Here is a 109,314-nt window from a genome sequence, read left to right as displayed (position 1 = left end):
CCTTCCCCTTCGCTGAGTTTCTTTTTGTGATAAAACGAACTTAATCGCGCTTTGTAACGGCACAACCATGGTGCCAACCTGGCAATGTAACCAAATTGAAACAGCGATTTCGGGCAGAACCGGGCAGAACCGGTCATTTCGGCCTGCATCTTGCCAAAGGCAAACGAATCTCAGGCCGAATCCCGCAAGCTAACCCCAGCCCAAGCGCCCGCCGAACAGCAGTCGTACTGGCGAGCGGCGAGCGCTTTGCGTCCCTGTAAGGGCACCTTGTTCTTCAGCCCCACACGCTTTGCAGAATCGCGCTGAAATGGTCTTTCGGAACCGGAGCTAACACCCGGATTCTCCGTGATTTTCCTGGCTGGCGGCTACATCGAATTGAGCCGAGGGCGGCGTGCGCGCTTCGCGTCAGAATTTTTCTGATTTTCACAAGCCATTGCATTTCAATGCAAAATATGATTTTATTGAATGATTATTCAACAAAAAGAAGAGACGTTTTATGAACCCGCACCTCCGTGACGTGGCGATCCCCAACGATTGGGACCGGCGGGGACTACCGGGCTGGAGTTACCATTCCGATGCCCTTCTTGAACTCGAGAAGGAGCACGTCTTTCGCAATCACTGGCAGATCGTCGGACATGTTTCGGATCTGCCGGACGCCGGTGACTATTTGACCATGGATGTGGTCGGCGAGCGTGCCCTGATCGTGCGTGGCAAGGACGGCGTCGTGCGCGGCTTCAACAACATGTGCCGCCACCGCGGCAGCCGCGTCGTCGCCGACAGCCAGGGCAATTGCAAGAATGCGCTGGTCTGCCCGTTCCATGGCTGGGTCTACAATCTCGACGGCACGCTGCGCGGCGCGGCCCGCCCGCGCTCTTTCCCCGATCTCGACAAGACCGAGTTCGGCTTGATGCCGCTCGACCTCGAAATCTGGATGGGTTTCATCTTCATCCGTTTTCGCAATGGTGGACCGCAACCTTCAGTCGCCGAGCTTCTGAAGCCCATTGAAACCGAACTCGCGCATTACAACGCAGCCGACATGGTGCCATCCTGGGGCATCTGGACCCAGAAGACCCCGGTCAACTGGAAGTCGGTGCGCGACGTCGACAATGAAGGCTATCACGTCGCCATGGCGCACCCCGCGCTGCAGGATCTCTACGGCGCCACCTATTTCGACGAGCCCTTCATCAATGGCGTGTCGCGCTCCTTCGCCACCTACAACCCGCATGCCGGCCGCCGCTGGAGCGTCAAGAACTATGTCAAGATCGCGCCCGAGCCGGCACATCTGCCGGACCACCTAAAGAAGGCCTGGGTCTATTATGGCATCTTCCCCAACGCGGTTATTTCGGTGATGCCGGAATCGGTGCAGTTCTATCAAGAGTTCCCGCTGTCGACGGGCGAGACCCTTTTGCGCGGCGCCATCTATCGCTACCGCGACGAGAGCCGTGAACAGGCGGCCGCTCGCTATCTGTCGTTCCGCATCGACCGTGACACCATGTCGGAGGATGTGCAGCTTTCGGTGTGGTCGAACGAATCCATGCTGTCCGAAGCCTTCGAGGGTTTCTACCTGTCCGACCTCGAATATGGCGTGCGCACCCACCACGACCATCTGCGCAAGATGCTGCCGGTGCTGGACCTGGAGACCGCGCCCGAGGAGAAGGACATGTGGGCGTTGAACGACGCGCTCAGGTCGCGGGGTAGAACCTCTTCCTTCTCCCCGTTCCACGGGGAGAAGGTGCCCGAAGGGCGGATGAGGGGCGGCGCCAACGTCTCGCGATTGGCTTGCCCTCAAGCTCAGAAAGCTATCTTCGACTGAAATCTTGTAAGCCGGCGCTGCGCTGGCCGGTGAGGTCATCGCTTCAGACTGACGAAGTCCTCATGCACGGACAACCACCAATGTCAGCGGCGCCCTCATCCGCCCGTTGGCACCTTCTCACCGTGGAACGGGAGAAGGAAGAGGTTCTATCCCCGCCACACACCCTCTTTGCGCAGGTCATCCATGGTCCGCGAAATGCCTTCGCGCAAAATGCCGACCATGTCGTCGATCTGCTCGCGCGTGATGATCAGCGGTGGCGACATCACGCACATGTTGATCAGCGGCCGCACCAGCAGGCCGAGTTCGTGGCAATGGGCGTCGATGCGTTTTCCGACATCCTTGTCGAGTTGCAGCGGATCCTTGCTTTCGCGGTCAGCAACGCATTCGACGCAGCCCATCAGCCCGACACCACGCACCTCGCCGACCAACGGCAGTTCTTCCAGCGTCTTCAACTGCGCCTGGAAATAGGGCGCGACGTCCTGCGTGTGCGCCAGCACGCTTTCTTCGAGGATGTCGAGATTTTTCAGTGCCACCGCACAGCCGACCGGGTGGCTAGTGTAGGTCAGGCCATGGCCGAACATGGCGTCGGGATGGTTCGAACGCCGCAACTCCTCCAGCAGCCGTTCCGAGATGATGACGCCGCCGAGCGGGAAATAGCCTGAGGTAACGCCCTTGGCGAAGGTGATCATGTCGGGGTCGATGCCGAACACGTCGCCCGAGGCGAAGACATGGCCAAGCCGGCCGAAGCCCGTCACCACCTCGTCGGAGACATAGAGGATGTCGTTGTCGCGGCAGATCTCGCGGATGCGCTTGAGATAGCCGTCGGGCGGAATGACGACGCCGCCCGAGGCCTGCACCGGTTCGCCGACGAAAGCGCCGATCTTGTCGGCGCCGACACGGGCGACCGTGTCGCGGAACTGGTCGACGAGGAAGTCGGTGAAGGCGGCAAGGCTCATGCCTTGCGGACGGCGGAACGGATCGGGCGAGGACAGCTTGATCACAAGCTCGTCGGCGCCGTCCATCCAGTCGCGGTCGCGTGGGCGGCCGTTCAGCGAGGCCGACAGATAGGTCGAGCCGTGATAGGCGCCGCCGCGCGACAGGATCAGCTTCTTTTCCGGCCGGCCGCGCACATTGTTGTAGAACTGCATGAAGCGCAGCGCCGTCTCGACCGCCGATGAGCCGCCGGTGGTGTAGAAGACATGGCTGAGATCGCCCGGCGCATGGCCGGCTATGCGCATGGCGAGTTCTGCCGACGGCGCGTTCATCGTGTACCAGGGCGTGTTGTAGGACAGCGCCATCGCCTGGTCGTACATCACCTTGGCCAGTTCCTCGCGGCGGTGGCCGACATTGACGCACCACATGCCGGCGGGCCCGTCGATCAGGCGCTTGCCGGTGTGGTCGGTGATGTAGATGCCGTCGCCCTCGCCGATCAGCGCGCGCGCTTCGGCGCCGACCGAACCGGCATAGGGCCAAGGCTGGATGAGATGGCGTTTGCCCAGTTCAATGGCATCGTCGCCCCCGGAGGGAGCCATTTCCGTCGCCTTGAGATCTCTGACCGCAGCCATTATCGCCTCCACGTCATCCATCGAATTTTTCGCGGACATAAAATTCAGCATCAAAGGCCGGAAATAGTGGCTTTCTTCACATCATTTTGAATGTCCGTTCAATCAATATTGCAGAAATAGCGCTTGATTTCAATCGTTGGATGCGCGCATGATGAAAGAAAGCCGGCAAGGGGAACAAACAGTCGGCGCCAGCAGAATGGGATGCCGCATGGCGGAACGGTCCAGGCCAGCAACCGAGATCACACCCGGAGCCCTGCCCTCCGGAGTCTGGCAATGACCGCGGCTGCGGAAGGGTCGCCCCCGTTGCGCATGACGCGGGCCAGACGAAATGCCCTTCTGCAATCCGAACCCGTACAGGGCTTTGCGCTGATCAGCCCGACCTTTCTCTACGCCCTCATCCTTCTGGTCCTGCCGATCCTGGTGGTCATCGCCCACTCCTTCTGGACGCAGCACTATTTGACCATCGACCGCACCTTCACGCTGGAGAATTACCGCGTCGCGCTGACCGAGCCGATCTATCGTGATCTGTTGTGGCGTTCGCTCTACATCTCGCTGACGGTCAGCCTGTTCACCGTCATCCTCGCCTATCCGATCGCCTACTTCATTTCCTTCCATGGCGGCCGTCACAAGAGCCTGTGGCTGTTCCTCATAACCATCCCGTTCTGGACCAGCTATCTGCTGCGCGTCATGTCGTGGAAGGTCATTCTCGGCTACAATGGCGTGCTCAATTCCGGCCTGATGGGCCTCGGCGTCATCGACGAGCCATCGACGGCGCTGCTCTACAATTCAACGGCTGTCATCATCACCCTCACCCATGCCTGGGCGGCCTTCGCCATCCTGCCGATCTTCGTCTCGCTGGAAAAGGTCGACCGCACGCTGGTCGAAGCAGCCACCGACCTCGGCGATGGTCCCTTGCGCTCATTCCTGCGCGTGACCTTGCCGCTGTCGGCGCCGGGCGTCATCTCGGCGGCGCTGATCGTCATGATCCCGACGGTCGGCGACTATGTCACGCCCAAGCTTGTCGGCGGCAAGGACGGTGTCATGATCGCCAACGCTATCCAGGCGCAATTCGGCAAGGCCGCCAACTGGCCGCTGGGCGCCGCCCTTTCCGTCACCACCATGCTGATCGTCACCCTGATGGCCGGCGCCACGGTGCTGATCATCCGCGCTTTGCAGAGGTTGGCACGATGAGGGCGCGGCGCTTCCTGTCGGGCGGCTGGCTGTCCGTCTATGCGTTCCTCTACGTCGTCTTTCTCTATCTGCCTGTCATCTTCCTGCCGATCTTCTCGATCAACACGGCGCCGACGCCAAAATTCCCGCTCACCGGCTTCACCCTGCAATGGTATGCGGACCTGCCACACACGCCGGCCCTGCTTGACGCCGCCTGGAACAGCCTGAAAGTCGGCGTCTCGGCTTCGATCCTCGCTACGGTGCTCGGCATCCTCGCCGCACGCTCCATCACCCGCTACCGCTACCCCGGCCGCCGCACCATCAACGGTTTGATCATGGCACCGCTGGTGCTGCCCGAGGTGATCGTTGCCATCTCGATGCTGCTGGTGATGCTGCAGTTGGGCCTCAGCCTGTCGCTGTTCACAGTCGTGCTCGGCCATGTCCTGGTCTGCATTCCATATTCCATGACCGTGCTGACCTCCGGCTTCGAGGGTTTCGATCGCAGCCTGGAGGAAGCCTCCGCCGATCTTGGCGAAAGTGCCTTCGGCACCTTCCGGCGAGTGACGTTGCCGATGGTGGCGCCGGCGATCATTTCCAGCCTGCTCGTCTGCTTCACCATTTCGCTCGACGAGTTCATCATCGCCTTCTTCCTGACCGGCACCGAAGCGACATTGCCGATCTACATCTGGGGCCAGTTGCGTTTCGCCTCGAAACTGCCGGGCGTGCTGGCGTTGGGCACGCTGCTTCTGGTTGCCTCTTTCCTGTTGATGACCGTCGCCGAAATCCTGCGTCGCCGCGCGGCCAGACGCACCCAGAACGAGGGAGGCCTCTATGCCTGACCAGCCGCAGATCGCGCGCTCCCAATCCGATCGGGCCCAATCTGATCGGGCTATGATCGAAATCCGCAACGTCACCCGGAGCTATGGATCGTTCAAGGCGCTGGACGACGCCTCCTTGACCATCAGGGAGGGCGAGTTCTTCTCGCTCCTCGGCCCGTCCGGCTGCGGCAAGACCACGCTGCTGCGCATGATCGCCGGCTTCGACAACCCGACCAGCGGTTCGATCGCGGTAGGCGGCCAGCCAATGGAAGGCATTCCGGCAAACCGCCGGCCGACCAACATGGTCTTCCAGAGCTACGCCATCTTCCCGCACCTCAATGTCGAGCAGAATGTCGCCTACGGGCTGAAGCGGCTGAAACTGCAGGGCGGTGAGGAGAAGCGCCGCGTCGAGGAGGCATTGGCGCAAGTGTCGCTGACCGGGCTTGGCAAGCGTCTGGCGACAGAACTGTCCGGCGGCCAGCGCCAGCGTGTGGCGCTCGCGCGTGCGCTCGTCATGCGGCCCAAGGTGCTGCTGCTCGACGAACCGCTGTCAGCGCTGGACAAGAAATTGCGCGAGCAGATGCAGGTCGAACTGCGGCGCCTGCAGCAGGCCGTCGGCATCACCTTCGTGCTGGTCACCCACGACCAGTACGAAGCGCTCGCCATGTCCGACCGCATCGCGGTGATGTTCGGCGGCCGAATAGCGCAGGTCGCCTCGCCCAAGGAAATCTACCAGCGGCCGGTCAACCGCCAGGTCGCCGACTTCCTCGGCGGCATGAATTTCGTCAAGGCTGAGATCGTCGAGGAAAATGCGGCTTCGCTGGTCGTCGATACGTTGGGCTTCGGGCGTGTGAAAACCGACAAGCCGAAGGCCTTCGTGCGCAATGGCGGTGGCGCCACGCTTGGGATCCGGCCCGAGCGCCTGCGCGTGCTGTGGGACAATGCGACGGCAAAATTCGAGGTCGCCGGCAAGGTGGTCGAACGCCACTATTTCGGCGAGATCACCCATCTGATCGTCGAGATACCGGGCCTGGAAAAGCCGCTGTCGGTTACCGAAACCAACGATTTCGGCGCCGACGACATTCCCGTCGGCACCTCCATCCGCCTCGCCTACGATCCCGAAGCGCTGGTGGCGATGGGGGACTGAAGCTGCGCCATGATCTTGCGCGCCGCGATGCGCCCGGCAACGATCGCACCCTCGACATACCCCGGGAATGACGGCGACAGTTCCGAAGCGGCGAAATGGACTGGCGGCGCGCCCGCCAGAATCGTTCGCTCTGCATCCCATGCCGTCACGTCGACAATGAGGTCGCTGTAGGCGCCACCGCTCCAGCGGTCCTGTATCCAGTCGCGCGAACTGAAATCGATGACATCGCCGGCATCCGGCCCGAGGGCGTCCTGCAATCGCGCCGTCACTTCAGCACGCAGTTCCGCCTCCCTCAGCCCTCGCCAGCGCAGCGCCAGCGGTCCGCCGATAAAGACGACGAGCGCGGCATGCTCCGCGTCCCTGCTGGCGTCGCAGGCAAACAGTCCCGGCAGGTCGCGCCACATCACCATGCCGCTCAAGCCCCGCTCGCGCCAGAACGGCTTGGGATAGCGCACCAGCACCTTGATCACAGCGCCGCTTTCCCAGACGCCGAGCGCCCGTCCGAGAGAGAGCGGCAAAGCGGGCGCGAAGTCGAGCTTCGCGGCCGTCGCCGGCGGCAGGGCGACCAGCACTTGGCGCGCTTCGATCGTGCTGTTGGCCGAGACGACACGAACGCCATGCGGCCCGTACTCGATGCGCGTGACCGGCTCATTCAGCCGCACCCGGCCGCCGAGATCGCCAGCCAGATCCTCGGCCAGAGACTGCATGGTCCCGCGCAGAAAATACTGCAGCTCCGGCACTTCGTTGGTGATCCGGCGGTCATTGTCGATCAGGTACCAGAGCGGCACCCTGTCCATCGGCAGACACCACAGGCCTTCGATCATCGACCGGAAAGCCGTCTTGGCGTCGGTGGGATCATGCTGGCGTTCAAGCCAGGTGGCGACGCTCATGCCGTCTATCGAGGGATCGTCCGGCTCGATCCTGTTCATGCGCTCGCGGATCGCCATCGCGCCGTGGTAGGTCCGTTCGGCCTGTTCGACCGACATCGACGGATGGGTGATGAAATCGCCCTCGACATACGTCTCGACCAGCGTCTTGCCGCGCGTCCTGGCAAGCGCCATCACTTCCGGCATGTCCTCGCACAGAAACTGGCCGCCGCGGTCGATGCGCTCGCCAAGTCCGTTGTGCCTGGCCTCGACGCGTCCGCCAACGCGATCCCGCGCCTCGAGCAGCACGAAATCGACGCCGGCCTGCTTTAGTTCAAGCGCCGCCGACAGGCCGGTGAAGCCGGCGCCGACGATGATGACGTCGGTTTTTTCCAGTTTGCGCGTCAATAGCCGGCCTTGATCTTCTCGAACTCGTCGACCATGCGCTTCTTCAGCTCCGGCGCCACCGGCTGCTGGAACAGCGTCTTGTCGAGGAACTTGTCGATGTCGTCGAAGCCGCGCTCGGCCAGCACCTTGTGGTCGATCGCGGCCATTCCGGCGCTGTTGCCATGACCGTAGCCGAACGTTGTGACCATGTACTTCGAAATGCCAGGCCCATTGACCGCGCTCAGGAAATCATAGGCCTGGTCAAGCTTGCCTGGCGCGTCCTTCATCAGCACGTAGCCGCACACCCAGGTCGACATGCCTTCCTTGGTGTCACGATTCATGGCGACGGGAACACCTTGCCCGTTCATCGCGATAAGTGTCTGGCCCCACCCCCAGGCGAGGTCGACCTCATTGCCAGAAAAAGCCTGGTCGATATCGCTCGAGTTGGTCCAGTACAGACGAACATTCTTGTGCACCTGGCGCAGGAAATCGGAGGCCTCCTTGAACTGCGCGTCGGTCATCTTGGTCCAGTCCTTGAGACCGATGACCAAGCTTGCCAGCGCGTAGGCGTCGTCGACATTGTCGCCGATGGTGACGCGGCCCTTGAATTTCGGATCGGCCAGAATCCGCAACGATTGCGCTTCTTGAGCCGTCACATTGTCGGTGCGGTAGAGCAGTGCCGTATTGCCCCAGTCGAACGGCATGAACCAGGCCTTGCCGTCGGCGGTGGTGGTGAGGTTCTTCATCCCCATGATGCCTGGATTGAGGTCCTTCCAGCCGGCAATCCGGGACGTATCGAGCGGCTGCAGCAGGCCTGCATCGCGCCATTTCGCCACGCTTTGCGAACAGGGATGCGCAATGTCGGTCTTGAAGCCCGCCCGCATCTTCTCGAAGGCCTCGTCCTCGTCTCCGAAGAATGCGAAGGTCGGCTCGGCGCCATACTTGGCGGTGTAGGCGGGATGCAGCAACGGATCCTCGTACCCGGACCAGTCGAACACCACGAGATCGCCGCCGCCTGCCGCGAAGGCATAGACCGCGCCGGCGCCGATCATGCAGGCAGCGGCAAGGGCAAGGCGGCGCAGCACTGACGTCATGGCGAAACTCCCCCTTCGCGAAAAGCTGCTGCGAGGTTAGGAGAAATCATCTGCTTTGGCGAGGCCCGTCCGCCCACCATGTCGGCAGCGGACGGGCAGTCGATATGGGATCAATACCCGGCTTTGATCTTCTCGAACTCGGCGATCATCTTCAGCTTGAGGTCGGACGGCAGCGGCGACTGGAACAGCGTCTTGTCGACGAATTTCTGCACGTCGTCATAGCCTTTTTCCTTGAGGATCGCCGGATCGACGCCAGCCATGCCCTTGGCGTTGGCCTGGCCATAGCCCCAGTCCTTAACCAGCACCTTGGCGGTCTCCGGATCGTTGACGGCATTCAGATAGTCATAGGCTTTGTCGATGTTCCCGGGCGCGTCCTTGAACAGCACATAGCCGCAGACCCAGGTCGAGATGCCTTCATTGGTGTCCTTTATGGACTTGATCGGCACGCCTGCCTTGGCGGACTGCACCGTCGCGTCGTTCCAGGCCCAGGCGAGGTCGACCTCGCCGCCACTCAACAGCTGCACGATATCGGTGGTGTCGGTCCAATAGGAGCGGACGTTCTTGTGCACCTGGCGCAGGAAGTCGGACGCCTGCTTGAACTGGTCGTCCGTCATCGTGGTCCAGTCCTTCATGCCGATGGCAAGCGCCGCCAGCGCATAGGCATCGTCGACATTGTCGCCGATCGACACCCGGCCCTTGAACTTCGGATCGGCAAACGCCTTCAGCGACTGCACGTCCTTGGCGTCGATCTTGGAGGAGTTGTAGGTGAGCTGCGTGTTGCCCCAGTCCCAAGGCATGAACCACGCCTTGCCGTCGGCGGTCGTGGCGAGATTCTTCATCGCCATGATGCCGGGATTGAGGTCTTTCCAGCCCGTGATCTTCGAGGTGTCGAGCGGCTGCAGCAGCCCGGCTTCGCGCCACTTCGTCACGCTCTGCGAGCAGGGATGACCGAGGTCGGACTTGAAGCCGGAGCGCACCTTCTCGAACGCCTCGTCCTCGTCACCGAAAAAGGCAAAGGTCGGCGAATCGCCGTTCTTCTCGACATATTTCGGATGGAAGCTCGGATCCTCGTAGCCGGACCAGTCGAACACGATCAGGTCCTTGTCGGCGGCGACGGCGAACGCTGTGGCCGAAGCCGCAAGCGCGCCGCCCAGCGCCAATGTCAATGTCAGGCGTCGGCTAAGTTTCTTCATGCTGTTCCATCCTCTTTTGGTCTTGCGGGTCTTGGCGGCGAGCTGTTGCTAACCGTAATGCTTCGGGAAGGCAGAGGCCAAGAAAGCGTTGGCCGCCTGCAAGGCTGTTTCGCGCGTTGTGTCCTCGGTGCCCATCATCAGCCGCAGCCACAGCCCCTCCAGCATGGCCGACAGCGCCAGCGCCATCACCTGCGGCTCATAGGCATAGGAGCCGCTCTGCTTGAGCGTCGTGCAGAGATCGATGAAGACCTGCTGGTAATAATTATCGCGCGAACTGCTCAGCGCCTGATAGGTCGGCCGCGACTTGGCCTCGCCCCAGAAGGCCAGCCAGGCGGCGAGCTTGCGCTTGTTGCAGATCGAGCGATCGAAGTCGGCCCACACCAGTTGCTGCAGCTGTCGCGCCGGATCGTCGCCTGCCTTCTGCAGCGAAGCGCGCCAATGCGCCGAATACTCGTCATACATGTGCTGCAGCGTGGCGATCAGCAGCTTTTCCTTGCTCTCGAAATGGAAGTTGACGATGCCTCGCGAGAGGCCCGCGCCATCGGCGACATCGGCCATCGTCGTCTCGGCGTAGCCGCGCTTGGCCAGCGAATCGATCGTCGCCTCGATCAGCTGCAGCTGACGGACCTCCTTCGAAGCCTTGCGGCCGCGCTTTTCGGCATCGCCCTTTCGCGCCGTTTCGGCGAGAATGTCCCTGGCCTCGGAAGTCTTCATGGATGTGACGGTCTCCAGCATTGCCGGCTATCCTACCGGCTTCCAACCGCGCAGATGAGTGGGACGGTGCTCGCCACTGTCAAGCACCTTCTGCATTGCCTCCCAGGTCTTGATGTTCTTGTCGACATAGGCCGCGCCGACCGCGGCGGCGGCTTGTGCGTAGAGCGCCCCCTTGAGCCGCGCGAGCTCTCCGCGCGCCACCTCCCGGTACCAGGGATTGCGGTCGCGCACGGTGACATCGGTAAAGCCGGCGCCACGCATCGCCTGCGCATAGCGCGCCGGCGAGGCCATCGCGAAGGACAGCCCCTCGGCGGCGACATAGGCCTTCATCTCGGGCGACGGTTCACCGTCATGGCCAATCATCCAGTTGGAGGCGGCAAAGACGGCGCCCGGCTTCAGTACGCGGAAGATCTCGGCGAAGAGCGCGTCCTTGTCAGGCACGTGCAGCAGCGCATCCTTGGAGAAGACGACATCGAAGGAGCGATCGGCGAAAGGCAGCGGTCCCGGTGGCCCCTGGATGAAGCTGGCCTTCTGCTCCAACCCACGCGCCGCAGCACGTTGCCGGGCCGCCTCGATCACCGGCTGTTCGACATCAAAACCGGTGGTGTGGGCAGCGCCATGGCGCTCGATCAGATGCAGCGCGATGCCGCCGGAGCCACAGCCGATGTCGAGGATCGTCTTGCCCTTGAGCGAAAGTCCCTCGATCACCCGGTCGACCTCTTCAGGCCCGCCCGGCGACAGGTAGCCATCGCCCCACAGCGCCTCGAGGAAGCGGATGGCGGTGTCGTCATACTCCGGCTCGGCATCTGCCGTTTCGATCATCGGCTCTCGGTCCCCAATCGCCGAAATTGCGCACTGTCGAATATCGGCAAAGCGTAGCGCATGTCAGGGAAAACGCAACATCATTTGTTGAACATTCATTCAGTATGGCTGGACAGAATGGCTGTTATCGTGCCAAATTCCGCGCATTCGGGAATAGATCACGCAAAAATGAACAGCGGGTCGCACATGAGAACAGGGCCACAATGAAAGCTTGGGACGCGATCATTATCGGAGGCGGACACAACGGCCTGGTCAATGCCTGCTACCTGCAGCGCGCTGGGCTCGACGTGCTGGTGGTCGAGAAGAACGAATGGGTCGGCGGTGCCGCCACCAGCCGCGAGCTGACGCCGGGCTTTCTCTACTCCAACTGCTCCTATGTCTGCTCGCTGTTCCGCCCCGAGATCATGCGCGACCTCGAACTGCCGCGCTTCGGCCTGCAGGTCATTTCCTATGAGGGCGGCGCGGTGTTCACCCGCGACGGCGACTACCTCGCCAACTACCGCGACCACGATGCGCACCGGCGCGAATTCGCGCGCTTCTCCAGGCGCGACGCCGAAGCCTATGACCGCTACGCTCGCGACGTGACGCGGCAGTGTCGCTTCATCCAGCCACTGCTGATGCGCACCGCCCCCGACCCCACCAGCCTCAAGCCGCGCGATCTCGGCGAGCTGCTCTATCTCGGCAAGAAATTCGCCGGCCTTTCGGCCGAGGAAATGGCGCTGACGCTGCGTTTCTGGACGATGTCGATCTCGGAATTCCTCGACGAATATTTCGAGACCGATGTCATCAAGGCGAACTTCGCTTTGTCCGGCATCATCGGCACAGCACTCGGGCCGATGTCGCCCGGCACCGCTTACGTTCTGCTGCACCATTATATGGGCGAGGTCGACGGCTCCGTTGGCGCCTGGGGCTATGCGCGCGGCGGCATGGGCGCGGTTACGAAAGCGCTGGCCGCGTCGTTCAAGGCGTCGGGCGGAACCATCCGGACCGGCGCAGAGGTCGATCATGTGCTGGTTGGCCGAGGCAAGGCCAAGGGGGTGGTGCTGGCCGGCGGCGAGGAGATTTACGGCAAGCTCGTCGTCTCCAATGCCGACGTGAAGCGCACCTTCCTCAAGCTGGTCGAGGAAAAGGAACTGCCCGACATTTTCCTGCGCCGGGTGAAAAACTTCAAGATCCGCGGCTCCTCCGGCAAGGTTAACATCGCCCTCGATTCGCTGCCGGAATTCCCAGCACTGCCGAAGGATTCGCCGGTTTATCGCGGCGACATGCATTTCACCGATTCGATAGAGCGCATGGAACGCGCCTATGACGACTGGAAGGCCGGGCGCTGGTCGTCTGACCCGTTCCTCGACATGGTGATCCCGACGACGCTCGACCCGACCATGGCGCCGCCGGGCAAACACTTCATGAGTTGCTTCGTGCAGTATGCGCCACCCAAGGTGAACGGCCGCGACTGGACCGATGCCGACCGCGACGGTTTCGCGGAAAGCGTGATTTCGCAGATCGCCGAGTATTCACCCGGTTTCCGCGACCGCATCGTCCATATGGAGGTGCGCACGCCACGCGAGATCGAGGCCGAGGTCGGCCTCACCGAAGGCAACATTTTTCAGGGCGAACTGACCTTCGACCAGCTGCTGTTCAACCGCCCCGTGCCGGGCTACGCGCAATATCGCTCCCCGGTTGGCGGCCTCTATATGTGCGGCTCCTCGACCCATCCCGGCGGCGGCGTCATGGGTGCGCCCGGCCGCAACGCCGCCGCCGAGATCCTGCGCGATCTCGCCAAATCCACCTCGCATATGAGCCCGGCCCATGACGTCATTTGATGCAATCGTCATTGGCGGCGGCCACAACGGCCTCGTCACTGCTGCCACGCTTGGCAAGGCCGGCCACAAGGTGCTGGTGCTGGAAGCCGGAAGCGAAGTCGGCGGCGCCGCGCGCACCGAGGAATTCGCCCCGGGTTTTCGCGCCTCATCACTCGCTCATGTGCTGAACCGTCTGCATCCCGATGTGGCGAAGACGCTGGAACTGGAGAAGCATGGGCTGCAATTTGCCCGCACGGACTTCCTTCCGTCGGTGGCACTCTCGAAGGATGGCCCATCGTTGGTCCTGCATGGCGCCTATGGCGAAGTGCTGACCGGCGCCAGTTCCTCCGAGCAATCCGCCTGGAAGGAATTGCGCGCGCAGCTGCTGCGCTATGCCGGCATCCTGAAGCCGTTCCTCTCCCGACGCGCGCCGGATCTCGCTGGCATGTCGTTGCTGGAGACCGCGTCCCTCGGCCAGACCGCACTGGCGCTGAAAAAACTCGGCAAGGAGGATATGCGCGACTTCCTGCGCGTGCTGTTGATGAATGTCGCCGACCTGCTCGACGAACAGCTCGAGGACGACAGGCTGAAAGGCCTGCTCGCCTTCGACGCAACGCTTGGCAGCCATCTCGGCCCGCGCTCGCCGACGTCGTTGCTAGGCCTCTATTATCGCCTGGCTGGCGAGACCGGCGGTGCATCCGGTGCGCAAGCTCTGCCAAAGGGAGGCATGGGAGCGGTCGTCGCCGCCATCCGCGCTGCGGCGGAGAAAGCTGGCGTCACCATCCGCACATCGGTTACCGTCGCAAAAATCATCGTCGAGAAGGGCCGCGTTGTCGGCGCCGTGCTCGACACTGGCGAGGAGCTGCGCGCCAGGACCATCGTGTCGGCCATCAATCCGGCAACCACGTTCCTCGACCTTGTCGGGCCGCGCGAAATCGACACCGGCTTCGTGCGCAAGGTGAAAAACATCCGCATGAAGGGCGACGCCGCCAAGCTCAATCTGGCGCTCGACCGGCCGCCGCAATTCACCGGCGCCGATGCAGCCTCCCACAAGGGCCGGCTCGTCATCGCGCCCTCGCCCGATCATGTCGAGCGCGCCTTCAACCCGTCCAAATATGGCGAGTTCTCGCCCGAGCCGGTGATGGAGATCACCCTGCCCAGCCTCGCCGAACCCTCGCTTGCGCCTGATGGTGCCTGTGTGCTGTCGGCGGTGGTGCAATACGCGCCCTATGCGTTGAAGGAAGGCTGGGATGCTGGCAAGCCAAAATTCCTTCGGACTGTGATGGCGCAGCTAGAGGCTTACGCGCCCGGCATCGGCAAGAGCGTCGTCCATGCCGAGCTGCTGACGCCGGCCGATATCGAGGCGCGCTATCGCATGCCGGGCGGCCACTGGCACCATGGCGAACTGCAGGCCGACCAGATGCTGATCTCGCGGCCCGTCCCCGGCTGGTCAGGCTACGACACGCCGCTCGAAGGGCTGTTTCTGGCCAGCGCTGGCTCGCATCCGGGCGGTGGCGTCTCCGGCGCACCGGGCTTGAACGCCGCACGACGCATCATTGCGATGAAGGGATAGAATCATGGCCCAGGCGACCAGAAAGAAGCCCGTTGCAAACACAGCCAATGCGGCTGTTTCCGCGCGCATCGTAGCCCAAGGCCATTTCCGCACGCTGCGCCTTGGCACGCCATTCCAGCCGCGCCTCGATGCGCTGGCCAAAACCCAGGACTGGTACAATTGGGCCGGCTACCGCGCACCGCACTCTCTATGGGACGAGGAGCTCGAATATTTCGCCATACGCAGCCAGGCAGCACTGTTCGACATCTCGCCAATGACCAAATACCGGATCGAGGGGCCGGACGCCGAAGCCTTCCTGGACCGCGTCACCTTGCGCGACGTCACCAGCCTTAGGCCCGCTCGCGTCCACTATACGGCCTGGTGCGACGATGAGGGTTTTGTCCTCGACGACGGCACTCTGTTCCGGCTGTCGCCGACGCGCTTCCGCCTGTGTTCGCAAGAGCGGCATCTACCCTGGCTGCTCGACAGCGCCATCGCCTTCGACGTCATCGTCGAGGAGGAAACCGAGGCGGTCGCCGGGCTCGCGCTGCAGGGGCCAACCTCCTTCGCCGTACTGCGCGATGCCGGCTTTGCCGGCGTCGAGCGATTGAAGATCTTCGACCTCGCCGAGTTTGCCCATGATGGCGGCACCGTCACCATATCGCGCACCGGCTTCACCGGTGACCTCGGCTACGAACTGTTCGTTTCGGCGGACAAGGCGCTGAGCCTGTGGGATCGGTTGATGACAGCGGGCGAACTGCGCGGTATCAGGGCCATCGGTTACACCGCGCTCAACCGCGCCCGGCTCGAGGCCGGGCTGATCGTTGCCAATGCCGATTTCACCACCGCCGAACACGCCATCCGCGCCGACCGCTTGCGCCGGCCCGACGAGATCGGGCTGGGCTTCATGATCGATCCGGGAAAAGGTCATTTCAACGGCCGCCGCGCCATCCTCGAAGCGCGCGCCAAACGCAAGCTGCGCCATGTGCTGGTCGGGCTGGAGATCGAGGGCAACATCCCGGCCGAACACGCCATCGTCTACCACAAGAAAAGCCAGGAGGTCGGCCTGGTCAGCGCTGCCATGTGGTCGCCGATGGCCAAGCGCAACATCGCCATCGCCTCGCTGGAGCGGCCGTATGGTGATACGCTGGTCGAGGACCTCTGGGTCGAGATCTACGCCATGCGCGAGCTGCAGTATCAGAAGCTGATGAAACGGGCCAAGGTGGTGGCACGGCCTTTCATCAAGCTCGACCGCCGCACCGCCAATCCGCCAGCGGATTTCTGACCATGGCCGACGAAGCCGACAAGCTACAAGAAGATGGGGAAGCCGCAGAGCAGTGGGAGCTGGTCAACACGCCGCTTGGCGAACAATGGTCCGGCCGCACGCGCTACGCCGCCGCCATGTTCTTCTACAAGCGCGACGAGATGAGCGCCGAGACGCTCGAAGTCTACCGCATCTGCGCCCGGCTTGATTCAGAAAATCCGCTGCCGATCATCCGCGATCGTGGCGTCGGCAAGGACTGGCTCAAAAGAATTGGTTTCGAATAGCGCCTGCGCGCTATCCAATTGTCTTTTCAAGCATGTTCAACCAATTGCGATAGGCGATTTTTTCGATCAATGCCCGGCCGAAACCGCGCGCGGCCAACGCATCGATCAGCTTCGGCAGGCCGGCGACGTCACCGATGACGGCCGGAATCATGGCGCCGTCGAAATCCGAACCGAGACCGACGCCGTCCTCGCCCAGCGCCTGCAGCAGCGAATCGACATGGCGCACCATGATGTCGAGGCTGGTGTCGGCGTTCATGCGGCCGTCCTCGCGCAAAAATCCGGTGGCGAAGTTCAACCCGACCATGCCGCCGGACTCGCGGATCGCGCCGAGTTGCCAATCGGTGAGATTGCGTGAATGGCCGCAGATCGCGTGCACATTGGAGTGCGTGGCGACCAGCGGCGCGTCGCTGAGACCAGCGACATCGCGAAAACCCTTCTCGTTGAGATGCGAAAGATCGATCATGATCTTCAGCTGATTGCAGGCCTTGACCAGGGCCTTGCCGGCATCGGTCAGGCCCGGGCCGGTATCCGGCGAGGACGGAAAGCGGAACGGCACGCCGTGACCGAAAGCATTCGGCCGACTCCAGACGATGCCGAGCGAGCGCAGGCCGGCCGCGTGCAGCACATCGAGCATGGTGAGTTCGGGATCGATCGCCTCGACGCCTTCGATGTGGAACACGGCGGCGATCGTGCCTTTGGCCATGGCGTTGTGTATGTCGGCGGCAGTGCGGCAGACGGCCAACGCTCCGGCGCGTTCCAGCCGGAACAGGATCGAGGCCATCGCGATCGTCGAGTTGAGCGCATCGGCGCGCGGCACCTCGGGCGGCAGCGGCTCGCTGTCGCTCGGCGCCAACGGCACGGCGCTGCGCCTGGCCTTCTCAACCGGCGGCGGGAAAATGGCGAACATGCCGCCGGCAAAGCCGCCGGCCTTGGCCCGCGGCAGGTCGATGTGACCGCCCGACTTGCCCTCGATGAACAGCTTTTCGAGATCCGTGTCCTTCGACTGATAAAGTCGCAGCAGCGTATCATTGTGGCCGTCGAAGACGGGGACGAGGTCTGTTTCGGTCATAGGGGGATCATTCACTTCGTTTGTCGGCACGGCGATATATCATATCTAGGCAAGATATCCGGTCGCGGCAAATTACAAAGCCAATCGGCTACCGCGACCGCCCGCTTCTTCCCATGCACACCGATCGACGAGGTGCTTGCGCGCCCCTACTGCTTCAGCACGTCGGCCCATTCCGGATGGCGGCGGAACTGGGCGTTGGCGAAGGGACAAAGCGGGATGATCTTCTTGCCCACTGCCCGGGCATCCTCGACGGCACGGGTGACGAGCCGAAGCCCGGCACCCTGGCCGCGAAATGCGTCCGGCACTTCCGTGTGGTCGATGATGATCTGGTGTTCGCCGATCTTGGTGAAGGTCATCTCGGCCTCGGCACCGCCGGGACCGCGCAGGACATAGCGCCCCTTGGAGCCGCGGTCTTCGAGTTCGATTTCAGGCAGTTGGTCGGGCATTTCTACACTCCTTGAGCGACACCGGCGAAGAGCCGCCGGGCCGCCTCGATTTCATTCGGCCGCACCTCGTGCCCGCCTTCGTGCCACTCCACTGTGACATCGGCGCCATCGGCACGCAAATAAGCCTCGAGCCGCGTCGTCAGGTTCGGCGGGCAGATCGGGTCGCGCTTGCCGGCGGTCAGCAGGATGTGGCGACCGGAAAGGCTGCCCTTCACCTGCGGTTCGAACGGGATCAGCGGATGCATCAGCACCGTGGCGTCGAACAGGTCGGGGGCTTCGAACACCAGCGATGCCAGTATGTTGGCGCCGTTGGAATAGCCGAGGCCCAGCACCGCCGATGGCTTCGTCGCCTCGACATGCGCCTTGACGAATTCAGCCATCTTGTCCGTCGCCCGCGCCAGATCGTCCATGTCGTAGACGCCCTCGCCAGTGCGGCGGAAAAAGCGCGCCGCACCGTGTTCGGAGACATCGCCGCGCGGCGAGATGATGGTGGCCTGGGGCACGAGATCGCGCCCCAGCGAGACAAGCTGGCCCTCGTCGCCTCCCGTGCCATGGAAGACGAAAAGCAGCGGACCGCCCGGCGAACCGGGCAGCGCCCTGTGGATGTAAGCGTCCTTGCTCATGGCCTTAGCCTTCCAGCTTCTGCAAATGCTGTTCGAGATAGGGCCGGAGATGCTGGTGCTGCGTCGGCAGCTTCAGCGCCTCACCCAGATGCGCGGTGTCCTCATCGCGGTCGAATCCCGGCTCGTTGGTGGCGACTTCGAACAGCACGCCGCCCGGCGTGCGGAAATAGATCGCCCAGAAGTAATCGCGGTCGATGACAGGCGTTACCCCATAGCCGGTATCGATCAACGCCTTGCGCACTTCGAGCTGCTTGGCGCGGTTCTCGACGGCGAAAGCAACATGGTGGACCGAGCCGGCGCCGAGATCGGCGAAGGGCGCGGTCGGCAGCGATTCGATGTCTATGACATCGGCACCGTTGCCGTTCTTCACGGCAAGCCGTCTGATATTGCCTGATTTATCGACTTCCTCGTAGCCCATGAACTTCAACAGCTCCTCGGTGGCGCCGCCATCCTTCAGCCTGAGCGAAACCGAGTGGAAGCCACGGATCGCTTCGCCGGTTGGAACGCCGCCCTTGACCCACGGTGCTCTGCTATCGGCCTTGTCCTCGACGAGCGCGAAACCGTCGCCATCCGGGCCGGCAAATCGGAGCCGCTTCTCACCAAAACTTTCCTCGCGGGAAACACCGGTCACACCCTCGTCGGCGAAGCGCTTTTCCCAATAGGCGAGCGTGCCTTCCGGGACGGAATAAGCCGTGGTGCCGACTTCGCCGACACCATGACGGCCCTTGCCGATGTTGGGAAACGGAAAATAGGTCATCACCGAACCGGGCGTGCCGGCCTCGTCACCATAATAGAGGTGGTAGACATCGGGCGCGTCGAAATTGACGGTCTTCTTGACCCGGCGCTGGCCTAGCTTGTGGGTGAAGAAATCATTGTTCTGCCGGGCATCCCTGGCCATCGAGGTGACGTGATGCAGGCCCTTGATCTGGTCGAGCATGTCTTGCTCCTTCCCTTGGTGTTCGTGCGGCCCTTGCCGCTGTCCACGCCAATATGAGGACAGCCCTGCTTGCGGCAAAGGCGGCAAACACAGAATGGACTGTTCAGTAAAAGTGAACAATCAAAAGAGATTTGTTCACCAATTGGCTAGTGCAGGTGGCCTTGCGCCGTTGCCGGAAATCGGTTCCATGAGCTGCATTCGAACATACAGCGAAAGGTGTCGCGAGTGACAGGAAAAGCCAGGCGCCCCAACGTTCTCCTGATCACCTGCGACCAGTGGCGCGGTGATTGCCTGTCTGCCGCCGGCCACCTCGTGGTGAAGACACCGAATGCCGACGCACTGGCCGCCGAGGGCGTGCTGTTCAAACAGCATTATGGCGGCGCGGCACCTTGCTCGCCGGCGCGCGCGTGCCTCTACACCGGCCTCTACCAGATGAACAACCGCGTCTGCCGCAATGGCTCACCGCTCGATGCCCGTCACGGCAACATCGCGCAGCATGCGCGCAAAACGGGGTATGACCCAACCTTGTTCGGCTACACCGACGTCTCGCTCGATCCGCGCCTGCTGGCGCCTGATGATCCGAGGCTGAAAAGCTATGAGGGCGTGCTGCCCGGATTCACAGTGCGCCAGCTGCTGCCGGAGCATCAGAAACAGTGGTTGTCCTGGCTGAAGCTGCAGGGCATCGATGCCAGCGCCGGATCCCCGGACATCCACCGTGCCGTGGACGAAGATGGCCACGTCGATGGCGTGACCGAGGCACCGCCAATCTATTCAAAAGACCATACGCCAACGGCTTTCATGGCGGGTGAGTTCATCCGCTGGCTAGGCGAGCAGGAACAGGCCACGCCGTGGTTTGCGCATCTGTCCTTCATCAGCCCGCACCCGCCCTTCATCGTGCCGGAACCCTTCAACACACTATACGATCCAGCCGACGGCCCCGCCTTTCACCGCGCGGAGAGCTGGCGGGCCGAAGCGCAGAGCCATCCCTATCTCGCTTATGATCTCAGCAGGAAGAAACGCGCGAACTTCCGCCCGGGCGCCGCAGGCAAGGTGCACGACTGGAGCGAGGATGATTTCCGCCGCATCCGGGCGATCTATTACGGCATGATCTCAGAGGTCGACGCACAGCTCGGGCGGATATGGCAGTCGCTCAAGGCTTCAGGCGCGTGGAACGACACAGTCATTGTCCTCACCTCGGACCACGCCGAGATGATGGGCGACCATTTCATGCTGGGCAAGGGCGGCTATTTCGACGGCAGCTACCACATCCCGCTGATCATTCGCGATCCACGGCATCGCAAGGCTGCGGGCAGCACGGTCGATCGCTTCACCGAAGCGGTAGACATCTTGCCCACGCTTATCGACCTGCTTGGCGAGGCGCCTGAGCCGCATCTCGACGGATGCTCGCTGAAACCATTCCTGAGCGGCGGGACCCCCGCTATCTGGCGAGATGCCGCGCATTGGGAGTTCGATTTCCGCTCGATAGCGGGCGGCGAGCCTGAGCAGCATTTCGGCATTGCCTCGCGCCAATGCAACCTGGCTGTCATCCGCACCAAGAAATTCAAATACGTGCATTTTGGCGGCGGCCTGCCACCCTTGCTTTTCAACGTCGAGGCAGACCCTGGCGAACTGATCAACCTCGCCAACAGCCCCGCGCATCTGTCCACCCGCCTGGAATTCGCCGAGCGGCTTCTCGCTTGGCGGGCCGAACATCTCGACCAGTCACTGGCGCTGGCGGAGTTGACGGAAAATGGTGTCGCCGGCCACGTCGCCGGCCTTCCTCCTCACCTGACATGAAAAAGCCCGCGCCGTTGTCGGCGCGGGCTTTTCACCGGCTGAACAAAATTACTGCACGATCAAACGCTGCTGGTCGCGCTTCTGCGCATAGCTGCCCTTGTCATAGGCGGTTTGCGCCTGAAGCTGCTCCTTGGTGAAGGTCGTATAGAGATACTTCTTGCCATCCTTGTCGGTCATGAATTTGAGATTATCCAGGCCGACAGCGACTTCCTTCGCGCCGATGCCGAGGAACCCGCCGACATCGACGATCACCGCATCGGTCTTCTTGTCAGGCGTCAGCACGACATCGCCGATCTCGCCGACCTTGGCGTCATTGGCGCCATAGACGGTGGTGCCCTTCAGGTCGTCGGCCCTGATTTCGCCAATCGGCATCGCGGTCAGCGTCGACTTGTCGATGGCGGCGGTCTCCGTCTGGTCGGGCGCCGAGGCGTCGGGTGCGGCCGGAGCTGCAGCGGTCTTGTCGGCCGGGGCGGCGGCAGGAGCGGTTGCTGCCGGAGCACTCGACGCAGTGGTTGCCGGCACCGGATCATAAGCCTTACGGTTGAAGTCCGGCTGTGCCGTCAACTCTTCCTTGGTGGTCTGGGCCACCAGCCAACGGTCGCCATTCTTCTCGGCCCACTGTGCCTTGCTGAAATCATAGGTGACATTCTTGGCGCCGAGACCAAGGAAGCCGCCGACGCCGATGACCAGGGATTCGGCCTTGCCATCCTTGGTCAGCACGATGTCGTTGACGCTGCCGATGTTCTGGGCGTCATCGCCGGTGCCATTGTAGACGGTTTCGCCGATTATTTTGGTGGCGAGATTGCCATCAGCGCGCTTGACAGGCTCGGCTGGGGCGGCGGCTGGCGCCTGTGCTGTATCCGTCGTCGCGGGCGCCGTAGGGGCTGACGCGTCGGTGGAAGCGGCAGGCGCCGGTGCCGGATCGTAAGGCTTGCTGTCGAACTCCGGATGCGCCGTCAGTTCGTCCTTGGATGTCTGGGCCACCAACCAGCGGTCGCCGTTCTTTTCGGCCCACTGCAGCTTATCGTAGTCGAAGGCGACATTCTTCGCCCCGACGCCCAGAAAGCCGCCGACGCCGATGACGACGGATTTCGCCATGCCATCCTTGTCGAAGACGACATCGCTGACCTTGCCGATGTTCTCGGCGTCATCGCCGGTGCCGTTATAGACGGATTCACCAATGATGTTGGTGACGATACTGCCTTCCGCGTGCGGCACAGGAGCGGCTGCGGCCGGCTCCTCAACAGCGGGGGCGGCGGCAGGGGCTGACGTCGTCGCGCTCTGCGCGAAGGCACCGGTCGCGATCAGCGTTGCAAGTGCGGTCGTGGCTAAAAGGGTGCGTATCATGATAGTCTCTCCTGGTGCGTGATTTCGTGCACGCCGCGTCCGGTTGAACCGTCGCTGGGGAAGATCGGGCGCGGCATCTCTACGGGTTCACAACGTCGTGACCATGCTGTTGTTCCGACAAAATTGGCGAGGATTTCCCGGCCAAAAAACCCGGAGCGGTTGTGCGGCGATTGAAGAACACGCGCGGAATTGCACCCTTCCAAAGGAACCTTTCCTGCATCGCCACGTTTCAGCCTGCGGCTGGGTTTTTCCGGCCTGTTTTGGGCTGGCATAACGGAGCGGGGCATGAAATTCGCGGCGGTGCTGAACCGGGACGGCGGCACCTTGCGCAGCACTGACCTAGCCGCTTTTTCCGACAGGATGTATCAGACACTGGAGGCGGCGGGCCACTCGCTGAGCATCGATGTGGTTGCAGGCAAGGACGTGGTGGAAACCCTCGACAATGCTGCTTCGCGCCCCGCGGTCGATGTCGTGCTGGCCGGTGGCGGTGACGGAACCATTTCGGCAGCGGGTGCCAGGCTGATGGGCAAGAAAAAGGCGCTCGCCATACTGCCGGCAGGCACCATGAACCTTTTCGCACGTGGCCTCGGTATTCCGCAGTCGCTCGATGCAGCACTCGAATCCTTTGGTGACGGAGAGATCATCGCGGTCGACATGGCCACGGCCAACGGCCGGCCCTTCATCCACCAGTTTTCGATCGGCATGCATGCCAGGATGGTGCAGCTGCGCCAGAGGATGGAATTCGGTTCGCGCCTGGGAAAGATCGGCGCCTCGGCCAAGGCCGCATGGGAAACGATCAACAATCCGCCGGCAATGAACGTTACGCTTGGCATCGGCGAAGCAGAGATGACGGCGCAGATATCAGGCATCGGCGTCACCAACAATCTGTTCGGTGAAGGCCATCTGCCCTATGCGGACAACCCGGCGGGCGGCGTGCTTGGCATCTATGTCACGGTGGCGCAGCAGCGCGCCGAGCTGATGAAATTCCTCTTCAACATCGCGCGCGGCAAATGGCGCGACAACGAACATGTTGAAATCCATCAATCCGATCGGACGGTCCTGAAAATCCACTCCGGCAGCAGGAAGTTCCGCGCCGTCATGGATGGCGAGTTGGTCAGGCTCGAGCGGGAGACGACGATCGAAATTCGGCCTGGCGCGTTGAATGTCCTGGTGCCCGCCAGAGTTGCGGAGGCAAAGGCTGCCTGATGCAATCTCGAACGATGATGGCCGAAAATCTAGCCACGCGGCGCACTTCCTTGTTCTGTCGCTGGCGTTTTGGCCGTTTGGCCATAAATTTCAGCGATGCCCCAGGCCGCGATAGCCAGAAGAAGCGCGGCAATCAGGATACGAAGGCCGTGCCAGCCCCATCGCCCCTGACGCGCTTTGTCCTGCGGAATGATCTTGGTCATGGCCGGTCCTTGTTTCGTTTTGTACCTGTTCGCGTGCTCGGTAAAACACGGTCGGGTAACGGTTCCTCGTTAGGATGGTTCCGGCAAAGCCGACCGGCCGCGGCCTGGCGAAGCGGCAAAACGGCAAAGGCCGGCACGGACATTGGGGCACTGGGGTGAATAGCAAGGCGGACATAGGGGGCAGCCTGCCGGCTGAAGTGGCGCTTGCCGTCAATGGCAAGGACCGGCTGGCCGTGCTGCACGGGCTGGAGATGCTGGATACGGCGGCCGACCCGGATTTCGACCGCATCAGCAGCCTCGCCGCCACGGTGATGCAGGCACCGATCGCCCTGGTCACGCTCGTCGATCTCGAGCGGCAATGGTTCAAATCCTGCGTTGGCCTCGACGAGACCGAGACCGCGACCGACATCTCCTTTTGCGCCCACGCCATCGCCGCCGGCGACGAGCCCATGGTGGTGACCGACGCGACGACGGACCCGCGCTTCAAAGCCAACCCGCTGGTCACCGGCAAGCATCATGTGCGTTTCTATGCTGGCGCGCCGATGGTCGTGGCAGGCGCGAGGATCGGCACGCTGTGCGTGCTCGACCGCGAGCCGCACGCCTTTCCGTCGCAGACCGAGCTCGACCAGTTGAAGACACTCGCCAGCCTTGCCGCCAACCTGTTCACCTTGAAGGAGGCGACCCGCAGCGGCGCCCTCGCCGAGGCAGCACTGGCACGCGAGGAAAAACGGCGCGCCATTGCGCTCGACGCGGCCTCGCTCGCCAGCTGGGCATGGGATATCCGCACCGACATGATCGAATGCGATGTCCGGCTGTCGGAACTGTTCAACCTGCCGCGCTCGACCCGGCTTCGGGCGCGCGACATCCTGGGCGCCATCGATCCGCGCGACGTCTACCAGACCGAAACCCGCTTTCGCGATGCCCTGTCCGGCAGTGACGACTATTTCGGCGAATACCGGGTGAAAGGCTTTCATCCGCCGCGCTGGATAGCCACGCGCGGCCGCGTCATCGAGCGCGATGGCGACGGCAAGCCGACACTGATCTTCGGCGTCAACTACGACATCTCCGAGCGCAAGCTCGGCGACGAGCGGCAACGGCTTCTGCTGCGCGAGCTCAACCACCGCGTCAAGAACACGCTGGCGACCGTCCAGGCGCTGGCGACGCAGACCGTGCGTCATGCCCGTCAGCCGAGCGAATTCCTCGAGGCTTTCGGTGCCCGGCTTCAGGCCCTTGGCATCGCCCACAATCTCCTGTCCGACCGCGAGTGGCGCGGCATCGGCATCCGCGAACTCGTCCAGATCGAGATCAGGCCCTTTGACGCCGCCGACCAGCCGCGCATCACAATCTCCGGCGCCGACCTTTTGCTGTCGCCCGACCAGGCGGTCGGCCTTGGACTTATCCTGCACGAGCTGGCCAGCAACGCGCTGCAATATGGATCGTTGTCGGTTTCATCGGGCAAGGTTGATCTGGACTGGAAGGCACAAGGCAAAAAGGACGGCCGGCGCCTGGTGCTCACCTGGCGCGAGAGCGGCGGCCCGGAAGTCGCCCCGCCCGAGCGGCACGGCTTCGGCTCGATCCTCATCCGCCGCAGCCTGGCCAAGGTCATCTCAAGCGAGGTGACCCATGAATTCCGGCCGGAAGGCGTCTTCGCCGAAATATCGATGCCGCTGGAAGATCTGTCGAAATGACCCGAAAGCGGGCCTTGCGGACTCACTTCCTGCTGTCGACATCCGTATCGTCGCTGCGCGGTTTCACGTTCTCGCGGTAAATGGCATAAGCCGCAAGCGCGGCAACCGGCCCGAGTATGACGCCCAAGCCGGTTTTGCCCTTGAGAAGGGTCGGCAGCACCGCGAGCGCTGCCGTAATGCCGATCGCCGTCATGTCCGACTTTCGGCGCTCCGCCCGACGCCTGGCGCGCGACCCGGCCGATATCTGGTAAATCAACAGGATCAGGCCCGCGAGAACCAGAAAACCGATGCCAAAACCCAGAGCCGCGGCAAACGACCCATAGCGAAAGGCAGCCCAGATGTAGGCAGCGCCAATGAGGAAGCCGAGACCGCACAGCGCGGCAATTGTCGCCAGCACATAGATGATGGCCGCCGTGCGCGCGCGGTGCATGGCGGCCAAGGTCTCGCCAGAAGCGAGCCCCGAGATCAGGGACGCGAACATTCCCATTTTTTCGCGACTAGCGACGCGCGAGCAGCGCGAAGAGGAAGCCGACACCGGCGGCGATCGCCAGCGACGTCACCGGCTTTTCGCGGACATTTGCCAACAACTGCGCCTCGATGTCCTTGGCACTGCCGCGAAGGCTGTCAAACGCAGCCTCGCCCTGCGCGCGCAATTGCTCGACACCTTCGGTGGCCGCGCGGCGCGCTGTGCCATAGCCATGTTCACCGGTCTTGGCCAACTGCTTGGTGAGCTTGTCGATATCAGCCTTCAACTGCCGGATGTCGGCTTCGAGATCCGAATTCGCCCGCGCTTCGTTGGCGGTCTTCCCTGCGGCGGTTGCCATTGCTTAACTCCTTGTGATTGTTCGATTTCAAACGCGCCGTGCGTCTCAAGGTTCCGATATCGGGATAAACTAGAGCAACTGGAGAAAAAGTGTGAAGCGGTTTTCCGTCCGGAGTTGCGTCAAAAGAAGAGATAGAGCCCAAAACATGGGCGTACGCACCAGCCGCCAATCAATGGGCGAGAGGTGCGTCTTCAGATCAGTGGCCTGCGGCCCTCGCCCAGCCCTTCCCAGCCAGCAAGCTGCTTGAGCCCTTCAATATCGACGACCTCGCAGCCGCCGTCGCGCCATAGGATCAGCTTGCGGTCCATGAGCTTGCGGATCGTCTTGTTGGTGTGAACCAGCGACAGGCCAAGCGTGTCGGCGATATGCTGTTGCGTGATCGGTATCTGGATGGATTGCTTCCCGTTCAGTCCGACAACCTTGGCACGGCTGGCGATGAAAGCAATCAGATAGGCGGCGCGCTCGATCGCGCTGCGCCGGCCGACACTGAGCAGGTTTTCGTCCAGCATCCGTTCTTCACGCGATGCGATCCAGGTGATGTCGTAGCCGAGGCCCGGATGGCTGCGGTAGAGCTCATGCAGATTGTCGCGCTCGAAAACGCAAAGCAGCATTGGCGACAGGGCCTCCACGGAATGCTGCATTTCCCCCATGACACTGCCTTGCAGTCCGATGAGATCGCCGGGCATCAGGTAATTGAGGATCTGTCGGCGACCATCTGGCAACAGCTTGTAGCGGAACGCCCAGCCGGACAACACCGTGTAAAGGTGGGCACTATGGCTTCCTTCCACGAGGACCGTTGCGCCCTTGTCGACCGCGAGTTCGCCCTTCTTGAACCTGCTGATGAAAGCCAGTTCCTCTTTCTCGAACTCCCGGAAAACCGGCAAGGGCCGCAACGGACAATTCTCGCAAGGATACTGGCGACCCGAAAAAGCGCGCCCATTCTGCCCTGGCATTTCGACCCCTCTTCGAAAGCCTGCCGGTCAGCAGGTCCATTTAAACGTTTTGCCGGGATCGGAGTTCCGGGGTTGAAGGCATGTCTTTTTTAAATGACAACACGCGCAATAGCGATCATGACTCCGGGCGTTTCAAGGAGCCTTCACCTGTGCCCACATTGCTTGACGGATTGCGGATTCTTGTGCTGGAGGACGAATTCCTCATCGCCATGGATGTCGAGCAGCTTTGCCGTGACCACGGCGCACAAGAGGTGGTGATCGCCCGCGACCTGACAGAGATTGACGACCGAAAAGTCGCAACGCAATTCGACGCCGCCATCGTCGATCTGATGCTGGGCGGCACCTCGACGCTGGAATTCGCCGCCGGCTTGCGCGAAACAGGCATGCCTTTTGTGTTTGCCTCGGGATATTCGGATGCGGACGAGATCAGGACATCCTTTCCCGGGGTGAGGCTGGTGACCAAGCCCTATTCCGGGGAAGATCTCGTCGAAGCGGTGGCCGCGGCTTACGGACGTGGCTCTGCTGTTTGAGATCAAGCGGCCGGCCCGGATCTTATCCGGGCCTTCTCGTCAACGCGCGGCGGTGCCTGTCACCTGAGCCGAGATCGCGTCGGGACCATATTCGTCCTCGCCGGAGATCTTCAGGATTTCCTGCAGGCGCGTGCGCGCCCTGGAAACGCGGCTCTTGATCGTTCCGACCGCGCAACCACAGATTTCGGCGGCCTCCTCATAGGAGAAGCCCGATGCGCCGATGAGGATGATGGCCTCGCGCTGGTCTTCCGGCAATTGCTCAAGAGCGCCACGAAAATCCTTGAGGTCCAGTTGGCCGTGCTGGGCCGGATGCACCGCGAGCCTGGCCGTCATGATGCCGTCGCTGTCTTGCACCTCGCGACCGCGCTTGCGCATCTGCGAATAGAATTCATTGCGCAGAATGGTGAAAAGCCATGCCTTGAGATTGGTGCCGGGCTGGAAGCTCTCATGCTTGTCCCAGGCCTTGACCAGCGTTTCCTGAACGAGGTCGTCGGCCTTGTCGGCATTTTGCGTCAGCGACACGGCAAAGGCCCGCAAGCTCGGGATTGCCCCAAGCAGATCGGTCTTGAAGCCTTGGGAGACCGCGGCCATGCCTCAGTCCTTCTTCTGTGCGGGTTCGGTCTGTTCCAATTGGCTGAGCAATTGGGCAAAGCGATCCGGCACATCGTCGGAGACAAGCTCGTCGTAATATTGTTTGAGTTTGCGTCCGATTTCGGAGTTGGCCCCAAGCGGGTCGCCAACTCCATTCCGGCGCTTGCCCGCGGCGCCAGCCAAAATATCTTTGGTCATATCCTTCATTTTGCCCTTATATTCCCAGCACCCAGGCCGCTCATATCAACTCAACACAAGGCAAGCGGCACCCTCGTCTGGTTGCCCATCCCGACACCAAACGCCGGTCCGGCCTTTTCGTTCCATCGGGGCGGAACTTTTTCGGAAAAGCCGCGTTGTATTAGCGGGGCTTGCAATCAGCTTGACCTGCAATCCAGGCAATAACGTCATTCTGAGGGAGACGTCTTACCATGAGTTTATCCGCCACCATCGCGCCGCATCTGCCGTTCCTGCGCCGCTTCTCGCGCGCTGTCTCGGGATCGCAAGAGAGCGGCGACGCGCTGGTCGCCGCGATGCTCGAAGCCATCATCGCCGATACCGATATCTTCCCCGAGGCATCGACGGACCGTATCGCGCTCTACAAGGTATTCGCCAAGCTGTTCACCTCGGTCGCCATCCGCGTGCCCCAGGAGCAGGCGCAATCGGCGTGGGAGCAACGCGCCGCCGCCAATCTCAATGCGATCGCGCCGCTTCCCCGCCAGGCCTTCCTGCTGGTTGCCGTCGAAGGCTTCAGCGAGGACGAGGCGGCCGAGATTCTCGACGTCGGCGACCAGCAATTCTCCGAGCTGCTTGCCCAGGCAAGCAATGAGATTTCCCGCCAGGTGGCGACAGACGTGCTGATCATCGAGGACGAACCGCTAATCGCAATGGACATAGAAGAGATGGTCGAGAGCCTCGGCCATCGCGTCGTTGGAACGGCGCGCACCCATGCCGAGGCGGTGACGATGTTCGGCAAGACGCGGCCGAAGATGGTGCTGGCCGATATCCAGCTCGCAGACGGCAGCTCGGGCATCGAGGCGGTCAACGAAATCCTGTCGTCAACCTCAGTGCCGGTGATCTTCATCACCGCCTTTCCCGAGCGCCTGCTGACCGGCGAGCGCCCCGAGCCGGCTTTCCTGGTGACCAAGCCGTTCAATCCCGACATGGTCAAGGCGTTGATCAGCCAGGCGCTGTTCTTCGACCGCCAGGCGAAGGCCGCCGCATAGTTTCGTTGCTTTTAGCAGGAACATACGATGTCAAAGGCCGTTCGATGTGATGCATCGCGCGGCCTTTTGCAACCGGACCATCATCCCTGAATTTCGAGGCGCGCTCCGCCTCTAACGGTTTGCAAGCATCGTCTTTTTCGGCAAAAAGGTGGAACAAACCGCATCCACTCACGTTTTCATCGCACCATTCGGAAGGAGATGAACCATGCTTTACTGGGCGCTCGTATTTCTCGTCGTGGCAATCATAGCCGGCGCGCTTGGTTTCGGCGGCATCGCCGGCACATCCGCTGGCATAGCGCAGATATTGTTCTTCATCTTCCTCGCTTTCCTGGTCATCTCGCTCCTCGCCGGCCTGTTCAAACGGGCGTGAGCGAACGTAGATCCGAGCGAACACTGGAAGCCGCACCCCTCAAACGGTTTCCAGCCACCGCCGGGCGGTATCCTTTAGGGGACGCCGTCCGGCGGACCGCTTTAGGGACAGTTTTCCGGGGAAATTTCATTTGGGAACCCATTCGACAGTAAGCCGTTCAGCCTGAGTTGGGTGGACAGATTGATCAATGCGCTCCAGGACTGACGATAAATCGGAAGGCGCGCGGAGCGACGAAGTCATCGCCCTGCATCCGGCAGAGAATGGCATGCAGCTTGGCCGGGCTCTTCTCCACGCATTGCACAATGCCGGCATTTCCGTCCTCTATCAGGATCGCGAAATGAAGACCGTATGGGCTCGCAACATGCGTGCGCCCTGGGTATCGGACAGTGCTGATGGCAATGGCATTTTGCCGATGGCGCAGGCTGACCGCATCGCCGCCGCCAAGCGCGATGTGATCGCCACCGGCAATCCGGCGCGGCTTGAGATCAGTGTCCCGGTCGAGAACGGTGTCCGCTGGTTTCAGGTCTGGGTCGATGCCGACCACGGCGACGCCGGCGACGTGCAAGGTGTCGTCACCACCATGGTAGAGACGACCGAGCAGAAGCGGCGCGAACAGACACTGACGACGCTGCTGCGCGAGGTCAGCCATCGCTCGAAGAATCTGCTGGCGATCATCCAGAGCATCGCGACCCAGACCGGTCGTTATTCCGACGGCATAGCCGATTTCCTGACGCGTTTTCGCGGCCGCCTGCAGTCGCTGGCCTCCTCCCAGGATCTGGTCACATCTTCCAACTGGCGAGGTGCCGCACTTCATGAACTGGTGACGAGCCAGGTTGGCCGCTATGGCACCAACACATCGCACAGCCTGCGCTTTCGGGGCGCCAACCCCTATCTCAACCCCAATGCCGCGCTGCATATCGGCCTGGCGATGCATGGCCTTGCCGTCAACTCGGTCAGCTACGGCGCCCTGTCCCGGCCGGATGGATACGTCGAGCTGACCGCCGATCTGAACACCGCGGCAACCGGCGAAGTTGCCTTGTCGCTGACATGGGCAGAAACCATAGGGGACAGTGGCGGCCGGGCGAATCAGAAGCGCTTCGGCAGCGTCGCGCTGGAGCGGGTGGTGCCGGCGTCGCTGAGCGGAACCGCAAGCCTCGACATCGCGGACGGCCACCTCGAATATCGCCTGGTCGTTCCACACAGCAATTTCGAGACGCCGTGAGGCCTGCGGCAAGCAACGATCCTTAACCGGCTGTTCACCATAGGAGCGGATGCTGTTTTACCCAGATACCGGTGGAATCCCTTGGATTTCGGCACGGTGTGGGAGGAGCACTTGAGCGTCGCCGACATGAACAGACTGGAACAGGCCGCTCGTATTTCGATGGGCGAATTCCAGGATCCCGAGGCATCAGCGGAACCGCTTTCCTCACCGCACCACGGTCTGCTGTGGGGCATCGCCATGGCGGCTGCCGCGACAATTCTGCTGATCGCCCTCTTCCAGCTGAGCTGAGCTGAGCTGAGCTGAGCTGAGCTGACCGAAATCCCGCCTGCTGGCAGCAGTGCTCGGTGTTAACCGCTTGCAGCGCTGACATTATTCGCTCGCCACACCGGTCGGTCAGGAACTTTTGGCCGGCATATGTCGTTGTTGTGGCGAGAGGACGTCGCCATGGAACACATCGCTGCATTGCTGCTGGTCATTGGCTGCTCGAACACGATGGCCGACTGTCGTGAATTGCAGGTGCCTGTCAGTATCTTCGCGACTGCTGATGAGTGCGCCGCTGAGCGGCCGTTCGCGATGGGTGACGTGCAGGGACAGGCGCGGCATATCGTTGCCAGATGTATTGCTGTCGATCCCGCGCTCGAGGATGATTACGACCAGATCGTCTGGAAGGTGCGCTCCGATGGAAACCTTGACGCATCGCTTGCGGTTTCCAGTCTCGTCATGGCATCTAACACGATACGCCCAGAAAAAGACTATCTTAGCCAACAATAAATTCGAGCAGCAAAGGCCGCCATTTCGTGCTAAATGACTGCTGGAGCTTACCAAAGTGTGGACACAAAGTGAGGAGTGACTCAATGCGGAAGATGATTATTGCCCTGGTTGCGATGGCAGCTCTCAGCGGTTGCACGAGCACCGAGAAGGACGTGGTTGGCGGCGGCTTGATTGGTGCCGGCGTCGGCGGTCTTGTCGGCGGCGGCAAAGGCGCGCTGATCGGTGCGGCTGTCGGTGCCGGTACCGGCCTGCTGGTCCGCAACCTGCAAAACGGCTATTGCCAGTATCGTGATCGTCACGGCCGGATCTATACGGCTCGCTGCAACTAATTCGGCGATATCAGTCAATCCGGGGACCACTGATCTGGTCCCCGGATTTTCGCCTGATGACCCATTCCGTGAGGGCGCGACGTCAGTCCGTGTGGGGAATTCTTATTTCCACCTTCAGACCATCGACCTGATAATCGCGACTGATCGTGCCGCGCAACTCACGCGTCACGTTAAGGTCGATCAGCTTGGTGCCGAAACCGGTCTTGGTCGGTGGTTCCAGCTTCTTTTGCCCGGATTCTCGCCAGTTCAATGCCAGCGTCCTGTCGCGCCCGCGTCCTTCAAGCGACCAGTCGACCTTGAGCGCGCCTACTGAATTCCCGGCCTCACCATATTTCAGTGCGTTCGTCGCCAGTTCGTGGAAGGTCAGCCCGAGCGCCTGCGTCGTGGTTTCGTCGAGCAGCACCTGCGGTCCCGATAACAGCCCTTCGGGCAGCTCCTTGCCGAACACCTGGCCAAGTTCGATGCGCAGGAGATCGGCGAGATCGGCCTTCTGCCAGCGCGAGCGCGTCAGCATGTCCTGGGAGGCCGCCATCGCCTGCAGCCGGGCCGAGAACGATGCGGAAAACTCGTTGACGTCGGTCGCCCGCGAAGCCGTCTGCCGCGCGATCGCCAGCACCCTGGTGATCGAATTCTTGATGCGATGCTTCATCTCCTGCAGCATCAGGTCCTTGTCGAGCAAGCTCTTTTCGGTCGTCTCGTGCAGGCGTGACGCCGCTTCATAGGCCCGCTCCTGATAGCGCGCCACCAGCGCGATGGCACCGGCCGCAAGCAGGCCGAACAGCCCCAGCATCACTGGAATGGCGCGCGACGACGGCTGCGAGAAAGCGCTGGTCGGCCTGAACAGCACGGTCCACGGCCGGCCGGCCACTGTGATCTTGCGGGTGACCAGCAGCCGGTCGCCAAAGGATGAAGCCGGCGGCGTTTCCGACCGGAACAAGAGATTGTCGCCGTTTGCCACCGCACCGTCATAGACCTCGGTGTTGACCGGCAGCAGCGGCGCGCGGCTCAGCGCGACCTGGAACAGATCCCGGGCCCGGAAGGCCGCGTAGAGAAAGCCCGCGGTCGAGGATCGCGATGCGTTGATGACCTCGGGTGCTGTTTCGACATTGAGCCGCACGAAGACCAGGAAACCAGTGAAGGTCTGCGCCGCACCCGTGCCCTGGCCCAGTTGCACCAACCCGCTCGCGTGCTGCTGGTCATCGGCCATTGCCTGCTCGATCGCCGTGCGCCGCACCGGTTCGCTGAACATGTCGTAGCCGATGGCGGCCTGGTTGGACGGGTCCAGCGGTTCGAAAAGCATGACGGGCGCGCGCCAGGGCTGCGTCGTATCCGGATAGACCGGATGGCTGGCGCCAAAATCGTGGAGGATGTCGCGTTCGACCGCCGCCTCGTCGCCCGTCTTGGCAAGCCCGAGGAAGCCGATGCCGCGCAGGCCGGCGAAATTGTTGTCGATATCCAGCGCATTGAAGAACGCCTTGAACTCGCTCTGGGAGATATCGCCATTGCGGGCATCGAACAGGGCCTGTGTCGACCGCAACAGCGAGAGATGCAGGTCGATCCGGCTCTCGATCCGATTGAGCGCGTCGTCGGCCGCCGCTTCGAACTTGATGCGGGAGGCTTCCTGCGTCGCGAAATAGGCGAACCCCGCCATGGTCATGCTGATCAGCGCAACGGCGATGAACGCGACAATCGGAAAAAGCTTCTTCAACGGATGATGCGGTCCAGATGATGCGGTCCAGGTGCAATACCGGACCTTTATGGGCAAGTCGCCGGGCCAACACAATGGCAAGGCCAAGCCATCGTGATCACTGGCACATCACGTGAGCGGCAAACCGGCCATGCCCGATCAACCCAGGCCGGAGCGCAGACAGGCCTCAGGCGGCGATCTTCAACGCACCCGGCCCGGGAATGGCGCCTGGAGGACATTTACCCAGGATGATCATGCCGAGCACTTCGTCCTGCGTGACATCGGTGGTGCGCGCGGTACCGACGACCTGGCCGTTCTTCATGACGCAGACGCGGTCGGCCAGTTCGAACACATCGTGGATGTCATGGCTGATCAGGAAGATGCCGATGCCATCGGATTTGAGCTGCTTGACCAGTTCGCCGACCTGCGCCGTTTCCTGCGGACCGAGCGCAGCTGTCGGCTCGTCCATGATCAGGATGCGGGCATTGAACAGGATGGCGCGCGCGATCGCCACCGATTGCCGCTGGCCGCCCGACAGCTTGATCACCGGCTCCTTGAAGCGCTGGAAGCGCGGATTGAGCCGGCCCATCACCTTGCGCGCCTCGGCCTCCATCGCAACATCGTCGAGCGTGCCCCAGGCGGTCATCAGTTCGCGGCCGAGGAACAGATTGGCGGCGGCGTCGACATTGTCGGCCAGCGCCAGCGTCTGGTAGATGGTCTCGATGCCATACTTCTTGGCATCGCGCGGATTGGCAATCGAAGCCTCCTCGCCATTGACGAAGATCTGGCCGGCATCGCGCTTGTAGGCGCCGGACAGGATCTTGATCAGGGTCGACTTGCCGGCGCCATTGTGGCCGAGCAGCGCCACGACCTCGCCGGGAAAAAGATCGATCGAGGCATCGTCGACGGCGCGGATGCCGCCGAAAGCGATCGAGATGTTGCGCATATCGACCAGCGCGGTGGCTGCAGGAGCAGTCTTGTCAATCATGGCGGCGCCTCCCCTAAACGCGCTTGCGGTAAACAGTGTCGAGCCACACCGCGATGACCAAAACGGCGCCGACGACGATGCTTTGCAGCGGCGAGTCGACACCAAGCAGCACCATGCCGGACTGCAGCGACTGCATCAAAAGCGCGCCGAGCATGGCGCCGATGATCGTTCCCGAGCCGCCGGCCAGCGACGTGCCGCCGATGACGGCGGCGGCAATGACAAGCAGCTCATCCAACGTGCCAAGCACATTGGTCGAAGAATTCTGCCGGGCCGACGAGATCGCGGCGGCGATCGTCGCCAGCACGCCCATGATCATGAACACCTTCATGGTGATCCAGCGCGTGTTGATGCCGGCGAGATTGGCGGCCTCCGGATTGCCGCCGATGGCGAAGACATAACGGCCGAAACGGGTACGGTTGGTGACGAAGGTCATGATCAGGCCGACCGCGATCGCCATCAGCACCGGGATCGCAATGCCATGCGCGATGAACAGACCGCCCGCGGGCACGGTGATGTTGTTGGCCGCCGCGTAGCGGTTCACGATGCCGATCGGCCAGGGATAGGAATTGGCGAGCCAGACGGCTCCCAGAATGACGGCGCAGGTGACCACGCCGATCAGCGTCTCTGCCCAGATCGGCCGCAGCGGAAAGCGGAAACGCTTGCGCTGCACGCGTCCATTGAACAGCGCAAACACCACCGCCAGGCAAGCGACGATGCCAACGACCCAGCTCCATGTCGCTCCAATCGATCCTGCCGGCCCGCCGCCCATCAGCTGGAAGGTGGCATCCATTGGCGCCACGGTCTGGCCCGAGGTGACCCACCAGGCGGCGCCGCGCCATATCAGCAACCCACCCAGCGTGACGATGAAAGCCGGCACTTCGAGATAGGCAATGATGAACCCCTGAAAGGCACCGATCAGCAGCCCGAGTGCCAGGCCGATGACCAGGGCCAGGACCCAGATCCAAGGATTGCCAAGTTCGAGCCCGACAAACCGCACCAGGAAATGCACTTGCGCAAAGCCCATGACCATGCCGATCACGCCTTCGGCGGAGCCGACGGACAGGTCGATGTTGCGCATGACGATAACCAGCACCATGCCGCAGGCCATGATGGCGACGGCGGATGTCTGCACCGACAGGTTCCACAAATTGCGTGGCGTGAGAAAGGTGCGGCTGTCGAAATCGAGCGGATTGACGCCGAGACGCAGGCTGGAAATGACATGCAGCCCGATCCAGATGATCAGCAGCGCGCCGACCATGCCGAGCATACGGGTATCGATCTCGGTTGCCTTCAGGAACCGCGCCAGCGCGCCGAGTTCCGACGCACGCGCGGTGTCGGCCTGCGGGTTGGACGTCGTATCGGTCATGATTCCTCCCACCGGCTAGCCGTCTGGCGCGGATGCCGAGACCAGCCTAGAAGCTATCCGCCTGACGCGGAAACACAAATCTTTTGAGAAAACGCCGCGGCTTGGGGCCGCGGCGTTTTTATCTTTTCAGGTGGTCAAGTTTAGTTGCAGGCCGCGACGCTGCCGGCGGCGACGCCCGCGCAGACTTCGTCCTTCTTGATCCAGCCGGCGTCGATGACGACCTTGAGATTGTCCTTGGTGATGGCGACCGGGGTCAGGAACAGCGACTTGACGGTGTTGCCGCCAGGCGTCGTGAAGTCCTTCACGCCGGCGATATCGGTCATCTTCTTGCCGTCGGCCAACTGCGAGGCGATCTCGGCGGCATTCTTGCCGAGTTCGCGCGCGTCCTTCCACACCGACACGGTCTGGGTGCCGAGCGCGATGCGGTTCAAGGCGGCATGGTCGCCGTCCTGGCCCGAGACCGGCACGGTGCCGGCGAGACCTTGCGCCGTCAGCGCCGCGACAACGCCGCCAGCAGTGCCGTCATTGGCTGCGACCACCGCGTCCACCTTGTTGTCGTTGGCGGTCAGGAACTGTTCCATGTTCTTCTGGGCGTTGGCGGGCAGCCAGCCGTCCGTATAGGCCTCACCGACATTCTTGATCTTGCCGCTATCGATGGCGGCCTTGAGCACTTCCATCGAGCCCGAGAACAGGAAATCTGCGTTCGGATCGGAGCCCGAGCCCTTGATGAAGACATAATTGCCTTCCGGCTTGGCCTTGAACACCGCGGCGGCCTGCAAGCGGCCGACTTCCTTGTTGTCGAAGGTCAGGTAGAAAACATCCTTGTTCTCGATCAGGCGGTCATAGCCGACGACCGGAATGCCTTCATCCAGCGCCTTCTGCACCGCCGGGCCGATCGCCGAGGCGTCCTGCGCCAGGATGATCAGCGAATTGGCGCCCTGCGAGATCAGGCTTTCGACATCGGTGAGCTGCTTGCCGGGATTGGACTGGGCGTCGGCCGAGATATACTTGTCGCCGGCGGCCTCGATGGCCTTCTTCATTGCGGCTTCGTCGGTCTTCCAGCGCTCTTCCTGGAAGTTGGACCACGAAACGCCGATGACTTTGTCCTTCGCCTGCGCGACCGACACAAGCGTCAGCGACATGGCGACACCCGCCAGGATGGCGGCTGTGAATCTCTTCATTGTATCCTCCCTGCGCCGCGTATGGCGCGACCAAACTGGCCCGAAGGCCGGCACAAAGGCTCTAATTTTTTCGAGCCTCGAAAAAACACTGATCCAACACCGAAACGCTGTCAACATCGATTCTGATGGATTTCGATGTCCCCACGAATTTTTTTCGAGCCTCGGAATAAATAAATGACAGGACGGCCCGCTTCTGCCAGTATTTGGGCGTGTCGTCGGCAGTGTTCGAGGGGCCGGAGGAACCGCGGCGACCGGGAGGATGTGGGAAAGCATGTCGGTCGGAATCCGCCACGACGATCTGCGCCGGCGCAACCGCGCCATGGTGATTGCGGCCGTGCGCCGGGCCGGTCGGCCCTCGCGCACCGAGATCGCGGCGACCACCGGCCTCAGCCACTCGACCATATCGGCGATTTCCTCCGATTTGATCGGCGAAGGCATCCTGGCCGAAGGCAAACCGAGCGAGGCCGGCGCGCTCAAACGCGGCAGGCCGCAGGTCGGCCTCGGCCTCAACCCCGAGGCCGCGGCCGTCATGACCGTGGTGCTGTCGCTGAATTTCCTCTCCGTCGCCGTCATCGACTATGCCGGCCAGGTGGTATCGGAGGAGCAGCGCCGGTTGGACACGCTGACTATGTCGCGCGAGGCGCTGATCGGCGAATGCGTGGCCATCGTGCGGCGACGCCTCGCGGATCCCGACATCGATGTCCGCAGCGTCGCTCGCATCGCGCTGGCGATCCAGGGCATCACCGACACCAAGGCCCGGGCAATGCTCTGGTCGCCGATCACGCCGCAGACCGACATCGCCTTCGCCGACATACTCGAAGCCGAATTCGGCATCCCCGCCACCATGGAAAACGACTGCAACATGATGGCGGTGGCGCTGCGCTGGCGCGATCCCGAACGTTATCGCGACGACTTCATCGCTATCCTGCTTTCGCACGGCATCGGCATGGGCCTGGTGCTGAAGGGCGAGCTGTTCACCGGCACCCATTCCTCGGGCGGCGAGTTCGGCCACATGATCCATCGGCCGAACGGCGCACTCTGCCGCTGCGGACGCCGCGGCTGCGTCGAGGCCTATGCCGGCAACTACGCCATCTGGCGCAACGCAAAACAGCTCGGCGAGGACACCGAGCCGGTCGCCGATGTCAGCGACGCGCAGATGCGGGCCCTTGCCGCCACGGCGCGGGAGCGGGACGGGCCGGAACGCGAAGCCTACCGCAAGGCGGGCGAGGCGCTGGGCTACGGCCTCGGCAGCCTGTTCGCCCTGATCGACCCCGCCCCCGTTGCCATGGTCGGTGTCAGCGCCGCCGCCTTCGACCTGATCGAACCGGCGCTGCGGGAGGCCATCGCCCAGACCGCCGGTGGCCAGCATTCGAAATCGATTTCCTTCGACACCGAGCCGAACGAACTGCCCCTTATCCGCGAAGGCTGCGCCATGCGTGCACTGACCTTCGTAGACCAGGAGATTTTCGCGCCGGGCGCGCAGGGTAAGTCAGGCGTTGTCGGCAAGAACGTTGCCTGAATAACGCGTAGGGATATGTTGAGATTCAAGTCAGGCCGAGTCGAGAATGGTGGGTTCCGAGAACCGGAACGGAGCGGACATTTGGGTCCGTGAGTACCGGAAGCGCAGGAAACTGTCATTCGCAGGCCGGCATCACCTGAATATCAGCATATCCCTAATCTTCCCTGATCGCGTAGCCCGCCCCGCGAATGGTGCGGATCACATCCGGCATGCGGCCATTGTTGACCGCCTTGCGCAGGCGGCCGACATGCACGTCCACCGTGCGCTCGTCGATGTAGATCGTTTCGCCCCAGACATTGTCGAGCAACTGGCTGCGCGAGAACACGCGGCCGGGATGGCGCATCATGAATTCGAGCAGGCGGAATTCGGTCGGCCCGAGCCGGATCTCGCTCTTCTTGCGATAGACCCGGTGTGATTCACGATCGAGCACGATGTCGCCGACCTTGAGCACGCTGGACAGCACTTCCGGCTTGGCGCGGCGCAGCAGCGCCTTGATGCGGGCCATGAATTCCGGCGTCGAGAACGGCTTGACCAGATAATCGTCGGCACCGGTCGAGAGGCCGCGTACGCGGTCGCTTTCCTCGCCGCGCGCTGTCAGCATGATGATCGGCAGCCGCTCGGTCTCGGGCCGCATTCTTAGCCGACGACAAAGCTCGATGCCCGACACCGCCGGCACCATCCAGTCGAGCACCAGAAGGTCAGGGACGTTTTCCTGCAGCCGGATTTCGGCTTCGTCGCCGCGCGTCACCACTTCGACCTGGTAACCTTCCGATTCCAGGTTGTAGCGGAGGAGCACGCCTAGCGGCTCCTCGTCTTCCACCACCATGATGCGTGGCGCGATCATCGGCTTGTCACCCTGTTATGCCGCCGGCGCCGACATTGCGGTCTCGTCCTGCTTCGGGCGATTGGCGGGCAGCTGCGTGCCGGTCAGCACATAATACGCATTTTCGGCGATGTTGGTCACGTGGTCGCCGATGCGCTCAAGATTCTTGGCGCAGAACAAAAGATGCGTACAGGCGGTGATGTTGCGCGGATCTTCCATCATGTAGGTCAACAGTTCGCGGAACACCGAGGTGTATTTGACGTCGATGCGCTCGTCGTCATTCCTGAGCTTGGCGAGAGCCGAAGCGTCACCCGCCGCATACTCCTCGACCACGCCATGCACCTGGATCAGCACCAGCTGTGCCATGGCATCGATGGAGTGCGACAGGTCGCGCGGCGTGGCGCTGAGACCGACGGTGCCGACGCGCTTGGCGATGTTCTTGGCAAGGTCGCCGATGCGTTCGAGGTCGCCGGCCATGCGGATCGAACCGACGACATGGCGCAGATCGTCGGCCATCGGCTGGCGCTTGGCGATCAGCGTGATGGCGCGGTCGTCGAGTTCGCGCTGGCGGGCATCCATGATGGCATCATCGGAGACGACGCGCTGGGCGAGAGCGTTGTCGGAGTTCAGCAGCGCCTTGGTGGCGCCGCCGACCATCGAGCCGGCGAGATCGCCCATGTCGCTGATCAGCTTGCTGATCTGTCCGAGCTCCTCGTCGAAGGCTGCAACCGTATGTTCGGCCATGATCCTGGTCCTCGTATGCGTGCGATCAGCCGAAGCGGCCGGTGATGTAGTCCTGCGTGCGCTTCTCGCGGGGCGACGTGAAGATCTTTTCCGTTTTGTCGAACTCGACCAGCTCGCCCAGATACATGAACGCCGTCTGCTTCGAGACGCGCGCCGCCTGCTGCATGTTGTGGGTGACGATGACGATCGTGTAGTCGGCTTGCAACTCGTCGATCAGCTCTTCGATCTTGGCGGTCGACAGCGGATCGAGCGCCGAGGCCGGCTCGTCGAGCAGGATGACTTCCGGCTTCACCGCCACGGTGCGGGCAATGCAAAGCCGCTGCTGCTGGCCGCCCGACAGGCTGAGACCGCTGGCGTTGAGCTTGTCCTTGACCTCGTTCCACAGGGCTGCGCGTTTCAGCGCCTGCTCGACACGGCCGTCCATCTCGGCCTTGCTGATCTTCTCATAGAGCCTGACGCCAAAGGCGATGTTCTCATAGATCGACATCGGGAACGGCGTCGGCTTCTGGAACACCATGCCGATCTTGGTGCGCAGCAGGTTGAGGTCCTGAGAGCGGTCGAGAACGTTCTGGCCGTCGAGCAGCACCTGGCCCTCGGCCGTCTGCTTGGGATAGAGCTCGTAGATGCGGTTGAAGACGCGCAGCAGCGTCGATTTTCCGCAACCCGACGGTCCGATAAAGGCGGTGACGCTGCGCTCGGGCAGCGACAGTGTGATGTCCTTCAGCGCCTTCGACTGGCCGTAGTAGAAATTGAGGTTCTTGACCTCGATTTTCACCTTGGCGGCGGCCTCGGTCGCGATCGTCATGTCTGGAGACAACATCTGGCTCATTTGTCCTCTCTGCGTCCGGTCAGGCTGCGCGCAACGATGCTGAGCGCGAGGACCGTCAATGTGATGATGAGTGCGCCGGTCCACGCCAGTTGCTGCCATTCCTCGTAGGGGCTGAGAGCGAACTGGAAGATTGTGACCGGCAAGCTGGCCATCGGAGCGTTGAGGTTGCTCGACCAGAACTGGTTGTTGAGCGCCGTGAACAGCAATGGTGCCGTCTCGCCGGAAATACGGGCGATGGACAGCAATATGCCAGTGACGATGCCGGAGAGGGCGGCGCGGTAAGCAACCGACTTGATGACCACCCAGCGCGGCGCTCCGATCGCGGTGCCGGCTTCGCGCAAGGCGTTTGGCACCAGATTGAGCATGTCCTCGGTGGTGCGCACGACAACCGGGATGACCAGGATGGCGAGCGCGACAGCGCCGGCGATTGCCGAGAAATGCCCCATCGGCCGCACCATCAGTTCATAGACGAACAGGCCGATGATGATCGACGGCGCCGACAGCAGGATGTCGTTGATGAAACGCACCACGGTGGTGAGCTTCGAGAAGCGGCCATATTCGGCCATGTAGGTGCCGGCCAGCACGCCGATCGGCGTGCCGACAATGACGGCGATAACCGTCATCACCACGCTGCCGTAGATGGCATTGAGCAGGCCGCCGGCGTCGCCCGGGGGCGGCGTCATTTGCGTGAAGACATCAAACGACAAGCCGGCGGCGCCCTTGTAGACCAGCGCGCCGAGGATCAGTGCCAGCCAGGCAAGCCCGATGCCCGCGGCAATGACGCACAGCGTCATCATCACCGAGTTTCTGGTCTTGCGGCGGCTGTGAAGCGATGAGGCTGTCGACATCGGCTCAGGCTCCGGTGCGGGCGTCGATGCGCATCAGCATGTAGCGTGCGATGGCAAGGATCAGGAAGGTGATGACGAACAGGATCAGGCCGAGCGCCACCAGCGAAGAGGTGTAAAGATCGCCGACAGCTTCGGTGAATTCATTGGCGATCGTGGCCGAGATCGTGGTTGCCGGCGCAAACAGCGAGGTCGAGATGCGATGCGCGTTGCCGATGACGAAGGTCACCGCCATGGTTTCGCCGAGCGCGCGGCCGAGGCCCAGCATGACGCCGCCCATGATGCCGATCCGAGTGTACGGAATGACGACGCGGCGGGTCACTTCCCAGGTCGTGCAGCCGATCCCATAGGCCGATTCCTTAAGCACCGGCGGCACCGTGTCGAAGACGTCCTTGGTGATCGAGGTGATGAAGGGCAGCACCATGATGGCAAGGATCAGCGACGAGGTCAGCAGGCCGATGCCGTAGGGCGGACCGGCAAAAAGGCTGTTAAGGCCGGGAATGCCATGGAAGACGCTGATGATGAAGGGCTGCACGGTCGTCTGCAGGAACGGCGCCAGCACGAACAGGCCCCAGATGCCGTAGATGATCGAAGGGATGCCGGCCAGCAGTTCGACGGCCATACCGATCGGGCGGCGCAGCGGGCGCGGGCAAAGCTCGGTGAGGAAGATGGCGATGCCGATGCCGAGCGGCACGGCGATCAGGATGGCGATTGCCGATGTGACAATGGTGCCGTAGATCGGCGCCAGCGCACCGAATTTCTCCGTCACCGGGTTCCAGCTTTCGCTGGTCAGGAAGGAGAAGCCGAAGGTCGACAGCGCTTGCCAGGAACCGGCAAACAGCGAGATCGCGACGCCGCCGAGCAGGACCAGCACCAGTATTGCGGCGGCGCGGGTCATGCCGTGGAAGATCGCGTCGGTCAGCGCGAACCGTCGAACGATAGCGTCGCGCGATCCTCTAACGGCTGGCAAGGCTTCCTGGGCAGCGCTCATGTCAAGCTCGGCTCTTTCAAATTGATGAGAAAAGGAGCGCCGCGAATGCGGCGCTCCTTCAACTAATTACTCACCGGCGTAGACGGGCTTGCCGTCGGCCTGGATGTCGGTCTTCCACGAAGCCTTGATCAGGTCGACGACGCTGTCGGGGATCGAGACGTAGTCGAGCGCCTTGGCGGTTTCCTTGCCGTCCTTGTAAGCCCAGGCAAAGAATTTCAGCGCTTCGCCGGTGGCAGCGGCATCTTCCGGAGCCTTGTGGATGAGGACCCACGTGGAAGCCGCGATCGGCCAGGTGGCGTCGCCCGGCTCGTTGGTGATGATGACGTTGAAGTTCTTGGCAGTCTTGAAGTCGGCATTCGAAGCGGCTGCACCGAAGGATTCGAGCGACGGCTCGACGACCTTGCCGGCGGCATTCAGCATCTTGGAGTAGGACAGGTTGTTCTGCTTGGCATAGGCATACTCGACGTAGCCGATGCCGCCATCCGTCTGCTTGACGGTGTTGGCGACGCCTTCGCTACCCTTGGCGCCGACGCCCGTCGGCCATTCGACGGCGGTGTCCGAGCCGACCTTGTCCTTCCAGTCCGGCGACAGCTTCACCAGATAGTTGGTGAAGTTGAAGGTGGTGCCCGAGCCGTCCGAACGATGCACGACGGCGATCGCGGTCGACGGCAAAGTGAGGGTGGGGTTCAGCGCCTTGATCGCGGCATCGTCCCAGGTGGTGATGGCGCCGAGATAGATCTGGGCAATCGTCTTGCCGTCGAGGACGAGTTCGCCCGGCTTGACGCCGGTCAGGTTGACGATCGGCACGATGCCGCCCATCACCATCGGGAACTGCACGAGGCCGTTCTTTTCCAGATCGGCATCGGACATCGGCTTGTCGGTGGCGCCGAAGGTGACGGTCTTGGCGATGACCTGCTTGATGCCGCCGCCGGAACCGATCGACTGGTAGTTGAGGCCGATGCCGGTATCCTTCTTGTAGGTGTCGGCCCACTTGGCGAACACCGGGTAGATGAAGGTCGAGCCGGCGCCGGAAAGGTCAGCTGCCATTGCTGCGGAAAGGGTGAAGGTAGACGCTGTAGCCATTGCAATAGCAACGGCCGCCGAGCGGATGAAATGTCTCATGTGGCCTGCTCCTGTTCGGAAGATGGTCTCTCGGCGCCATTGCTAGGCAGCGCCCGCTGAGGCCAATAGCCTTCGATTATTACAGTCGCATGACAGTTTCATGTCACCCCGGTAACGCGTCGCCAGCACCGGCAAAGGCGGTGGTGCGGCGCGATCGCGGCCTGATGCGAGTTTGCCTCCGGAATCAGTGGCTTGAGCCATCCGCCGGGAGCCACCGCCGGATTCGACGGGGCTTTCTCTGGTGAAGAAAATCCGGACGGGAGTGCGTTGCTCAAGGCCAGAGCGTATCTGGCCGGGCCATCGCCAAAAACAGGTCCGTTGGGGTAGGTGACACTGTTCGATACTGGCGGTCGCTGCTCCCGCCCGTAACTGCAAAGGCGGAATTCGATGTTGCCATTGTCCCGACTGGACACGACCTTTGGTATGGTGCGATCGCACCATAGTCATTGCTGGCAGGGGTGGCGAACCCCGACTGATTCCATCGCACATCCTCTCCGGATCCGGCGAACCGGACGACGCGATGCTTATCCCGCGTTGCGCTGGACCTGACGGCCGGCGCCGACCCAGAGTTCGACTTTCTCGAGCAGGGCCCTTGGGCTGATCGGCTTGGGCAGATAGTCGTCCATGCCCGCCTCCAGGCAGCGCTCGCGGTCGCCCTTGAGCGCATGCGCGGTGACGCCAACGATCGGCACATGCGTGCCGGTTTCCTCTTCCAGCCGGCGGATCGCGGCGGTCGCCTCGAGCCCGCTCATCTCCGGCATCGAGACGTCCATCAGGATCATGCACGGATTGAGCTTGCCGAAGGCGTCGAGCGCCTTGCGGCCATTGCTGACGATCTCGAAACCATAGCCGGTCTCGCCGAGGATCTGGGTGAACACCATCTGGTTCACCTCATTGTCCTCGGCCACGAGGATATCCAGCCTGTGTCCGCCGCCGCCCGTGGCGGGCAGCCTCGGACGAACCGGCGGCGGCTGCAATTGCGCGCGCTGGTCGGAAGGTGCCAGCGGCGACCGCTGGGGAGCGCCAAGCCCCTCGTCAACTGGCCGCTGGGCATGGCCGCCCGTGGTGTGGCGATGGCGCTGAATGGTCGCAACCAGCGTTTCGAGGAGCACGGAGGAGCGCGCCGGCTTGATCAGCTGGGCGTCGATGCCGAGATCGCGGTAACTGGTGTTGGCAAGCGACTGGTCGACCGAGGTCAGCATGATGATCGGCGTGTCAGCGAGGCCTGCGGTGTTGCGCACGATGCGCGCCATTTCGGCGCCGCTCATGCCAGGCATCTGGTAGTCGAGCACGACGCAGTCGACAGGCACCGCATAGGCCGCGGCGGCAATCAGCACTTTCAGCCCCTCGGCGCCGCTTTCGGCGGCGCAGGAATCGAACGTCCACGACGTCATCTGTTCGGTCAGGATGGCCCGGTTGACCGCATTGTCATCGACGATCAGCACGCGTGCGCCCGTCACGTCCACCGGCATGATGCGCTGCCCGTTCTGCTGCTCGGCCCTGGGCAGCGTCACCGTGAACCAGAAGGTCGAACCCTTGCCCTCGGCGCTCTCGACACCAATGTCGCCGCCCATCAATTCGACCAGCCGTGAGGTGATGGCAAGGCCAAGCCCGGTGCCCTCATGCCGCCTTGTCGAGGAGGTGTCGACCTGGCTGAATTTTTCGAACACCAGCTTCAGCTTTTCCTCGGGGATGCCTATTCCCGTGTCGGTGACCGAGACGGTCAGCCTGGTTCCGGCAGGCACCCGCTCACCGGTCACATCGACCAGCACATGGCCTTCGTCGGTGAATTTCACCGCATTGCCGACGAGGTTGGTAACGATCTGCCTGATGCGGCCGACATCGCCGATGAACAGGCTCTCGAGCCTTGGCTCGATGCGCACGATGAGCTCGAGGTCCTTTTCCTTGGCGCGTGTCGACACCAGCGTCGCCACGTCCTCGATCGCCTCGGCAAGATTGAAGGGCGCTGGGTCGAGCACCAGTTGGCCGGCATCGATCTTTGAGAAATCCAGGATGTCGTTGATGATGGTCAGCAGCGCGTTGCCCGATTTGACGATGATATCGGTAAACGTCTTCTGCTTCGGATCGAGATTGGATTTGGCGAGGAGTTCGGCCATGCCCAGCACGCCGTTCATCGGCGTGCGGATCTCGTGGCTCATATTGGCGAGGAATTCCGACTTGGCGCGGTCGGCGAGTACGGCGCGCTGGCGCGCCTCGCGCAGTTCGGCCTCGCGCATCTTCAGTTCGGTGATGTCGGTGGTCGAGCCGATCAGGTAGAGTGAACCGTCCGACGCGATCATCGCGCCCTTGCGCGCGAACTGATGCCTGACGCTGCCATCGGCAAGCGTCACGGTTTCCTCGATCTCCTGCGTTTCGCCGGTGCGCAGCACGGCCAGATCGCCGGCCACGAAAGCCTCGCCGTCCGCGCCGAAAATCTCGATGTCGGTCTTGCCGATCGCATCTTCCCTGCTGAGGCCGGTCAGATCGCACCAGCCCTTGTTGACATAGAACTGCCTGAGATCGGAGCGCTTGGCGTAGATCGACACCGGCACGTTGTCGATCAGGCTGCGGAACACCTCGTTCTCGCGCATGCTCTCTTCCAGCGCCCGCTCGCGCGCCTTGACGTCGGTGATGTCGGTGCTGGAGCCGACCAGATGCATCGACCCATCGATGGCCACCAGCCGGCTCTTGCGCGTCATCAACTGCCGCACCGTGCCGTCGCGATGGGTGACGGGCTCCTCGACCTCGAGGCCCTTGCCGGTTACGACGACCTCGGTGTCGTCATGGCTGTAGCTTTCCGCGTCTTGCGTGCCGAACAGCTCGCGGTCGGTCCGGCCGATGACGTCTTCCTTGGCAAGGCCTGTAATCGCGCACCAGGCCTTGTTGACGAATTCGATGCTCAAATCCTGCGCCTTGATGAAGGCGGCCACCGGCAACTCGTCCATGACGTGCCGGAACAGATCGATCTGGCGCATCGAATCGCGCAGCGCCGCCTCGCGGCTCTTGATGTCGGTGATGTCGACACGCACGCCGATGAACGTGCCGTCATCAGTGCGCACGTCGTAGACCTGGTACCAGCGTCCATCGGCATTGAGCCGCTCGTAGGAAGAATTTGGCAGGTGGTAACGTGCCAGTATGCTGTCGAGCCAGCGTTCGGGTTCGACCTCGTACAGCCTGTCGATCCCGGTATCGCCGCTCGAGCGGAAATAGCCGACGGAATGGCCGAATTCCAGCGCCTCGCGGAAGCTGCAGCCGGGCTGCCAGAAGGGCTTCAGAGCCGGCAACGTATCCTGGAGCTTGTGGTTGGCGAAGACGAACTTGTCATCGCGGTCGTAGATGATGACGCCCGCCGGCAGCGATTCCAGTACGCTGGCAAGATGCTTGCGCGCGTCCTGTGCCTCGGTCTCGCGCCGCTTCATGTCGGAGATGTCGAAGAGGAAGCCGGCGACATAGTCGCGGCCACTGGCCATGCGGACGCGGTTCTTCCGGACGATGCGCGAGCGAGCAAAACCCTCCTCGTCGAAATTCTCCTCGACTTCGTAGATTTGTCCGCTCGACAAGACTTCCCGTTCGCTACGCTCGAAGAGCGCGACCTCGGTCGGTCCGAGGAAATCCCCACCTGGCCTGCCAAGCATGGCTTGCGGTGTCTGGCCAAACAGGCCCGCGAACGCCTCGTTGACAAACACGAACCGCAGATTGTCGTCCTTGACGAAAATCGGATCTTCGACGGCGTTGATCACGGCCTCCGCCAGCCGCGCCTTTTCCAGCGCGTCGGCGAGTTCGGCCTCGCGGTCTTTCATATCGGTGACATCGACATAGGAAATGAGCCGCTTGCCGCCAGCCAGCGGCGCCATCGACGAGATCAGCGTGCGACCGTCATTGCGCGGCAACTGCCGCGATTCGGCCGCGCCTGCCCTGATTTCCGCCTCGCGCGCGGCGATGTGCTGCTGCCATGTCGCATCGTCGGAACCATACGGGTCGATGTCGCGGCTGGCGTCCATCAAATCGCGAAAGCTGCAGCCAATCTCGGCACGTCGGGCGTCGATCTGCCAGAAATCGTAAAATGCACGGTTGATGACTTCGGCGCGCATTTCGGCATCGAGGACGAGGACACCGATCGGCATCTGATCGACCATGCTGCGAAGATTGGTAAAGGTTTCGGCAGTCCTGGCGTTCGCATTCGCGATCTCGGCGTCGCGAAGCTTAAGCTCGGTGACGTCGTAGTAGGTCAATAGCCGCTTGCCCCCGGACAGCGACGTGACCGAGAACATCATCGTCCTGCCATCGGCATGGACAAATTCGCGTGGCGCGACGGAGCCGGCGCGGATCTCGTCGATACGGGTGGCGAGGTAGCGCTGCCACTGCTGTTCGTCGATATCGCCATAGATGCCGTTGCGGCGGTTGAGCGCCATCAACAGGCTGAACGGAGCGCCGACGGTCACGGCCCCCTCCGGAATCCTGGAGAGATCGCGATAGGCCTTGTTGACGATCAGTGTATCGAGCTTGGCATCGAGCAGTACGACGCCCATGTGCATGGCGTCCATCGTCCGTTCGAGATCGGCAAGATGCCGGTCGGGCTCCCCGCCCGCCAACGGGTTCAGCTCCATGGCCTCGAAGGCGCTGGCCAACGCGGTGACGTTGCGGCCTATGCCGCGATAGCCGGCAAACTTTCCTTCGCTGTCAAACCTTGGGAAGCCTGAGGTCAGCACCCAGCGGCAATCGGCGCCGCCTCCCTTCAGTTCGTAGACGAAGTCGCGAAACGGCCGGCGCGCCTGCAGATCCTCCAGATGCGTTGCCGCGCTGCGATTGCCCTTCAGGACCTGGTTGAGGAAATCGAAGCGGAACCGGCCAAGCACGTCGGCCGGATCGATGCCCGTCGCAGCCTGGTAGTTTTGCGAAAGCCAGGAAAAGCGCAGCTCGGCGTCAGTTTCCCAGGTCCAATCCGAGCCAGCCTCGACGAGTTGGCGAAGCGCGTCGATCGAATCCATCTCGGCGGCGCTCGATGGCGCCCCTTTGCCCTGCGCTGTCGATGTGCGCGGCCCGCGCTTGCCGCGCGCACCGATTGCTTCGTCCGCTTCCGCCATGCTGTCCCCACCCCGAAAATCAAGGCCGAACCCTCCCTCCGCGGTTCGTCGGCGGAATGTGCCCGAGAAGCATTAACGATCCGCTAACCTTAACGGCGCAACCGACCCGCCTATCCTGCGCTATTCCGTCAGGTTGTCGGGCGGGCCAAGGCCGCGCTATAAGCCCGTGCAGGGGTGTTGCTTATGCTTGGACGAATCGGGCCTTTCTTGCTGGGCGTTGCGCTGCTTTTCGGCAGCGGCTGCTCGCGCAGCTATGACGGCACGGTCGAGATTCCGCGGCGGCTCGACGCAAGGCGCTTCTGGGAACGGCCGCCGCCCAATGTCGATTACGAACCGCAGGTCGACAACGGCGCATTTCCAGGACCGCCCCAGACATCAGGACAATTTTCGACATCAGGACAATTTTCCGAGCGCAAGGTGATGCGGCCTGCTGTGCACAGACGGCACCAGACGAGGCTTTCGCAGCCGTCTCCCCCGGCCTCGGATTCGGAGAAACAACTGGCATGCAGGAACGTAAGCGCGCCTGGCCAACGGGTTCGCATGGTGTGCGATTAAGGCGGCTCAAAAAGCCGCAGGCCTGAGCCGTGTTGCGAGAGGGACCTACAGCGATGCGGCACCCTTCTTCGGCTCCTTCGCCCCAAGCTTGTCGAGCGCGAAGCGAACCTGGCGCAAATCGTCCTGCCAGCCATCATCGTCGCCCATGGGGCTCTCCGAAGCGGCCCGCTGCAGCCCGCGCGCCTCGGATTCGATTTCACGCAGTTCGGCGATCTTCTCTTCATTGGTCAGGGAGCCGTCTTCAACGATCTCCAAAACCCGCATTTCCCTGAACGTGGCCATGACGTTTCTCCTGGCTGATGTCGATCACAACGCCGTGAGCGCCCCTCTGTTCCGGACCGGCCCTACATCAGGCTGTACGCCGTACGATGACAGTTCGCTGCTGCCTTTCATCCAGGATACTGAGCATGGGGGTGATTCAGCGGGTCCGGTGTTACCAGCGCCTTCCGCTGAAACCTTTGCGTGACTGCTGCGTTAAAGGGCAGAGGAGAACGCAGATGTCGATCCACTTCACGGTATCGGAACTGACAAGAAATCTTTTTCATTCTCTCGGACTGGACCACGAGCGCGCGCCAAGGGCCCTCAACCCAGAGCAAAGCCTGTTGCTGGAATGCTATCTGGCCGGGCAAATCCCGGAATCGGCCTGGAGCGACTACGTCTTCGAGACACCAGACCTGGCACGGCATGCCGAGGTAAGGCGCCTCAGCCATTGAGCAGTTCGCCCGGGATGCAGCTTGGCTAAGGCTTAGGCCTTCCTGGCCCATCCGGTGTTGGCGAGCTTCCTGACACCAGGCCTATAATCGCGACCCCTTCTCGCTGAAGGTCGGCGGTTATTGTTTTGGCGAAACCAATTGCATTGTGAAAACGTTGCCGCCAATGCCTTTCGCCAGCGCTGGTGAAAGGGTCAGGGGCGTACAGTTCTTGACAGCCGCGATGGCCGCTTCGATGAACGCCTTGCGTGCCTTGTCATCGCCGGCCACCTTGACGGCGGTCGGCCGTGGCGGACCGATCAGCGAACCGTCGCGCTTGAAGCTGAAACTAAGCGTCACGGTGGACTTCCCGGCGTTCGCCGGTGGCGTCCAGCATGCCTGGATCGCGGTTCCGACATCGTCCATCGTGTTGAGCGTCGCGGCATAGGACGGGCAGACAACACCTGCCGAGATCGCACCCGCAATCACCAGTTTTGCAACGCCTTTCATCGCAAGCCCTCATTATCACAACCAGCCGGCAATCGGTGCCGAATCTCTGACAGGGATGTTAGACCCAAGGTTGGCGATGACAATGTCTCGGCGCAAAAAGTTGAACCTCCGGCGCTGCCTGATCGCTGTCCCGTGATGTCGAAGCATGAGCCCCGAAAAGCAAAAAGGCCGGCATTGAGCCGACCTTTCCTTTCCCCGATAGTGCGCCAGTACATCCGTGGTCGCGCGGCGAATTCCTGACAGTAGACAGGGCTTTGGTTAACGAATCCTTAAGCTGGAGCATTCGCCTGCGACCGCACATAGGCGATGTAGCCGCGCACGTCGCCTGCCGGCTCGGCGTAAGCCTTGCCGAGTTTCTTCTCGATCGCCGCCACATACTCCTTCGCCCATTTGGGCAGGGGATAGTCGATGACGGCGAGGAACTCCAGCGTCGCTGCCAGCCGGATATCGGCGATCGACGGATGCTTGCCACCGATGAACGGCTTGCCGTCCCTGAAGAAGCTGTGGAAGACTTCCAACGGCTCGGCGATCGCCGCCATCGCGGCCTTCTGGGCTTCGGACTTCTTGTCCGGGTGGGCGTCGCTGTGGCCGACCTCGCCCGCATAGTGCGGGAAACCCAGCGCCGGATAGGTGGCACGCGCCACATAGGGGTAGAGCGTGCCAATCAGATAGAACATGGCGCTGTCCACCATCGCCCGCTTGGCCGGCGCCTTCGGATAGAATTTCTCCAGCCCGTGCTTGTTGGCGAGATATTGCATGATGGCACAGCTTTCCCAAAGCACGCCTCTGGGCAACCCCTTATCCTCGATCATCGGCGTCAGATGCGCCGGGTTGCGCGCCATATATTCGGGCGAGCGCGTGTTGCCCCAGGCGTCGGTCTCGGCGGCGTCGAACCCGGCCGCGCGGGCAAACACCCGGACGGTCATGTTGTTGACGCTCGGCTTCAGCATGCTGAGCTTCAGCGCCGGTTTTTTCGCTGGTTTCGCCTTGGCCTTCGGTGCGGACGTCTTGGTCGCCGCTTTTGCGGCGGCCTTTGGCGCCGGCTTGGCCGCAGCCTTGCTTGCCGGCTTGGCAGCTGCCTTGGCCGCAGGCTTCTTCGCACTCTTGGTCACTGTCTTTGCCATTGTGGTCCTCCCTCCTGTTTGTTGGCCGTCAGTATGGATTTTTCGGCGCCCGGTCACCCGACAAGGTTGCACGGGAACGCTCGACGAGCGCCTGGATCGCGTCTGCAAGGTGCGCCTCGGCAATGTTGTAGTCGCCGCGCCCAACACGCAGCCTGTGCGCTTCCATCAGCACGTCGGCATGGGTGAAACCCGCCGGCGGCTCGAAGCGGTAGGAGGCGAGTTCGATCAGCAGGCCGAGCGGATCCTCGAAATAGATCGAATCCATGAAGCCGCGATCCTTGACGCCGCTGTGCTTGATGCCGCGCTCGTCGAGCCGGGTGACCGCCTGCAGGAACGTGACGCGCGACACCGCAAAAGCGATGTGGTGGACGCAGCCCGGATCGGTCGGCGTGCGCCGCTTCTGCGGCGTGCGGCTCTCGTCGGTGAAGACGGTGATCAGCCGGCCGTCGCCCGGATCGAAATAGAGATGGCTTTCGGCGGCCTTGTCGAGGTTAGGCTGCTCGAAGATGAACGGCATGCCGAGCACGCCTTCCCAGAAATCGATCGAGGTCTGGCGCCCGGCGCCGACCAGCGTGATGTGGTGGACACCCTGCGCTTGCAGCTTCTGCATTGGCCCTCTCCCCGCGGCATCGGTTGCCGTCTGGATCCGCCTGACACCCGGCATTCTCTGTGCCGCTTGAGCCGTGCCGCGAAATCCATGACGTGATGCTAATGCAATCGGCCCCGCCGCGCCAGAAGCGGCGAGTCCTATAGTTGCACGACGGTGAAACCGTTCTTGGCCCTAAAAGCCTGCAGGATCCATCCAAGAGATGGCGGACACGATCGCAACGCGGAAGCCGCCCTCATGGCGTCCTTGCCGAAGCGGCGGCTACGCGACGGCCTTGAGCTCAGCTTCCACCAGCATCCCCAGGCCGCCACATTCGGCGCACGCGACGGTCTTCCCCGGGCAACTGATCTGGTGCGTCCCTTGCGGGCAGCAATGCCCCTTCGACTCGCTCCATCTGGAGCAATCGAAAATCTTGCCGCCGCCATGGCAGCGCGAGCAAATCATCTTCCCTGACGCCATTCCAACTCTACCCAAACCCAAAATCCGCTGTCCGCAGATGTTGCCCCGGCCCCGTAAGTAACAGGGATTGTTGCGCTTTCAAGCGTCGCGGGCTGACTTAAATTGGGGGTATTCGGGCATGCGCGGCGCTGTGTTTTCGCGAGCTTCGCGAACCCTTCCGGCCAAGCGCAACCCACGCGGGTGCTTGGCTGAATGTGATCCGAGAACGTGGAAAGAAACGACCGAGTTGTTGCTACGCCGGACAAATTGCTACGCAGCAGTCTAAAGCAAAAGGGCCGGCGTTACGCTGGCCACATCTGCTTCGAGCGCGAGGTGGTCACGAATAGCCACCGTTGCTAGTCGAGAAATCTGATCTTCGTGAAGGACATCATCTCTCCCATCACGTTGCCGCTGTCATCGACCTGCTGACCTTGCCCGACTGTAACGGTCACGCGTTTTCCCTTGTAGCGGGACGGCATCGCGGTTTGCTCGTTCCAGCTTTCGCACTCGGGCGCGGCACACAGGCCGACTTGCTCCACCTTCTTGCGGTCGACAATGGTCAGATAGCAATTGTCGCCACATTCGAAACCTCGAATGGTGCCAGTGACCTTCCTGTCCTTGGAGAACGACGGACCGCACAGGGCAATCAGGGACGCGGAAATGAGGAGCGGCAAAGCCAATTGTTTCATGCAGCCAACTTGCTGCAACATGCCGTACTGCGCAAGCATCACATCTGGCAAAAAATCCTTGGTACGCCCAAGGGGAATCGAACCCCTGTTCCCGCCGTGAGAGGGCGGTGTCCTGACCGCTAGACGATGGGCGCGTTCAAGAACCGGCGATATAGGCTGACGGCTGGGAAAAAGCAACTGGGGTTTGGCCGGTTTGCCGCATCGAACGAAAAGACGTCCGTGCGTCAGCGTTTCGGCTCGATCAGGTCCCAGAGATTGCCGTGGAGATCGGCGAAAACCGCCACTGTGCCATAGGCCTCGAAGCGCGGCGCCTCACGGAATTCGACGCCGTTTTCCAGCATCACCGCGTGGTCACGGGCAAAGTCGTCGGTTTCGAGGAACAGGAAAACCCGGCCGCCGGTCTGGTGGCCGATGCTTTGCTTTTGTGCAGCGTCGGACGCCTCGGCCAAAAGCAGCCTGGCGCCCTGCCCGTTGGCCGGCGCCACCGTGACCCAGCGCTTGCCGCCGCCGAGATCGACATCCTCGGTGAGCTGAAAGCCCAGCCGCCCGACATACCAGGCGATCGCTTCGTCATAGTTGGTGACGACCAGCGCGACGGTCGCGACACGACGATGTTCGGCAAAGCCTTTCATGGCTGAGCTCTGGTCATTTCTGTGACAAACTTGTTTGTCATTTGTTGCGGATTGCAAACTGGCCGATCAGGCGGCGCTCGGCGATATCATAGATGAAGATCGCACCACTGCCGTCGGCAAGCTCGGCGGCAATCGAGATGCGATTGCCGGACAGCGACTGGCTGAGCACTTTTGCGCCGACCGGCAGCACGATGTCGCCGCTGAGCGGCGCGCCGGCGGGCACCTGGATGTCGCCGGCCAGTGGCGGGCTCACTGCGGGCGCCTTGCGGGCTTTGTAGACAATCGCCGCGATCACCACCATAAGGGCAACGAAAAGCAGGCCGAGATTGATGGCCATGAAGCGGAAGAGCTTGCTGCGCATCTTTTCGACCTCGGGATCGATCGGCATTCCCTGATCTTCGTCGGCATCTGGCCGGGCCATGGCAAATATTCCGGAACGGTTTTCGATGAGCGCTCATAGCGAAGAGGCCCCCGAATTGATAGAGGACCGATTGATAGAGGACCGATTGACGGAGGCCGGGCCGACCGTGCTGGTGGTGGGCCCGGACGCGGCCGGCCAGCGCCTCGACCAGTGGCTGGCGGCGAGCCTCGGCCCCGACATGTCGCGCAGCCGTGTGCAGATGCTGATCAGGCAGGGCGCCGTCACGATCGACGGCAAGCCGGTCGACGAGACCAAGCGCAAGATGATCCCAGGCGAGCGCGTGTCGGTCGTGATGCCCGAACCGGAGCCGGCCTCGCCACAGGGCGAGAACATCGCGCTCGATGTGCTCTATGAGGACGACGAACTCATCGTCATCAACAAGCCGGCCGGGCTTGTCGTGCATCCCGGCGCCGGCAACTGGACCGGCACGCTGGTCAACGCGCTGATCCATCATTGCGGCGACAGCCTTTCGGGCATTGGCGGCGTGCGGCGGCCGGGCATCGTGCACCGCCTGGACAAGGAGACCAGCGGCGTCATGGTGGTGGCCAAGACCGACCGCGCCCACAAGGCGCTGTCCGAGGCCTTCGCCGATCACGGCCGGACCGGCGATCTCGAGCGCGCCTATCTGGCTTTGGTCTGGGGCATACCGCAGAGGCCGACCGGAACGGTCGATGCGCCGCTTGGCCGCGCCGCCGACCGGGTGCGCCGTGCGGTGGTGCCGGAAGGGCGCGACGACGCCCGCCATGCCGTTACCCACTTTGCCGTGCAGGAGCGCTTCGGCGAAGGCCAGAAGGACTTCGCCACCGCCAGCCTGGTCGAGTGCCGGCTGGAGACCGGCCGCACCCACCAGATCCGCGTCCACATGGCCCATATCGGCCATCCCGTCATCGGCGACCCCGACTACGGCCAGGCCTTTCGCACCAAGTCCAACCGGTTGCCGGAACCACTGAAAAGCCAGGTCAAAGCATTTTCCCGGCAAGCTTTGCATGCCTGGCTCCTTGCATTTCGCCACCCCACTACCCATCTAACGATGAGGTTCGAGGCGCCGATACCGGGGGACATGGAGGAACTCGTCGGCGGCTTTCGCAAACTCTGAACCTGTCACCGTCAAGCCCGAAACCAGCCGTCAAAAAACCTGACTGACATTGTTCACTTCAACGTGACACACTGTTTCGTGTTGAACAAATGCCTGTCTTTTCTGGTTTTGTTCCTGTATAAGATCTGATGTCGCGAGCGAGCCTTTTGGTGCTTGCGTCACATGCCCGCCGCGTTTCGGGGGCATCACTCCAATAGAGAGGGGGCGCTATCATGGCCCAGTCATTACCCAGTATCGTTTCCGGCGAAGGCGGCCTCAGCCGCTATCTGGAAGAAATCCGCCGCTTTCCCATGCTTCAGCCGCAGGAAGAGTACATGCTCGCCAAGCGTTATGCCGAGCATGAAGACACTTCCGCCGCCCACAAGCTCGTCACCAGCCATTTGCGGCTCGTCGCCAAGATCGCCATGGGCTATCGCGGCTATGGCTTGCCGATCGGCGAAGTGATCTCGGAAGGCAATGTCGGCCTGATGCAGGCCGTCAAGAAATTCGAACCCGAGCGCGGCTTCCGCCTCGCGACATACGCCATGTGGTGGATCAAGGCCTCGATCCAGGAGTACATCCTGCGCTCGTGGAGCCTGGTCAAGATGGGCACGACCGCCAACCAGAAGCGGCTGTTCTTCAACCTGCGCAAGGTGAAGGGCAAGATCCAGGCTCTGGACGACGGCGACCTCAAGCCCGACCAGATCGCCGAGATCGCCACGCGGCTGAACGTTTCCGAAGCCGAAGTGGTCTCGATGAACCGCCGCCTGTCGGGCGACGCATCGCTCAACGCCCCGATCCGGGCGAGCGAAGGCGAGTCCGGCGAATGGCAGGACTGGCTGGTCGACGACCACGAAAGCCAGGAAGACATGCTGATCGAGCAGGACGAGCTGGAGAACCGGCGCGGCATGCTGTCCGGCGCTCTTGCCGTGCTCAACGAGCGCGAGCGGCGCATCTTCGAGGCCCGTCGCCTCGCCGAGGAGCCGCTGACGCTGGAGGAGCTCTCGGCCGAGTTCGACATCAGCCGCGAGCGCGTGCGCCAGATCGAAGTGCGCGCCTTCGAGAAGGTGCAGGATGCGGTCAAGGCCGCCGCCAAGCGCCAGACCCAGGCGCTGCGCACCATCGAGGCACAGCCGGCGGCATAAGCCTGCTTCGGCGACAAGACATCAAGGCGGCGTCAGGAAACTGGCGCCGCTTTTTTGTGTCTTGAGCCAGTGTGGCGCGTTACTTCAGAGTGCGTCGAGCGGAAACTTCAGATACCGCCGGCCATTGGCTTCCGGCTCCGGCAACCGTCCGCCGTTCATGTTGACCTGCAGCGCATGCAGGATCAGCCGCGGCATCGGCAATGTCCGGTCGCGCGCCTGGCGCAAGGCGACGAACTCGGCTTCGGTGCGCGCGGCAACAAGATGAATGTTTGTCGCCCTCTGCGCCGCCACCGTGCTTTCCCACAAGGGTTCGCGGCCACCGGCCTGATAGTCGTGGCCGACGAAAACGCGCGTCTCCTCCGGCAAGGCCAGTATGTCCTGGATCGAGCGCCACAGCCGCGCGGCGCTGCCGCCGGGAAAGTCGGCCCTTGCCGTGCCGCTGTCCGGCATGAACAGCGTGTCATGCACGAAGGCGGCGTCGCCGATCACATAGCTGATCGAGGCCAGCGTATGTCCAGGTGAGAACAGCACCTTGACCGGAAGGCTGCCGACCCGGAAGGTCTCGCCCTCTGCGAACAGCCTGTCCCACTGCGAGCCGTCGGCGGGAAAATCCGGCCAATTGTAGATCACCTTCCACAGGTTCTGGACGTCGACGATCCCTAGGCCGATCGCGGTCGGCGCCCCGGTCTTCTGTTTCAGGTAGTGCGCGGCCGAGAAATGGTCGGCATGGGGATGGGTGTCGAGAATCCACTCGAGCTTCAGTCCGTTTGCCCGGATGAATTCGAGCAAGGCGTCGGCGTTCTTCGTCGCCGTTGCGCCGGACTTTTCGTCGAAATCGAGGATCGGGTCGATGACGGCGCAGCTTTTCGTCGCCGGGTCGGCGACGACGTACTGGATGGCTCCGGTCGGCTTGTCATGGAAGCCGGTGACTTGCGGTTTGGCCGAAGCGATGTCCAATGTCGGCCCCTCCCGCTTGCTCTGACAGGAATGATTTTCTCTGTCTGGATGAAACAAGAGCATGGTCATCTAGCAGGACGAACCGGTCAAGTACGCCTTGCTAGAAACAGGACAAAAACTGAAAACGCCCGATCGAGAAAACTCTAGGCGGAAGGCTGCTTGGTCTTCCTGAGATACGGCAGGATGGTCTCGTAGGCGCCGAAACGCTTGATCGCATCCTCGTTGGAAACGGCGGCGGTGATGATGACGTCCTCGCCCTGCTTCCAGTTGGCCGGCGTCGCCACCTGGTGCTTGGCGGTCAGCTGGATGGAATCGATGACGCGCAGGATCTCGTCGAAGTTACGGCCGGTGGTCATCGGATAGGTCAGCACCAGCTTGATCTTCTTGTCCGGCCCGATGAGATAGACCGAGCGCACGGTGGCGTTGTCGGCGGGCGTGCGGCCCTCCGAAGTGTCGCCGGCGCCGGCCGGTAGCATGTCATAGAGCTTGGCGACCTTGAGGTCCTTGTCGCCGATCAGCGGATAGTGCACCTCATGGCCGGTCGCCGTCTTGATGTCGGCCTGCCACTTGTCGTGGCTTGCAACCGGATCGACCGAAGTGCCGATGATCTTGACGTTGCGTTTCTTGAACTCGCCCTCCAGCCCGGCCACGGTGCCGAGTTCGGTCGTGCAGACCGGCGTGAAGTTCTTCGGATGGCTGAACAAGAGGGCCCAGCCGTCGCCGATCCAGTCATGGAAGCTGATCGTCCCTTGCGTGGTCTCGGCGGTGAAGTCGGGCGCGATATCGTTGATACGAAGGCTCATGGCACATTTCCCCTGTAACTAATCTGGTCGCCTGTAACTAATCTGGTCAGGAGCGAGAGCGGCAAATCACGCTGCCGTCAAAGCGTCCTCGCCCTGGCATCACCGCATCTTAGCGCAAAAATCGCGGCTGCAAGATAATAGGAAACTCTTGTCGGCATCGGAACGAGCATTTTCGTTCTGCGAGCGCGTTAGCCTGATCATCTTCACCAGGGGGAATGCCGCTGCGCGCCGCGTCAGGCCTTGCTGACCGCCAGCGTCGCCGTCAGGTCTTCCATGCGCTGTGCCAGGGCGCCAAGCGCGTTGGTCAGCACGCCGTCATTCTTGTCGGCCTTGGTCAGTGCCTCGTCGCGCGTCTTGCGCAAGGTCAGCACTTCGCTTTCCATGCCCTTGACGCGTTTCTGCAACTCCGAGAGCTCGTCCATCACCATGATACCGGCCATGACGGTCAGTCGCTGGTCACCGATCTCGCCAAAAGAATCCTTCAGATGCGAGACATAGCGGTCGAAACGCTCGGCAAGGTCGATCAGATGCTCTTCCTGGCCCTCGTCGCAGGCCATGCGATACTGCTTGCCGTCGATTGAAACCGTGACCTGTGCCATCGGGCCAGCTCCTATCTGTCCAACACGGCGCGGATGGTTTCCATCGCGGTCACCAGCCGTCGCGAGACTTCCTTGTTGGCATCTTCCAGCCGTTCGGCGCGCGCTTCAGAATTGTCGAGCTCCTGCGCCAGCCGGGAGCGATCGGCATTCATCCGCTGCACCTCGGCCTCGGCTTCCGAGTAGTCGCGCTCATGCTCGAGCTTGGCGGCGACGGCATTTTCCAGCCCCTCGATGGCCTTGCCCAGCCTGGCGATCACTTCCTTGAGCGTGGTTTCCCCGGTCATGGCCTTCGTCCTGTGCCCTGCCCATCACCGAATCGTTCGCGTTCAGAACGCGTTATCCCGGAAACATTAGGCACCGGGTGAAGGCAACGTCAACAAAGCTCTCGCGACTGTCCCCCGCTAACGCTAATGTAGGCCCGCTGCCAGCATCACAAGACCGGCAAATACGCACCGGTTTGTTGACTAAAAGCCCGCGCCTGCTATGTGTCGCGCACCCTTTTCGAGGGCTCTCCCAAGCCCCCAAACCCCATTTCTGGAGGAACCATGACGTCGCGTGAACAACATGACCGGATGGCCAATGCGATCCGCTTTCTCTCCATGGACGCGGTCGAGAAGGCCCAGTCCGGCCATCCTGGCCTGCCGATGGGCTGCGCCGACATCGCCACGGTGCTGTTCACGCGCTTCCTGAAATACGACCCCAAGGCGCCGCACTGGCCCGATCGCGACCGCTTCATCCTGTCGGCCGGCCATGGCTCGATGCTGCTCTATTCGTTGCTGCATCTGACCGGCTACGAAGACATGACCATCGACCAGATCAAGCATTTCCGCCAGCTGGGCTCGAAGACCGCCGGCCATCCCGAATACGGTCACGCCACCGGCATCGAGACGACGACCGGCCCGCTCGGCCAGGGTCTGGCCAATTCGGTAGGCTTCGCGCTCGGCGAGCGCATCATGAACGCGGCCTTCGGCAACGACCTCGTCAACCACTACACCTACGTGCTGGCCGGCGACGGCTGCCTGATGGAAGGCGTTTCCCAGGAAGCCATCGCGCTTGCCGGCCATCTCAAGCTCAACAGGCTGATCGTCTTCTGGGACAACAACAACATCTCGATCGACGGTCCGGTCTCGCTGTCCGACAACACCGACCAGGTCGCCCGCTTCCAGGCCTCCGGCTGGAACGCCAGCCACATCGACGGCACCGATCCCGAAGCCATCGCCTATGCCATCGAAGCCGCCCGCCATTCCGACAAGCCGACGATGATCGCCTGCAAGACGACCATCGGCTTCGGCGCACCGACCAAGGCCGGCACCAACAAGGCGCACGGATCGCCGCTCGGCGCCGACGAGATCGCCGGCGCGCGCAAGTTCTTCAATTGGGATTCGCCGCCCTTCGAGATTCCGGCCGACATCCTCGACGCCTGGCGTACCGCCGGCAAGTCCGGCGCCAAGCCGCGCGCCGACTGGGAAGCCCGCCTGGCCAAGGCCGAGCCCAAGCTCAAGGCCGAGTTCGAGCGCCGGATCGCCGGCAAGCTGCCGTCCAACTTCGACGCCGTCATCGCCGACTACAAGAAGAAACTCTCGGCCGACAAGCCGAAGGTCGCCACCCGCAAATCGTCGGAAATGGCGCTGGAAGTCATCAACGGCGCGGTGCCGGAAACCATCGGCGGCTCCGCCGACCTGACCGGCTCCAACAACACAAAGACCAGCCAGACCAAGAACATCACGCCGGACGATTATGGCCAGCGCTATGTCCACTATGGCATCCGCGAGCATGGCATGGCGGCGGCGATCAACGGCCTGACGCTGTATGGCGGCCTCATCGCCTATGGCGGCACCTTCATGTGCTTCTCCGACTATGCCCGTCCCTCGATGCGGCTTTCCTCGCTGATGGGCATCCGCTCGATCTTCGTCATGACCCATGATTCCATTGGTCTGGGCGAAGATGGCCCGACGCACCAGCCGGTCGAGCATCTGGCGGCCCTGCGCGCCATCCCCAACCACAATGTCTTCCGTCCGGCCGACGCGGTGGAAACCGCCGAATGCTGGCAGATCGCCATCGAATCCGAAAAGACGCCGTCGACCCTGGCGCTGACCCGCCAGAACCTGCCGACGGTGCGCACCGAGCACTCGGCCAAGAACCTGAGCAGCCAGGGCGCCTACGAACTGGCAGCGGCCAATGGCGAGGCAGCGGTGACGATCTTCGCCACCGGCTCCGAGATCGAGATCGCCCTTGGTGCCCGTGACTTGTTGGAAAAGCACGGCCATCCGACCCGCGTCGTCTCGGTGCCTTGCTTCGAACTGTTCGACAAGCAGAGCGACGACTATCGCAAGAAGACGATCGGCAATGCGCCGATCAAGATGGCGATCGAGGCCGGTATCCGTCAGGGCTGGGATCACCTCATCGGCTCGGACGGCATCTTCATCGGCATGACCGGCTTCGGCGCCTCGGGCACCATCGAGCAGCTCTACCCGCATTTCGGCATCACCGCAGAGGCAGCGGCCAAGGCAGCGGAAGCCCGCCTGCACGCCAAGTAAGGCAGTGCATGTCGCCCAAAAGCGTATCGCGGTTTTGGGACAACGACATGCACGAGACAAAATGATCCGGCGAGATCGCGCAAAGCGATTTCGCCGGGCTGGCCTAACCTAATCGATTTAAATCCATGCCTTGGATGGCTGGATTCTTCGGCCGTCCGCCGCTATGAAGCTGCGGACCAAATTACCTTCCAGCTCCCAGGGAGAGAAAAATGACCGTCAGAGTTGCCATCAACGGATTCGGCCGCATTGGCCGCAACATCCTGCGCGCCATCCATGAATCCGGCCGCAAGGATATCGACGTCGTCGCCGTCAACGATCTCGGCCCGGTCGAGACCAACGCCCATCTGCTCCGCTATGACAGCGTGCATGGCCGCTTCCCGCATGAGGTCAGTGTCGATGGAGACCAGATCACCGTCGGCAAGGAAAAGTTCAAGGTCACCGCGATCAAGGATCCGAGCCAGCTGCCGTGGAAGGAACTCGGCGTCGACATCGCGCTCGAATGCACCGGCATCTTCACCGCCCGCGACAAGGCTGCCGCGCACCTGACCGCCGGCGCCAAGCGCGTGCTGGTTTCGGCACCTGCCGATGGTGCTGACCTGACCGTGGTCTACGGCATCAACCACGACAAACTGACCAAGGACCACATCGTCATCTCCAACGCGTCCTGCACCACCAATTGCCTGGCTCCGCTGGCCGCCGTGCTGCACGAGACGGTCGGCATCGAAAAAGGCATGATGACGACGATCCATTCCTACACGGGCGACCAGCCGACGCTGGACACCATGCACAAGGATCTCTACCGGGCCCGCGCCGCCGCCCTGTCGCAGATCCCGACCTCGACCGGTGCCGCCAAGGCGATCGGCCTCGTCCTGCCCGACCTGAAGGGCAAGCTCGACGGCATCTCGATCCGCGTGCCGACCCCGAACGTCTCGGTCGTCGACTTCAAGTTCATCGCCAAGCGCGCCACCACGGTCCAGGAAATCAACGAAGCGGTCATCGCCGCCTCCAACGGCAAGCTCAAGGGCATTCTCGGCGTCACCCATCACCCGAATGTCTCGATCGATTTCAACCATGATCCGCGTTCGTCGATTCTGGCGCTCGACCAGACCAAGGTGATGGACGGCAACTTCGTTTCGGTGCTGTCCTGGTATGACAATGAATGGGGCTTCTCCAACCGCATGGGCGACACTGCGGTCGCCTTCGGCAAGACCATCGCCTGATCTGAAGGCTCACCTTCTCAAGACTTGAAACGCCCGGCTTTGTCCGGGCGTTTTTCATTTGCCGGAACAGCGGAAAATCAGCAGCTCGGGGCAAAAAACCACCCTCCCGCCTTGCACTGGCCATGCCTTCGCCCCACTCTCCCTTGAATCGGTAAGGCAGAGGAATTCGAGGGGCAAATCACGGATGGAGCATGCGATCTATCTCGTCACGCTGGTTGGCACAGCTCTTGTCGTCGCCGCCGCGTTTTCGAGCCTGATTGCCTTCCGCTTCGGCGCCCCGCTCCTGCTTCTGTTTCTCTGCATCGGGCTTGCCACCGGCACAGACGGCCTCGGCATCGAGTTCGACAACGCCCGCATCGCTTATTTTGCCGGCTCACTGGCGCTCGCCGTCATCCTGTTTGATTCCGGTTTCGGCACGCCCCTCAACGCCTTGCGGCAGGCGGCTGGCCCGGCGCTGTCGCTGGCAACCGTCGGCGTGCTTCTCACCACCGGGCTCTTCGGCGCCGCCGCCCACTATCTGCTCAACCTCAGCTGGCTGGAATCCTTCCTGCTCGGTGCCGCGGTCGCCTCGACCGACGCCGCGGCGGTGTTCTTCCTGCTGCGCGCCGGCGAGATCAATCTACGCGAGCGCGTGCGTTCAACGCTCGAGGTGGAATCCGGCACCAACGACCCGATCGCCATCTTCCTGACCATCACGCTGGTCGAGATCATCGCTGCGCACGCCAACCCCGAAACCAATGTCCTGCTCACCAGCCTGATCCTTGGCTTCTTCCTCAACATGGGCCTTGGCGCACTCGTCGGCGTGCTGGGCGGCCTTGCCATCGTGCGCCTCGTCGACCGGCTCAATCTCGACCATGGCCTGCTGCCGATTTTCGTGCTGACCCTGTCGCTGATGGTATTCGCCGCGGCCGGCGCCATCGGCGGTTCGGGATTCCTGGCGGTCTATATCGCCGGTCTCATTGCCGGCAATTCCGACATCCGCGCCGTTACCATCCTGAAGCGCTTCCAGGACGGCATGTCGTGGCTGGCGCAGATCATCATGTTCCTGATCCTTGGCCTGTTCGCGACGCCGTCGCAGTTCCCGGCCATCATGGTGCCGGCGATAGCGCTTGGCCTGTTCCTGATGTTCGTAGCCCGCCCGATCGCGGTCTGGCTCTGCCTGATCCCGTTCCGCTTGCCCCGCCCAGAAGTCGCCTTCGTGTCCTGGGTCGGGCTGCGCGGTGCCGTCTCGATCCTGCTCGCCATCACGCCGCTGCTCGGCGGGCTGGAAAACGGCCGCATCATCTTCAACACCGCCTTCATCATCGTGCTGGTGTCGCTGGTCATCCAGGGCTGGACGGTCGGTCCGCTGGCGCGCCGCCTTGGCCTCATCGTACCGGCGCGCCTTGGGCCGCTGGACAAGGTCGAACTTGAACTGCCGGGCTCCGCCCACCACGAGCTTCTCGCCTATCGCGTCGCACCCGGCAGCCCGGTGGCGCGCGGCGAACGCATTCCGCGCTGGGCGCGGCCTTCATTGGTGCTGCGCGACGGCCGCTCGATGCGCTTCCAGGACATGGGCCGACTCGCCGCCGGCGACCAGGTCTACATTTTCGTACCGGACCGCTATCCACGCCTGCTCGACAAGCTGTTTGCCAGCCGCGCCGTCGTCGACCCCGAGGATGCCGATTTCTTCGGCGCCTTCGCCGTCGACCCGGCCCGCTCCGCCGCCGAGCTTGAGGCGGCCTACACGCCGGGCCTGACCGAGGCGGAGCAGAAGCAGACCGTCGGCGCCCTGGTCACGGCGCGGCTTGGCGGGCATGCCGAATACGCCGATCGCGTGCTGATCGGCCAGATCGAGCTGATCGTCAGGGATGTCGACGACAAGGGCAAGATCACGGGTCTCGGCCTCTCCTTCGAGCCGACGGCGCCAGTGGCGCGGGTGCCGGTGTTCCTGAGCGCCGGCGAGATGGGCGATCGCCTGAGCGCCTTTATCCGCAACTGGCGCAAGCCGACGGAAACGCAGATGGAAGCGGCTCAGGCAGACCAGAAACCAGCCCCGGAGCCGGCGACAGAAAGGGCAACGACCGAGAGCTGACACGGCGATCGCCTGCGCGCTCCTTCGCGCCCCCGCCAATATTTCGTTCCCACCTCGGCTCAAGCCTTGCATCGTCATTGATGCAAGGTATGGTCCCGGCGATTTTCCACGGAAAGGAACCAGCATGGCCGCCTTCAAGACACTCGACGATATCGGCAACATCAGCGGCAAGCGCGTGCTGGTGCGCGTCGACCTCAACGTTCCCGTCGCCAACGGCAAGGTCACCGACGCCACCCGTATCGAGCGCATCGCGCCGACCATCGCCGAATTGTCCGGCAAGGGTGCCAAGGTCATCCTGCTGGCTCATTTCGGCCGGCCCAAGGATGGCCCCTCGCCCGAATTCTCGCTCGAGCCGATCGCCAAGGCGACAGCGCAAGTGCTCGGCCGCCCCGTCGGCTTTGCCTCGGATTGCGTCGGCGATACCGCGGGAAGTGCTGTCGCCGCCATGGAGAAGGGCGACGTGCTGCTCTTGGAAAACACCCGCTTCTACAAGGCCGAGGAAAAGAACGACCCGGCCTTCACCGAAAGGCTTGCCGCCAATGGTGACATCTTCGTCAACGATGCCTTTTCGGCCGCGCACCGTGCCCACTCCTCGACGGAAGGACTGGCGCGTCTGCTGCCTTCCTTTGCGGGCCGCACCATGCAGGCCGAGCTCGAAGCGTTGGAGAAGGGGCTGGGCAATCCGGTCCGTCCGGTCGTTGCCATTGTCGGCGGCGCCAAGGTCTCGACCAAGATCGATCTGTTGATGAACCTGGTGAAGAAGGTCGACGCGCTGGTCATCGGCGGCGGCATGGCCAACACGTTTCTGGCCGCGCGCGGCACCGATGTCGGCAAGTCGCTGTGCGAGCATGACCTCGCCCAGACCGCCAAGCAGATCATGATCGAGGCGGCCGAGGCCGGCTGCGCCATCATCCTGCCGGTCGACAGCGTCGTCGCCAAGGAATTCAAGGCGGGTGCGGCCTGCGAGACGGTCGCCATCTCCGACGTCCCGGCCGATGGCATGATCCTCGATGTCGGCGCCAGGACCGTGACGACCATCGGCGAATGGATCGACCGCGCCGCGACGCTGGTCTGGAACGGCCCGCTCGGCGCCTTCGAGATCGAGCCGTTCGATCGCGCCACGGTCGCTGCCGCAAAACACGCGGCGGCGCGCACCAAGGCCGGCAAGCTGGTCTCTGTCGCTGGTGGCGGCGATACGGTGGCGGCGCTCAACCATGCCGGTGTCGCCGACGACTTCACCTATGTATCGACCGCAGGCGGCGCCTTCCTGGAATGGATGGAAGGCAAGCCGCTGCCCGGCGTCGACGTGCTGAAGAAGAAGGCCTGACCGGAGCGACAGCGCCAAAAGAGACGCTGGAAACTTTCAATCGATTCGAGCTTTCCGATGCCATTCCTTTGGCGGTAGACTTCCGTTAAGCGCGGAACGAACCCCTTTCAGGAGAAGCAGAATGAGCGAACGTCTCGAAGACATTGCCGCCGCGATCGTAGCCGGCGGCAAGGGCCTGCTGGCCGCCGACGAAAGTTCCGGCACGATCAAGAAGCGTTTCGACGTGATCGGCGTCGAATCGACCGCCGACAGCCGCCGCGACTACCGCGAGATGATGTTCCGCGCCAAGGACGCGATGACAAAGTACATTTCCGGCGTCATCCTCTATGACGAGACCATCCGCCAGAAGGCCGCCGACGGCACGCCGCTGGTCGACATCATCAAGGCGGCCGGTTCCATCCCCGGCATCAAGGTCGATGCCGGCGCCAAGCCACTGGCCGGCTTTCCCGGCGACACCATCACCGAGGGCCTCGACGGCCTGCGCGAGCGCCTGGCTGACTACTACAAGCTTGGCGCCCGCTTTGCCAAATGGCGCGCGGTGATCGACATCGATACCGGCAAGGGAGTGCCTTCAACCAATTCGATCAACTCGAACACCCATGCGCTCGCCCGCTATGCCGCCCTTTGCCAGGAGGCCGGCATCGTGCCGATCGTCGAGCCGGAAGTGCTGATGGATGGCGCCCACGACATCGACACTTGTTTTGAGGTCTCCAAGGCGACGCTGATCAAGCTTTATGATGAACTCCATGCGGCTGGCGTCGTCTTCGAAGGCACGATCCTGAAGCCCAACATGGTCCTGTCGGGCAAGAAGTCGGGCACCGTGGACAGCCCCGAAAAGGTCGCCGAGATGACCATAAAACTGTTCCGCGAGACAGTGCCGGCGGCGGTGCCGGGCATCGCCTTTCTCTCCGGCGGCCAAGAGGACGAGGAAGCGACCGCCAACCTCAACGCTATCAACGCCATCGGCCCGCATCCGTGGAAGCTGACCTTCTCCTATGGCCGGGCGCTACAGGCTGCCCCGCAAAAGGCATGGAGCGGCAAGGCCTCTAACATCGCAGCCGGCCAGGCCGCCTTCACTCATCGCGCCCACATGAATCATCTTGCCGCGCTCGGAAAATGGAAGGCGAGCCTCGAACAGGCGGCCTGAACCAAGTTCTTTCGTCATCTTCGAACCCGGGCCAATGCGCGCCCGGGTTTTTGTTTGTCCGCCTCGGCCTTGGGGCAAGACCTCCGAATTCTTATTTTCTCTGGGCGTTAGCGGCCGCGATGTCGGTTTGCGCCCATCCCGAACGTCCTTGGGGTGCAGACAGGGAGAGGTTCATGCATCGCAACAAGGTCGTTTCTCGCGAAGACTGGTTCCAGGCGCACAAGGCGCATCTGGACCGCGAGAAGGAACTGACTCGGCTTCGCGAGCGCATCGCGGCCGAGCGGCGTGAACTGCCCTGGCTGAAGATCAGGAAGGACTATGTTTTCGAGACCGAGCAAGGACCGAAGAAGCTGGCCGACCTGTTTGGCGCCAACAGCCAGCTGATCGTCTACCACTTCATGTTCGGGCCGGGCTGCAGCCACCATTGCGAAGGTTGTTCCTTCCTTGCCGATCACATCGACGGCGCCAACCAGCATCTCAGGCATCATGACGTGTCGCTGGTGGTGATCTCGCGCGCGCCGCTCGCGGAACTTCTGCCCTACAGACAGCGCATGGGCTGGAAGTTCGACTGGGTGTCGTCCTATGCCTCGGATTTCAACTTCGACATGCAGGTCTCCTTCACCGACAGGCAGATCGCGGCCGGCGACACCACCTACAATTTCGAGACGCGTCCCCGGACGTCGAAGGAGCTGCCCGGCACCAGTGTTTTCTACAAGGATGAGAACGGCGACATCTTTCTCACATTCACATCGCGCGCCCGTGGCGGCGAGGCGCAGATCGGCGCTTATGATTACCTCGACATGACGCCGAAGGGGCGCAACGAGTCCGGCCCCTATCATGGCCTGATGGACTGGGTGCGGCTGCACGACGAATATCAGAACAAGCAGGCCGGTAAGCCGGACTGCTGCGACTGAAGGCGTTCACCTCGGCCCGAACATGCGCTAAGCCTGCCGCAGGTCATTCCACGGTTCCGCCATGCGCTTCCCCGCCTTTCTCACCTGGCTCGCCTTCCCAATCTATGTCTGGCAGGGGCTGGGCGTGCGCCGCCGCACCTCACGCATGCTGCCGGCGCAAGGGCCGGTCATGCACGATCTCGCCGGCAAGGCGCCTGATATCTCGCTGCTCGTGCTGGGTGATTCCTCGGCAGCCTCGGTCGGCGTCGGCAATTCCGAGGACGGGCTTGCCGCGCAACTCGCCATACTGATTGCGCAACGCACAGGCCGCGCCGTGCGCTGGCGCGCCGCCGGCTTCAATTCGGCGACGTCGGGCCAGATCCGCGACCACGTCCTGCCCAATCTGTCGGCCGATCCATGGACGCATATCGTGCTCGCCATCGGAACCAACGACACCAAGAATTTCCACTCGGTGCCGCGTTTCAAGAAGGAGTTCGGCGGCCTGCTCTATGGCCTGCGTGCCAAATGGCCGGAAGCGCGCGTGGTGTGGTCGCCGGTGCTGGAGTTCACCCGCGCGCCGGCCATGCCGCCACTGCTCGGCAAGATCCTCGAGATCCGCGCCACCGCAATGAACCGGATGGGCGAACGGCTCTGCCTGGAGCGTGGCGCGGTGCCGGCCCCGCGCTTGCCGATCACCAATCCCGAAGCAGGTTTTGCCTCGGACGGATTCCACGCCTCGGAAGCCGGCTATCGGGCCTGGGCGGAACATCTCGTCGGCCTGGTGCTTGCTGGCTGAGCATCGACGGGCCGGTGATTATGAATGCCTATGTCAAATGCCCGAGCACGGCTGCCAGCGAGATCGCCGCCATCGCCAGCAGCGCCAGTTTCCAGAAATCGCCGCGGCGTTTCAGCCCCGGCCAGCCGATCGGTTTGATCAGCTGGATGACCATGAAGCCGACAATGACAAGGGCGAGGAGTTTCGTCATGCCGCCTTTGACCAGCAACGCGGCTGACTGTCAAAACCTGCGTCTGAAATGCAGGCCCAAGAATGCGACCAAGCCGGAGGCCCGAATGTCTCCCAATGAACCGAATGTGCTTTCGGCCAGCTACGGTCCAGTCGCAGGGATGCAGGAGCGCGCATCGCGCAGGTCATAGATCCTCACTGTCGGGGCGACGTAGCCATAGTCTCCATATGGTTTCGAAAATTCTGCGGCGACATGACCGTCGAGACAGCGAAACATGCCGGCAAGCTCGTATACTTTCGGGTCCTGCGCGCTCAGCCCGCCGCCGCGCAGGTATCGCTGAAATTTCTGCGATACAAGGTAGTCGGCTGACGAGAGATCGCGGTAATCCCTGGTTTGCGGTGCCGGTTCTCCCATGGGATAATCCACCAGGAAATGCGTGATGCCTTGCTTTTCAAGGAAGCGCATCGCTGCAAATCGGGTGTCTGTTTGCCGATCCAGGTTCGCAACATAGGCCATGCCGGCATGCGCGCTGGCAACCATGGCGACAAGTCCAAGTCCGATCGCCGCCAGCCGGCTCCGGGACCCGATCGACCCCGAACAGGCGATACCGGCGGCCAGCAGCAGATAGACAACGACCGGCAGGATGTAACGCATCAGGCCGACGAGTTTGAGCGGCGAGAGTTCAAGCAGGAAGAGCCAGATGAACGCCCCGCCGGCGTAGGCGGCAACATATTTGTTGCGGTCGGCGATGATGGCGATCGCGATTGCGCCAAGGGCTATCGCCACGGTCGGGCCGGTGAGGCTGGGGATCAGATGATAGCGGAAATGCGTGAGCCCATAGCCCTCCCAGAACCACTCCTTGAGGTCGTGGCCGGTTTCAGCGTGTGTCAGTTCCGTGCCAAGGCCATTGATCACGGTTGAAAGCCCGCTTCCGGTCTCACTCAACAGCGACACGCCGAATATCGCGACCACCGTAAGTGCGTCCGTGGCGGCAATGATGATGGCTTGTCGGAGATTGAGCCGGCAGGAGACAATCGCCGCGATGAAAAGAACGAGGCTGTTGCCGGCGCCCACATATTTCGCCGTTACGGCGAGCCCGAGCGCAAATCCGAAATAGACAAGATTGACCGTGCTGACATGCTCCTTCAGCCGCACCAGTGCATGCAGCCCGACACAGATGGCGAAGACCAGGACCGCGTCTTCCTTGAAATAATGCGCATGAACCGCAATGGCGGGCGACAACGCAAAGACACAGGCCCACAGCAAGGCATTGATGCTGTCCGCGTGGCGTCGCAAGACGATGTAGAAGAGGACGCTTGCGGTGACACAGGCCAAGGCGCTGACACTGCGGCCGACCAGCAGATAGTCATGTTCGTTCGACGCGCCCGAAAGCCATCCCGCAAAGCGGGCCAGTATGATCAACAAGGGCGGGTGTGCGTAATTGTGATGCTGCCCTGCGGCAAACGCCACTTTGAGCGGCTCGTCCGGCTGGATCCCGTACGGGAAGTCGATGTTGTGGAAGGCCAGCGATGCCGAGATCGCCGCCACCACCAAAATAGCCAGCACCTGGGAATCGCCCCGCTGCGCCAGACGGGTCCAGCCGGTCTGCTTGATCGACTGGCTGACGGTCATGGCCTGGCAGCGGGCGCGAGGAGTTTCGACATGCTGCCTTTTTGACCAGCATCATGGCCGGGTGTCAAAGCACACCATTCATCCGCGCCAAGTGACAGGGCCGGCGCCACGATCCCGAACGTGGCGTCGGCCTTTGACGGGAAGCGATCTACTTCAGCGGCTTGAGGCCCGCTTCGATCGAAGCGCGCTTTGCTTCGAGGAACGGCGGCAGCGCCAGGCTTTCGCCCAGCGTCTCCAGCGGCTCGTCGGCGGTGAAGCCCGGCCCATCCGTGGCGATCTCGAACAGGACGCCGTTCGGCTCGCGGAAATAGAGCGAGCGGAAGTAATAGCGCTCGACCTCGCCGCTCGACGGCAGGCGGAATTCGGCCAGACGTGCGGTCCATTGATGCAACGTCTCCTGGTCCGGTGCCCTGAAGGCGACGTGGTGAACCGCGCCGGCGCCTTGTCTCGCAGGCGCCAGCCCGGGCTGCACGGCGACATGAAGTTCCGCCGCCGGACCGCCCGCGCCCATTTCGAAGACATGGACCTGGCCCTCGCCATCAGGTGAGGCATAGTCGCGGACCTTGCGCATGTTCATCACCCTGGTCAGCACCGCCTCGGTGTTGGTGATGTCGGGAACACTGATGACGATCGGCCCGAGCCCGCGGATCTGATGCTCGGCCGGCACCGGGCTCTGCGCCCAGGGATGGCTGCCGCCCTTGCCACCATCGCTGACCAGCCGCAGCCGCTGGCCCTCGGGATCTTCGAAGTCCAACGAAGGATAGCCTCCGATGTCGGCGATCTCGCTCGTTACGACGTTCTCGCCGTTCAAATGCTGCTTCCACCAGGCTAGGCTTTCCGGGTTGCCGACCCTGAGGCTGGTTCGCGCAATGCTGTTCGTGCCGCGCCGTTCGCGCCCGACCGGCCAGTCAAAGAAGGTGAGATCGGTGCCTGGCGTTGCCTCGCCGTCCGCATAGAAGAGGTGATAGGCCGATGTGTCGTCCTGGTTGACCGTCTTCTTGACCAGCCGCAAACCCAGCACCTTCGTGTAGAAGTGAAGATTGCCCGGCGCATTGGCTGTGATGGCGGTCAGATGGTGAATTCCTGTCAGTTGCAAGCTCATGGTCGTCTCCCTGTTTTTGGGGAAGAATTTTCTCCTTTCATATCAGAACTGCGGCCACCTCGCTGAAGGCCACCTATCCTGACAGTCCGTCGCCGTGATGTGAACAATACGGCGCTCATTGTCTCTTCATTGGTGAACAATCGGTGCTCCACCGGCGTGCTGAGGCGAGGCACGACGGCAGCGAAAAACAAGGCTTCCCCTGAGGAGATGCATCGAACCAAACTATCGCCTGGCGCCTGACATGCTCCTGACAGACTGCTGTCAGGAGAGGTATGCGATAGTGTCTCCATCAGAGAGAGGAGACTGGTTATGAACGGTTACACCATTCTGCGCGGCATGCAGCACTATGTCGGCAAGGTTCGCACCATGCGCAACGAAATCCGCACGCAGCGCTTCATGAACGCACTGCCCGCGGACATCCGCAAGGATATCGGCTGGCCGGATATGTATGCGGAACGTCGCTCCCGCGGCAATTGAAACTATTTTTTCGACACGAATATTGGATGCGGCCGGACCAGCGCCCAAATATCAGGTCCGGCATGCGAGGGATGGAGCGCGCTTATGCCCGAACAGAAGACAATCGGCTTCCTCTTCATCGAAGGTTTTGCCGACTGGGAATACGGTTTGCTGGCGGCCTCGGCGGTTGAATGGTTCGGCGCTCGCGCCGTGTCGCTGACTCCCGAAGGCAAGCCGGTGACCGGAATCAGCGGTTTTCGGCTGACACCCGACCGCTCGACCGGCGTTGAAGAGAATGCCGATCTCGATGCTATCGCCGTCATCGGTTCCGACCAGTGGGCGGGCAAGGCGCCGCCGGATGTCGCTGAACTGCTCAATGCCGTCTCAACGCGCGGCGGCGTGGTTGGCGGCATCTGCGCCGGAACACTGGCGCTGGCGCGAGCCGGCATGTTCGAGAGCACCAGGCATACCAGCAATGGCCGCGACTGGATCAACGGCCATGAAGCCGGCTATGCCGGCGACAGCAACTATCAGGATGTGCCGCATGCCGTGGCCGATGGCAGGATCGTTTCCGCGCCGGGGTCGGCGCCCGGCACCTTCGCCCTTGCCTTTCTGAACACGCTCTATCCCGAAAGAGGCAGCGATCTCGCGCAGATGCGAACGCTGTTTGCGAAGGAGTATGCTGAAGCCTCCTGACACTATGCTGTCAGGAGGCACATGCGATGGTGGGACAATGCGCATGGCCGGCCGAAGAGGACGATCGATGAAAAGCTGGAACGACAGGCTGAACACGCCTGGCATCAATGGCGTGAAACCGACGCCGCGCACGATGGGTGACGTGGTCGAAGGCCAGCCGATGCTGGTGCCGACCGCGCGTCAGGTCGATGATTTCATCCGCTCGATTCCCAAGGGCGTCGAGATGGATGTCCGCGCCTTGCGCACGGCCCTTGCCGTTGAACATGGCGCCGAAGTGACATGCCCGGTCACCATAGGCTATCATCTGCGCACCGTTGCCGAAGCCGCCAATGAGGACCTTGAGCGCGGCATGGCACTGAACGACATCGCCCCTTTCTGGCGCGTGCTTGATGCGAAGACACCGACAACGAGCAAACTGTCCTTTGGCGCGGAGTTCGTCGCCGTGCAGCGCAAGCACGAAGGGCTGAAACCGTAATGCATGTCATCTGGAAGTGGATCCGGTCAGGGAACCACTGCATGCATGGGAAGAACACTGGGGAAGCAAAAGATGCGTCGCGCCGACAGGCTCTTTCAGATCGTGCAGCATTTGCGGGGTGGCCGTCTGGTCACCGCCCAGAAGCTCGGCACGTGGCTCGAGGTTTCCGAGCGAACGATCTATCGCGACATAGCCGACCTGCAGTCGACCGGGGTGCCGATCGACGGGGAGGCTGGTGTTGGATACATGATGAGGGAGGGTTTCGACCTTCCGCCGCTGATGTTCACGCGTGACGAGATCGTGGCGCTGGTTGCCGGCGCCCGCATGGTGCGCGCCTTTGGCGGCGCCGCCATGGCACGCGCCGCCGACGAGGCGCTGGTCAAGATCGGCGCCGTGCTGCCCGATGCCGAAAAAGATCGCATCGCCCGCACGGAGATCCACACGCCGATGTGGGTGGTCAGCGACGCCGCCCGCGAGGCGATCGACCTGATCGAGCGCGCGGTGGAAAAGCGCCAGGTGCTGACCGTTGACTACTCGGATGAGGCCGGCCGTAGCACCGCGCGCGACATCAGGCCGCTCGGCCTGTGGTTCTGGGGCAAGGTGTGGACGCTGGTCGCCTGGTGCGAGATGCGTGACGACTTCCGAGCCTTCCGCATAGACCGCATCGCCTCGGTGGTCATCGCCGGCCGCATCTTCAAGCCGGAGCGCGGCAAGCAGCTTGCCGACTTCTACCGCGCGGTGGAGCGCTCAGAGGACTACGGCATGGCGCCGGACCGCGTGGCGCGCAGCTAAAGCTGCCTGAGCCCATAAAAAAGCCCGCTCGAAGCGGGCTTTTTTCATTGAGGGGTGCGAGATCTCACTCGTCGTCGTCAGCGTCCGTATTCTTCGACTTCAACGCCGAGAGCTTGGCGAACACGGCGTTGGCGTCAAGTTCGGCATCCTCGTCCTTCGGCTTCTCGGGGGCCGGCACCAGACGTTCGGTCAAGGCGGCCGGCAGCAGCGTGTCGCCGACCGGCTGCGCCGGCTCGCGGCCGCGCGAGGCGCGGTTGACTTCCATGTCGAGATCGATCTGCGAAGCCAGACCCAGCGTCACCGGGTCCATCGGCTGCAGATTGGCCGAATTCCAGTGCTTGCGTTCACGGATCTGTTCGATAGTCGACTTGGTGGTGCCGACGAGACGCGAAATCTGCGCGTCCTTCAATTCAGGATGGTTGCGCACCAGCCACAGGATGGCATTCGGCCGGTCCTGGCGCTTCGACAGCGGCGTGTAGCGCGGGCCCTTGCGCTTGGATTCCGGCACCCGCACCTTGGGGTCGGAAAGCTTCAGGCGCTGGTTCGGGTCTTTCTCGGCACGCGCGATCTCGTCGCGGGTCAGCTGGCCGGTCATGATCGGGTCCATGCCCTTGATGCCTTGCGCCGATTCGCCATCGGCGATCGCCTTGACCTCGAGCGGATGCAACCCGCAGAACTGCGCGATCTGCTCGAAGGAAAGCGCGGTGTTGTCAACCAGCCAGACGGCGGTCGCCTTGGGCATCAGCAGCGTATTGGCCATTTCAAAAAATCCTTCTCGTTCGCCCGCGTTCCCGCGCGGGCGGTGGTTTAGAGCCACCAAAATGGGAAATTCGCGGCCTGTATAACCGTTCCCTTGCTGTTTCGCAACGTTTTTGGGAAGGCGTGGCGGCCCCGATACGTGAGCCAGGAGGCAAGCGCGTTCGAATGCCTAGACCGCCGGCGACCTAGCCAAATGGCCCGGCGCTTTTGAGCAGGGCCACGAGCTGGCTTTGCTGGCGTGTCCCGGTCTTGGCGAATATTCGCTCCAGATAGGTCCGGGCGGTCTTTTCCGTGATGTTGGAATCGATTGCCGCGGCTTTGAGCACATGGCCTTGCGATAGCGCCGTGGCCAGGCGCGCCTCGGCCGGCGTCAGGTCGAACAGCCCGGCAAGCAGGGTTGGCGAAGGCACAAGGGAACTCGCGCTGAGCGCCGTCGCCGCCACGAGAATGTCGGCGCCCGAAAAGATCTCGTGCGCCGAACGATGTAGGGGCAGCATGTGCAATATCATCGGCGACCGGCCGCCCAGACCCTGCACCGGTATGGAGCGGACTGTCGGTTGCAATTCGTTGCGCGCGGCGACGACGGCCTGCTGGAACAGCCGATTGGCTTCGGCGTCGGCAATAGCCATGCCGCCAAAGGCGGTGGGCAGGAACAGGGAGGACAGGCCGTCGAACAACGCGTTGGCGACCATCACCCGCCCTTTCAGCGACAGGACAGCCGCCGGCAGGCCCATTGCCGTCATGGCGGCAACCGTCCCCTCGGCACGTTCAAGGCCGAGCCGCCCCGCTATCAGGCCGGCGCGCGCCATGGCTGGCCGGAGGCTATCGAGCACGTCCAGGCTCTTCTGGTCGTAGTCGCCTTCACCCAGCCGTCGCTGAAAGACGAAAATCGCCAGCTCACCGCTGGGCATCGGTATCGCGGTGCAGGCATGTGCGCCGATGCCCATGGAGCGCAGCCGCTGGCGTACCGGATCGTTCTCGATCTCTTCTGGTGTCAGGAAGGCCTCGACGTCGACGAAGCTCGCCGGCTGCAGCGCGCACATGCGCGAAACCGCCGCCGAAAACTGCAGCGTATCGCTCGCCAGCAATTCGGCCTGCAAATCCTGCAGGAATTCGATCGCCCTGCCGCGTGCCGGCTGGTCGTCGCCGAACAGAAAGACGGCGCCACCAACGGAGCCGGAGACGGCATCGATGTCCTCCAGCACATCAGGCCAGAGATCCGGCACGAAGGCCGCCTCATAGATCCTGTTCGTCAGGTCGTCGAGCATGGACACGAAGCCTTTCCGGGCAAGCATCTTGCCGAACCCAAAACAATCAACGCTTCAGGCCGACCGGTCTTCCCCAAGGTCAACCATGCCACGGCGGCAACCGCCGTCAATCATGGATAAGCAAAATGCCACAGAACGGTTGCGCTTGGGCAGCGCCGTTGAACCGCTTCTTGTCGCTGGTCTGCGCAGCCCTGACGGAGGCGCTGCGCACGCTGCTGAAATCGGCAAAGCAATCACCTGAATCCCAAACGACAAAACCCGCCGGACAGTGTCCAGCGGGTTCGGAACCGGAGACGGGAGACGTCTGCGACGGCTCTACTTCTCAACATGAGCCCAGCCCTGCGGCCGGGACATGCCTATAATCAGATCGCCTTGCGGGCGATGCGTTCGATGTCTCCGCGGCTGATGCCGAGGTCGCTGAGCTGACGTGCGTTGAGGCGGTTCAGTTCGCGCACGGTCTCGTTGTACATACGCCAGTTACGGAAAGCACGGATCGGGTTCATGGTAGTCCTCCTGATGGGGTGTTCGTTTCGATGATGCACAAATAGGCATCATCGATGAGGACTTGAACGGCCGATTTTGCATAGCAATGATGCAAATGCTGCATTGCACCATTAAGCTTCTGTTCATCTTGTAGGCAGTGGCAAGGGGCGTTGACCCGGGACGTATCGAGATACCGGTCAGGCCGAGCCGAAAATGGTTGATACCGAGAACCGGAGCGGAGCGTACTTTTCGTACGTGAGCTCAGTTCTACTGCGACGCAGTAGAACTGGGAAGCGCAGGTGTCAGCCATTTGCAGGCCGGCCTCACCGGATTATCGGCGCGTCCTAGCCGACGTCGAGCACAATCTTGCCGATGTGCTCGCCCTCCTCCATGCGCTCATGCGCGCGCCAGGCATCGGTGAGCGGGTAAATCATGTCCATGACCGGCGCCACCTTGCGCGTGCCGAGCAGCGGCCAGACCTGCGCCTCCAGCGCCGCCGCGATCGCCGCTTTGAACTCGACGGTGCGCGGCCGCAGCGTCGAACCTGTATGGGTCAGCCGCTTGACCATGATCTTGGAAAAATCGGCGCTGGCGACAGCGCCGGCCTGGACCGCGATCTGGACGATGCGGCCCTCGACGGCTGCCGCCTCGTAGTTGCGCTGGACATAGTCGCCGCCGACCATGTCGAGGATGACATTGGCGCCCTTGCCGTCCGTCGCCTCCTTGACCGCCTTGACGAAATCCTCCTCGCGGTAATTGATCGCGCGGTCGGCGCCGATCTTCAGGCAGGCGTCGCATTTCTCTTTGCTGCCGGCGGTGGTGATGACATAGGCGCCGAAGGCCGAGGCGAGCTGGATCGCCGTGGTGCCGATGCCAGACGAGCCGCCATGCACCAGCAGCGTCTCGCCCTTCTTCAGGCCGCCGCGCTCGAACACATTGTGCCAGACGGTGAAGTAGTTCTCCGGTACCGCCGCCGCTTCCGTGTGGGTGAAACCGGCTGGCAGCGGCAGCACGCTGCCGGTATGAACCTTGACATATTCGGCGTAGCCGCCGCCTGGCGTCAATGCACAGACCCGGTCGCCGATGCGCCAGCGCGATATCTCGTCGCCAAGGGCGGCCACTTCGCCCGATACTTCGAGGCCCGGCAGGTCCGATGCGCCAAGCGGTGGCGGATAGGCGCCCTTGCGCTGCTGCACATCCGGCCGGTTGACGCCGGCGGCATGCACCTTGATCAGGATTTCGCCGGGTCCGGGCACCGGCACGTCGCGCGTTTCCGGCTTGAGCACGCGCGGGCCGCCCGGCTCCGAGATCGCGATCGCCGTCATAGTTGCCGGAATTCTCTGTCCACTCGCCATGATTTCCCGTCTTTCCCAGCCGTTTTCAGATCGGCTGTTTGCATCGGCGCCCCTGCCCTATGTATGCTGATTACCAAATCAGGCAAATGGCCAAACTGGTGTGGCGGAGGAGGAGCAACGATGGCGATCTTCGACGACGAACCCAAGAAGAAGGCGCGCCCGCACGAGATCGGGCAGGACCTGTCGCTGCTCTCCGTTGGCGAACTGTCTGAGCGGATCGGTATCCTGCGCGACGAGATCACCCGGCTGGAGGCAGAGCTCAAAGCCAAGGACAACACCAAGTCGGCCGCGGAAGCGCTGTTTCGCCGTGGATAGGGGACCGGGCGGAACGGCCCGCCGCTGAAAAGCCGGAATGCGACTGTCTTCAGACCCTTCCAGAGTCCAGCCGGATAAAAAAATGCTCGCATCCTACAGGCCGATCCTTTCCCTGCTTCGCGGCACTGCCTTCCTGCTGGCGGCATCTGGATTGCATGGACTGCTGTTGCCGCTGCGTGGCCAGTTGGAGGGTTTCTCCACCGCATCGCTCGGCCTGATGGGGACGGCCTGGGCCGGCGGCTTCGTCACCGGCTGCTTCTTCGCGCCACGCCTTGTGCGCCGCGCCGGACATGTGCGCGCTTTCGGCGCCTTCGCCGCTTCCGGCGCCATCGTGGCGCTGCTCACCGGCCTGATCATCGATGAATATGTCTGGATCCTGCTGCGCGCCTTCACTGGCTTCACCATGGCCGGTGCCTTCATGGTCATCGAGAGCTGGCTGAACGAGAAGGCCACCAACGAGAATCGCGGCACCGTCTTCGGCCTCTACATGATGGTCACCTATGCCTCGATAATGGGCGGCCAGATGATCGTTGCCGGCGGCGACGTCAAATCGGCGTCGCTGTTCATGATCACCGGCATTCTGTTCTGCCTGTCGCTGATCCCGACCGCCGTTTCGACGGCCTCGCATCCCAAACCGCTGCAGGACGTCAAGCTCGACGTCAAGGGGCTCTACACCAACTCGCCGGTATCGGCGGTCGCTTGCCTGTTGGTCGGCATCGCCAATGGCGCCTGGGGCACGCTGGGTGCCGTCTACGGCGCGCGTATCGGCATCTCAACGGCCGAGATCGCCCTGATGATGAGCCTGGTAGTTGTTGCCGGTGCCGCCATGCAGCTTCCGGCCGGACGCCTGTCCGACAAGACCGACCGGCGTTACGTGCTGGCCGGTGCCGCCTTCGGCGGGGCGTTGGTCGCGCTCCTGATCTTCCTGTTCGAACCGCGCTCAGCCGTCTTTGTCATCGTCTTGACCGCCGCTTACGGCGCTTTCGCCTACACGCTCTATTCGATCGCCGTGGCACATGCCAACGACCACGCGCGGTCGGAGGATTTCGTCAAGGTGTCGGGCGGCCTGCTGCTGCTTTACGGCTTCGGCACCATGATCGGCCCCTTGCTGGCGGCAGCACTGATGGGCTGGATGCGCCCGGAGGGCCTGTTCCTGGCGACCGCCTTCGCGCATCTCTGCCTCGCCGGCTATACGCTGCTGCGCATCAGCCGCCGCGCTCCGGTGCCGATCGAAAACCGCGATGCCTTCAAGACGCAGCCGGCCGACCGGTCGTTGACCCCGGAAGCATTGCGGCTTGACCCAAGAAGAAAAGCAGAAGCAAACGGTTGAGATTCGAAAAACTTTGCCTCACAAATGAGGCATGATGTTTTCCGACGCCTTCATGGCGATCGCCGACCCCAATCGGCGCCACCTTCTGGAAGAACTTCGACGCGGTCCGAAGACCGTCAACGAGTTGGCCGCCGGATTGCCGGTATCACGCCCGGCCGTATCCCAGCATCTGAAAGTGTTGCTCGACGCCGGCCTGGTCAATGCCAAGGCTGAAGGCACGCGGCGTGTTTATACGGTAAGCAATGCCGGCTTCCTGAAACTCAACATCTGGCTCGACCAGTTCTGGGAAGCCTGACCATTTCAGGCCACCGCCTGATCAATGCCTTTCAGTTCTTCGTGCCCAGGAAGGCGCCGAGCATATCGAGCAACACTCCTGTCCCGTGCTCGCGTGCCTCCGACGTGTCATGGCCATCGAGAAAAGCGCCCTGCTCGGTCAGCACGAGCCGCGTGCCCTTGCCCTCGGCAAAAAGTTCGATCGTGGCCAGCGACACCGAGATCCTGATCTCGCCGAACAGCATATCGTAGCTGTAGACGATGCGCTGGTCCTGCACGATGTCTTGATAGGTGGCGGTGTAGACGTGGATCGGCCCATCCTTTGGCCCACCGGCATTGACCTCCTTGCCGCCGACGCGAAAGTCCATCTCGAAGCGGCCCGGCATCGGGTTGTCGGGATCGGTGAACCAGCGCCGCTTGGCGTCAGGGTTGCTGAGCGCGAAAAAGACTTTCGCCGGCACCACCGGATAGTGGCGCTCGATAACGAAGGTGGAGTGGACGACGGAACGTTCGGTCATGGGTGGGTCCTCATGGTCAGCTTGATGGATTCTGGGGGGTGAAGACGCCGTCTCGATAGGAGGCACCGAAATAAACCTCGACGCTGCGCAACCGGTCGCCGCGAAACGCGTGCAGCTCCGTGTTGCGAAAGGTCTTTCCATCAACCGTTTCGCAGCGGTAGAGGACAAAGGCGTCATCCCCGTCTTCGCTGATCCGCTCGATTGTGATCGACTTGAAGACGGGACTGTCCGGCCAGCAACGGGCGAAATAGGTCGCGCGGTCGATGGCATCGTCATAGGGGCTGGTAAACGTGAAGTCGTCCGTCAGCATCGTCTCGGCGACAGCGCGCTCATTTGCCTGATAGGCAGCGAAATAGAACCGGATCAGCTCCGCCCTTGCTTTGGCAGCCATGCTCGTTCTCCCTGTTGTTCAACTCATTCGCTCTCGGCGAGAAAATCACCGAGCCGATCGAGCCGGCGCTCCCAGACTAGCCGCCGCTCGTTGATCCAGTGCTCGGCCGCCCGCAGCGCCTTCGGCTCGATCTGGCAGGTGCGAACCCGTCCAACCTTCTGCGTGCGCACAAGTCCGCTCGCCTCGAGCACGTTGAGATGCTGGACGACCGCCGACAGAGACATCGCCAGCGGTTCGGCCAGTTGGCTAACCGACGCCGGGCCACGCGACAGCCGGTCGACCATCTGCCGCCGCGCCGGATCGGCGAGCGCCTGGAACATCAGGTCGAGCTGGGCGGGATCATGCAGCATGGCGATCAGCCATTGTTGTAGGGGAAGAACTGAAAGTAGGGCTGCGCTTCCTCGATCACCCTGGCGAAGGCCGGGCGCTGCAGCAGGCGGTCATGATAGCGTTTCACAGCGGGATATCTGTCGCCGAACGGCTCGACCTTGTTGGCATAGAACAGCGCCGGGGACGCCGCGCAGTCGGCCATGGTGAAGCTGTCGCCCATCGCCCAGCTCTTCGACTGCATGTCCTCTTCGATGATGGCGTAGGAAGTGCGCAGTTGGCCGCGCGCCTGCTCGACGCCGAACGGATCGGTCTTGTCCTGCGGCCGCAACCGATCGCCGACGATCTTCTGCATCGGCTCCTGCACATAGAAATCATAGAAGCGGTCGGCCTGGCGGACGGCAAGTGCGCGGTCGATGTCGGCGGGAACGAGTTGGACCGGCCCGCGATAATGCGCGTCCAGATATTCGACGATGATGGTCGATTCCAGCACCGTGCGGTCGCGCGCATCGTCGCGCAGCGCCGGCATCTTGCCGCTCGGCGAAATTTTCAGGAAGGCCGCGCGCGACTGCTCGTCGCCAAGATCGACAATAGCCGGGTGGAAGGCCGTGGCGTTTTCATAAAGCGCGATCAACGGCTTCCAGCAGAAGGAGGCCAGCGGATGGAAATGCAGCGTCAGGGACATTTCTTGCTCGTTTGTTTTCTGGTTCATCGATGGCGTGCAGTGCACCCGCTTGGTCAACACTGAAGCATTTACTTAACTATTGCGACGGACCTTCGTCGTCAAGCCCGCCCCCTCAAAGTCTCAATGGGATTCGATATGCGCGACGATGGCGGCTGATATCGCCGGCCAGTCCTGCGGGTGCAGTTCGTGGCCGCCGCCCTCGATGCGAAGCAGTTTTGCACCGGCGACCGCCTCGGCCAGTGCTTCGCCGTGTTCGACAGGAAAGATCGGGTCCGCTGTGCCATGAATGACCAGCAGCGGCGCCGCCATCTCCGGCAGGCGGCCCTTCCATGCATCGCCGCCCTTGAGCATGAAGTGATTGGTTGCGCTCAGGAAGCCGCCGGAGCGGTCGTAATCCAGTTCTATGAAGGCGCGCATCCCGGCCTCGTCGAATGGATGCGCGATACCAGCGATCGCCCTGGTATCCCTGACCATGAAGTCGATCACCTGGCGGCGATCCGACCAGTCGACACCAGCACCCTCGGCCGAATGCTCGGCATAGGCATCGGTCGTCTGCGGCAGATGCGAGGTGTCCATCCCCATCGGTGAGCTGCTGATCACGGTCAGCGACGCGACACGGGACGGATGCTTGAGCGCCACGCGTTGCGCGATCATGCCGCCCATCGACATGCCGGCGACATGGGCCATATTGATACCGCGGCTGTCGAGGACACCGATCGCATCATCGGCCATGTCGTCGAAGGTGTAGGGCGGCTGGCCCGGCGGATATTTGGTCGAGCGGCCAGTATCGCGATTGTCGAAGCGGATCACGTACAGGCCGGCGTCCGAAAGCTTTCGGCAAAGCGCATCTGGCCACCACAGCATCGAGGCCATCGCCCCCATGATCAGCAGCAGCGCGGGATCCGCCGGATCGCCAAAGGCTTCGGATATGATCTCGGGTCGGTCGATCGTGGTCACCGTACGGCCTCCTCATCTGATTGCATTTTGCAATCGGTTGCACGATAATAAAACTGATACGATAATGCAACTGGTTTTGTGGAGAGAATCGAATGAGTCTCGATCGCCGGTCCGGGTGCCCGATCAACCTGTCGCTGGAAGTGTTCGGCGACCGCTGGAGCCTGATCATCCTTCGCGACATGATTTTCGGCGGTAAGCGCCATTTTCGCGAGCTGCTCAACGGATCGATGGAAGGCATTGCCTCCAACATCCTTGCCGACCGGCTGAAGCGGCTGATGCAGCTCGGCATGCTGACCAAGGCTGACGACCCCTCACACAAGCAGAAGGCGATCTACAGCCTGACCGAGATGGCCATCACGCTGGTGCCGATCCTGGCCCATCTCGGCGCCTGGGGCCGCGTCTGGCTGCCGACCAGCGAGGAACTCTCGATCCGCGCCGAGCTCCTGGAAAAGGGCGGACCGGCAATGTGGGAGAAATTCATGGACGAGTTGCGCCATGAGCATCTCGGTACGCCGCTCGATACGGCGTCTGGCCCTTCTGTCCGCGCGACCTTGCGGGCGGCTTATGAGGCTGTGGTCGCCAGCAAGGCTCTCAGCGCCAGCCCGGCCGCCTGATCAACTTATTTTCCCGTTCGAGGGCCGGCTCTGCTAGAAGAGACGGAAAATCACAATTCAAGCGATTGGATAATGTCTTGGTTGAGAACTCTAGGGATAGTGCCCGCGCACGCGCCGATCAGCGCTTCAAGAAGCAGGAAGAGGCCGCAACGGTCCGCCAGAAAGCAATGGCGGAATATGTCGCCGAGAGCGACGCCCGCAAGGCCAAGACCGACAAGCTGAAGGCGCTCCGGCTCGCCAAGGAAGCCGAAGACCTCGCCAACGCGCCGGCGGTGCCCGCCAAGAAGCCGGCCCGCGCCAAGAAAAAATAGCGCGCTGTTATCGCCAGTTTCGTCATCGCCCTTGATCTGGTGAGAGTTGATTGCATCAGCGCATTGCCGCGTTCGCGGCGCGATCCGAATAAGCCTCATCCCGCCTTCTCACGCGAAGCAATTTCAATCGAAACCGGGATTGCATCGGCCGCCCGGCGGCCGATGATTGTCCTTTTCAACAGGAGCTTGCCATGACCGCACTGCCGCTCGAAACAGCCAGGCAAATCATCGATGCCGCCTTCGCCAAGGGCGCCGATCTCAAGCTCAAGCCGCTCGGCGTCTCGGTGCTTGACGCCGGCGGCCATCTGGTCGCTTTCCAGCGTCAGGACGGCGCCTCGTTCCTGCGTCCGCAAATGTCAGCCGGCAAGGCCTATGGCGCGCTGGCAATCGGCATGGGCTCGCGCAAGGTCGAGGCCTTCGCCAAGGAGCGCCCGCACCTGGTCGCCGGCATTTCCGACGTGTCGGGAGGACGCGTACTGCCGGTGGTCGGCGGCGTGCTGATCCGCGACAAGGCTGGCACCATCATCGGCGCCGTCGGCATTTCAGGCGACACATCGGACAATGACGAGGCAGCCGCCATCGCGGGCATCGAGGCCGCAGGCTTCGCTGCCGATCCGGGCTGAGCATCCTTCGACATCGAAGCGAGGCTGCTTTGAGATTCAGGTCAGGCCGAGCCGAGAAGGATGGATTCCGAGAACCGGAACGGAGCGTACTTTTGGGTACGTGAGTACCGGAAGCGCAGGAAGCCGCCATTCGCAGGCCGGCATCACCCGAATATCAATGCAGCCTAATTCAGGTTGATATCCCGGCTCGCCGACCGCATCGACACCGCGAACCCGGCCAGCACATCGAACAGCGCGATGATCATCAGCGTGAAGAAGATCGAGTGCGCGGCGCCCTTGACCAGCAGGAACTCGACCAGGAACGCGACGAAGACCAGTGTCGACAGGAGATGGTCCATGATCGAGGCGCTGGTCGTGCGCGCCGACTTCACCATTTCGAGGAACAGGAAGATCAGCCCGATCAGCACCAGCAGGTCGCCGAGCGTCATCGAGAACACCCCGCCCGACATCATGTGGAACGAGAAGATCTCGCTCGCCCACGGATCGTCGCCGCCGCCGAATATACCGAGCAGTCCGAGATTGTAGAGAATGAAAGGCACGATCAAAAGCGGGACGGCACCGAACATCTGGCGTCTCCATATGGGGGCACCTTCTGTAGAATGCGCCACGGGCACGCCGTCAAGATTTTTCGTGCAAAGCCGCCAACACGCTCGAAGACTGGATGCAACAACCATGTCAGCGGCCAGCGATGGCCGGGAAGGCAACGTGAGCTTCAGCTCCGGCGATTAGCCCGCCAAACGCAAAAAGACCGGCCAGAGGCCGGTCCTTTGTAACTCGAACCCTAGAAAAAGCTGGTCTCAGCTTTCCTTGGGGGTCAGCACCTGGCGACCGCGATACATGCCGGTCTTCAGGTCGATGTGATGCGGGCGGCGCATTTCGCCGGAATTCTTGTCCTCGACATAGGTCGGGGCCTTGAGAGCGTCGGCCGAGCGGCGCATGCCGCGCTTGGACGGAGAGGTTTTGCGTTTCGGAACGGCCATGGATATGCTCCACTACATGGTCAAAAGCCCCGCCTGCCCTCGTGAAAGGGCCATGTCGGGGCCTAAATCTGAGAAAGTCGGGTGCCTATACACGCCTGATGCGGTTTTGGCCAGCACTGCGGTGAATCTTTTTTGTACCGGCTATTCGAGACAGCCGACATAAGCACCGGAACGGCCGGCACGCCGCTCGATCAGATTGGCAAGCCGTCTGAGCCCCGGCCCGGGTTTCGCCGGATTGCGGGCGATCGGATTGGGCAGAGTGACGGCGAGCAATGCCGCCTGCCGCCGTGACAGCTGTTTTGCCGAAATGCCGAAATGATGCTGCGCCGCAGCCTCGATTCCGTAGATGCCCGGGCCCCATTCGGCGATGTTGAGATAGATCTCCATGATGCGGCGTTTCGACATCACGGCGTCGAAATAGACCGCCAGCGGCAGTTCGACGACCTTGCGCACCGAGCCCAGCGGCCGCGACCACAGGAACAGGTTCTTCACCGTCTGCATGGTGATGGTCGAGGCGCCGCGTGTCGCCTCGCCGGCCAGCGCATCGTCGACCACGCCGCGCAATTCGCCGAGATCGACGCCGCGGTGGAAGCAGAACTGCCCATCCTCCGACATGATAACGGAATGGGCCAATACCGGCGCGACATCATCGATCGACACCCAGCGCCGGTCATAGCCGGAGAAGGTCGCCAGGTCCTTCAGCATCAGCGTCGACACCGGATGCACGAAGGACGGCAGGTAAAGGAAGGTCAGCACCGCCGGGATAAGCGCCAGCACTGCGGCCACGACAATGCCGCGCCGGACCCAGCGCCTGAGACCGCGGCGGTTCACGCCCCGCGATCTCGTCGCCATGTCCAGCTTTTCGGTTTCATGATCGACGATCGGTTCCGCCAAGCCGCCCAACCCGTACATCTGCCTGCTCCGGCATAATGGCGCTTGCCTTCTTGCGCAACGTCTGAGTGTCGGCTACCGCTCCCGGCCATGACGAATGACGACGAAATGGCGTTCGAAATGGCGCTCATCGGGCGGGCGGCGGCCGTCGAGGTGCTGCTGCGGCGGTTGCTTGACCATCGCCCGCTTTCGGGCGAGATCGCGCGGCCCGACCAGCTGATGGCGGCGATGCGCCACGGTGTACTGAATGGCGGCAAGCGCCTGCGCCCGTTCCTGGTCATGGAAAGCGCTGCCTTGTTTTCGGCCGATGGCGAAGCGGCGCTGCGCGTCGCGGCCGCGCTCGAATGCGTGCATTGCTATTCGCTGATTCATGACGATTTGCCAGCGATGGACGACGATGATCTGCGCCGCGGCCAGCCGACCGTGCACAAGGCCTTCGACGAAGCGACAGCCATCCTGGCCGGCGATGCCTTGCTGACGCTGGCCTTCGACATCATCGCCGGTGACGCAACCTTGCTGCCGGCCGAGCGGCGCGTGGCATTGGTGCTGGCGCTGACCCGCGCTGCAGGCGCCGGCGGCATGGTCGGCGGCCAGAAGCTCGATCTCGAAGCCGAACAGACACCGCCCGACGAGGCCGGCATCATAAGGCTGCAGGCGATGAAGACCGGCGCCCTGATCCGTTTCGCTTGCGAAGCCGGCGCCATTATCGCCGGCGCTTCGTCCGAAGACCGCGAGAGGCTGGCTGAATTCGGCTCGGCGATCGGCCTTGCCTTCCAGCTTGCCGACGACCTGCTCGATCTGACCGCCGACGCCAGTCAGATGGGCAAGGCGACCGGCAAGGACGCCGCCGCCGGCAAGGGAACGCTGGTGGCGCTGCACGGTGCGAATTGGGCGCGCAGCCAGCTGCATGGCCTTGTCGAACAGGCGCATGCGCTGCTCGAGCCCTATGGCGACAAGGCGGCACTGCTGAAGGAAGCGGCGACCTTCGTCGCCGCGCGGAAGAGCTGATCGCCGGCGCCGGCTGGGTCCAAGCACCGAATTCAGGGGAAGCGGGCCAGCAGACCCTTACGCGAAAGCGATCTGGACCTTCATCGCCTGGCTGCGGTCATTGGCAAGGTCGAAGCCGGACAGGGCCTCGTCCAGCGCCACGGTATGCGTGATCAGCGGCTTCACATCGATCAATCCCTTGCGCATCAGCTCGACCCCGATGGCGAATTCCGGATGGAAGCGGAACGAGCCGTTGAGCGTCAACTCCTTGGTGGTGATCGCCGACATCGGCAGCGCCATCTCGGCGCCGCCGAGGCCGATCTGGACGATCGTGCCGCGTGGACGCGACGCGGCGATGCCTTGTGCCAACGCTGCCGCTGACCCCGAGCATTCGTAGAGAATATCGAACGTCCCCTTGTCGGCCAGATAAGGCGCCAGTCCCTCGGGGTCAGCTCGGCTGTTGATCGCCTTGTCGGCGCCGGCACGCAGCGCCATCGACAGGGTGAAATCGGTCAGATCGACGGCGACGATCTCGGCAGCCCCAGCACGCCGGGCGCACAGGATCGACAAAAGGCCGATCGGCCCGCAGCCTGTCACCAACACCCGCTTGCCAAGCATCTCGCCGGCCCGCCTTGTGGCGTGGAGGCACACCGCCAGCGGTTCGGCCATCGCGGCCTCGCCTGATGTCAGCCCATCGGCCGGCACGCATTGCGGCGCATCCGCCACCAGCATTTCACGGAATGCGCCCTGGATATGCGGGAACGGCATGGCGCTGCCATAGAAGCGCATGTTGAGGCACTGATTGTGCATGCCTTCGCGGCAATAGCGGCAGGTGTAGCAAGGCCGCGATGGCGAGACGGCAACCAATTGGCCAGGCTCCAGGCTGGTGACGCCGGGGCCAACCTTCTCAATGCGCCCGGAGACCTCGTGGCCGAGGATCATCGGCTCCTTGAGACGCACCGTTCCGAAGCCGCCATGATTGTAGTAATGCAGGTCGCTGCCGCAAATGCCGCCGGTGACGAGACGCAACAGCACCTGGCCTGTGCCCGGCTCCTCGACCGGATGGTCCTGGATACGCAGGTCCCGGGCGGCATGGATGACAATCGACTTCATGACAGGCGAACTCCTCCAGCAAGTCCGCCAGCATATTCGGCGAGTTCGTCGCATACCAGCTTGTGTATCGCCTTGCGCCTCTGCCCGATTTCGCTTCACTTGACTTCATGGCGTTCAGCAATGAGAGGCAGTCGATAAATGTCATCCACCTTGTTCGATCTCAGCGGGCGCCGGGCGCTCGTAACCGGCTCATCGCAAGGCATCGGGTTCGGCTTGGCAAAGGGCCTGGCGCAGGCCGGTGCGAAGGTGGTCCTCAATGGCCGCGACGAGGCAAAGCTTGCCGCAGCGGCGACACAGATCCCCGGGCGGAAACGCTCGTCTTCGACGCGACCGACCATGACGCGGTCCGTTCCGCGATCGACAATTTCGAGCTGGCCGGTGGTTCCATCGACATCTTGGTCAACAATGCCGGCACGCAGTTCCGCACGCCGCTCGAGGATTTTCCCGCCGATGCGTTCGAGCGCCTGTTGCAGACCAATGTCGCCAGCGTCTTCCATGTCGGCCAGGCCGTCGCGCGCCACATGATCAGACGCGGCCGCGGCAAGATCATCAACATCGGCTCTGTGCAGACCGCACTCGCCCGCCCCGGCATCGCGCCCTACACGGCAACGAAAGGCGCGGTCGGCAACCTGACCAAGGGCATGGCGACCGACTGGGCGAAGTATGGCCTGCAATGCAACGCCATCGCACCCGGCTATTTCGACACGCCGCTCAATGCAGCCCTCGTTGCCGATCCGGCATTCAGCGCCTGGCTCGAAAAGCGCACGCCGGCCGGCCGCTGGGGCAAGGTCGAGGAACTGGTCGGGGCTTGCGTGTTCCTGGCCTCCGACGCCTCGTCCTTTGTCAACGGCCATATACTCTATGTCGACGGCGGCATCACCGCGTCAATCTGATCCGCCGAGCCGTTCCACGGAGCAATCACGCTGCTCGCGCGCGAACGAAATCTTAATGTAAATGAAGCGTAATCCCGGTCGTTAAAATAATGCGTATGTGTTGGGGTTGCGCATGCCGGAATATTCTTCCTTCATCCGGTTTGTCCGGATTCGCTATCTTTCAGGATTGCTGATTTTCGCGCTGGCCTCCACGGCCATCATGTTTGCGCTCAACCGTGTCAATTCCTTCCGTCATGAAATCGACGCGCTGAGCAGCAACCTCGTTGTCTTCACCCGCGACCTGCGCAACGCGACCAGCTTCGCCGAGACAACCGGCTCGGCCTGGCGCAACGAAACGCGCGATGCGCTGACCGCATCGGCGCGCGACCATTCCGTACGCCTGACCAGCGAGATCGAGACGCTAAGCGCCCAGTTCGCCGCGATACATCAGCGGCTGTCGGCCAATACCGTCAACGAACTCGAAGCCTCCTCGGTCAACGGCGACCTGTTCTGGTCGGCGCGCGACATGGTGCGCAACCTCAATTTGATGTCGGTGGCGCAAAAGGGCGATGAATGGAGCTACCGGGAAATCCGCAACCAGAACGACCTGTTTGTCCAGCCGATGCTGGTCCGTATCCGCACCGCGATGGACGAGGAGCGCCATCTGGCCGACGCGTCCAGCGACCGGCTGCTGCTGTGGGCGAGCGGCCTGTTGTTCAGCGTCCTGGCCATCGTCGCCTTCTGGGTCTTCCGGCCGATGGAACAGGCGATCCGCCGCGCCTTTGCCCAATCCGCTGAATCCCTGTTCAAGGCCGAGGCCGCCGACCGCGCCAAGTCCGAATTCCTGGCCAATATGAGCCATGAGATCCGCACGCCGATGAACGGCGTGCTCGGCATGGCCGAATTGCTGGCCAAGACTGACCTCACACCTCGCCAGAAGACCTTCACCGATGTCATCGTCAAATCCGGCAACGCGCTGCTCACCATCATCAACGACATCCTTGACTTCTCCAAGATCAATGCCGGCCAGCTAACGCTGGACCCTGCCCCCTTCCGTCTCTCCGAAGCGGTCGAGGACGTGGCGACGCTGGTCTCGGCGCGCGTTGCCGAAAAGAACCTCGAACTGATCGTGCGGGTCGACCCGCGTCTGCCGGCCTATGTCGTCGGCGACGCCGGCCGCTTCCGGCAGATCGTCACCAACCTGGTCGGCAATGCAGTGAAGTTCACCGAGAAGGGCCATGTGCTGATCGATGTCGGCGGCGAAACCGTCAACGACGTTGTCCAGCTCAAGCTGCGCGTCGAGGACACCGGTATCGGCATCCCGGCAGAAAAACTGCAAAACGTGTTCGAGAAATTCGCCCAGGTCGATGGCTCCTCGACTCGCCGCCACGAAGGCACCGGCCTTGGACTGGCCATTGCCGCCCGCCTCGTCGACCTGATGGCCGGCAAGATCGGCGTAGAGAGCGAGATCGGGCGCGGCTCCGTCTTCTGGTTCGCGGTGCCGCTGTCCGTACACCGTGCCGAGGCCCGCGACGCAATCGTTCCCGTCGACGTCACCGGCGCGCGCGTGCTGGTCATCGACGACAATCCGGTCAACCGTGAGATCCTGCTTGAGCAGCTCAGAAGCTGGAGCTTCGACTGCGCCGCCGCCGAAAGCGGCGCGATGGGGCTCGCCTTCCTCGATCGCGCCTGCCAGTTGGGCGCCAGCGTCGACTGCATCATCCTCGACTACCAGATGCCCGGCATGAACGGTGCCGATGTCGCCCGGGCAATCGCCGCCGACAGCCGGCTTTCTTCCATTCCGATCGTCATCCTGACCTCGGTCGACCAGGTCGATTTTGGCAAGATGATCATCGACTTCGGCATTGCCGCGCATCTGACCAAGCCGGCGCGCTCGGCGGTCCTGCTCGGCACGGTCATTTCGGTCATCCAGAAGGCCCGTTCGCAGGTCGGCAAGGCGCATTTCGTTCGCGAGCCGGTCCAGCCGATGCCGCAGGCGGCTCTGCCTGCCTTCACGGTTATCCGTGGTCCTGCCATGCCGATCGCGACAGCGCCGGAATCGACCACCACGCTGAACGGCCCGATCGACATCCTCATCGCCGAGGACAATGACGTGAACCAGCTGGTGTTCGGTCAGATCCTCAACGGGCTCGGCTTGAGCTACCGCATCGCCGGCAATGGCCGTACCGCGGTCGAGATGTACCGGTCGCTGCATCCGAAACTGATCCTGATGGATGTCTCGATGCCCGAGATGAACGGCTACGAGGCGACCCGCGCCATCCGGGCGATCGAGGCCTCGTCGGGCGGTCACATCCCGATCATCGGCGTCACGGCGCACGCACTGAAGGGCGATCGCGACAAATGCATCGAGGCCGGCATGGACGACTATCTGCCGAAGCCGGTCTCGCCGGACCGACTGGGTACGAAAATCGGCACCTGGCTCAGCGAGACGGTGATTGCCAAGACGGCGTGAGATGCGTCCGGTCGGGCTGCCGGATCAGCGCAGCCGACCGATCGGGATGATTTCCGCAGAGGTGTCCGCATAGGGTTCGCCCTGCCAGTCGCCGAGCCATTGCTCCACCAGCAGACCGGCCTCGGCCAGCATCCCGGCAAGATTTTGCTTATTCGGAAACGCGATTTTCGCTTCGGCACCCAGAATGGGTCTGCCGCCTGGAATTTCATAAAAGGTCGAATAGGTGACGGCCCCGGTGGTGGCATCATGGTCGGCATCATACCAGGCCCTGACAGTGCCAAGGCTGGGGAGTCCATTCCAACCACGCCGCCATGGCGGGATTTCGCGTGTCGAAGATGAAGCGCCCGCCGGGAGCGAGATGTTCGGCGATGGTGCGCAGCACCGCGCGCTGATCCTCTTCCGTCAGGAAAACCTGGAACGCGTGACCGGTCAACAGCACCAGATCGAACCGGCGTCCGAGGCGCACCGTTCGCGCGTCGGCCACGACCCAGTCGACCTTGTCACCGCCGGTCCTGCGCCGCGCGACGTCGAGCATGGCCGATGCCGGATCGACGCCGGTGACGCTGCATCCCCCGGCCATTTCGGCAGCGAGTTGACCAGTGCCGCAACCAAGATCGAGGACCGAGCCACCATACCCGGCAAGACGGATGCAGTAGTCAAAATCGGCGCGGCCATCCTGATTCTCGATGTCGTAGAACTGAACGAAATCAGGATCATTGTAGATCGGATCGGTCATGCCGCCGCCAATAGCCCAAATGTCTGCCATGCGCGACCCGCACACCCACGTCCATGGCGTTACAACTATGCCCGGTGTACCCAGCCATACCTCAGCCGGCTGCGTCCAGACGATAGCGGCGTATCCAATCAAGGCTTGTCTCGTCGGCAAGCTTTGCAACACCTGGCCGCACTGCCTCGGCGTCAGGCGCTTGGACACCGAGAGCCTCGCAGATGCCCAGCAATGCCACGGCCGGGTCGGCGGAAAGACGCTCATAGCCAATGCGCAGCGGAGTCAGGCCTTGCGCTGCGAACCAGATGTTCCACGCCGCATCATAGGCTTCGAGCTCGGCGAGTTCACCTTTGATCCGCTCGAAATCATAGTGCGGCTCCTGCGGCGGTGCGACCCTTTCGATCTCCGAGCCATCGGGCGCGATATGCCAAAGACCTGTCTGCTCCGCCTTTATCAACGAGACGGCCTGCGCGAGTTTGTTCTCGCGCGACAGGTGAATGTAGAGGACGCGGCCAAATGCCTTTTCGAAGCGCGCCGTGTCCGACGCAAGTCCAGGGTAAATCTGGTCGAGGATCGCCGAAAGCTCATCCAGGTTTTCGCGCATCAGGCGCAGGCCGAAGATGTCGGTGACACCCTTGCCGGCGGTGATTGCCGCATCGAGGTAGGCAACATTGAATTCAAGTTCGCCCAGCGCGTCGCGATCGGGCAGTTTCCAGTCCTGCGCCCACTCGGCCACGTCCTGTCGCCGATAGAAGGAGTGAGGAGCGCCGGTGCTCCCGGTGGATTCCAGCAGCTTGCACAGCAAAGTGCTGCCGGTTCTCGGCGTACCGCAAATAATGTATGCGTCGAACATCCCGCTGCCCTTGTCGTTCATCACAGGCAGGGCAGGCCCGGCCAGTCCATCGCCGCCTATAGTTGAAATCGTTGCTGGATGCGACGGGCGCATTCCAGCGACGAAAGCACACTTGCATCGACTTCGAGGTCGTAGTTTATACCCGCATGCACGCGCTCAAATTGCCAGCGCGCCAGGCCCGGCAGCCTGTCGGCCCGTTGGGCTTCGCGGGCTTCCAACACCTCCAGCGGCGCCATGACGCCGACAAGATGGAGATCGAAGGTCGACAGCAGGGCGACATAGTCCGATAGTTCGCCGTTGCAGAGCACGTCGTCGATGATCAAATTGTTGCCTTGCCCGGCCATGGCCGCAAAGGCGCAGCGCATGCCGCGCATGGTTTTTTCGCCCACGGGTCCGACTTTGATCACGACTGCGGGTTTACCGTCCTGCTGAATGGTTTCGTAGGAGAAACCATCGGCACGGTCCTGCAAGGCATCGGGCAGCATCGCGAGAAAACTGTCCATCTGGGCATGCAGGAACGGTTCGGCTGTTATCTCCTGCAACGCCCTTGCGATCGAGCTTTTGCCGGCACTGCCGACGCCGTTGAGCAGAACGATCTTGGCTGTCACTTTCAAATGCCTCTTTCAGACATAGACCGGCGTCTGGTCTCTACCGGTTGCGCACCACCACGCAGGCGCCGCCGACGCTCTGCAATTTCTGGCAGATGACATTGGCGGCGGCGCGGTCGTCGATCCCGATCCGGACGGCGTAGATGCCGCGTCGGCCGATCGGCGTGCGCACCCGGCTCACCACTGGATCATGGCCGGCAAGCAGGGCCGGAAACCGGCTTCTCACCCGCAGCCACTGGCCGATTGCAGCACTTCGACGGAAATTGCCTGCCACCTGGATGCCCCACGGCTTGATGTTGATCGAGGCCATCGCCACGGTCTGCGACATGATCACCGGCAGCTTGCGGCAGGCGACGGCAAAATCCGTCTTGGCGTCGAGCGGCTCGACCTTTCCGGCATAGGCAGGGTCGGTGAACTTGTCGACCGGCTCACCCATGATATCGAAGACATAGCTCTCGGTCTCCATCGGCAGGAAGCCGCCCGAGCCCAGCCAGCGCGACACCCGGCTTTCCCCGGCATTGTAGGCGGCGGCCGCCAGGCCAAGATTGCCGTAGCTGGTTTTCATTTCGGCGAGATATTTCGCAGAAGCCGGGATTGCCTGGTTGATGTCGAAGGAATTTTCGAGCCCGCGCATCTTGGCGGTGCCTGGCATGAACTGAGCGATGCCCTCGGCGCCGACGGGGCTGACGGCGTTGGGATCGAACCGGCTTTCCTTCCAGATCAGCCGGGCGAAGAAATCCCGGGGCAAGCCATTCTGGTCGGCATGGGCCTGGATGAGGGTGCAGACCTTGTCGATCAGCCGCTGCTTGGCCGATTGCGGCGGGTCGGCCTGAACGAATGCCGACCAACCCAGCCCGCACAGGAAGATAAGCGTCGCCCAGAGGAAACGCCGCATCGTCTACTCCGCTGCGGCCTTGCCGTGCTGCCCAAATCGTTGATCGATATAGTCGGCGACCATTTTCTCGAAATCCGCCGCGATCGACGGCCCGCGCAGGGTCGCCGCCTTCTTGCCGTCGACGAAGACAGGCGCCGTCGGTGTCTCGCCGGTGCCGGGCAGCGAAATACCGATATCGGCATGCTTGGATTCGCCCGGGCCGTTGACGATGCACCCCATCACCGCGACCTTGAGGTTCTCGACGCCGGGATATTTCTCGCGCCACACCGGCATGTTCTTGCGCAGGTCCGCCTGGATGTTCTGGGCGAGCTCCTGGAACACGGTGGAAGTGGTGCGGCCGCAGCCGGGGCAAGCGGCTACGATCGGCACGAACTGCCGGAAACCCATGGTCTGCAGCAGTTCCTGCGACACCTGCACTTCGCGCGTGCGGTCGCCATTCGGCTCCGGCGTCAGCGAGATGCGGATGGTGTCGCCAATGCCTTGCTGCAAAAGGATGCCCATGGCGGCCGACGAAGCGACGATGCCTTTCGAGCCCATGCCGGCCTCGGTGAGGCCGAGATGCAGCGCGTGATTGGAGCGGGTGGCAAGTTCGGTGTAGACGGCGATCAGGTCCTGCACGCCGCTGACCTTGGCCGACAGGATGATCTTTTCGCGGCCAAGGCCGATCTCTTCGGCCATCTCGGCCGACAGGATCGCCGACTGCACGATTGCCTCGCGCGTCACTTCCTGCGCCGTCAGCGGAAAGCCCTTGTCTTGGTTGTCGTCCATCAGCCGGGTCAACAGCTCCTGGTCGAGCGAACCCCAGTTGACGCCGATGCGCACTGGCTTGTCGTGCTTGATCGCCATTTCGACGATATCCGTGAACTGCCGGTCCTTCTTATCCTTGAAGCCGACATTGCCGGGATTGATGCGGTATTTGGCCAGCGCCTCGGCGCAGGCCGGATGATCGGCCAGAAGCTTGTGGCCGATATAGTGGAAGTCGCCGACCAGCGGCACGTTGATGCCAAGCCGCAGCAAGCGCTCATGAATACGCGGCACGGCGGCCGCGCTTTCGTCGCGGTCGACGGTGATACGCACGATCTCGGAGCCGGCGCGGTGAAGTGCTGCAACCTGGGCGACGGTCTGGTCGACATCTGCGGTGTCGGTGTTGGTCATCGACTGTACCACGACCGGCGCGCCGCCGCCGACGACCACGCCGCCGACATCGACGCCGACCGAGGTGCGGCGGGGGAAGGGAAAGGAAAAATATCCGGTCATGCCGGCAGCCTTTTGTCTCTGGAGCGCCAAGCGCCCACTTCGACGCACAAGCACACCCCGGGGCCGAAGCGCAAGAGTCCAGCATGAGGTGGAGGAGCAAAGATGGCTTGTCAATGGCGACAGGTCGCCACTGGCCAGAAATGGCCAGCCGTCAGGATCGGAAATAGGTTGGGCAGAAGGACCTTGGCGGAATAATATTAGCTTCGGCTCATAGCCGGCGATAAAAACTAAAACACCAAACACCGGCGGCGGTTGCCGCCGGCAGGAAGGCCGCAAGTGCTAAGCGGCTATATCAGTTGAGCGTCAATGCGTGGTCGGTTTCGCCGCTCGCAGTTTTTCAATCTCGTCCTTGAGTGCCAACTTGCGTCGCTTGAGATTCACGATCTGAAGGTCGTCGACCGATGGATGGTTCATCGCGTCATCGATTTCGCGTTCGATGTCGCCGTGTTTCCGCTGCAACTCATCAAGATGGGATGCAAGAGACATGATTGGTTCTCCCTTTCATGGTTTCCTCGATTGCAGCCGTCAAAGGCACGTCCACCGCAGGTCGTTTCTGTGACGGCACCATGACACTGTGCCACCTTCCGCCAACGATGTCGAATGCTGCGTGGTAGCATTCCACGACAATGTGAAATGTGATATTGGCTGCGCGCCGGTGGCAGAAATTGCCGCCCCCGCCCAATCAGGCCCAGTTTTCGGCGCCGCAGACGTGCAGACGGTAGAGAATGTCCGATCAGGAAAAGGCCGATATTCGCCTCGAATTTTCCCGGCTGAAGCAGGAACACGCCGATTTCGACGCCGCGATCAACGCGATGATCGCCACCAACTGCGATCCCCTGCAGATCCAGCGCATGAAGAAGAAAAAGCTGGCGCTCAAGGATCGACTGATGGCGCTGGAAGACAAGATCATTCCCGACATCACAGCCTGACCGGGGTTTGCTCTTAAGCAATTCCAGGAAAAGTGTGAAACGGTTTTCCGTTCGGAATTGCGGTAAAAAGGAGGTAGAGTAGGTCGCCGTTTCCGTGAAACGGGAACTGCTCTAAGCGCCGATCGAAAGTCGTGCGGCGCGATCACGCAGCAGGCCGATGAGACTGCCGGTCCGCTCCTCGGTCGTGTCGATGGGAACCACCAGGCACATCGTCGCCTCGACCTTACCCGGCGCTGAAAAGACCGGCGCCGCAAGACATTTCGTATAGGCATCGACCAGACCCGAAGTCACGCAGTAGCCGGTCACCCCGGCCTTGGCGATATCGGCGATGAAATCATCGAGCCGCAGCTTGCGGCCATCTGGGAGCACGAGATCGTCGTCCGACACCATGGCTTCGATCTCAACCCGCTCCAGCCCCGCCAGAAGCAGCCGGCCAGACGCGGTCCAGGGCAGCGGTATCTGCAGACCGGTAGCCGAGCTGATGCGGAACGGCCTGGTGCCCGGACTGGAGTGGACGATGGTGTAGCGGCCGCACTGCAGCATGCACAGTTCCGAGGTCTCGCCGGTCTCGCGCGACAGATGGTCGACCTCCTGGCGCCCGCGCCGCAACAGATCGTTGCCGCGCACATAGTCCATTCCATAGATATAGAGTTTCTTGCCGAAATAGACGCGGTTGCCGTCGCCGGCCATTTCCAGCAGGCCGGCGTCGACCAGCGAGCGCACCAGCGTATAGGTGGTCGAACGCGGGGCGTTCACCCCTTTGGCAAGATCGCCAATACCGATTGCTCGCTGCGTGGTGTGCAGAAATTCCAGGATCTCAAGCACCCGATTGAGGCCCTTTTCACGGGAGCCGGCGGTCTTCTCGCCGTCTGAAACGGTCAAGGCATTGCCATCTTGCATTGTCGATTCCTGATGTTAATATCTGTCTTGTACAGGATACATGCGTCTCTTGTAAGAGACAATCGCTTTGAAATCCCCGACGTGTGTCTTGCCTGTGCATTGGGGAACACAACACGAAAGGAGGTCGCCGTGAACGACACATCCGGAAGACGTGATTTTCTGAAATTGGGAATGGCGGGACTGGCCACCGCCGGCGTGCTGGCAACCGTCGATGCCCAGAAGGCAGCCGCCCAGGCCGCGTCCGACAGCCTGCTGCGCACCGTGCTCGACCGCGGCAAGCTGATTGTCGGCACCGGCAGCACCAACGCGCCCTGGCATTTCGAGAACGATGCCGGCGAACTGGTCGGCATGGACATCACCATGGGACGCATCCTGGCCAAGGGCCTGTTCGACGATGCGACCAAGGTCGAGTTCGTCATGCAGGATCCGGCGCAGCGCATTCCCAACGTCACCACCAACAAGGTCGACATCACCATCCAGTTCATGACGATGACGGCGCAGCGCTCGCAGCTGATCAATTTCACCCGGCCCTACTATGTCGAAGGCGTTGCGCTGCTGACACTGCCCACCGCCGAGAACAAGACCTTCGACAAGCTGCTTGCCGGTGGCTCGGCGACGCGCATCTCCATCCTGCAGAATGTCGATGCCGAAAGCTCCGTCCACTACGCCTTGCCGCAGGCGCAGGTGCTGCAGATCGACACCCAGGCCAATGTGCTGCAGGCGCTGGAATCCAAGCGCGCCGACGCCGCCGCGGTCGATCTGTCCACCGTACGCTGGCTCGCCTCGCGCAATCCCGACAAATATTTCGATGCCGGCAAGAGCTGGTATTCGATGCTCTACGGCGCGGCATTGCGGCAAGGCGATCTCGACTGGCTGACCTTCGTCAACCAGACCTTCACCATCGCCATGTTCGGCCATGAATCGGCGCTCTACGACGCCGCCTTCAAGGATTATTTCGGCCAGGAGCCGCCGGCACGTCACCCGGGCTTTCCGGTGATCTAATCCCATTGCGGAAGGGCGGCATTCCCACCCTTCCGCTTCTCCTCGACGGCCTTCACACCGAGGCGGACGCATGGGCTATGCCCTCAATTTCAACCTGATCTGGCGGCATTTCGACAAGCTGTGGGGTGGGCTGCTGCTCAGCCTCGAGCTTGCCGTCATCTCGATCGCCATCGGCGTCGTCATCGGCCTGGTGCTCGCGGTCTGGTACGTTTCGGCCGGGCGCACGGTGCGGGCGATCATCGCCGCCTATGTCGAATTCATCCGCAACGTGCCGCTGATCCTGCTGGTTTATCTCGTCTTCTACGGCCTGCCGACCGTGGTCGATCTCGCCTACAGCGCGCCGACCTCGTTCGTGCTGACGCTATCGGTCTATAGCGGCGCCTATCTGGTCGAGGTGTTTCGATCAGGCCTCGAGGCCGTCCCGCGCGGCCAGCTCGATGCCGGCAAGGCAATCGGCCTGACGCCATGGCAAAGGCTCGTCCATGTGCGCCTGCCGACCATGCTGCGCATCACGCTGCCGGCGCTGTCCAACACCTTCATCTCGCTGTTCAAGGACACCTCGATCGCCTCGGTCATCTCGGTGCCGGAGCTCACCTTCGGTGCCCAGTGGATCAACTTCAACACCTTCCGCATCGTCGAGGTCTATCTGGTGACGACGGCGATGTATCTGGTGACCGGCTACATCCTGCTTTTCGGGCTCAGGCTCGTCGAGCGCCGGTTCAGGGCGGCACGCTGACATGCTGAGCCAGATCCTCTACGCCCTGCCCTTCCTCGCCAAAGGCTTCGCCCTGACCTTGTGGGTGTCGCTGCTGGTCGTCGTGCTTTCGCTCATCGCCGGCGTCACACTTGGCGTCGGCCTGGTCTATGGCCCTGCCCCGTTGCGCTGGGCGGTGCGCATCTTCTCCGACACCATCCGCGGCATTCCGATCCTGGTCTTGATGTTCTTCGTCTATTACGGCCTGCCCGCCATCGGCCTGCATCTGCCGTCCTTCTGGGCCGCCGTGCTGGCGCTGACCCTGTTCAAGACGGCGCAGGTCATCGAATATCTCAGGGGCGCGGTCGGATCGATTCCGAAGGGTCAATCCGAGGCCGCGATGGCGATCGGCCTGACCTTTCGCCAGCGCCTGACCTACGTCATTTTTCCCCAGGCCTTCCGGCGCTTCCTGCCACCCTGGATCAACGGCGTCACCGACGCGGTCAAGGGCAGCGCACTGGTCTCGCTGCTCGGCATCACCGATCTGATGCAGGCCATCAACCAGGTCATCGGCCGCACCTATGAGGCGATGCCGCTCTATATCCTCGGCGCGCTGATCTATTTCGCGGTCAACTACGCGCTCTCGCTCGCCAGCAGGCGGCTCGAGCGGCGTTTTTCTTTCATTCGGGAATAGCATTATGTCCGACGCCACAAATGCCAGTCCCGCGCTGCTCGACGTGCGCGACGTCTCCAAGGCCTTCGGCTCCGTCGAGGTGCTGCGTTCCGTCAGCCTTGAGGTGAAGCGCGGCGAGGTGGTCACCGTCATCGGACCCTCCGGCAGCGGCAAGACCACGCTGCTGCGCTGCGTCAACTTCCTCGAAAGCTATGATTCAGGCTCGATCCGCATCGACGGCAAGGAGGTCGGCTACCTCTCAGCCGGAACGCGCCAGCGCCGCAGCGAGCGCGACTTGGCCAGCATGCGCGCCGAGACCGGCATGGTGTTCCAGAGCTTCAACCTGTTTCCGCATCTGACGGCGGCCGGCAACATCATGCTGGGCTTGACCAAGGTGCGGGGCAAGAGCCCGGCCGAAGCGCGCCAGGCGGCCGAACACTGGCTCGGCCGTGTCGGCCTTGCCCACAAGGCCGACAGCCTGCCGGCGGAGCTTTCCGGCGGCCAGCAGCAGCGCGTCGGCATCGCGCGCGCCGTGGCGATGGAGCCAAAAATCCTGCTGCTCGACGAGATCACCTCGGCGCTCGACCCTGAACTGGTCGGCGAGGTGCTGGCCGTGGTGCGCAGCCTTGCCGAGGACGGCATGACCATGCTGATGGTGACGCACGAAATGGCCTTTGCCCGCGACGCTTCGAGCCGCATCGTCTTCATGGCCGATGGCGGCGTCAGCGCCGTCGGCCCACCCAAGGAGATCCTCGCGGCGGAGACCAGCAACGAGCGCCTGCGCACCTTCCTGGCGCGCTTCCGCGCCTCGCATTTCTGACATTTTGGACGGCTGACGCCGTCTCAAGGAGCCTGCTTCCATGACGCCTTACATCCGGCTCGCCGAACTCGGCCTGACGCTGCCCGAGCCGCCCACGCCCATCGCCAACTTCGTCACCCATGCCGAAAGTGGTCGACTGATCTTCCTGTCCGGCCAGGGCCCGTTGCGCGCCGACGGCACGCTTTGCACCGGCAAGGTCGGCGAGGACGTGACGGTCGAGCAAGCCTACGAGCATGCGCGGCTGACCGGGCTCAATCTGCTCGCCGTCATGCATGCCGCCGCCGGCGATCTCGGCCGCATCGTGCGCGTCGTCAAGCTGCTTGGTTTCGTCAACGCGACGCCGACCTTCAGCGACCACCCGAAAGTGGTCAATGGCTGTTCGGACCTGTTCGCCAACGTCTTCGACAAGATCGGCGGCCACGCCCGCTCGGCGATCGGCGTCGGCTCGCTGCCTGGTAACATCACTGTCGAAATCGAAGCGGTCGTCGAGATCGCCGCCTGACCTGCCACCCACGGGATCCGCTCACATGAAAACCACTTCCTCCGCCGGCTCCAACACCACCATCCGCGAACGCCTGGGCTTGCGGCCGATCATCAATGTCTCCGGCACCATGACCGCGCTCGGCGCATCGATCATCGTTCCCGAAGCGATCAGCGCCATGGCCGAAATGGCCTCGCAATGGGTGGAGATGGACGATCTGCAGCGTGCCGCGAGCACCGTCGTTGCGCGCCTCACCGGCGGCGAGGCTGGCTTCATCACCGCTTGCTGCGCCAGCGGCATCACCATGGCGATCGCCGGCGCGATGACCGGGACCAACCTGCTCGCCATCGAGCGTCTGCCTGACGACACCGGCGATCTCAAGTCGGAGGTCGTCATCCAGCTTGGCCATATCGTCAATTACGGCGCACCGATCGACCAGTCGGTCCGTGTCGCCGGCGCCAAGGTGGTGCCTGCCGGCACGGTCAGCGTGACACAGGACTATCATGTGCGCGAAGCCATCAACGACCGCACGGCGGCCGGCCTCTACGTCGTTGCCCACCACACGGTGCAGTATGGCATGCTGTCGCTGGAGGAATTCTGCGAGATCTGCCACGCCAAAGGCGTTCCGGTGATTGTTGACGCGGCGTCCGAATACGATCTGCGCGGCTTCCTGGCGCGCGGCGCCGATGTCGTCATCTACAGCGGCCACAAATTTCTGAGCGGGCCGACCAGCGGCATCGTCACCGGCCGCAAGGATCTGGTGCGATCAGCCTATCTGCAGAACCGCGGCGTGGCGCGGGCCATGAAGGTCGGCAAGGAGAGCATTGCCGGCACCATGGCGGCACTGGAAGCCTGGGAAAATCGCGACCATGACGGCATCCGCCGGCGCGAGGAAGCGGCGCTGAACCTCTGGAAAGATGCTCTGCAGGGACTGCCGGGCATCTTTGCCAAGATCATCCCGGACCCAACCGCCAATCCGCTCGACCGCCTGCAAATCTTTGTCTCGCCCGAGAGCCGGTTCACCGCCGCCGGGCTCACCTCGGCGCTGGCCGCGGGCTCGCCGCCGATCATCGTTCGCAACCACGAGATCGAGCGCGGCCACTTCTTCCTCGACCCCTGCAATCTTCATCCTGGCGAGGCGGAAATCGTCGCCGACCAGCTGCGCGCAATATTGACCGCGAAAGACCGCCCGGCCGATGCGATGAAGGCCCCGCGCAAGGATTCGTCGGGCGTGTTGCGCTGGCCGGATTGAGCCCCAAACCGACCAAAAATCCCGAAAAGCAACGGCTGATCACGCGACTGTGAACAGCGGATTAGCGTGCGGCGGGAATAAACCGGCACCCCACCAGGTCTTCTCGACATACGCCACTGCTGGCGTTGAGGAGATCGGCATGCCCCGTCATTGCGAGCACAGCGACCATGGCCGCGGCACCGGCCGTGACCATGCGCTGGCGCGTATGGTCATCATCCGTCTCTTCTCCGTGGCGCTTGACACTGGTGACGCAGATGAATTCACTTTCAGCGGGACAGGCGGCTTTGCCTGTTTCCGGGGGCTTTCCCCCTACGAGCAGGCCACGGTCGCCGTCGCATCTTGAGGCGGCACGGCCCGGAGTATCGGATCATGGTGCTGCTTTGAGCGAGAGGGCCTTGGCACAGCGCTTCAACGAGGTGGTGCTGCCGCATCTCGGCGACGCTATGGCGCTTGCCCGCTGGTTGACCGGCAATGCCGCCGACGCCGAGGATGTCGTGCAGGACGCCTGCATCAAGGCGCATGCCGGCATATCCGGCTATGCCGGCGGCAATCCGCGGGCCTGGCTGCTGACCATCGTGCGCAACACCTCCTACACCTGGATGGCGCGCAACCGGCCGCGCACAATGCTGGCCGTCGGCGACCTCGGCGATCTCGACGACATGGCGGCGGCGCACGGCACCAGCCTGCCCGACGAGGACGGTCCGGAGGCGAGCCTGATTGCCAGGTCCGATACGGCGGCACTCGAGGCAGCGATCGCTGCCCTGCCGCAGCCCTACCGCGAAACGCTGGTGCTGCGCGATATCAACGGCCTCAGCTATCGCGAAATATCGGCCATGCTCACCGTGCCGATCGGCACGGTCATGTCCAGGCTCGCCCGCGCCCGTGGCCTGCTTGCGGCTGAACTGGGGAGAGCGTCATGACGCACGACGACGGACTGCCCAACGATCCCGAAGGTATCAGACTGATGATCCATGCCCTTGTTGATGGTGAGCTTGACGCGGCGGCCGCACTCGCGGTCGAGCGTCGCATCGCCGCCGACCCCAGGCTTGCCGCCGAACATGCCCGCATAGTCGCCCTGCAAGGTGCCGTCAGCCGCTTGCCGCGCCCCGATGTCAGCGATGCCTTTCGGGCCCGCATCGCGGCAATCGGCATGGCCGGCACCGAACAGCCAGCGCCAGCCGAGGCGGCGGAGCCGCAGCGGGGCGCACCGTCGGCACTGCCGGGATTGATTTCGGTCGCTGGTGGTGGCCAAAGGCGGGACGCCGGGACGCGCCCTTCCCAAACGCGTGCACGGCCAAGGGCAGGCCGCTTCGGCTCGTTCGACTGGCGCGCCATGGCCGCGTCGATCATGATCAGCGCGGTGCTGGCCAGCGGGGCGACGCAATGGGTGATGCAGAGTGGCGTCGATGACGGCTTCGCGGCCGCGGTCGCCAGCGGCCATCGCCGCAGCCTGCTTGCAGCGAGCCCGATCGACATCGTCTCGTCCGACCGCCATACGGTGAAGCCGTGGCTCGATGCCCGCATCGGCGTCTCGCCGCCGGCGCCGGACCTTGTCCAGGACGGCTACGCGTTGATCGGCGGCCGGGTCGAGGTGATATCAGGCCGGCCGGTGCCGGCCTTGGTCTACCGCCATCGCGAGCACCTGATCACGCTGGTCGCCGAGCCGCAACAGGGCGGCAAGACCACCCAGCCCGACGACCTCTCATCCGGCGGCTTCTCGATGGTGCACTGGAGCGACGGCGCGTTTTCGTACTGGGCGATCTCCGACATGGAGCGGCCCGAGCTCGACGACTTCGTCGCCCGCTTCCGCAAGGCGGCGGTGTGAGGGCTGTCTTGCCCCGTTGTCGATCCTAACGCTCTCCGAGGCAGTCTCCGACCGGGAGACTGCCGGCGCACCGTACGCGCTCAGCCCGGCTGCAAGTCAGGCCACCGACCTTTCCCATTTTCCTCAAAAACAATAACTTTACAAATATTTGTATTTATGTGAAGTCATGGCGACTGAAGGATCGTCCATGACAACCCATCGTTTCGCCACGCGTCTCAATTCCTTTGCCTCCCGTCCGCAGACCGAATGGCCCGCCCTTACCGGCAAGCCATCGCTGATGCAGATGGCGGCGCGCGCCGCCAAGGTTGCGGGATTGACCGATCTGGATCTCAATTTCCCCGACCATGTCGGTGAAAAGCCTGCCGAAATTGCCCGCAAACTCGGCGATCTCGGCCTTTCCATCAATGGCTTCGCCATGCGCTACTATTCCAATCCGGCCTTCAAGCTCGGCGCCTTCACCAATCCCGATCCGGCGGTCCGCCGCGAGGCCATCGACATGACCAAGGCCGGCATCGACGCCGTGCGCGAGGCCGGCGCCAGCCTGATGACACTGTGGCTCGGCCAGGATGGCTTCGACTACGCCTTCCAGGCCGACTACGCGACGCTTTGGCAACACGAGATTGATGGAATCCGTGAAGTCTCAGCACACGACCCCGATTGCCAGGTCAGCCTTGAATACAAGCCCAACGAGCCACGGTCCTACAGCCTGATGCCGGACGCGGCGACGACGCTGCTGGCGATCCGCGATGTCGGCCTGCCCAATCTCGGCGTGACGCTCGACTTCGCCCATGTGCTTTATGCCGACGAGCAGCCGGCCTTCGCCGCGGCGCTTGTGGCGCGGCACAGCAAGCTGCTCGGCGTGCATCTCAATGACGGCTACGCCAAGCGCGATGACGGGTTGATGGTCGGCGCCGTGCATACGCTGCAGACCATCGAGCTGCTCAGGCAGATTCGCCGCGACGGCTATGCCGGCGCGATCTATTTCGACACGTTTCCCGACATGACCGGCCTCGACCCGGTGCACGAGTGCGAAGTCAACATCGCCACCGTCAAGCGCATGCTGCGCGTCGTCGACCGGATCGACAGCGACAACCGCCTGTCCGCCGCCATGGACAGCCAGGACGCTGTGACGTCGCAGGCCATCATCCAGGAAATCATGCTCGGGCCGATCGCGTGACGAGGGGGGGCGTGGATGACCTTGAGCGGGCTGGACCTGAAAGCGGTAGGACCGCGCATCCGGATGATGATGCCGCATCTCACCCCACTGGAGGCCAAGGTGGTGGAAACCGTCTTCGGCCGGCGCGACTTCGACGAGACCATTCCGCTGAAGCTGATCGCCGAGGAGGCTGGCGTGTCCGAAGCGATGGTGGTCAAGATCGCCAAGAAGCTCGGCTTCTCCGGCTATCGCGACTTCCGCACCGCCGTCTATGAATACAGCCGCCTGCCGACCGCCGAGATGCACCAGGAGCTGTCGTCCGACGACAGTTCGGCCGAGATCGTACAGAAAGTGTTCCGCACCTCGATCCAGGCGCTGGAGGAGACGCTCGCCATCCTCGATATCGAGGATTTCGACCGCGCCGCCGAGCTGCTCTTCCGGTCGAAGAACCGCGATTTCTACGGCGTTGGCGGTTCGGCGCAGATCGCCCGTGACGTCTCGCACAAATTCCTGCGCATCGGCATCCGCGCATCCGTCTATGACGATTCGCACATGATGCTGATGTCGGCTTCGCTGCTTGGCGCGGACGACATCGCCGTGGGCTTCTCGCATTCGGGCAACACGTCGGCCGTCATCGATGCCATCCAGCTGGCCCGCAAGAATGGCGCCCGCACCCTGGCGATCACCAATTACGACAATTCGCCGCTGGCCCAGATCGCCGACATCGTGCTGTGCTCGACCGCGCAGGGGTCGCCGCTGATGGGGGAGAATGCGGCGGCGCGCATCGCCCAGCTCAACATACTCGACGCGTTGTTCGTGGCGGTAGCGCAACGCGACTACCAGGCAGCGGAGCGCAATCTCGGCCGCACCATGTCGGCGGTGGCATCGAAACGAAAAGAACGGGGCTCATGACGACAACGCCGCTGGTCACCGTGTTCGGCAGCCTGCATTACGACATCATGGTCGACGCGCCGGACCGCCCGCGCAAGGGCGAGACGGTGACCGGCCATGCCTGGCACCCGAAATGCGGCGGCAAGGGCGGCAACCAGGCGGTGTCGGCGGCGCGCGCCGGGGTGCGCGCGGCGATGATCGGAGCGATCGGCGACGACGATTTCGGGCGAGCACTGCTGGCCAATCTCGACCATGCCAAAGTCGACCGCCGCTTCGTGCGGGTGGCGCCCGGCGCGGGCTCCGGAATGAGCGTCGCGATCTTCGACGCCGGCGGCGACTATGGTGCGGTAATCGTCTCGGGCAGCAATTTGACCCTCGGTGAAGCCGACATTGCTTCCTCCGCTGAATTGGTGGCCCAAACAGCGGTGCTGCTTCTGCAGAACGAAGTGCCGGAAGCCGCCAACATCGCCGCCGCGCGTGCGGTGAAGGCAAAAGGGGGTCGCGTGCTTCTCAACGCAGCACCGGCGCGCGCGCTGTCCGGTGAATTGACCACACTGGTCGATATCCTCGTGGTCAATGCCATCGAAGCGGAATTCCTGGCCGGCATGGCGGTGGTCGAGACGCTGGACGGCGCCGCGCAAGCTGCGAGACAGTTGGTCGATATCTACCCGGTTGCGATCGTCACGGCGGGCGGCGAGGGTGTCGCCTGCTGCGCGCGGACCGGCGAAGCCTTTGCGTTGCCGGCCATCCCGGTCAAGGTCGCCAGCACGCATGGCGCGGGCGATGAATTCGTTGGCGCGCTGGCCGCGGGTCTTGCCCGCGGAGAGGACGTCCAGGCAGCCCTCACCGCTGCCAATGCTGCTTCGGCCCTGCTGGTCTCTATACCCGAGGCCGAGCGAAACCGCATCCGATAGCCCCGTTTTTCTGGCCCGCCAGACATCGGCCATCGTCGCATATCCTTGCCGTCGCGGCCGAATTCCGCTAAGGCGCGCCTTTGTCGCCGGGGAGCATTAGCTTGAACGATCAACGCGCCGACGTCGCCATTATCATGGGCAGCCAATCCGACTGGGTGACGATGCGCCAGGCGGCCGAAACCCTTGAGGCGCTGGGCATCCCGCACAAACGGCTGATCATATCCGCGCATCGCACGCCCGACCGGCTCTATGATTTCGCCAAGGGTGCTAAGGCCGCCGGCTACAAGGTCATTATTGCCGGCGCCGGAGGTGCAGCGCACCTGCCCGGCATGACGGCGGCGATGACGCCGCTGCCGGTGTTCGGCGTGCCGGTGGAATCGAAGGCCCTGTCGGGGCAGGATTCGCTGCTCTCCATCGTCCAGATGCCGGCCGGCATTCCCGTGGGAACTCTTGCCATCGGCAAGGCAGGTGCCGCCAACGCCGCCCTGCTGGCCGCCGCCGTGCTGGCTCTCTATGACGACAAGCTTGCCCAACGCCTCGATGCCTGGCGCGC

At 62.7% G+C, this 109,314-nt stretch carries 116 protein-coding genes, 1 tRNA gene and 2 pseudogenes (1 of these 119 only partly in view); 56 read left to right on the top strand and 63 right to left on the bottom strand.

Going from position 1 to position 109,314, the window contains the following annotated elements:
- Window positions 1–496 precede the first annotated feature (496 nt).
- Entirely contained in the window at window positions 497–1,813 is a 1,317-nt protein-coding gene (locus tag ACZYHG_RS10420; RefSeq protein WP_464613707.1) for an aromatic ring-hydroxylating oxygenase subunit alpha, read from the top strand.
- Window positions 1,814–1,959: 146 nt separating this feature from the next.
- On the opposite strand, the gene ACZYHG_RS10415 is transcribed toward ACZYHG_RS10420, so the two are convergent.
- Window positions 1,960–3,378 carry an aminotransferase gene (locus ACZYHG_RS10415; protein WP_464613706.1) on the bottom strand — a complete coding sequence of 473 codons (1,419 nt, stop codon included), beginning with the start codon at window positions 3,376–3,378 and terminating at the stop codon, window positions 1,960–1,962.
- A gap of 273 nt (window positions 3,379–3,651) precedes the next feature.
- On the opposite strand from ACZYHG_RS10415, the gene ACZYHG_RS10410 reads away from it, so the two are divergent.
- Genes ACZYHG_RS10410 through ACZYHG_RS10400 form a run of 3 tightly spaced genes read left to right on the top strand, consistent with a single transcriptional unit; the run spans window position 3,652 to window position 6,513 of the window.
- Window positions 3,652–4,569: an ABC transporter permease gene (locus tag ACZYHG_RS10410; RefSeq protein WP_464613705.1), complete on the top strand. Its 918-nt coding sequence runs from the start codon at window positions 3,652–3,654 to the stop codon at window positions 4,567–4,569.
- Window positions 4,566–5,387 (top strand): ABC transporter permease, encoded by an 822-nt coding sequence (locus ACZYHG_RS10405; protein ID WP_027031413.1) that lies wholly within the window; start codon window positions 4,566–4,568, stop codon window positions 5,385–5,387. The genes ACZYHG_RS10410 and ACZYHG_RS10405 overlap by 4 nt, the downstream gene beginning before the upstream one ends.
- Before the next feature lie 52 nt (window positions 5,388–5,439).
- The gene (locus tag ACZYHG_RS10400) at window positions 5,440–6,513 is read left to right on the top strand and encodes an ABC transporter ATP-binding protein (RefSeq protein ID WP_027031414.1); all 1,074 of its coding nucleotides are present in this window, start codon (window positions 5,440–5,442) and stop codon (window positions 6,511–6,513) included.
- On the opposite strand, the gene ACZYHG_RS10395 is transcribed toward ACZYHG_RS10400, so the two are convergent.
- From ACZYHG_RS10395 to ACZYHG_RS10375, 5 genes are all read right to left on the bottom strand, one after another.
- The gene (locus ACZYHG_RS10395; protein WP_464613704.1) at window positions 6,477–7,787 is read right to left on the bottom strand and encodes a flavin monoamine oxidase family protein; all 1,311 of its coding nucleotides are present in this window, start codon (window positions 7,785–7,787) and stop codon (window positions 6,477–6,479) included. The genes ACZYHG_RS10400 and ACZYHG_RS10395 overlap by 37 nt on opposite strands.
- A complete protein-coding gene (locus ACZYHG_RS10390; RefSeq protein WP_464613703.1) occupies window positions 7,784–8,860 on the bottom strand; it encodes an extracellular solute-binding protein in 1,077 nt (358 codons plus the stop codon). Before ACZYHG_RS10390 ends, ACZYHG_RS10395 begins: the two co-directional genes overlap by 4 nt.
- A 110-nt stretch (window positions 8,861–8,970) precedes the next feature.
- Complete coding sequence (locus tag ACZYHG_RS10385; RefSeq protein ID WP_464613702.1) at window positions 8,971–10,053, bottom strand: ABC transporter substrate-binding protein; 1,083 nt, start codon at window positions 10,051–10,053, stop codon at window positions 8,971–8,973.
- A 48-nt stretch (window positions 10,054–10,101) separates the two neighbouring features.
- Window positions 10,102–10,767 carry a transcriptional regulator BetI gene (gene betI, locus ACZYHG_RS10380; RefSeq protein WP_430515879.1) on the bottom strand — a complete coding sequence of 222 codons (666 nt, stop codon included), beginning with the start codon at window positions 10,765–10,767 and terminating at the stop codon, window positions 10,102–10,104.
- Window positions 10,768–10,794: 27 nt separating this feature from the next.
- Entirely contained in the window at window positions 10,795–11,589 is a 795-nt protein-coding gene (locus ACZYHG_RS10375; protein ID WP_464613701.1) for a methyltransferase domain-containing protein, read from the bottom strand.
- Window positions 11,590–11,792: 203 nt separating this feature from the next.
- Here ACZYHG_RS10375 and ACZYHG_RS10370 point away from each other — a divergent pair, with 203 nt between their 5' ends.
- Genes ACZYHG_RS10370 through ACZYHG_RS10355 form a run of 4 tightly spaced genes read left to right on the top strand, consistent with a single transcriptional unit; the run spans window position 11,793 to window position 16,491 of the window.
- On the top strand, window positions 11,793–13,412 hold the full coding sequence (locus tag ACZYHG_RS10370; protein WP_464613700.1) for a phytoene desaturase family protein: 1,620 nt from the start codon (window positions 11,793–11,795) through the stop codon (window positions 13,410–13,412).
- Window positions 13,399–14,964 carry a phytoene desaturase family protein gene (locus tag ACZYHG_RS10365; protein ID WP_464613699.1) on the top strand — a complete coding sequence of 522 codons (1,566 nt, stop codon included), beginning with the start codon at window positions 13,399–13,401 and terminating at the stop codon, window positions 14,962–14,964. Before ACZYHG_RS10370 ends, ACZYHG_RS10365 begins: the two co-directional genes overlap by 14 nt.
- Before the next feature lie 4 nt (window positions 14,965–14,968).
- Window positions 14,969–16,228: an aminomethyltransferase family protein gene (locus ACZYHG_RS10360; RefSeq protein WP_464613698.1), complete on the top strand. Its 1,260-nt coding sequence runs from the start codon at window positions 14,969–14,971 to the stop codon at window positions 16,226–16,228.
- A gap of 2 nt (window positions 16,229–16,230) precedes the next feature.
- Window positions 16,231–16,491, top strand: coding sequence for a hypothetical protein (locus tag ACZYHG_RS10355; RefSeq protein ID WP_027031423.1), 261 nt, complete (start codon window positions 16,231–16,233; stop codon window positions 16,489–16,491).
- A 10-nt stretch (window positions 16,492–16,501) separates the two neighbouring features.
- Here the strand turns inward: ACZYHG_RS10355 and ACZYHG_RS10350 are convergent, their stop codons facing one another.
- The 4 genes from ACZYHG_RS10350 to ACZYHG_RS10335 form a co-directional block, all read right to left on the bottom strand.
- On the bottom strand, window positions 16,502–17,560 hold the full coding sequence (locus ACZYHG_RS10350) for a dipeptidase (RefSeq protein ID WP_464613697.1): 1,059 nt from the start codon (window positions 17,558–17,560) through the stop codon (window positions 16,502–16,504).
- 146 nt (window positions 17,561–17,706) lie between these two features.
- Entirely contained in the window at window positions 17,707–18,006 is a 300-nt protein-coding gene (locus ACZYHG_RS10345) for a GNAT family N-acetyltransferase (RefSeq protein WP_027031425.1), read from the bottom strand.
- Window positions 18,007–18,008: 2 nt separating this feature from the next.
- A complete protein-coding gene (locus ACZYHG_RS10340; protein WP_464613696.1) occupies window positions 18,009–18,629 on the bottom strand; it encodes an alpha/beta hydrolase in 621 nt (206 codons plus the stop codon).
- Between the two features lie 4 nt (window positions 18,630–18,633).
- The gene (locus tag ACZYHG_RS10335) at window positions 18,634–19,566 is read right to left on the bottom strand and encodes a VOC family protein (RefSeq protein WP_464613695.1); all 933 of its coding nucleotides are present in this window, start codon (window positions 19,564–19,566) and stop codon (window positions 18,634–18,636) included.
- 225 nt (window positions 19,567–19,791) lie between these two features.
- On the opposite strand from ACZYHG_RS10335, the gene ACZYHG_RS10330 reads away from it, so the two are divergent.
- Window positions 19,792–21,363 carry an alkaline phosphatase family protein gene (locus ACZYHG_RS10330; RefSeq protein WP_464613694.1) on the top strand — a complete coding sequence of 524 codons (1,572 nt, stop codon included), beginning with the start codon at window positions 19,792–19,794 and terminating at the stop codon, window positions 21,361–21,363.
- Between the two features lie 48 nt (window positions 21,364–21,411).
- Here the strand turns inward: ACZYHG_RS10330 and ACZYHG_RS10325 are convergent, their stop codons facing one another.
- On the bottom strand, window positions 21,412–22,710 hold the full coding sequence (locus ACZYHG_RS10325) for a PRC-barrel domain-containing protein (RefSeq protein ID WP_464613693.1): 1,299 nt from the start codon (window positions 22,708–22,710) through the stop codon (window positions 21,412–21,414).
- 285 nt (window positions 22,711–22,995) lie between these two features.
- On the opposite strand from ACZYHG_RS10325, the gene ACZYHG_RS10320 reads away from it, so the two are divergent.
- The gene (locus ACZYHG_RS10320; RefSeq protein WP_464613692.1) at window positions 22,996–23,916 is read left to right on the top strand and encodes a diacylglycerol/lipid kinase family protein; all 921 of its coding nucleotides are present in this window, start codon (window positions 22,996–22,998) and stop codon (window positions 23,914–23,916) included.
- Window positions 23,917–23,945: 29 nt separating this feature from the next.
- Here ACZYHG_RS10320 and ACZYHG_RS10315 read toward each other — a convergent pair whose 3' ends face one another.
- On the bottom strand, window positions 23,946–24,119 hold the full coding sequence (locus ACZYHG_RS10315; protein WP_464613691.1) for a hypothetical protein: 174 nt from the start codon (window positions 24,117–24,119) through the stop codon (window positions 23,946–23,948).
- A 155-nt stretch (window positions 24,120–24,274) separates the two neighbouring features.
- On the opposite strand from ACZYHG_RS10315, the gene ACZYHG_RS10310 reads away from it, so the two are divergent.
- On the top strand, window positions 24,275–25,807 hold the full coding sequence (locus ACZYHG_RS10310) for a sensor histidine kinase (RefSeq protein WP_464613690.1): 1,533 nt from the start codon (window positions 24,275–24,277) through the stop codon (window positions 25,805–25,807).
- A 22-nt stretch (window positions 25,808–25,829) separates the two neighbouring features.
- On the opposite strand, the gene ACZYHG_RS10305 is transcribed toward ACZYHG_RS10310, so the two are convergent.
- The 3 genes from ACZYHG_RS10305 to ACZYHG_RS10295 form a co-directional block, all read right to left on the bottom strand.
- Window positions 25,830–26,294 (bottom strand): hypothetical protein, encoded by a 465-nt coding sequence (locus ACZYHG_RS10305; RefSeq protein WP_464613689.1) that lies wholly within the window; start codon window positions 26,292–26,294, stop codon window positions 25,830–25,832.
- A 10-nt stretch (window positions 26,295–26,304) separates the two neighbouring features.
- Window positions 26,305–26,631 carry an ElaB/YgaM/YqjD family protein gene (locus ACZYHG_RS10300; protein WP_069090305.1) on the bottom strand — a complete coding sequence of 109 codons (327 nt, stop codon included), beginning with the start codon at window positions 26,629–26,631 and terminating at the stop codon, window positions 26,305–26,307.
- 191 nt (window positions 26,632–26,822) lie between these two features.
- A complete protein-coding gene (locus ACZYHG_RS10295; RefSeq protein WP_464613688.1) occupies window positions 26,823–27,584 on the bottom strand; it encodes a Crp/Fnr family transcriptional regulator in 762 nt (253 codons plus the stop codon).
- Window positions 27,585–27,733: 149 nt separating this feature from the next.
- On the opposite strand from ACZYHG_RS10295, the gene ACZYHG_RS10290 reads away from it, so the two are divergent.
- A complete protein-coding gene (locus ACZYHG_RS10290) occupies window positions 27,734–28,114 on the top strand; it encodes a response regulator (protein ID WP_464613687.1) in 381 nt (126 codons plus the stop codon).
- Between the two features lie 39 nt (window positions 28,115–28,153).
- Here the strand turns inward: ACZYHG_RS10290 and ACZYHG_RS10285 are convergent, their stop codons facing one another.
- Together ACZYHG_RS10285 and ACZYHG_RS10280 are read right to left on the bottom strand one after the other, a co-directional pair.
- On the bottom strand, window positions 28,154–28,705 hold the full coding sequence (locus ACZYHG_RS10285; protein WP_027031435.1) for an RNA polymerase sigma factor: 552 nt from the start codon (window positions 28,703–28,705) through the stop codon (window positions 28,154–28,156).
- A 3-nt stretch (window positions 28,706–28,708) separates the two neighbouring features.
- Window positions 28,709–28,912, bottom strand: coding sequence for a NepR family anti-sigma factor (locus ACZYHG_RS10280; protein ID WP_027031436.1), 204 nt, complete (start codon window positions 28,910–28,912; stop codon window positions 28,709–28,711).
- Between the two features lie 221 nt (window positions 28,913–29,133).
- Here ACZYHG_RS10280 and ACZYHG_RS10275 point away from each other — a divergent pair, with 221 nt between their 5' ends.
- The 6 genes from ACZYHG_RS10275 to ACZYHG_RS10250 all read left to right on the top strand — a co-directional run bounded on the left by ACZYHG_RS10275 (window position 29,134) and on the right by ACZYHG_RS10250 (window position 32,620).
- Window positions 29,134–29,928, top strand: coding sequence for a response regulator (locus ACZYHG_RS10275; RefSeq protein WP_027031437.1), 795 nt, complete (start codon window positions 29,134–29,136; stop codon window positions 29,926–29,928).
- Window positions 29,929–30,133: 205 nt separating this feature from the next.
- Window positions 30,134–30,298 carry a DUF1328 domain-containing protein gene (locus ACZYHG_RS10270; RefSeq protein WP_027031438.1) on the top strand — a complete coding sequence of 55 codons (165 nt, stop codon included), beginning with the start codon at window positions 30,134–30,136 and terminating at the stop codon, window positions 30,296–30,298.
- Between the two features lie 187 nt (window positions 30,299–30,485).
- Window positions 30,486–31,520 carry a sensor histidine kinase gene (locus ACZYHG_RS10265; RefSeq protein ID WP_464613686.1) on the top strand — a complete coding sequence of 345 codons (1,035 nt, stop codon included), beginning with the start codon at window positions 30,486–30,488 and terminating at the stop codon, window positions 31,518–31,520.
- 111 nt (window positions 31,521–31,631) lie between these two features.
- Window positions 31,632–31,808, top strand: coding sequence for a hypothetical protein (locus ACZYHG_RS10260; protein WP_464613685.1), 177 nt, complete (start codon window positions 31,632–31,634; stop codon window positions 31,806–31,808).
- Between the two features lie 156 nt (window positions 31,809–31,964).
- Window positions 31,965–32,291: a hypothetical protein gene (locus ACZYHG_RS10255; protein ID WP_464613684.1), complete on the top strand. Its 327-nt coding sequence runs from the start codon at window positions 31,965–31,967 to the stop codon at window positions 32,289–32,291.
- Window positions 32,292–32,374: 83 nt separating this feature from the next.
- Window positions 32,375–32,620: a membrane lipoprotein lipid attachment site-containing protein gene (locus ACZYHG_RS10250; RefSeq protein WP_027031441.1), complete on the top strand. Its 246-nt coding sequence runs from the start codon at window positions 32,375–32,377 to the stop codon at window positions 32,618–32,620.
- An 82-nt stretch (window positions 32,621–32,702) separates the two neighbouring features.
- Here ACZYHG_RS10250 and ACZYHG_RS10245 read toward each other — a convergent pair whose 3' ends face one another.
- The 4 genes from ACZYHG_RS10245 to xylF all read right to left on the bottom strand — a co-directional run bounded on the left by ACZYHG_RS10245 (window position 32,703) and on the right by xylF (window position 37,842).
- Entirely contained in the window at window positions 32,703–34,328 is a 1,626-nt protein-coding gene (locus ACZYHG_RS10245; RefSeq protein ID WP_464613683.1) for a CHASE domain-containing protein, read from the bottom strand.
- A 166-nt stretch (window positions 34,329–34,494) separates the two neighbouring features.
- On the bottom strand, window positions 34,495–35,295 hold the full coding sequence (locus ACZYHG_RS10240) for an ATP-binding cassette domain-containing protein (RefSeq protein ID WP_464613682.1): 801 nt from the start codon (window positions 35,293–35,295) through the stop codon (window positions 34,495–34,497).
- 13 nt (window positions 35,296–35,308) lie between these two features.
- Window positions 35,309–36,661 (bottom strand): sugar ABC transporter permease, encoded by a 1,353-nt coding sequence (locus tag ACZYHG_RS10235; protein ID WP_464613681.1) that lies wholly within the window; start codon window positions 36,659–36,661, stop codon window positions 35,309–35,311.
- A 140-nt stretch (window positions 36,662–36,801) separates the two neighbouring features.
- A complete protein-coding gene (gene xylF / locus ACZYHG_RS10230) occupies window positions 36,802–37,842 on the bottom strand; it encodes a D-xylose ABC transporter substrate-binding protein (RefSeq protein ID WP_464613680.1) in 1,041 nt (346 codons plus the stop codon).
- A 271-nt stretch (window positions 37,843–38,113) separates the two neighbouring features.
- Between xylF and ACZYHG_RS10225 the strand changes: the two genes are divergently transcribed.
- Complete coding sequence (locus ACZYHG_RS10225; RefSeq protein ID WP_464613679.1) at window positions 38,114–39,361, top strand: ROK family protein; 1,248 nt, start codon at window positions 38,114–38,116, stop codon at window positions 39,359–39,361.
- Between the two features lie 154 nt (window positions 39,362–39,515).
- Here the strand turns inward: ACZYHG_RS10225 and phoB are convergent, their stop codons facing one another.
- From phoB to ACZYHG_RS10185, 8 genes are all read right to left on the bottom strand, one after another.
- The gene (gene phoB, locus ACZYHG_RS10220) at window positions 39,516–40,205 is read right to left on the bottom strand and encodes a phosphate regulon transcriptional regulator PhoB (protein ID WP_006328038.1); all 690 of its coding nucleotides are present in this window, start codon (window positions 40,203–40,205) and stop codon (window positions 39,516–39,518) included.
- A gap of 15 nt (window positions 40,206–40,220) precedes the next feature.
- A complete protein-coding gene (phoU, locus tag ACZYHG_RS10215) occupies window positions 40,221–40,928 on the bottom strand; it encodes a phosphate signaling complex protein PhoU (protein ID WP_464613678.1) in 708 nt (235 codons plus the stop codon).
- Window positions 40,929–40,953: 25 nt separating this feature from the next.
- The gene (gene pstB, locus ACZYHG_RS10210) at window positions 40,954–41,757 is read right to left on the bottom strand and encodes a phosphate ABC transporter ATP-binding protein PstB (RefSeq protein WP_027031450.1); all 804 of its coding nucleotides are present in this window, start codon (window positions 41,755–41,757) and stop codon (window positions 40,954–40,956) included.
- Window positions 41,754–42,605: a phosphate ABC transporter permease PstA gene (gene pstA, locus ACZYHG_RS10205; RefSeq protein ID WP_464613677.1), complete on the bottom strand. Its 852-nt coding sequence runs from the start codon at window positions 42,603–42,605 to the stop codon at window positions 41,754–41,756. The genes pstB and pstA overlap by 4 nt, the downstream gene beginning before the upstream one ends.
- 4 nt (window positions 42,606–42,609) lie before the next feature.
- Complete coding sequence (gene pstC, locus ACZYHG_RS10200; protein ID WP_464613676.1) at window positions 42,610–43,593, bottom strand: phosphate ABC transporter permease subunit PstC; 984 nt, start codon at window positions 43,591–43,593, stop codon at window positions 42,610–42,612.
- Window positions 43,594–43,659: 66 nt separating this feature from the next.
- A complete protein-coding gene (pstS, locus tag ACZYHG_RS10195) occupies window positions 43,660–44,715 on the bottom strand; it encodes a phosphate ABC transporter substrate-binding protein PstS (protein WP_464613675.1) in 1,056 nt (351 codons plus the stop codon).
- Between the two features lie 524 nt (window positions 44,716–45,239).
- The gene (locus tag ACZYHG_RS10190; protein ID WP_464613674.1) at window positions 45,240–49,799 is read right to left on the bottom strand and encodes a PAS domain-containing protein; all 4,560 of its coding nucleotides are present in this window, start codon (window positions 49,797–49,799) and stop codon (window positions 45,240–45,242) included.
- Window positions 49,800–50,399: 600 nt separating this feature from the next.
- Window positions 50,400–50,636, bottom strand: a complete 237-nt coding sequence (locus tag ACZYHG_RS10185; protein ID WP_027031455.1) for a hypothetical protein — start codon at window positions 50,634–50,636, stop codon at window positions 50,400–50,402.
- A 215-nt stretch (window positions 50,637–50,851) separates the two neighbouring features.
- On the opposite strand from ACZYHG_RS10185, the gene ACZYHG_RS10180 reads away from it, so the two are divergent.
- Entirely contained in the window at window positions 50,852–51,067 is a 216-nt protein-coding gene (locus ACZYHG_RS10180) for a hypothetical protein (protein ID WP_464613673.1), read from the top strand.
- Between the two features lie 117 nt (window positions 51,068–51,184).
- Here ACZYHG_RS10180 and ACZYHG_RS10175 read toward each other — a convergent pair whose 3' ends face one another.
- The 7 genes from ACZYHG_RS10175 to ACZYHG_RS10145 form a co-directional block, all read right to left on the bottom strand.
- Entirely contained in the window at window positions 51,185–51,553 is a 369-nt protein-coding gene (locus ACZYHG_RS10175; RefSeq protein WP_464613672.1) for a hypothetical protein, read from the bottom strand.
- Between the two features lie 269 nt (window positions 51,554–51,822).
- The gene (locus tag ACZYHG_RS10170; RefSeq protein WP_464613671.1) at window positions 51,823–52,677 is read right to left on the bottom strand and encodes a glutathione S-transferase family protein; all 855 of its coding nucleotides are present in this window, start codon (window positions 52,675–52,677) and stop codon (window positions 51,823–51,825) included.
- Between the two features lie 28 nt (window positions 52,678–52,705).
- Window positions 52,706–53,287, bottom strand: a complete 582-nt coding sequence (locus ACZYHG_RS10165; protein ID WP_464613670.1) for a VOC family protein — start codon at window positions 53,285–53,287, stop codon at window positions 52,706–52,708.
- 791 nt (window positions 53,288–54,078) lie between these two features.
- Entirely contained in the window at window positions 54,079–54,450 is a 372-nt protein-coding gene (locus tag ACZYHG_RS10160; RefSeq protein ID WP_464614657.1) for a hypothetical protein, read from the bottom strand.
- Between the two features lie 20 nt (window positions 54,451–54,470).
- Window positions 54,471–54,545, bottom strand: a tRNA-Glu gene (locus ACZYHG_RS10155).
- 90 nt (window positions 54,546–54,635) lie between these two features.
- Window positions 54,636–55,043 (bottom strand): VOC family protein, encoded by a 408-nt coding sequence (locus ACZYHG_RS10150; protein WP_464613669.1) that lies wholly within the window; start codon window positions 55,041–55,043, stop codon window positions 54,636–54,638.
- A 37-nt stretch (window positions 55,044–55,080) separates the two neighbouring features.
- Complete coding sequence (locus tag ACZYHG_RS10145) at window positions 55,081–55,464, bottom strand: fimbrial protein (protein ID WP_464613668.1); 384 nt, start codon at window positions 55,462–55,464, stop codon at window positions 55,081–55,083.
- Between the two features lie 25 nt (window positions 55,465–55,489).
- Between ACZYHG_RS10145 and ACZYHG_RS10140 the strand changes: the two genes are divergently transcribed.
- Both ACZYHG_RS10140 and rpoH read left to right on the top strand, forming a co-directional pair.
- Window positions 55,490–56,560: an RluA family pseudouridine synthase gene (locus ACZYHG_RS10140; RefSeq protein WP_464613667.1), complete on the top strand. Its 1,071-nt coding sequence runs from the start codon at window positions 55,490–55,492 to the stop codon at window positions 56,558–56,560.
- Between the two features lie 212 nt (window positions 56,561–56,772).
- The gene (gene rpoH / locus ACZYHG_RS10135; protein WP_464613666.1) at window positions 56,773–57,684 is read left to right on the top strand and encodes an RNA polymerase sigma factor RpoH; all 912 of its coding nucleotides are present in this window, start codon (window positions 56,773–56,775) and stop codon (window positions 57,682–57,684) included.
- A gap of 84 nt (window positions 57,685–57,768) precedes the next feature.
- Here rpoH and ACZYHG_RS10130 read toward each other — a convergent pair whose 3' ends face one another.
- The 4 genes from ACZYHG_RS10130 to ACZYHG_RS10115 form a co-directional block, all read right to left on the bottom strand.
- Window positions 57,769–58,641 carry an MBL fold metallo-hydrolase gene (locus ACZYHG_RS10130; protein WP_464613665.1) on the bottom strand — a complete coding sequence of 291 codons (873 nt, stop codon included), beginning with the start codon at window positions 58,639–58,641 and terminating at the stop codon, window positions 57,769–57,771.
- A gap of 143 nt (window positions 58,642–58,784) precedes the next feature.
- Window positions 58,785–59,444 carry a peroxiredoxin gene (locus ACZYHG_RS10125; RefSeq protein WP_027031502.1) on the bottom strand — a complete coding sequence of 220 codons (660 nt, stop codon included), beginning with the start codon at window positions 59,442–59,444 and terminating at the stop codon, window positions 58,785–58,787.
- A 233-nt stretch (window positions 59,445–59,677) separates the two neighbouring features.
- Window positions 59,678–60,043, bottom strand: coding sequence for a cell division protein ZapA (locus ACZYHG_RS10120; protein WP_464613664.1), 366 nt, complete (start codon window positions 60,041–60,043; stop codon window positions 59,678–59,680).
- An 11-nt stretch (window positions 60,044–60,054) separates the two neighbouring features.
- Complete coding sequence (locus tag ACZYHG_RS10115; protein ID WP_006200774.1) at window positions 60,055–60,327, bottom strand: DUF4164 domain-containing protein; 273 nt, start codon at window positions 60,325–60,327, stop codon at window positions 60,055–60,057.
- Window positions 60,328–60,588: 261 nt separating this feature from the next.
- On the opposite strand from ACZYHG_RS10115, the gene tkt reads away from it, so the two are divergent.
- The 7 genes from tkt (at window position 60,589) to ACZYHG_RS10080 (ending at window position 70,037) form a co-directional block, all read left to right on the top strand.
- Window positions 60,589–62,580 carry a transketolase gene (tkt, locus tag ACZYHG_RS10110; RefSeq protein ID WP_464613663.1) on the top strand — a complete coding sequence of 664 codons (1,992 nt, stop codon included), beginning with the start codon at window positions 60,589–60,591 and terminating at the stop codon, window positions 62,578–62,580.
- A gap of 209 nt (window positions 62,581–62,789) precedes the next feature.
- Entirely contained in the window at window positions 62,790–63,800 is a 1,011-nt protein-coding gene (gene gap, locus ACZYHG_RS10105) for a type I glyceraldehyde-3-phosphate dehydrogenase (protein WP_464613662.1), read from the top strand.
- 184 nt (window positions 63,801–63,984) lie between these two features.
- Complete coding sequence (locus tag ACZYHG_RS10100) at window positions 63,985–65,874, top strand: potassium/proton antiporter (protein WP_464613661.1); 1,890 nt, start codon at window positions 63,985–63,987, stop codon at window positions 65,872–65,874.
- Window positions 65,875–65,998: 124 nt separating this feature from the next.
- Complete coding sequence (locus ACZYHG_RS10095) at window positions 65,999–67,201, top strand: phosphoglycerate kinase (RefSeq protein ID WP_464613660.1); 1,203 nt, start codon at window positions 65,999–66,001, stop codon at window positions 67,199–67,201.
- 121 nt (window positions 67,202–67,322) lie between these two features.
- The gene (locus tag ACZYHG_RS10090; protein ID WP_464613659.1) at window positions 67,323–68,348 is read left to right on the top strand and encodes a class I fructose-bisphosphate aldolase; all 1,026 of its coding nucleotides are present in this window, start codon (window positions 67,323–67,325) and stop codon (window positions 68,346–68,348) included.
- A 173-nt stretch (window positions 68,349–68,521) separates the two neighbouring features.
- A complete protein-coding gene (locus ACZYHG_RS10085) occupies window positions 68,522–69,262 on the top strand; it encodes a DUF899 domain-containing protein (RefSeq protein WP_464613658.1) in 741 nt (246 codons plus the stop codon).
- A gap of 61 nt (window positions 69,263–69,323) precedes the next feature.
- On the top strand, window positions 69,324–70,037 hold the full coding sequence (locus ACZYHG_RS10080; RefSeq protein WP_464613657.1) for an SGNH/GDSL hydrolase family protein: 714 nt from the start codon (window positions 69,324–69,326) through the stop codon (window positions 70,035–70,037).
- 28 nt (window positions 70,038–70,065) lie between these two features.
- Here ACZYHG_RS10080 and ACZYHG_RS10075 read toward each other — a convergent pair whose 3' ends face one another.
- The 3 genes from ACZYHG_RS10075 to ACZYHG_RS10065 form a co-directional block, all read right to left on the bottom strand.
- On the bottom strand, window positions 70,066–70,227 hold the full coding sequence (locus ACZYHG_RS10075; RefSeq protein WP_080512074.1) for a hypothetical protein: 162 nt from the start codon (window positions 70,225–70,227) through the stop codon (window positions 70,066–70,068).
- A 120-nt stretch (window positions 70,228–70,347) separates the two neighbouring features.
- Window positions 70,348–71,838: an ArnT family glycosyltransferase gene (locus tag ACZYHG_RS10070; protein WP_464613656.1), complete on the bottom strand. Its 1,491-nt coding sequence runs from the start codon at window positions 71,836–71,838 to the stop codon at window positions 70,348–70,350.
- Between the two features lie 148 nt (window positions 71,839–71,986).
- Window positions 71,987–72,940: a ring-cleaving dioxygenase gene (locus ACZYHG_RS10065; RefSeq protein ID WP_464613655.1), complete on the bottom strand. Its 954-nt coding sequence runs from the start codon at window positions 72,938–72,940 to the stop codon at window positions 71,987–71,989.
- 309 nt (window positions 72,941–73,249) lie between these two features.
- Between ACZYHG_RS10065 and ACZYHG_RS10060 the strand changes: the two genes are divergently transcribed.
- The 4 genes from ACZYHG_RS10060 to ACZYHG_RS10045 all read left to right on the top strand — a co-directional run bounded on the left by ACZYHG_RS10060 (window position 73,250) and on the right by ACZYHG_RS10045 (window position 75,359).
- Window positions 73,250–73,417, top strand: a complete 168-nt coding sequence (locus ACZYHG_RS10060; RefSeq protein WP_080680850.1) for a hypothetical protein — start codon at window positions 73,250–73,252, stop codon at window positions 73,415–73,417.
- An 84-nt stretch (window positions 73,418–73,501) separates the two neighbouring features.
- Complete coding sequence (locus ACZYHG_RS10055) at window positions 73,502–74,092, top strand: DJ-1/PfpI family protein (protein ID WP_464613654.1); 591 nt, start codon at window positions 73,502–73,504, stop codon at window positions 74,090–74,092.
- A 67-nt stretch (window positions 74,093–74,159) separates the two neighbouring features.
- The gene (locus ACZYHG_RS10050) at window positions 74,160–74,567 is read left to right on the top strand and encodes a hypothetical protein (protein ID WP_464613653.1); all 408 of its coding nucleotides are present in this window, start codon (window positions 74,160–74,162) and stop codon (window positions 74,565–74,567) included.
- A 72-nt stretch (window positions 74,568–74,639) separates the two neighbouring features.
- Entirely contained in the window at window positions 74,640–75,359 is a 720-nt protein-coding gene (locus ACZYHG_RS10045) for a helix-turn-helix transcriptional regulator (protein ID WP_027031515.1), read from the top strand.
- 64 nt (window positions 75,360–75,423) lie between these two features.
- Here the strand turns inward: ACZYHG_RS10045 and ACZYHG_RS10040 are convergent, their stop codons facing one another.
- From ACZYHG_RS10040 to ACZYHG_RS10025, 4 genes are all read right to left on the bottom strand, one after another.
- Window positions 75,424–76,119, bottom strand: a complete 696-nt coding sequence (locus ACZYHG_RS10040; RefSeq protein ID WP_027031516.1) for a DUF1013 domain-containing protein — start codon at window positions 76,117–76,119, stop codon at window positions 75,424–75,426.
- A 184-nt stretch (window positions 76,120–76,303) separates the two neighbouring features.
- Window positions 76,304–77,386 carry a helix-turn-helix transcriptional regulator gene (locus ACZYHG_RS10035; protein ID WP_464614656.1) on the bottom strand — a complete coding sequence of 361 codons (1,083 nt, stop codon included), beginning with the start codon at window positions 77,384–77,386 and terminating at the stop codon, window positions 76,304–76,306.
- Between the two features lie 362 nt (window positions 77,387–77,748).
- Window positions 77,749–77,889: a DUF1127 domain-containing protein gene (locus ACZYHG_RS10030; protein WP_080680851.1), complete on the bottom strand. Its 141-nt coding sequence runs from the start codon at window positions 77,887–77,889 to the stop codon at window positions 77,749–77,751.
- A gap of 324 nt (window positions 77,890–78,213) precedes the next feature.
- Window positions 78,214–79,224 carry an NAD(P)H-quinone oxidoreductase gene (locus tag ACZYHG_RS10025; protein ID WP_464613652.1) on the bottom strand — a complete coding sequence of 337 codons (1,011 nt, stop codon included), beginning with the start codon at window positions 79,222–79,224 and terminating at the stop codon, window positions 78,214–78,216.
- 120 nt (window positions 79,225–79,344) lie between these two features.
- On the opposite strand from ACZYHG_RS10025, the gene ACZYHG_RS10020 reads away from it, so the two are divergent.
- The 3 genes from ACZYHG_RS10020 (at window position 79,345) to ACZYHG_RS10010 (ending at window position 81,164) form a co-directional block, all read left to right on the top strand.
- Window positions 79,345–79,539: a DUF1192 domain-containing protein gene (locus ACZYHG_RS10020; protein ID WP_027059123.1), complete on the top strand. Its 195-nt coding sequence runs from the start codon at window positions 79,345–79,347 to the stop codon at window positions 79,537–79,539.
- A gap of 82 nt (window positions 79,540–79,621) precedes the next feature.
- Window positions 79,622–80,869 carry an MFS transporter gene (locus ACZYHG_RS10015; protein WP_464613651.1) on the top strand — a complete coding sequence of 416 codons (1,248 nt, stop codon included), beginning with the start codon at window positions 79,622–79,624 and terminating at the stop codon, window positions 80,867–80,869.
- A gap of 31 nt (window positions 80,870–80,900) precedes the next feature.
- A complete protein-coding gene (locus ACZYHG_RS10010; protein ID WP_027031521.1) occupies window positions 80,901–81,164 on the top strand; it encodes an ArsR/SmtB family transcription factor in 264 nt (87 codons plus the stop codon).
- A 31-nt stretch (window positions 81,165–81,195) separates the two neighbouring features.
- Here ACZYHG_RS10010 and ACZYHG_RS10005 read toward each other — a convergent pair whose 3' ends face one another.
- The 5 genes from ACZYHG_RS10005 to ACZYHG_RS09985 form a co-directional block, all read right to left on the bottom strand.
- Window positions 81,196–81,660 (bottom strand): SRPBCC family protein, encoded by a 465-nt coding sequence (locus tag ACZYHG_RS10005; RefSeq protein WP_464613650.1) that lies wholly within the window; start codon window positions 81,658–81,660, stop codon window positions 81,196–81,198.
- A 16-nt stretch (window positions 81,661–81,676) separates the two neighbouring features.
- The gene (locus tag ACZYHG_RS10000; protein WP_464613649.1) at window positions 81,677–82,051 is read right to left on the bottom strand and encodes a nuclear transport factor 2 family protein; all 375 of its coding nucleotides are present in this window, start codon (window positions 82,049–82,051) and stop codon (window positions 81,677–81,679) included.
- 23 nt (window positions 82,052–82,074) lie between these two features.
- Window positions 82,075–82,401 carry an ArsR/SmtB family transcription factor gene (locus tag ACZYHG_RS09995; RefSeq protein ID WP_464613648.1) on the bottom strand — a complete coding sequence of 109 codons (327 nt, stop codon included), beginning with the start codon at window positions 82,399–82,401 and terminating at the stop codon, window positions 82,075–82,077.
- A gap of 5 nt (window positions 82,402–82,406) precedes the next feature.
- On the bottom strand, window positions 82,407–83,063 hold the full coding sequence (locus ACZYHG_RS09990; protein WP_464613647.1) for a glutathione S-transferase family protein: 657 nt from the start codon (window positions 83,061–83,063) through the stop codon (window positions 82,407–82,409).
- Window positions 83,064–83,183: 120 nt separating this feature from the next.
- Complete coding sequence (locus tag ACZYHG_RS09985; RefSeq protein ID WP_464613646.1) at window positions 83,184–84,020, bottom strand: alpha/beta fold hydrolase; 837 nt, start codon at window positions 84,018–84,020, stop codon at window positions 83,184–83,186.
- Between the two features lie 92 nt (window positions 84,021–84,112).
- On the opposite strand from ACZYHG_RS09985, the gene ACZYHG_RS09980 reads away from it, so the two are divergent.
- From ACZYHG_RS09980 to ACZYHG_RS09970, 3 genes are all read left to right on the top strand, one after another.
- Window positions 84,113–84,634 (top strand): winged helix-turn-helix transcriptional regulator, encoded by a 522-nt coding sequence (locus ACZYHG_RS09980; protein WP_464613645.1) that lies wholly within the window; start codon window positions 84,113–84,115, stop codon window positions 84,632–84,634.
- A gap of 77 nt (window positions 84,635–84,711) precedes the next feature.
- Window positions 84,712–84,945: a hypothetical protein gene (locus ACZYHG_RS09975; protein ID WP_464613644.1), complete on the top strand. Its 234-nt coding sequence runs from the start codon at window positions 84,712–84,714 to the stop codon at window positions 84,943–84,945.
- A 191-nt stretch (window positions 84,946–85,136) separates the two neighbouring features.
- Window positions 85,137–85,568 (top strand): GlcG/HbpS family heme-binding protein, encoded by a 432-nt coding sequence (locus tag ACZYHG_RS09970; protein ID WP_464613643.1) that lies wholly within the window; start codon window positions 85,137–85,139, stop codon window positions 85,566–85,568.
- Between the two features lie 164 nt (window positions 85,569–85,732).
- Here the strand turns inward: ACZYHG_RS09970 and ACZYHG_RS09965 are convergent, their stop codons facing one another.
- From ACZYHG_RS09965 to ACZYHG_RS09955, 3 genes are all read right to left on the bottom strand, one after another.
- The gene (locus ACZYHG_RS09965; protein WP_027031530.1) at window positions 85,733–86,134 is read right to left on the bottom strand and encodes a hypothetical protein; all 402 of its coding nucleotides are present in this window, start codon (window positions 86,132–86,134) and stop codon (window positions 85,733–85,735) included.
- A 231-nt stretch (window positions 86,135–86,365) separates the two neighbouring features.
- Window positions 86,366–86,548 carry a 50S ribosomal protein L32 gene (gene rpmF / locus ACZYHG_RS09960; protein WP_008834724.1) on the bottom strand — a complete coding sequence of 61 codons (183 nt, stop codon included), beginning with the start codon at window positions 86,546–86,548 and terminating at the stop codon, window positions 86,366–86,368.
- A 141-nt stretch (window positions 86,549–86,689) separates the two neighbouring features.
- Window positions 86,690–87,451 (bottom strand): biosynthetic peptidoglycan transglycosylase, encoded by a 762-nt coding sequence (locus ACZYHG_RS09955; RefSeq protein ID WP_464614655.1) that lies wholly within the window; start codon window positions 87,449–87,451, stop codon window positions 86,690–86,692.
- 78 nt (window positions 87,452–87,529) lie between these two features.
- Between ACZYHG_RS09955 and ACZYHG_RS09950 the strand changes: the two genes are divergently transcribed.
- Window positions 87,530–88,447: a polyprenyl synthetase family protein gene (locus ACZYHG_RS09950; RefSeq protein WP_464613642.1), complete on the top strand. Its 918-nt coding sequence runs from the start codon at window positions 87,530–87,532 to the stop codon at window positions 88,445–88,447.
- 57 nt (window positions 88,448–88,504) lie between these two features.
- Here the strand turns inward: ACZYHG_RS09950 and ACZYHG_RS09945 are convergent, their stop codons facing one another.
- A complete protein-coding gene (locus ACZYHG_RS09945) occupies window positions 88,505–89,539 on the bottom strand; it encodes an L-idonate 5-dehydrogenase (protein ID WP_464613641.1) in 1,035 nt (344 codons plus the stop codon).
- 138 nt (window positions 89,540–89,677) lie between these two features.
- Between ACZYHG_RS09945 and ACZYHG_RS09940 the strand changes: the two are divergent.
- Window positions 89,678–90,432 (top strand): annotated as a pseudogene (locus tag ACZYHG_RS09940) (SDR family oxidoreductase).
- 112 nt (window positions 90,433–90,544) lie between these two features.
- Window positions 90,545–92,884, top strand: a complete 2,340-nt coding sequence (locus ACZYHG_RS09935) for a response regulator (protein ID WP_464613640.1) — start codon at window positions 90,545–90,547, stop codon at window positions 92,882–92,884.
- Window positions 92,885–92,908: 24 nt separating this feature from the next.
- Here the strand turns inward: ACZYHG_RS09935 and ACZYHG_RS09930 are convergent.
- The 6 genes and pseudogenes from ACZYHG_RS09930 to ACZYHG_RS09905 form a co-directional block, all read right to left on the bottom strand.
- Window positions 92,909–93,620: pseudogene (locus tag ACZYHG_RS09930) on the bottom strand (class I SAM-dependent methyltransferase).
- 91 nt (window positions 93,621–93,711) lie between these two features.
- On the bottom strand, window positions 93,712–94,464 hold the full coding sequence (locus ACZYHG_RS09925) for a Stf0 family sulfotransferase (RefSeq protein ID WP_464613639.1): 753 nt from the start codon (window positions 94,462–94,464) through the stop codon (window positions 93,712–93,714).
- A gap of 56 nt (window positions 94,465–94,520) precedes the next feature.
- Entirely contained in the window at window positions 94,521–95,072 is a 552-nt protein-coding gene (locus tag ACZYHG_RS09920) for a phosphotransferase-like protein (protein WP_464613638.1), read from the bottom strand.
- 40 nt (window positions 95,073–95,112) lie between these two features.
- Window positions 95,113–95,967, bottom strand: coding sequence for a transglycosylase SLT domain-containing protein (locus ACZYHG_RS09915; RefSeq protein WP_464613637.1), 855 nt, complete (start codon window positions 95,965–95,967; stop codon window positions 95,113–95,115).
- Window positions 95,968–95,970: 3 nt separating this feature from the next.
- Entirely contained in the window at window positions 95,971–97,224 is a 1,254-nt protein-coding gene (gene ispG / locus ACZYHG_RS09910) for a flavodoxin-dependent (E)-4-hydroxy-3-methylbut-2-enyl-diphosphate synthase (RefSeq protein ID WP_464613636.1), read from the bottom strand.
- A gap of 303 nt (window positions 97,225–97,527) precedes the next feature.
- Window positions 97,528–97,710 (bottom strand): YdcH family protein, encoded by a 183-nt coding sequence (locus tag ACZYHG_RS09905; RefSeq protein WP_224666132.1) that lies wholly within the window; start codon window positions 97,708–97,710, stop codon window positions 97,528–97,530.
- Window positions 97,711–97,949: 239 nt separating this feature from the next.
- Between ACZYHG_RS09905 and ACZYHG_RS09900 the strand changes: the two genes are divergently transcribed.
- Window positions 97,950–98,153, top strand: a complete 204-nt coding sequence (locus ACZYHG_RS09900) for a YdcH family protein (protein ID WP_464613635.1) — start codon at window positions 97,950–97,952, stop codon at window positions 98,151–98,153.
- A gap of 111 nt (window positions 98,154–98,264) precedes the next feature.
- Here ACZYHG_RS09900 and ACZYHG_RS09895 read toward each other — a convergent pair whose 3' ends face one another.
- Window positions 98,265–99,053 carry an IclR family transcriptional regulator gene (locus ACZYHG_RS09895; RefSeq protein ID WP_464613634.1) on the bottom strand — a complete coding sequence of 263 codons (789 nt, stop codon included), beginning with the start codon at window positions 99,051–99,053 and terminating at the stop codon, window positions 98,265–98,267.
- 171 nt (window positions 99,054–99,224) lie between these two features.
- On the opposite strand from ACZYHG_RS09895, the gene ACZYHG_RS09890 reads away from it, so the two are divergent.
- From ACZYHG_RS09890 to purE, 13 genes are all read left to right on the top strand, one after another.
- Complete coding sequence (locus ACZYHG_RS09890; RefSeq protein ID WP_464614654.1) at window positions 99,225–100,055, top strand: transporter substrate-binding domain-containing protein; 831 nt, start codon at window positions 99,225–99,227, stop codon at window positions 100,053–100,055.
- Window positions 100,056–100,125: 70 nt separating this feature from the next.
- Entirely contained in the window at window positions 100,126–100,791 is a 666-nt protein-coding gene (locus ACZYHG_RS09885) for an amino acid ABC transporter permease (protein WP_464613633.1), read from the top strand.
- Window position 100,792: 1 nt separating this feature from the next.
- Window positions 100,793–101,443: an amino acid ABC transporter permease gene (locus ACZYHG_RS09880; RefSeq protein WP_464613632.1), complete on the top strand. Its 651-nt coding sequence runs from the start codon at window positions 100,793–100,795 to the stop codon at window positions 101,441–101,443.
- A 4-nt stretch (window positions 101,444–101,447) separates the two neighbouring features.
- A complete protein-coding gene (locus ACZYHG_RS09875; protein ID WP_464613631.1) occupies window positions 101,448–102,242 on the top strand; it encodes an amino acid ABC transporter ATP-binding protein in 795 nt (264 codons plus the stop codon).
- Between the two features lie 40 nt (window positions 102,243–102,282).
- Window positions 102,283–102,744, top strand: a complete 462-nt coding sequence (locus tag ACZYHG_RS09870) for a RidA family protein (RefSeq protein WP_284278181.1) — start codon at window positions 102,283–102,285, stop codon at window positions 102,742–102,744.
- Window positions 102,745–102,769: 25 nt separating this feature from the next.
- Window positions 102,770–103,975, top strand: a complete 1,206-nt coding sequence (locus ACZYHG_RS09865) for an aminotransferase class V-fold PLP-dependent enzyme (protein ID WP_464613630.1) — start codon at window positions 102,770–102,772, stop codon at window positions 103,973–103,975.
- 139 nt (window positions 103,976–104,114) lie between these two features.
- Window positions 104,115–104,318 carry a hypothetical protein gene (locus tag ACZYHG_RS09860; protein WP_464613629.1) on the top strand — a complete coding sequence of 68 codons (204 nt, stop codon included), beginning with the start codon at window positions 104,115–104,117 and terminating at the stop codon, window positions 104,316–104,318.
- A gap of 37 nt (window positions 104,319–104,355) precedes the next feature.
- Window positions 104,356–104,895 carry a sigma-70 family RNA polymerase sigma factor gene (locus ACZYHG_RS09855; RefSeq protein WP_464613628.1) on the top strand — a complete coding sequence of 180 codons (540 nt, stop codon included), beginning with the start codon at window positions 104,356–104,358 and terminating at the stop codon, window positions 104,893–104,895.
- Entirely contained in the window at window positions 104,892–105,800 is a 909-nt protein-coding gene (locus tag ACZYHG_RS09850; RefSeq protein ID WP_464613627.1) for an anti-sigma factor family protein, read from the top strand. The genes ACZYHG_RS09855 and ACZYHG_RS09850 overlap by 4 nt, the downstream gene beginning before the upstream one ends.
- A 187-nt stretch (window positions 105,801–105,987) precedes the next feature.
- Window positions 105,988–106,977 carry a TIM barrel protein gene (locus tag ACZYHG_RS09845; RefSeq protein ID WP_464613626.1) on the top strand — a complete coding sequence of 330 codons (990 nt, stop codon included), beginning with the start codon at window positions 105,988–105,990 and terminating at the stop codon, window positions 106,975–106,977.
- A 15-nt stretch (window positions 106,978–106,992) separates the two neighbouring features.
- Window positions 106,993–107,868, top strand: a complete 876-nt coding sequence (locus ACZYHG_RS09840) for a MurR/RpiR family transcriptional regulator (RefSeq protein ID WP_464613625.1) — start codon at window positions 106,993–106,995, stop codon at window positions 107,866–107,868.
- The gene (locus ACZYHG_RS09835) at window positions 107,865–108,761 is read left to right on the top strand and encodes a ribokinase (protein ID WP_464613624.1); all 897 of its coding nucleotides are present in this window, start codon (window positions 107,865–107,867) and stop codon (window positions 108,759–108,761) included. Before ACZYHG_RS09840 ends, ACZYHG_RS09835 begins: the two co-directional genes overlap by 4 nt.
- A gap of 101 nt (window positions 108,762–108,862) precedes the next feature.
- Window positions 108,863–109,314, top strand: partial view of a 5-(carboxyamino)imidazole ribonucleotide mutase gene (gene purE / locus ACZYHG_RS09830; protein ID WP_464613623.1) — the 5' portion only. It continues 46 nt past the right edge of the window; 452 of the gene's 498 nt are visible here — the first part of the coding sequence; its start codon is at window positions 108,863–108,865; its stop codon lies beyond the right edge, outside the window.

This window comes from Mesorhizobium subarcticum (genome assembly GCF_055456085.1).
The sequence above is the reverse complement of the archived record's forward strand: the minus strand, read 5'-3'. Positions and strand labels throughout refer to the sequence as shown.

Bases quoted from the DNA above. Each gene is read 5' to 3' on its own strand.
- ACZYHG_RS10420 (WP_464613707.1), top strand. From the start codon at position 497: ATGAACCCGCACCTCCGTGACGTGGCGATCCCCAACGATTGGGACCGG.
- ACZYHG_RS10415 (WP_464613706.1), bottom strand. From the start codon at position 3,378: ATGGCTGCGGTCAGAGATCTCAAGGCGACGGAAATGGCTCCCTCCGGG.
- ACZYHG_RS10410 (WP_464613705.1), top strand. From the start codon at position 3,652: ATGACCGCGGCTGCGGAAGGGTCGCCCCCGTTGCGCATGACGCGGGCC.
- ACZYHG_RS10405 (WP_027031413.1), top strand. From the start codon at position 4,566: ATGAGGGCGCGGCGCTTCCTGTCGGGCGGCTGGCTGTCCGTCTATGCG.
- ACZYHG_RS10400 (WP_027031414.1), top strand. From the start codon at position 5,440: ATGATCGAAATCCGCAACGTCACCCGGAGCTATGGATCGTTCAAGGCG.
- ACZYHG_RS10390 (WP_464613703.1), bottom strand. From the start codon at position 8,860: ATGACGTCAGTGCTGCGCCGCCTTGCCCTTGCCGCTGCCTGCATGATC.
- ACZYHG_RS10385 (WP_464613702.1), bottom strand. From the start codon at position 10,053: ATGAAGAAACTTAGCCGACGCCTGACATTGACATTGGCGCTGGGCGGC.
- betI (WP_430515879.1), bottom strand. From the start codon at position 10,767: ATGAAGACTTCCGAGGCCAGGGACATTCTCGCCGAAACGGCGCGAAAG.
- ACZYHG_RS10375 (WP_464613701.1), bottom strand. From the start codon at position 11,589: ATGATCGAAACGGCAGATGCCGAGCCGGAGTATGACGACACCGCCATC.
- ACZYHG_RS10370 (WP_464613700.1), top strand. From the start codon at position 11,793: ATGAAAGCTTGGGACGCGATCATTATCGGAGGCGGACACAACGGCCTG.
- ACZYHG_RS10365 (WP_464613699.1), top strand. From the start codon at position 13,399: ATGACGTCATTTGATGCAATCGTCATTGGCGGCGGCCACAACGGCCTC.
- ACZYHG_RS10360 (WP_464613698.1), top strand. From the start codon at position 14,969: ATGGCCCAGGCGACCAGAAAGAAGCCCGTTGCAAACACAGCCAATGCG.
- ACZYHG_RS10355 (WP_027031423.1), top strand. From the start codon at position 16,231: ATGGCCGACGAAGCCGACAAGCTACAAGAAGATGGGGAAGCCGCAGAG.
- ACZYHG_RS10350 (WP_464613697.1), bottom strand. From the start codon at position 17,560: ATGACCGAAACAGACCTCGTCCCCGTCTTCGACGGCCACAATGATACG.
- ACZYHG_RS10345 (WP_027031425.1), bottom strand. From the start codon at position 18,006: ATGCCCGACCAACTGCCTGAAATCGAACTCGAAGACCGCGGCTCCAAG.
- ACZYHG_RS10340 (WP_464613696.1), bottom strand. From the start codon at position 18,629: ATGAGCAAGGACGCTTACATCCACAGGGCGCTGCCCGGTTCGCCGGGC.
- ACZYHG_RS10335 (WP_464613695.1), bottom strand. From the start codon at position 19,566: ATGCTCGACCAGATCAAGGGCCTGCATCACGTCACCTCGATGGCCAGG.
- ACZYHG_RS10325 (WP_464613693.1), bottom strand. From the start codon at position 22,710: ATGATACGCACCCTTTTAGCCACGACCGCACTTGCAACGCTGATCGCG.
- ACZYHG_RS10320 (WP_464613692.1), top strand. From the start codon at position 22,996: ATGAAATTCGCGGCGGTGCTGAACCGGGACGGCGGCACCTTGCGCAGC.
- ACZYHG_RS10315 (WP_464613691.1), bottom strand. From the start codon at position 24,119: ATGACCAAGATCATTCCGCAGGACAAAGCGCGTCAGGGGCGATGGGGC.
- ACZYHG_RS10305 (WP_464613689.1), bottom strand. From the start codon at position 26,294: ATGGGAATGTTCGCGTCCCTGATCTCGGGGCTCGCTTCTGGCGAGACC.
- ACZYHG_RS10300 (WP_069090305.1), bottom strand. From the start codon at position 26,631: ATGGCAACCGCCGCAGGGAAGACCGCCAACGAAGCGCGGGCGAATTCG.
- ACZYHG_RS10295 (WP_464613688.1), bottom strand. From the start codon at position 27,584: ATGCCAGGGCAGAATGGGCGCGCTTTTTCGGGTCGCCAGTATCCTTGC.
- ACZYHG_RS10285 (WP_027031435.1), bottom strand. From the start codon at position 28,705: ATGGCCGCGGTCTCCCAAGGCTTCAAGACCGATCTGCTTGGGGCAATC.
- ACZYHG_RS10280 (WP_027031436.1), bottom strand. From the start codon at position 28,912: ATGAAGGATATGACCAAAGATATTTTGGCTGGCGCCGCGGGCAAGCGC.
- ACZYHG_RS10275 (WP_027031437.1), top strand. From the start codon at position 29,134: ATGAGTTTATCCGCCACCATCGCGCCGCATCTGCCGTTCCTGCGCCGC.
- ACZYHG_RS10270 (WP_027031438.1), top strand. From the start codon at position 30,134: ATGCTTTACTGGGCGCTCGTATTTCTCGTCGTGGCAATCATAGCCGGC.
- ACZYHG_RS10265 (WP_464613686.1), top strand. From the start codon at position 30,486: ATGCGCTCCAGGACTGACGATAAATCGGAAGGCGCGCGGAGCGACGAA.
- ACZYHG_RS10255 (WP_464613684.1), top strand. From the start codon at position 31,965: ATGGAACACATCGCTGCATTGCTGCTGGTCATTGGCTGCTCGAACACG.
- ACZYHG_RS10250 (WP_027031441.1), top strand. From the start codon at position 32,375: ATGCGGAAGATGATTATTGCCCTGGTTGCGATGGCAGCTCTCAGCGGT.
- ACZYHG_RS10240 (WP_464613682.1), bottom strand. From the start codon at position 35,295: ATGATTGACAAGACTGCTCCTGCAGCCACCGCGCTGGTCGATATGCGC.
- ACZYHG_RS10235 (WP_464613681.1), bottom strand. From the start codon at position 36,661: ATGACCGATACGACGTCCAACCCGCAGGCCGACACCGCGCGTGCGTCG.
- xylF (WP_464613680.1), bottom strand. From the start codon at position 37,842: ATGAAGAGATTCACAGCCGCCATCCTGGCGGGTGTCGCCATGTCGCTG.
- ACZYHG_RS10225 (WP_464613679.1), top strand. From the start codon at position 38,114: ATGTCGGTCGGAATCCGCCACGACGATCTGCGCCGGCGCAACCGCGCC.
- phoB (WP_006328038.1), bottom strand. From the start codon at position 40,205: ATGATCGCGCCACGCATCATGGTGGTGGAAGACGAGGAGCCGCTAGGC.
- phoU (WP_464613678.1), bottom strand. From the start codon at position 40,928: ATGGCCGAACATACGGTTGCAGCCTTCGACGAGGAGCTCGGACAGATC.
- pstB (WP_027031450.1), bottom strand. From the start codon at position 41,757: ATGAGCCAGATGTTGTCTCCAGACATGACGATCGCGACCGAGGCCGCC.
- pstA (WP_464613677.1), bottom strand. From the start codon at position 42,605: ATGTCGACAGCCTCATCGCTTCACAGCCGCCGCAAGACCAGAAACTCG.
- pstC (WP_464613676.1), bottom strand. From the start codon at position 43,593: ATGAGCGCTGCCCAGGAAGCCTTGCCAGCCGTTAGAGGATCGCGCGAC.
- pstS (WP_464613675.1), bottom strand. From the start codon at position 44,715: ATGAGACATTTCATCCGCTCGGCGGCCGTTGCTATTGCAATGGCTACA.
- ACZYHG_RS10190 (WP_464613674.1), bottom strand. From the start codon at position 49,799: ATGGCGGAAGCGGACGAAGCAATCGGTGCGCGCGGCAAGCGCGGGCCG.
- ACZYHG_RS10185 (WP_027031455.1), bottom strand. From the start codon at position 50,636: ATGGCCACGTTCAGGGAAATGCGGGTTTTGGAGATCGTTGAAGACGGC.
- ACZYHG_RS10180 (WP_464613673.1), top strand. From the start codon at position 50,852: ATGTCGATCCACTTCACGGTATCGGAACTGACAAGAAATCTTTTTCAT.
- ACZYHG_RS10175 (WP_464613672.1), bottom strand. From the start codon at position 51,553: ATGAAAGGCGTTGCAAAACTGGTGATTGCGGGTGCGATCTCGGCAGGT.
- ACZYHG_RS10170 (WP_464613671.1), bottom strand. From the start codon at position 52,677: ATGGCAAAGACAGTGACCAAGAGTGCGAAGAAGCCTGCGGCCAAGGCA.
- ACZYHG_RS10165 (WP_464613670.1), bottom strand. From the start codon at position 53,287: ATGCAGAAGCTGCAAGCGCAGGGTGTCCACCACATCACGCTGGTCGGC.
- ACZYHG_RS10160 (WP_464614657.1), bottom strand. From the start codon at position 54,450: ATGCTTGCGCAGTACGGCATGTTGCAGCAAGTTGGCTGCATGAAACAA.
- ACZYHG_RS10150 (WP_464613669.1), bottom strand. From the start codon at position 55,043: ATGAAAGGCTTTGCCGAACATCGTCGTGTCGCGACCGTCGCGCTGGTC.
- ACZYHG_RS10145 (WP_464613668.1), bottom strand. From the start codon at position 55,464: ATGGCCCGGCCAGATGCCGACGAAGATCAGGGAATGCCGATCGATCCC.
- ACZYHG_RS10140 (WP_464613667.1), top strand. From the start codon at position 55,490: ATGAGCGCTCATAGCGAAGAGGCCCCCGAATTGATAGAGGACCGATTG.
- rpoH (WP_464613666.1), top strand. From the start codon at position 56,773: ATGGCCCAGTCATTACCCAGTATCGTTTCCGGCGAAGGCGGCCTCAGC.
- ACZYHG_RS10125 (WP_027031502.1), bottom strand. From the start codon at position 59,444: ATGAGCCTTCGTATCAACGATATCGCGCCCGACTTCACCGCCGAGACC.
- ACZYHG_RS10120 (WP_464613664.1), bottom strand. From the start codon at position 60,043: ATGGCACAGGTCACGGTTTCAATCGACGGCAAGCAGTATCGCATGGCC.
- ACZYHG_RS10115 (WP_006200774.1), bottom strand. From the start codon at position 60,327: ATGACCGGGGAAACCACGCTCAAGGAAGTGATCGCCAGGCTGGGCAAG.
- tkt (WP_464613663.1), top strand. From the start codon at position 60,589: ATGACGTCGCGTGAACAACATGACCGGATGGCCAATGCGATCCGCTTT.
- gap (WP_464613662.1), top strand. From the start codon at position 62,790: ATGACCGTCAGAGTTGCCATCAACGGATTCGGCCGCATTGGCCGCAAC.
- ACZYHG_RS10100 (WP_464613661.1), top strand. From the start codon at position 63,985: ATGGAGCATGCGATCTATCTCGTCACGCTGGTTGGCACAGCTCTTGTC.
- ACZYHG_RS10095 (WP_464613660.1), top strand. From the start codon at position 65,999: ATGGCCGCCTTCAAGACACTCGACGATATCGGCAACATCAGCGGCAAG.
- ACZYHG_RS10090 (WP_464613659.1), top strand. From the start codon at position 67,323: ATGAGCGAACGTCTCGAAGACATTGCCGCCGCGATCGTAGCCGGCGGC.
- ACZYHG_RS10085 (WP_464613658.1), top strand. From the start codon at position 68,522: ATGCATCGCAACAAGGTCGTTTCTCGCGAAGACTGGTTCCAGGCGCAC.
- ACZYHG_RS10080 (WP_464613657.1), top strand. From the start codon at position 69,324: ATGCGCTTCCCCGCCTTTCTCACCTGGCTCGCCTTCCCAATCTATGTC.
- ACZYHG_RS10075 (WP_080512074.1), bottom strand. From the start codon at position 70,227: ATGACGAAACTCCTCGCCCTTGTCATTGTCGGCTTCATGGTCATCCAG.
- ACZYHG_RS10070 (WP_464613656.1), bottom strand. From the start codon at position 71,838: ATGACCGTCAGCCAGTCGATCAAGCAGACCGGCTGGACCCGTCTGGCG.
- ACZYHG_RS10065 (WP_464613655.1), bottom strand. From the start codon at position 72,940: ATGAGCTTGCAACTGACAGGAATTCACCATCTGACCGCCATCACAGCC.
- ACZYHG_RS10060 (WP_080680850.1), top strand. From the start codon at position 73,250: ATGAACGGTTACACCATTCTGCGCGGCATGCAGCACTATGTCGGCAAG.
- ACZYHG_RS10055 (WP_464613654.1), top strand. From the start codon at position 73,502: ATGCCCGAACAGAAGACAATCGGCTTCCTCTTCATCGAAGGTTTTGCC.
- ACZYHG_RS10050 (WP_464613653.1), top strand. From the start codon at position 74,160: ATGAAAAGCTGGAACGACAGGCTGAACACGCCTGGCATCAATGGCGTG.
- ACZYHG_RS10045 (WP_027031515.1), top strand. From the start codon at position 74,640: ATGCGTCGCGCCGACAGGCTCTTTCAGATCGTGCAGCATTTGCGGGGT.
- ACZYHG_RS10040 (WP_027031516.1), bottom strand. From the start codon at position 76,119: ATGGCCAATACGCTGCTGATGCCCAAGGCGACCGCCGTCTGGCTGGTT.
- ACZYHG_RS10035 (WP_464614656.1), bottom strand. From the start codon at position 77,386: ATGCTCGACGACCTGACGAACAGGATCTATGAGGCGGCCTTCGTGCCG.
- ACZYHG_RS10030 (WP_080680851.1), bottom strand. From the start codon at position 77,889: ATGAACCCGATCCGTGCTTTCCGTAACTGGCGTATGTACAACGAGACC.
- ACZYHG_RS10025 (WP_464613652.1), bottom strand. From the start codon at position 79,224: ATGGCGAGTGGACAGAGAATTCCGGCAACTATGACGGCGATCGCGATC.
- ACZYHG_RS10020 (WP_027059123.1), top strand. From the start codon at position 79,345: ATGGCGATCTTCGACGACGAACCCAAGAAGAAGGCGCGCCCGCACGAG.
- ACZYHG_RS10015 (WP_464613651.1), top strand. From the start codon at position 79,622: ATGCTCGCATCCTACAGGCCGATCCTTTCCCTGCTTCGCGGCACTGCC.
- ACZYHG_RS10010 (WP_027031521.1), top strand. From the start codon at position 80,901: ATGATGTTTTCCGACGCCTTCATGGCGATCGCCGACCCCAATCGGCGC.
- ACZYHG_RS10005 (WP_464613650.1), bottom strand. From the start codon at position 81,660: ATGACCGAACGTTCCGTCGTCCACTCCACCTTCGTTATCGAGCGCCAC.
- ACZYHG_RS10000 (WP_464613649.1), bottom strand. From the start codon at position 82,051: ATGGCTGCCAAAGCAAGGGCGGAGCTGATCCGGTTCTATTTCGCTGCC.
- ACZYHG_RS09995 (WP_464613648.1), bottom strand. From the start codon at position 82,401: ATGCTGCATGATCCCGCCCAGCTCGACCTGATGTTCCAGGCGCTCGCC.
- ACZYHG_RS09990 (WP_464613647.1), bottom strand. From the start codon at position 83,063: ATGTCCCTGACGCTGCATTTCCATCCGCTGGCCTCCTTCTGCTGGAAG.
- ACZYHG_RS09980 (WP_464613645.1), top strand. From the start codon at position 84,113: ATGAGTCTCGATCGCCGGTCCGGGTGCCCGATCAACCTGTCGCTGGAA.
- ACZYHG_RS09970 (WP_464613643.1), top strand. From the start codon at position 85,137: ATGACCGCACTGCCGCTCGAAACAGCCAGGCAAATCATCGATGCCGCC.
- ACZYHG_RS09965 (WP_027031530.1), bottom strand. From the start codon at position 86,134: ATGTTCGGTGCCGTCCCGCTTTTGATCGTGCCTTTCATTCTCTACAAT.
- rpmF (WP_008834724.1), bottom strand. From the start codon at position 86,548: ATGGCCGTTCCGAAACGCAAAACCTCTCCGTCCAAGCGCGGCATGCGC.
- ACZYHG_RS09950 (WP_464613642.1), top strand. From the start codon at position 87,530: ATGACGAATGACGACGAAATGGCGTTCGAAATGGCGCTCATCGGGCGG.
- ACZYHG_RS09945 (WP_464613641.1), bottom strand. From the start codon at position 89,539: ATGAAGTCGATTGTCATCCATGCCGCCCGGGACCTGCGTATCCAGGAC.
- ACZYHG_RS09935 (WP_464613640.1), top strand. From the start codon at position 90,545: ATGCCGGAATATTCTTCCTTCATCCGGTTTGTCCGGATTCGCTATCTT.
- ACZYHG_RS09925 (WP_464613639.1), bottom strand. From the start codon at position 94,464: ATGTTCGACGCATACATTATTTGCGGTACGCCGAGAACCGGCAGCACT.
- ACZYHG_RS09915 (WP_464613637.1), bottom strand. From the start codon at position 95,967: ATGCGGCGTTTCCTCTGGGCGACGCTTATCTTCCTGTGCGGGCTGGGT.
- ispG (WP_464613636.1), bottom strand. From the start codon at position 97,224: ATGACCGGATATTTTTCCTTTCCCTTCCCCCGCCGCACCTCGGTCGGC.
- ACZYHG_RS09905 (WP_224666132.1), bottom strand. From the start codon at position 97,710: ATGTCTCTTGCATCCCATCTTGATGAGTTGCAGCGGAAACACGGCGAC.
- ACZYHG_RS09900 (WP_464613635.1), top strand. From the start codon at position 97,950: ATGTCCGATCAGGAAAAGGCCGATATTCGCCTCGAATTTTCCCGGCTG.
- ACZYHG_RS09895 (WP_464613634.1), bottom strand. From the start codon at position 99,053: ATGCAAGATGGCAATGCCTTGACCGTTTCAGACGGCGAGAAGACCGCC.
- ACZYHG_RS09890 (WP_464614654.1), top strand. From the start codon at position 99,225: ATGGCGGGACTGGCCACCGCCGGCGTGCTGGCAACCGTCGATGCCCAG.
- ACZYHG_RS09885 (WP_464613633.1), top strand. From the start codon at position 100,126: ATGGGCTATGCCCTCAATTTCAACCTGATCTGGCGGCATTTCGACAAG.
- ACZYHG_RS09880 (WP_464613632.1), top strand. From the start codon at position 100,793: ATGCTGAGCCAGATCCTCTACGCCCTGCCCTTCCTCGCCAAAGGCTTC.
- ACZYHG_RS09875 (WP_464613631.1), top strand. From the start codon at position 101,448: ATGTCCGACGCCACAAATGCCAGTCCCGCGCTGCTCGACGTGCGCGAC.
- ACZYHG_RS09870 (WP_284278181.1), top strand. From the start codon at position 102,283: ATGACGCCTTACATCCGGCTCGCCGAACTCGGCCTGACGCTGCCCGAG.
- ACZYHG_RS09865 (WP_464613630.1), top strand. From the start codon at position 102,770: ATGAAAACCACTTCCTCCGCCGGCTCCAACACCACCATCCGCGAACGC.
- ACZYHG_RS09860 (WP_464613629.1), top strand. From the start codon at position 104,115: ATGCCCCGTCATTGCGAGCACAGCGACCATGGCCGCGGCACCGGCCGT.
- ACZYHG_RS09850 (WP_464613627.1), top strand. From the start codon at position 104,892: ATGACGCACGACGACGGACTGCCCAACGATCCCGAAGGTATCAGACTG.
- ACZYHG_RS09845 (WP_464613626.1), top strand. From the start codon at position 105,988: ATGACAACCCATCGTTTCGCCACGCGTCTCAATTCCTTTGCCTCCCGT.
- ACZYHG_RS09840 (WP_464613625.1), top strand. From the start codon at position 106,993: ATGACCTTGAGCGGGCTGGACCTGAAAGCGGTAGGACCGCGCATCCGG.
- ACZYHG_RS09835 (WP_464613624.1), top strand. From the start codon at position 107,865: ATGACGACAACGCCGCTGGTCACCGTGTTCGGCAGCCTGCATTACGAC.